Annotated in this window: 95 protein-coding genes, 2 tRNA genes, 2 pseudogenes and 1 riboswitch (2 of these 100 only partly in view); of the genes and pseudogenes, 58 read left to right on the forward strand and 41 right to left on the reverse strand. The window is 65.0% G+C overall.

The genetic code is table 11. The features are described from left to right. The 7 genes from pheT to G5S35_RS05475 all read left to right on the forward strand — a co-directional run. On the forward strand, window positions 1–1561 hold the 3' portion of the coding sequence (gene pheT / locus G5S35_RS05445; protein ID WP_183038712.1) for a phenylalanine--tRNA ligase subunit beta. It extends 896 nt beyond the left edge of the window; the window shows 1561 of its 2457 coding nt (coding positions 897–2457); the start codon falls outside the window, past its left edge; it ends in the stop codon at window positions 1559–1561. A gap of 81 nt (window positions 1562–1642) precedes the next feature. Then, window positions 1643–2053 carry an integration host factor subunit alpha gene (locus tag G5S35_RS05450; RefSeq protein WP_065060340.1) on the forward strand — a complete coding sequence of 137 codons (411 nt, stop codon included), beginning with the start codon at window positions 1643–1645 and terminating at the stop codon, window positions 2051–2053. A gap of 129 nt (window positions 2054–2182) precedes the next feature. After that, window positions 2183–2572, forward strand: a complete 390-nt coding sequence (locus G5S35_RS05455) for a MerR family transcriptional regulator (protein ID WP_065060339.1) — start codon at window positions 2183–2185, stop codon at window positions 2570–2572. Window positions 2573–2684: 112 nt separating this feature from the next. Further along, a tRNA-Pro gene (locus tag G5S35_RS05460) sits at window positions 2685–2761 on the forward strand. Window positions 2762–3005: 244 nt separating this feature from the next. Beyond that, window positions 3006–3944: a DMT family transporter gene (locus tag G5S35_RS05465; RefSeq protein WP_065060338.1), complete on the forward strand. Its 939-nt coding sequence runs from the start codon at window positions 3006–3008 to the stop codon at window positions 3942–3944. A 481-nt stretch (window positions 3945–4425) separates the two neighbouring features. Further along, entirely contained in the window at window positions 4426–4992 is a 567-nt protein-coding gene (locus G5S35_RS05470; RefSeq protein ID WP_074984566.1) for an acyloxyacyl hydrolase, read from the forward strand. Window positions 4993–5179: 187 nt separating this feature from the next. Beyond that, window positions 5180–6040 (forward strand): 3-hydroxybutyryl-CoA dehydrogenase, encoded by an 861-nt coding sequence (locus G5S35_RS05475; RefSeq protein WP_176079145.1) that lies wholly within the window; start codon window positions 5180–5182, stop codon window positions 6038–6040. Between the two features lie 79 nt (window positions 6041–6119). Here G5S35_RS05475 and G5S35_RS05480 read toward each other — a convergent pair whose 3' ends face one another. Together G5S35_RS05480 and G5S35_RS05485 are read right to left on the reverse strand one after the other, a co-directional pair. Continuing rightward, complete coding sequence (locus G5S35_RS05480; protein ID WP_074984368.1) at window positions 6120–7184, reverse strand: aldose epimerase family protein; 1065 nt, start codon at window positions 7182–7184, stop codon at window positions 6120–6122. Between the two features lie 38 nt (window positions 7185–7222). Next, entirely contained in the window at window positions 7223–8461 is a 1239-nt protein-coding gene (locus G5S35_RS05485) for a XylR family transcriptional regulator (RefSeq protein ID WP_074984369.1), read from the reverse strand. A gap of 270 nt (window positions 8462–8731) precedes the next feature. Between G5S35_RS05485 and xylA the strand changes: the two genes are divergently transcribed. The 6 genes and pseudogenes from xylA to G5S35_RS05515 all read left to right on the forward strand — a co-directional run bounded on the left by xylA (window position 8732) and on the right by G5S35_RS05515 (window position 19030). Beyond that, the gene (gene xylA / locus G5S35_RS05490) at window positions 8732–10054 is read left to right on the forward strand and encodes a xylose isomerase (RefSeq protein ID WP_176079146.1); all 1323 of its coding nucleotides are present in this window, start codon (window positions 8732–8734) and stop codon (window positions 10052–10054) included. 82 nt (window positions 10055–10136) lie between these two features. Continuing rightward, window positions 10137–11627: a xylulokinase gene (xylB, locus tag G5S35_RS05495; RefSeq protein WP_183038713.1), complete on the forward strand. Its 1491-nt coding sequence runs from the start codon at window positions 10137–10139 to the stop codon at window positions 11625–11627. A gap of 201 nt (window positions 11628–11828) precedes the next feature. Continuing rightward, window positions 11829–12857 carry a D-xylose ABC transporter substrate-binding protein gene (gene xylF, locus G5S35_RS05500; protein ID WP_065060332.1) on the forward strand — a complete coding sequence of 343 codons (1029 nt, stop codon included), beginning with the start codon at window positions 11829–11831 and terminating at the stop codon, window positions 12855–12857. 168 nt (window positions 12858–13025) lie between these two features. Continuing rightward, window positions 13026–14534 (forward strand): annotated as a pseudogene (xylG, locus tag G5S35_RS05505) (D-xylose ABC transporter ATP-binding protein); the annotation flags it as partial. Beyond that, window positions 14531–15730, forward strand: coding sequence for a sugar ABC transporter permease (locus tag G5S35_RS05510; RefSeq protein ID WP_065060330.1), 1200 nt, complete (start codon window positions 14531–14533; stop codon window positions 15728–15730). The pseudogene xylG and the gene G5S35_RS05510, both read left to right, overlap by 4 nt. A gap of 441 nt (window positions 15731–16171) precedes the next feature. After that, the gene (locus G5S35_RS05515; protein ID WP_176079150.1) at window positions 16172–19030 is read left to right on the forward strand and encodes an ATP-dependent Clp protease ATP-binding subunit; all 2859 of its coding nucleotides are present in this window, start codon (window positions 16172–16174) and stop codon (window positions 19028–19030) included. A gap of 106 nt (window positions 19031–19136) precedes the next feature. Here G5S35_RS05515 and G5S35_RS05520 read toward each other — a convergent pair whose 3' ends face one another. Next, complete coding sequence (locus tag G5S35_RS05520) at window positions 19137–21404, reverse strand: ATP-dependent DNA helicase (protein ID WP_183038715.1); 2268 nt, start codon at window positions 21402–21404, stop codon at window positions 19137–19139. Further along, a complete protein-coding gene (locus G5S35_RS05525) occupies window positions 21401–23227 on the reverse strand; it encodes a VRR-NUC domain-containing protein (protein ID WP_183038716.1) in 1827 nt (608 codons plus the stop codon). Before G5S35_RS05525 ends, G5S35_RS05520 begins: the two co-directional genes overlap by 4 nt. A 142-nt stretch (window positions 23228–23369) precedes the next feature. Between G5S35_RS05525 and G5S35_RS05530 the strand changes: the two genes are divergently transcribed. Then, entirely contained in the window at window positions 23370–23894 is a 525-nt protein-coding gene (locus G5S35_RS05530; RefSeq protein ID WP_183038717.1) for a hypothetical protein, read from the forward strand. A gap of 60 nt (window positions 23895–23954) precedes the next feature. On the opposite strand, the gene G5S35_RS05535 is transcribed toward G5S35_RS05530, so the two are convergent. Further along, the gene (locus tag G5S35_RS05535) at window positions 23955–24980 is read right to left on the reverse strand and encodes a DUF3443 domain-containing protein (RefSeq protein WP_338048711.1); all 1026 of its coding nucleotides are present in this window, start codon (window positions 24978–24980) and stop codon (window positions 23955–23957) included. Here G5S35_RS05535 and G5S35_RS40165 point away from each other — a divergent pair. Then, window positions 24943–25188, forward strand: a complete 246-nt coding sequence (locus G5S35_RS40165; protein ID WP_338048712.1) for a hypothetical protein — start codon at window positions 24943–24945, stop codon at window positions 25186–25188. The two genes, G5S35_RS05535 and G5S35_RS40165, sit on opposite strands and share 38 nt — an antisense overlap. A gap of 99 nt (window positions 25189–25287) precedes the next feature. On the opposite strand, the gene G5S35_RS05540 is transcribed toward G5S35_RS40165, so the two are convergent. Beyond that, on the reverse strand, window positions 25288–25779 hold the full coding sequence (locus G5S35_RS05540) for a DUF2844 domain-containing protein (protein WP_065060324.1): 492 nt from the start codon (window positions 25777–25779) through the stop codon (window positions 25288–25290). A gap of 385 nt (window positions 25780–26164) precedes the next feature. Between G5S35_RS05540 and bamC the strand changes: the two genes are divergently transcribed. Further along, window positions 26165–27394 carry an outer membrane protein assembly factor BamC gene (gene bamC / locus G5S35_RS05545; RefSeq protein ID WP_065060323.1) on the forward strand — a complete coding sequence of 410 codons (1230 nt, stop codon included), beginning with the start codon at window positions 26165–26167 and terminating at the stop codon, window positions 27392–27394. A 118-nt stretch (window positions 27395–27512) separates the two neighbouring features. On the opposite strand, the gene G5S35_RS05550 is transcribed toward bamC, so the two are convergent. The 5 genes from G5S35_RS05550 to G5S35_RS05570 all read right to left on the reverse strand — a co-directional run bounded on the left by G5S35_RS05550 (window position 27513) and on the right by G5S35_RS05570 (window position 33393). Then, a complete protein-coding gene (locus tag G5S35_RS05550) occupies window positions 27513–29114 on the reverse strand; it encodes an L-lactate permease (protein WP_183038718.1) in 1602 nt (533 codons plus the stop codon). Window positions 29115–29378: 264 nt separating this feature from the next. Then, window positions 29379–29879: a hypothetical protein gene (locus G5S35_RS05555; protein ID WP_237181348.1), complete on the reverse strand. Its 501-nt coding sequence runs from the start codon at window positions 29877–29879 to the stop codon at window positions 29379–29381. Window positions 29880–30130: 251 nt separating this feature from the next. Further along, window positions 30131–30352, reverse strand: a complete 222-nt coding sequence (locus tag G5S35_RS05560; RefSeq protein WP_183038719.1) for a glycine zipper 2TM domain-containing protein — start codon at window positions 30350–30352, stop codon at window positions 30131–30133. Window positions 30353–30568: 216 nt separating this feature from the next. Beyond that, window positions 30569–32500, reverse strand: coding sequence for a phosphomethylpyrimidine synthase ThiC (gene thiC, locus G5S35_RS05565; protein ID WP_183038720.1), 1932 nt, complete (start codon window positions 32498–32500; stop codon window positions 30569–30571). Window positions 32501–32602: 102 nt separating this feature from the next. Further along, window positions 32603–32742: riboswitch (TPP riboswitch) on the reverse strand. Between the two features lie 243 nt (window positions 32743–32985). After that, the gene (locus tag G5S35_RS05570) at window positions 32986–33393 is read right to left on the reverse strand and encodes a GreA/GreB family elongation factor (protein ID WP_065060318.1); all 408 of its coding nucleotides are present in this window, start codon (window positions 33391–33393) and stop codon (window positions 32986–32988) included. 690 nt (window positions 33394–34083) lie between these two features. Between G5S35_RS05570 and G5S35_RS05575 the strand changes: the two genes are divergently transcribed. Beyond that, window positions 34084–35085 carry an EamA family transporter gene (locus G5S35_RS05575; RefSeq protein WP_080180065.1) on the forward strand — a complete coding sequence of 334 codons (1002 nt, stop codon included), beginning with the start codon at window positions 34084–34086 and terminating at the stop codon, window positions 35083–35085. A 133-nt stretch (window positions 35086–35218) separates the two neighbouring features. Here G5S35_RS05575 and G5S35_RS05580 read toward each other — a convergent pair whose 3' ends face one another. Further along, window positions 35219–35356, reverse strand: a complete 138-nt coding sequence (locus G5S35_RS05580) for an entericidin A/B family lipoprotein (protein ID WP_074984383.1) — start codon at window positions 35354–35356, stop codon at window positions 35219–35221. Between the two features lie 208 nt (window positions 35357–35564). Between G5S35_RS05580 and G5S35_RS05585 the strand changes: the two genes are divergently transcribed. Next, entirely contained in the window at window positions 35565–35726 is a 162-nt protein-coding gene (locus tag G5S35_RS05585) for a DUF1328 family protein (protein WP_065060314.1), read from the forward strand. Window positions 35727–35797: 71 nt separating this feature from the next. Continuing rightward, window positions 35798–36340: a ferritin-like domain-containing protein gene (locus G5S35_RS05590; protein ID WP_065060313.1), complete on the forward strand. Its 543-nt coding sequence runs from the start codon at window positions 35798–35800 to the stop codon at window positions 36338–36340. 31 nt (window positions 36341–36371) lie between these two features. On the opposite strand, the gene G5S35_RS05595 is transcribed toward G5S35_RS05590, so the two are convergent. The 9 genes from G5S35_RS05595 to G5S35_RS05635 all read right to left on the reverse strand — a co-directional run bounded on the left by G5S35_RS05595 (window position 36372) and on the right by G5S35_RS05635 (window position 45728). Continuing rightward, window positions 36372–37583 (reverse strand): MFS transporter, encoded by a 1212-nt coding sequence (locus tag G5S35_RS05595; RefSeq protein WP_074984384.1) that lies wholly within the window; start codon window positions 37581–37583, stop codon window positions 36372–36374. 163 nt (window positions 37584–37746) lie between these two features. Beyond that, a complete protein-coding gene (locus G5S35_RS05600; RefSeq protein WP_074984386.1) occupies window positions 37747–38580 on the reverse strand; it encodes a phosphodiesterase in 834 nt (277 codons plus the stop codon). A gap of 30 nt (window positions 38581–38610) precedes the next feature. After that, a complete protein-coding gene (locus G5S35_RS05605) occupies window positions 38611–39651 on the reverse strand; it encodes an ABC transporter ATP-binding protein (RefSeq protein WP_074984388.1) in 1041 nt (346 codons plus the stop codon). An 8-nt stretch (window positions 39652–39659) separates the two neighbouring features. Then, complete coding sequence (locus G5S35_RS05610; RefSeq protein WP_183038721.1) at window positions 39660–40568, reverse strand: ABC transporter permease; 909 nt, start codon at window positions 40566–40568, stop codon at window positions 39660–39662. A gap of 50 nt (window positions 40569–40618) precedes the next feature. Continuing rightward, complete coding sequence (locus tag G5S35_RS05615) at window positions 40619–41443, reverse strand: ABC transporter permease (protein ID WP_110328247.1); 825 nt, start codon at window positions 41441–41443, stop codon at window positions 40619–40621. A gap of 51 nt (window positions 41444–41494) precedes the next feature. Next, window positions 41495–42496, reverse strand: a complete 1002-nt coding sequence (locus G5S35_RS05620; RefSeq protein WP_074984572.1) for an ABC transporter substrate-binding protein — start codon at window positions 42494–42496, stop codon at window positions 41495–41497. Between the two features lie 207 nt (window positions 42497–42703). Further along, complete coding sequence (locus G5S35_RS05625) at window positions 42704–43759, reverse strand: substrate-binding domain-containing protein (RefSeq protein ID WP_065060307.1); 1056 nt, start codon at window positions 43757–43759, stop codon at window positions 42704–42706. 1060 nt (window positions 43760–44819) lie between these two features. Beyond that, window positions 44820–45365, reverse strand: coding sequence for a hypothetical protein (locus G5S35_RS39380; RefSeq protein WP_237181349.1), 546 nt, complete (start codon window positions 45363–45365; stop codon window positions 44820–44822). A gap of 114 nt (window positions 45366–45479) precedes the next feature. Beyond that, entirely contained in the window at window positions 45480–45728 is a 249-nt protein-coding gene (locus G5S35_RS05635) for a hypothetical protein (protein ID WP_065060306.1), read from the reverse strand. Window positions 45729–46349: 621 nt separating this feature from the next. On the opposite strand from G5S35_RS05635, the gene G5S35_RS05640 reads away from it, so the two are divergent. From G5S35_RS05640 to G5S35_RS05660, 5 genes are all read left to right on the forward strand, one after another. Then, window positions 46350–46964, forward strand: coding sequence for a glutathione S-transferase family protein (locus tag G5S35_RS05640; protein WP_065060305.1), 615 nt, complete (start codon window positions 46350–46352; stop codon window positions 46962–46964). A 157-nt stretch (window positions 46965–47121) separates the two neighbouring features. Further along, complete coding sequence (locus G5S35_RS05645; protein WP_408583111.1) at window positions 47122–47370, forward strand: hypothetical protein; 249 nt, start codon at window positions 47122–47124, stop codon at window positions 47368–47370. Window positions 47371–47617: 247 nt separating this feature from the next. Continuing rightward, on the forward strand, window positions 47618–49036 hold the full coding sequence (locus tag G5S35_RS05650) for an FAD-containing oxidoreductase (RefSeq protein WP_183038722.1): 1419 nt from the start codon (window positions 47618–47620) through the stop codon (window positions 49034–49036). Continuing rightward, a complete protein-coding gene (locus G5S35_RS05655) occupies window positions 49033–49470 on the forward strand; it encodes a cupin domain-containing protein (protein WP_183038723.1) in 438 nt (145 codons plus the stop codon). The genes G5S35_RS05650 and G5S35_RS05655 overlap by 4 nt, the downstream gene beginning before the upstream one ends. A gap of 33 nt (window positions 49471–49503) precedes the next feature. Then, window positions 49504–49983, forward strand: a complete 480-nt coding sequence (locus G5S35_RS05660) for a metallophosphoesterase family protein (RefSeq protein WP_183038724.1) — start codon at window positions 49504–49506, stop codon at window positions 49981–49983. Window positions 49984–50091: 108 nt separating this feature from the next. Here the strand turns inward: G5S35_RS05660 and proP are convergent, their stop codons facing one another. The 3 genes from proP to argA form a co-directional block, all read right to left on the reverse strand. Next, window positions 50092–51549 (reverse strand): glycine betaine/L-proline transporter ProP, encoded by a 1458-nt coding sequence (gene proP, locus G5S35_RS05665; protein WP_373681643.1) that lies wholly within the window; start codon window positions 51547–51549, stop codon window positions 50092–50094. Window positions 51550–52220: 671 nt separating this feature from the next. Then, window positions 52221–52496, reverse strand: a complete 276-nt coding sequence (locus tag G5S35_RS05670; protein WP_065060302.1) for an oxidative damage protection protein — start codon at window positions 52494–52496, stop codon at window positions 52221–52223. Window positions 52497–52538: 42 nt separating this feature from the next. Further along, window positions 52539–53942: an amino-acid N-acetyltransferase gene (gene argA, locus G5S35_RS05675; protein WP_065060301.1), complete on the reverse strand. Its 1404-nt coding sequence runs from the start codon at window positions 53940–53942 to the stop codon at window positions 52539–52541. A 23-nt stretch (window positions 53943–53965) separates the two neighbouring features. Here argA and hrpA point away from each other — a divergent pair, with 23 nt between their 5' ends. The 5 genes from hrpA to G5S35_RS05700 all read left to right on the forward strand — a co-directional run bounded on the left by hrpA (window position 53966) and on the right by G5S35_RS05700 (window position 62975). Then, window positions 53966–58762 carry an ATP-dependent RNA helicase HrpA gene (gene hrpA, locus G5S35_RS05680; protein ID WP_237181350.1) on the forward strand — a complete coding sequence of 1599 codons (4797 nt, stop codon included), beginning with the start codon at window positions 53966–53968 and terminating at the stop codon, window positions 58760–58762. A gap of 200 nt (window positions 58763–58962) precedes the next feature. Then, window positions 58963–60003: a YVTN family beta-propeller repeat protein gene (locus tag G5S35_RS05685; RefSeq protein WP_065060300.1), complete on the forward strand. Its 1041-nt coding sequence runs from the start codon at window positions 58963–58965 to the stop codon at window positions 60001–60003. Window positions 60004–60032: 29 nt separating this feature from the next. Next, window positions 60033–61061, forward strand: coding sequence for a sterol desaturase family protein (locus tag G5S35_RS05690; RefSeq protein ID WP_065060299.1), 1029 nt, complete (start codon window positions 60033–60035; stop codon window positions 61059–61061). 188 nt (window positions 61062–61249) lie between these two features. Further along, complete coding sequence (locus G5S35_RS05695) at window positions 61250–62083, forward strand: EI24 domain-containing protein (RefSeq protein WP_065060298.1); 834 nt, start codon at window positions 61250–61252, stop codon at window positions 62081–62083. Between the two features lie 34 nt (window positions 62084–62117). Then, on the forward strand, window positions 62118–62975 hold the full coding sequence (locus G5S35_RS05700; RefSeq protein WP_074984397.1) for a competence/damage-inducible protein A: 858 nt from the start codon (window positions 62118–62120) through the stop codon (window positions 62973–62975). A 145-nt stretch (window positions 62976–63120) separates the two neighbouring features. Here G5S35_RS05700 and G5S35_RS05705 read toward each other — a convergent pair whose 3' ends face one another. After that, the gene (locus G5S35_RS05705) at window positions 63121–63588 is read right to left on the reverse strand and encodes a rhodanese-like domain-containing protein (protein WP_065060296.1); all 468 of its coding nucleotides are present in this window, start codon (window positions 63586–63588) and stop codon (window positions 63121–63123) included. Window positions 63589–64092: 504 nt separating this feature from the next. Between G5S35_RS05705 and glnA the strand changes: the two genes are divergently transcribed. From glnA to G5S35_RS05725, 4 genes are all read left to right on the forward strand, one after another. After that, window positions 64093–65508 (forward strand): type I glutamate--ammonia ligase, encoded by a 1416-nt coding sequence (gene glnA, locus G5S35_RS05710; RefSeq protein ID WP_065060295.1) that lies wholly within the window; start codon window positions 64093–64095, stop codon window positions 65506–65508. A gap of 185 nt (window positions 65509–65693) precedes the next feature. Further along, a complete protein-coding gene (gene glnL / locus G5S35_RS05715; RefSeq protein WP_065060294.1) occupies window positions 65694–66836 on the forward strand; it encodes a nitrogen regulation protein NR(II) in 1143 nt (380 codons plus the stop codon). A gap of 40 nt (window positions 66837–66876) precedes the next feature. Beyond that, complete coding sequence (gene ntrC / locus G5S35_RS05720; protein WP_183038725.1) at window positions 66877–68451, forward strand: nitrogen regulation protein NR(I); 1575 nt, start codon at window positions 66877–66879, stop codon at window positions 68449–68451. Window positions 68452–68553: 102 nt separating this feature from the next. Beyond that, window positions 68554–70635 (forward strand): prolyl oligopeptidase family serine peptidase, encoded by a 2082-nt coding sequence (locus G5S35_RS05725; RefSeq protein ID WP_074984399.1) that lies wholly within the window; start codon window positions 68554–68556, stop codon window positions 70633–70635. 75 nt (window positions 70636–70710) lie between these two features. Here G5S35_RS05725 and xth read toward each other — a convergent pair whose 3' ends face one another. Together xth and G5S35_RS05735 are read right to left on the reverse strand one after the other, a co-directional pair. Then, window positions 70711–71496, reverse strand: coding sequence for an exodeoxyribonuclease III (gene xth / locus G5S35_RS05730; RefSeq protein ID WP_065060291.1), 786 nt, complete (start codon window positions 71494–71496; stop codon window positions 70711–70713). A 163-nt stretch (window positions 71497–71659) separates the two neighbouring features. Continuing rightward, window positions 71660–72388 carry an SDR family oxidoreductase gene (locus G5S35_RS05735; RefSeq protein ID WP_065060290.1) on the reverse strand — a complete coding sequence of 243 codons (729 nt, stop codon included), beginning with the start codon at window positions 72386–72388 and terminating at the stop codon, window positions 71660–71662. Window positions 72389–72468: 80 nt separating this feature from the next. On the opposite strand from G5S35_RS05735, the gene G5S35_RS05740 reads away from it, so the two are divergent. Then, on the forward strand, window positions 72469–73089 hold the full coding sequence (locus tag G5S35_RS05740) for a 2-hydroxychromene-2-carboxylate isomerase (protein ID WP_065060289.1): 621 nt from the start codon (window positions 72469–72471) through the stop codon (window positions 73087–73089). Between the two features lie 88 nt (window positions 73090–73177). Here the strand turns inward: G5S35_RS05740 and G5S35_RS05745 are convergent, their stop codons facing one another. Next, window positions 73178–74167, reverse strand: coding sequence for an NAD(P)H-dependent flavin oxidoreductase (locus G5S35_RS05745; RefSeq protein ID WP_065060288.1), 990 nt, complete (start codon window positions 74165–74167; stop codon window positions 73178–73180). Window positions 74168–74402: 235 nt separating this feature from the next. On the opposite strand from G5S35_RS05745, the gene G5S35_RS05750 reads away from it, so the two are divergent. Both G5S35_RS05750 and G5S35_RS05755 read left to right on the forward strand, forming a co-directional pair. After that, window positions 74403–74939 carry a PadR family transcriptional regulator gene (locus G5S35_RS05750; RefSeq protein WP_183038726.1) on the forward strand — a complete coding sequence of 179 codons (537 nt, stop codon included), beginning with the start codon at window positions 74403–74405 and terminating at the stop codon, window positions 74937–74939. Window positions 74940–75086: 147 nt separating this feature from the next. After that, a tRNA-Met gene (locus G5S35_RS05755) sits at window positions 75087–75163 on the forward strand. A gap of 170 nt (window positions 75164–75333) precedes the next feature. On the opposite strand, the gene G5S35_RS05760 is transcribed toward G5S35_RS05755, so the two are convergent. Continuing rightward, window positions 75334–75981, reverse strand: a complete 648-nt coding sequence (locus tag G5S35_RS05760) for a hypothetical protein (protein WP_124263161.1) — start codon at window positions 75979–75981, stop codon at window positions 75334–75336. 641 nt (window positions 75982–76622) lie between these two features. Between G5S35_RS05760 and G5S35_RS05765 the strand changes: the two genes are divergently transcribed. Genes G5S35_RS05765 through G5S35_RS05775 form a run of 3 tightly spaced genes read left to right on the forward strand, consistent with a single transcriptional unit; the run spans window position 76623 to window position 78271 of the window. Continuing rightward, entirely contained in the window at window positions 76623–77153 is a 531-nt protein-coding gene (locus G5S35_RS05765) for a PAAR domain-containing protein (RefSeq protein WP_074984403.1), read from the forward strand. A gap of 1 nt (window position 77154) precedes the next feature. Continuing rightward, window positions 77155–77850: a M35 family metalloendopeptidase gene (locus G5S35_RS05770; RefSeq protein ID WP_183038727.1), complete on the forward strand. Its 696-nt coding sequence runs from the start codon at window positions 77155–77157 to the stop codon at window positions 77848–77850. 1 nt (window position 77851) lies between these two features. Beyond that, complete coding sequence (locus G5S35_RS05775; RefSeq protein WP_124261188.1) at window positions 77852–78271, forward strand: OmpA family protein; 420 nt, start codon at window positions 77852–77854, stop codon at window positions 78269–78271. 77 nt (window positions 78272–78348) lie between these two features. Here the strand turns inward: G5S35_RS05775 and G5S35_RS05780 are convergent, their stop codons facing one another. Beyond that, window positions 78349–79047, reverse strand: a complete 699-nt coding sequence (locus G5S35_RS05780; protein WP_074984573.1) for an aspartate/glutamate racemase family protein — start codon at window positions 79045–79047, stop codon at window positions 78349–78351. 283 nt (window positions 79048–79330) lie between these two features. On the opposite strand from G5S35_RS05780, the gene G5S35_RS05785 reads away from it, so the two are divergent. After that, entirely contained in the window at window positions 79331–80629 is a 1299-nt protein-coding gene (locus G5S35_RS05785; RefSeq protein ID WP_074984406.1) for an amidohydrolase family protein, read from the forward strand. A gap of 111 nt (window positions 80630–80740) precedes the next feature. On the opposite strand, the gene G5S35_RS05790 is transcribed toward G5S35_RS05785, so the two are convergent. The 4 genes from G5S35_RS05790 to fixL form a co-directional block, all read right to left on the reverse strand. Further along, the gene (locus G5S35_RS05790) at window positions 80741–82837 is read right to left on the reverse strand and encodes a M3 family metallopeptidase (RefSeq protein ID WP_065060283.1); all 2097 of its coding nucleotides are present in this window, start codon (window positions 82835–82837) and stop codon (window positions 80741–80743) included. Window positions 82838–83161: 324 nt separating this feature from the next. Next, entirely contained in the window at window positions 83162–84016 is an 855-nt protein-coding gene (folD, locus tag G5S35_RS05795) for a bifunctional methylenetetrahydrofolate dehydrogenase/methenyltetrahydrofolate cyclohydrolase FolD (protein ID WP_065060282.1), read from the reverse strand. Window positions 84017–84306: 290 nt separating this feature from the next. Further along, window positions 84307–84957, reverse strand: coding sequence for an oxygen response regulator transcription factor FixJ (gene fixJ, locus G5S35_RS05800; protein ID WP_065060281.1), 651 nt, complete (start codon window positions 84955–84957; stop codon window positions 84307–84309). Continuing rightward, window positions 84954–87482 (reverse strand): oxygen sensor histidine kinase FixL, encoded by a 2529-nt coding sequence (fixL, locus tag G5S35_RS05805; RefSeq protein ID WP_074984412.1) that lies wholly within the window; start codon window positions 87480–87482, stop codon window positions 84954–84956. The genes fixJ and fixL overlap by 4 nt, the downstream gene beginning before the upstream one ends. 294 nt (window positions 87483–87776) lie before the next feature. On the opposite strand from fixL, the gene aceE reads away from it, so the two are divergent. From aceE to lpdA, 3 genes are all read left to right on the forward strand, one after another. Further along, complete coding sequence (gene aceE, locus G5S35_RS05810; protein WP_065060279.1) at window positions 87777–90473, forward strand: pyruvate dehydrogenase (acetyl-transferring), homodimeric type; 2697 nt, start codon at window positions 87777–87779, stop codon at window positions 90471–90473. 78 nt (window positions 90474–90551) lie between these two features. Then, complete coding sequence (aceF, locus tag G5S35_RS05815; protein ID WP_183038728.1) at window positions 90552–92246, forward strand: dihydrolipoyllysine-residue acetyltransferase; 1695 nt, start codon at window positions 90552–90554, stop codon at window positions 92244–92246. Between the two features lie 97 nt (window positions 92247–92343). Beyond that, a complete protein-coding gene (gene lpdA, locus G5S35_RS05820) occupies window positions 92344–94110 on the forward strand; it encodes a dihydrolipoyl dehydrogenase (RefSeq protein WP_183038729.1) in 1767 nt (588 codons plus the stop codon). Window positions 94111–94431: 321 nt separating this feature from the next. On the opposite strand, the gene G5S35_RS05825 is transcribed toward lpdA, so the two are convergent. Continuing rightward, a complete protein-coding gene (locus G5S35_RS05825) occupies window positions 94432–95004 on the reverse strand; it encodes a phasin family protein (RefSeq protein ID WP_065060276.1) in 573 nt (190 codons plus the stop codon). Between the two features lie 743 nt (window positions 95005–95747). Here G5S35_RS05825 and pbpG point away from each other — a divergent pair. From pbpG to G5S35_RS05835, 3 genes and pseudogenes are all read left to right on the forward strand, one after another. Next, window positions 95748–96923, forward strand: coding sequence for a D-alanyl-D-alanine endopeptidase (gene pbpG, locus G5S35_RS05830; protein ID WP_065060275.1), 1176 nt, complete (start codon window positions 95748–95750; stop codon window positions 96921–96923). Window positions 96924–97172: 249 nt separating this feature from the next. After that, a pseudogene (locus G5S35_RS39385) lies at window positions 97173–97409 on the forward strand (hypothetical protein); the annotation flags it as partial. Window positions 97410–97570: 161 nt separating this feature from the next. Continuing rightward, window positions 97571–98095 carry a helix-turn-helix transcriptional regulator gene (locus tag G5S35_RS05835; protein ID WP_074984415.1) on the forward strand — a complete coding sequence of 175 codons (525 nt, stop codon included), beginning with the start codon at window positions 97571–97573 and terminating at the stop codon, window positions 98093–98095. A 101-nt stretch (window positions 98096–98196) separates the two neighbouring features. Here G5S35_RS05835 and G5S35_RS05840 read toward each other — a convergent pair whose 3' ends face one another. Then, on the reverse strand, window positions 98197–98997 hold the full coding sequence (locus tag G5S35_RS05840) for an IclR family transcriptional regulator (protein WP_065060371.1): 801 nt from the start codon (window positions 98995–98997) through the stop codon (window positions 98197–98199). Between the two features lie 223 nt (window positions 98998–99220). Between G5S35_RS05840 and G5S35_RS05845 the strand changes: the two genes are divergently transcribed. The 12 genes from G5S35_RS05845 (at window position 99221) to iscX (ending at window position 108736) form a co-directional block, all read left to right on the forward strand. Then, window positions 99221–99943, forward strand: coding sequence for a (Fe-S)-binding protein (locus G5S35_RS05845; protein WP_183038730.1), 723 nt, complete (start codon window positions 99221–99223; stop codon window positions 99941–99943). A 77-nt stretch (window positions 99944–100020) separates the two neighbouring features. Further along, window positions 100021–101460 carry a lactate utilization protein B gene (locus G5S35_RS05850; RefSeq protein WP_074984417.1) on the forward strand — a complete coding sequence of 480 codons (1440 nt, stop codon included), beginning with the start codon at window positions 100021–100023 and terminating at the stop codon, window positions 101458–101460. Window positions 101461–101596: 136 nt separating this feature from the next. Then, complete coding sequence (locus tag G5S35_RS05855) at window positions 101597–101833, forward strand: hypothetical protein (RefSeq protein WP_065060271.1); 237 nt, start codon at window positions 101597–101599, stop codon at window positions 101831–101833. Window positions 101834–101990: 157 nt separating this feature from the next. After that, the gene (locus G5S35_RS05860; RefSeq protein ID WP_065060270.1) at window positions 101991–102473 is read left to right on the forward strand and encodes a low molecular weight protein-tyrosine-phosphatase; all 483 of its coding nucleotides are present in this window, start codon (window positions 101991–101993) and stop codon (window positions 102471–102473) included. Window positions 102474–102627: 154 nt separating this feature from the next. Then, window positions 102628–103161: a Fe-S cluster assembly transcriptional regulator IscR gene (gene iscR, locus G5S35_RS05865; protein ID WP_110328268.1), complete on the forward strand. Its 534-nt coding sequence runs from the start codon at window positions 102628–102630 to the stop codon at window positions 103159–103161. A 67-nt stretch (window positions 103162–103228) separates the two neighbouring features. After that, window positions 103229–104452, forward strand: coding sequence for an IscS subfamily cysteine desulfurase (locus G5S35_RS05870; RefSeq protein ID WP_065060268.1), 1224 nt, complete (start codon window positions 103229–103231; stop codon window positions 104450–104452). Window positions 104453–104537: 85 nt separating this feature from the next. Continuing rightward, window positions 104538–104942 (forward strand): Fe-S cluster assembly scaffold IscU, encoded by a 405-nt coding sequence (gene iscU, locus G5S35_RS05875; RefSeq protein ID WP_065060267.1) that lies wholly within the window; start codon window positions 104538–104540, stop codon window positions 104940–104942. A gap of 171 nt (window positions 104943–105113) precedes the next feature. After that, on the forward strand, window positions 105114–105437 hold the full coding sequence (gene iscA / locus G5S35_RS05880; RefSeq protein ID WP_065060266.1) for an iron-sulfur cluster assembly protein IscA: 324 nt from the start codon (window positions 105114–105116) through the stop codon (window positions 105435–105437). A gap of 75 nt (window positions 105438–105512) precedes the next feature. Beyond that, window positions 105513–106049 carry a Fe-S protein assembly co-chaperone HscB gene (hscB, locus tag G5S35_RS05885; RefSeq protein ID WP_065060265.1) on the forward strand — a complete coding sequence of 179 codons (537 nt, stop codon included), beginning with the start codon at window positions 105513–105515 and terminating at the stop codon, window positions 106047–106049. A gap of 93 nt (window positions 106050–106142) precedes the next feature. Next, complete coding sequence (gene hscA, locus G5S35_RS05890) at window positions 106143–108014, forward strand: Fe-S protein assembly chaperone HscA (protein WP_110328269.1); 1872 nt, start codon at window positions 106143–106145, stop codon at window positions 108012–108014. A 157-nt stretch (window positions 108015–108171) separates the two neighbouring features. Then, complete coding sequence (gene fdx, locus G5S35_RS05895) at window positions 108172–108513, forward strand: ISC system 2Fe-2S type ferredoxin (RefSeq protein ID WP_065060263.1); 342 nt, start codon at window positions 108172–108174, stop codon at window positions 108511–108513. A gap of 25 nt (window positions 108514–108538) precedes the next feature. Continuing rightward, window positions 108539–108736: a Fe-S cluster assembly protein IscX gene (gene iscX / locus G5S35_RS05900; RefSeq protein WP_065060262.1), complete on the forward strand. Its 198-nt coding sequence runs from the start codon at window positions 108539–108541 to the stop codon at window positions 108734–108736. A gap of 122 nt (window positions 108737–108858) precedes the next feature. Here the strand turns inward: iscX and G5S35_RS05905 are convergent, their stop codons facing one another. The 5 genes from G5S35_RS05905 to G5S35_RS05925 all read right to left on the reverse strand — a co-directional run. Beyond that, the gene (locus G5S35_RS05905; protein WP_124261189.1) at window positions 108859–109599 is read right to left on the reverse strand and encodes a glycine zipper 2TM domain-containing protein; all 741 of its coding nucleotides are present in this window, start codon (window positions 109597–109599) and stop codon (window positions 108859–108861) included. A gap of 349 nt (window positions 109600–109948) precedes the next feature. Continuing rightward, the gene (gene lysS / locus G5S35_RS05910) at window positions 109949–111496 is read right to left on the reverse strand and encodes a lysine--tRNA ligase (protein ID WP_183038731.1); all 1548 of its coding nucleotides are present in this window, start codon (window positions 111494–111496) and stop codon (window positions 109949–109951) included. Window positions 111497–111599: 103 nt separating this feature from the next. Next, window positions 111600–112704, reverse strand: a protein-coding gene (gene prfB / locus G5S35_RS05915) for a peptide chain release factor 2 (RefSeq protein ID WP_110328271.1) whose coding sequence is annotated in 2 segments (ribosomal slippage) — window positions 111600–112622 and window positions 112624–112704 — 1104 coding nt in all. Because the reading frame shifts where the segments join, the coding sequence is not laid out codon by codon here. A 97-nt stretch (window positions 112705–112801) separates the two neighbouring features. Continuing rightward, a complete protein-coding gene (gene recJ / locus G5S35_RS05920) occupies window positions 112802–114508 on the reverse strand; it encodes a single-stranded-DNA-specific exonuclease RecJ (protein WP_065060258.1) in 1707 nt (568 codons plus the stop codon). A gap of 17 nt (window positions 114509–114525) precedes the next feature. Next, window positions 114526–115343 carry the 3' portion of a regulator gene (locus tag G5S35_RS05925; RefSeq protein WP_420874522.1) on the reverse strand. The gene runs 295 nt beyond the window's last position, so the window shows 818 of its 1113 coding nt (coding positions 296–1113); its start codon lies beyond the right edge, outside the window — the gene reads right to left on this strand; the stop codon is at window positions 114526–114528.

Here is a 115343-nt window from a genome sequence, read left to right on the forward strand (position 1 = left end):
CACGGTCGAAGTCGATGAAACCGTGGGCGTGATCGCCGACGAACGCGAGATCGAAAGCCTCGCGGGCATCATGGGCGGCGACAGCACGGCGGTCACGCTCGACACGAAAAACATCTATCTGGAAGCCGCTTTCTGGTGGCCGGATGCCATTCGTGGCCGCTCGCGCCGCTACAACTTCTCGACCGATGCGGGCCATCGTTTCGAGCGCGGCGTGGACTGGTCGACGACCGTCGAACACATCGAACGCATCACGCAACTGATCCTCGACATCTGCGGCGGCGAAGCCGGTCCGGTCGACGATCAAACCGTGAACGTGCCGCAGCGCGCGGCCGTGACGATGCGCGTCGCGCGCGCGAACCGCATCATCGGCGTGAAGATTGGCGCCGACGAAATCGCACAGATCTTCACGCGTCTGGGCCTCACGTTCGAGCGCAGCGTCGACGCCGCAGGCGACGAATCGTTCAGCGTCACGCCGCCGCCGTACCGTTTCGACATCGAGATCGAAGAAGATCTGATCGAAGAAGTCGCGCGTATCTACGGCGTCGAAAAGATTCCTGCGCTGCCGCCGGTGGCGCGCAGCGAAATGCGCGCGACCCACGAAACGCGCCGTTCGATTCACGCGATCCGTCACGCGCTCGCCGCGCGCGATTACGCGGAAACGATCAACTTCAGCTTCGTCGATGCCGAGTGGGAACTCGATTTCGCCGGTAACGACAAGCCCGTGAAGCTGCTGAACCCGATCGCGAGCCAGCTCTCGGTCATGCGCACGACGCTGTTCGGCAGCCTCATCAACGTGCTGCGCCACAACCTCAACCGTCGCGCGGATCGCGTGCGCGTGTTCGAGGCGGGCCGCGTGTTCCTGAGCGATGCGTCGATCAAGGCCAGCGAAATGACGGTCGAAGGTTTCGCGCAACCGAAGATGATCGGCGCGCTCGCGTATGGTCCGGCGCTCGAAGAGCAGTGGGGCGCGCAAACGCGCGGCGTTGACTTCTTCGACATGAAGGGCGATCTCGAAGCGCTGTTCGCGGGCCTCGGCGCCACGAAAACGCCGCGTTTCGTGAAGGCCGAGCATCCGGCGCTGCATCCGGGACGCAGCGCGCGCGTGGAAGTCGATGGTCGCGCCGTGGGCTGGATCGGCGAGCTGCATCCGCGCTGGATGCAGAAGTACGATCTGCCGCACGCACCGATCCTCTTCGAAGTGGAAGCCGACGCGCTGATGGCGCGCGAGCTGCCCGCACCGACCGAAGTCTCGAAGTTCCCGCCGGTGCGACGCGATATCGCACTTGTTGTGGATCAAAAGATTGAGATGCAAGCACTGCTGGACGAGTTCCGCAAGGGCATGCAGGACGAGCCCGCACGGATTGTGCAGAGGGTTGCGCTGTTCGATGAATTTCGTGCAAAATCAAATACTTCCGGACTTGGCGCGGACGAGAAAAGCCTTGCCTTCCGGGTGACCCTGCAAGATACTGGCGGAACTCTTCAGGACGAGACGGTCGACGCGGCCATCAAGTCCCTGGTGGATCGCCTGGCTCGAGTGTTTGGCGCCCGGTTGCGCGGATAAGCTCCACGGCTCATCACGTACCGACAATCGCTTCCGGTCTGCAGTGTCATCGCAACCGGAAGCGCGCCATTTCAAAGATAGATGAACGAAATGAACTCGAGTGATTTCGAAGCCCTTCTTGCGGCACAGCGTAGCGCCATGATTCGCGACATTCCTGCCTCGTCGGCAAGCGCCACGAACGACACGCCCACGCTGACCAAGGCCGAACTCGCAGAGCTGCTGTTCGACAACGTCGGACTCAACAAGCGCGAAGCGAAGGACATGGTCGAAGCGTTCTTCGAAGTGATTCGCGACGCGCTCGAAGGCGGCGACAGCGTGAAGCTCTCGGGCTTCGGCAATTTCCAGCTGCGCGACAAGCCGCAGCGTCCTGGCCGCAACCCGAAAACGGGCGAGGCGATTCCTATCGCGGCACGCCGCGTCGTCACGTTCCACGCGAGCCAGAAGCTCAAGGCGCTGGTCGAGAGCGGCGCTGAGGCAAGCTTCCCGCGTTAAGCGAGATCAACGCATGCGCGGGTCATCCCGCGCGCGCCCGCACGGGTGGCACAGCGGCGGGCGTGACTGGATACTACGGACCCTGGCGGCGACGCCAATTTGCGCAACCACCACGACGGCAACCCGGCGATGACATCGACAATCGAAAAGGTCGTCTTGCCTCCGATTCCCGCCAAGCGCTACTTCACGATCGGCGAAGTGAGCGAGCTCTGCGGCGTGAAGCCCCATGTGCTGCGATATTGGGAGCAGGAGTTCACGCAGTTGAAGCCGGTGAAGCGGCGCGGTAATCGCCGCTACTACCAGCATCACGAGGTCTTGCTGATCCGCCGCATTCGCGAATTGCTCTACGAACAGGGCTTCACGATCAACGGTGCGCGCAATCGTCTCGATTCGCATGGCGCCGCGAGCGGCGAACCCGAAGCCAATGACGCGCCGGTGAGCGAAGGCAATATGGCGAGCGTCGATGTCGATCAGTTGCGCAAGGCCTTGCTGCATGTGCTCGATGTGCTTGGTCGATGAAGGGATGTGAATGGACCTGAACGGCGGTGAGTTTTCCCGCAGCGTCTTTTCCGACGAATTGCACGACAGACAGTTCTAATTGGGAAAAGGGTCTGTTATACTCTCTAGCTCTCGGGGCGTAGCGCAGCCTGGTAGCGTACCTGCATGGGGTGCAGGTGGTCGGAGGTTCAAATCCTCTCGCCCCGACCAGGAAGTTGAAAAAGGACTTACGGTGAAAACCGTAGGTCCTTTTTCTTTTGGCGCGCGGTTTTCGCGATGAAGATGTGCGCAAATGATGTGAGCAAGTGATGTGCGCAAGAATCGGCTGTTAATTTTTCTCACATATCGGTGAGAATGATTCGCTATGAGGGACCTGTCCGGACCCTTACGATTAGCGCATCGCGCGCGACGCCTGGTCGCAGCGCAACCGCACATCATCGACCTCGCCGCCTCCATGAATCCGATCGAACTCGCCCAGCTCGTCTTTCTCGCCGCATTGTGGGGCGGCTCGTTTCTCTTTATCCGCGTCGGCGTGACGGATCTCGGCGTGGCGCCGCTGATGGCGCTGCGCGTGGGGATCGGCGCGCTGTTTCTGCTGCTCGTGCTGTTCTCGCGACGCTCGCCGCGCGAGGCGCTCGGCGCGCTGCGCGAGCGAGCCTGGCCGCTGCTTGTGGTCGGCTTCTTCAATTCGGCGGCGCCGTTCTGCCTGTTCGCATGGGCCGAGCTGACGCTCTCCGCAGGTGTGACTTCGGTGATCAACGCGACCACGCCGCTGTTTGGCGCGATCGTCGCGTACTTCTGGCTGAAGGATCGTTTGAGCGGTTTGCGCGTGGCCGGACTCGTGATCGGTTTCCTCGGCGTGCTCGCGCTGGTCTGGGACCAGATCGTCACGCATGCGGGCGATGGCGCGAGCACGACGTCGACGCTGCTCGCGGCGGGTGCGGCGCTGACCGCGTCGGCGCTCTACGGCGTGGCGGCGAGCTATACGAAGCGCCACCTCACGGGCGTCGATCCGCTCACGGTGGCGGCCGGCACGATGACGGCCGCCACGCTCATCCTCACGCCGTTCGCGATTGCCACCTGGCCGCATGCGGCCGTGTCGATGCACGCGTGGGGCGCGACGCTCGGCCTCGGCGTCGCCTGCACGGGCCTCGCGTATCTGCTGTTCTTCCGTTTGATCGCGGCGATCGGTCCGGCGCGCACGATCACCGTCACGTTCGTGATTCCGGTGTTCGGCATTCTGTGGGGCGCGCTGTTTCTCGGCGAGCACGTGTCGATCGGCATGGTCGAGGCGTGCGTGGCGATTCTCTGCGGCACCGCGCTCGCCACCGGATTCATCAAGCGTCTGCCCGGCATGGGCGCGCGCGAGCATCGCGCCAGCGCGAAGCACTAGCCACCAGCCGCTCGCGCACGCCCAGGTTTCTCCGTTCTCGATGATCGTTGCGTTCGCAACTATCATCGTTCTTCTGCTGGATCGTTCCGCGGCACCCGCCGCGACGATCCGCGTTTCACATCTCCACGCTCATCCCGTCAAGCCGTTCGCTGAATGCGAGGCCGTCCCGGTCGACCTGCGCGCACCGCTTGCAGGCGCCATGAATATCGCTGAAAGCATTCAGTCAGCGTGTGCATGATTGCGCGCGCTCGCTGTGAGCACGATCATAAATTCGCGACTAAACTGGCGACACTGCGCAGAAAGTTCATTTGCAAACGACCGAACTTGCGCGCAGCGATGGGCTCAAGCCAGTTCACAGGGCGACGACGTTCGCATCCTCGCGCGGGGATCGGGCAGACGTCAGCGCCGGAAGTCAGCGGTTCAGGGAGAGCGGGCCGGATATGGCCGCGTCGTGAAGTGTCGTTCCTTGTCGGGGATGTTCATGACAGCAAGAAAATCGGTGCGGGCGGGCCGCCTGCTCAGGGGCCTATGCGCCGCGCTACTCGCTGCCGGCGCAGCCAGTGCGCATGCCGACCAGTTCGGCATTCAGATCGGCCCGGGCGTGGCGGATCACGATGTCAAGAAGCTCGACTTCGGGCTCGTCTGGGACCCCGGCTTGCAGTGGTGGCACATCGCGGGCTTTCACTTCACGGTGGTCGGCGAGTTTCACGCGGCCTACTGGCACCTGAGCGAGACCGCGGCCACGCAGCCGACCATCTGGGAATTCGGCGTGACGCCGGTTTTCCGCATCATCAAGGACACCGGCTGGATCCGTCCGTACTTCGAGGCGGGCGTGGGCGTGCGCATGCTCACGCACGTCGAGCTGACGCCGGACCGCACGCTGTCGTCGGCCTTCCAGTTCGCGGATATGCTCGGCGTCGGCGCACAGTTCGGCGCGCACCAGAACTACCAGGCGGGCGTGCGCTTCCAGCACATCTCGAACGCCGATATCAAGACGCCGAATCCCGGACTCAACTTCACCTGGGTCTACGTGCAGTACAACTTCTGAACGCTGTTCCGCTTTCCCGCCTTGCCTCGCGCATGCCGCTGCGGCGCGCCACTGCGCCGCGCCGGCGGCGCTTTCACGCCACTACCCGTTACACTATGGTCCATGATGCAGTGCACCACGCGCGCTGCATTGCCGGTTTTTTCCATAGCGATGCGCCGGCGTCGCGGACAAGGAGTGAGGAGCAGGCATGGCAATCGAAACGGTAGGGATTGTGGGAGCGGGCACCATGGGCAACGGCATCGCGCAGGCGGTGGCCGTGGCCGGACTCAAGGCGCTGATGATCGACGTGAACGACGCGGCGCTCGCCAAAGGCGTGGCCACGCTCACGCACAGCCTCGAGCGGCTCGTCTCGAAGGGCAAGCTGGACGCGGGCGGGCGCGACGCCGCGCTCAAGCGCATCGAAACCTCCACCGACTATCAGCGCCTCGCGAGCGCCGACCTCGTGATCGAGGCGGCCACCGAGAACGCCGAGCTCAAGACGCGCATCCTCAAGCAGATCGAGAGCGCCGCGCGCGCCGACGCGGTCATCGCCTCGAATACCTCGTCGATTTCGATCACCGCGCTGGCGACCACGCTCGCCGACCCGTCGCGCTTCATCGGCATGCACTTCTTCAATCCCGTGCCGATGATGCCGCTCGTCGAAGTGATCCGCGGTCTGCAGACGAGCCCGGCCGTGGCCGAGTCGGTGCGCGAGCTGGCGCAGCGTCTGGGCAAGACGCCCATCGGCGTGAAGAACGCGCCGGGCTTCGTGGTCAACCGCATTCTCGTGCCGATGATCAACGAGGCGTTCTTCGTGCTCGCCGAAGGCATCGCGAGCGCCGAGGAAATCGACGCGGGCATGAAGCTGGGCGCGAATCATCCGATCGGGCCGCTCGCGCTCGCGGACCTGATCGGCCTCGACGTCTGTCTTTCGGTGATGGACGTGTTCCTCAAGGACTTCGGCGACTCGAAGTATCGCGCCTGTCCGCTGCTGCGCGAGATGGTGGCGGCGGGGCAACTGGGCCGCAAGACGGGCCGCGGCGTGTACAGCTACGACAAGGTTTCGTGAGCGCCCTTCTTGCTGCTTGAGCCAAACGGTGCATCGCGATTCGTCACGATGCACCGCAGCGTTGTGTCTCGTGCGCGCGTCAGGCGCGCACGCGCACACCGTACTGCGTGATCTGGCGATACGTGTCGCCGGGACGCAGCACCGTTGCTTCAGCCAGCGGCGCTTCCATGTTGATCTGATTCGGGAAGCCGCCCGCTTCGAGGCACAGCCCCGCATGGCGCACGCACGGCGCGCCGTGACGGCCGGGCTGGCCTTCCAGATAATTCCCCGTGTAGCACTGCAGGCCGCGCTGATCGGTTGCGACCGTCATTTCACGTCCGCTGGCCGGCTCGTAGACGCTCGCCACCCGGCGCACCGCGTTCGCGGGGTGCTCGCGCAGCACATAGCAATGATCGAAGCCGCGTGCGCGCGCCAGTTGCGCGTCGGGCCAGTCGAGCCGCGCGCCGAGCGGCGCGCCCTGGCGAAAGTCGAAGGCGGTGCCCGAGACGTCGGCGACGCCGGTCGGAATCATCTGCGGATCGACTTCGAGCACACTGTCCGCGTCGATCGTGAGGATATGGCCGCGCACGTCCGCGCCCGCTTCGCCGCTCAGATTGAAGTAGCCGTGGCTCGTGAGATTGAGCGGCGTGGGGGCGTCCGTCACGCCTTCGTATTCGATCGTCAGCGTGCCTTCGTCGTCGAGCGCGTAGCGCACCTGCACGCTCACGTTGCCCGGAAAGCCGCCGTCGCCTTCGGGCGAGTCGAGCCGCATCAGCAGCGCGCCGCGATCCTCTTCGACTTCCCACAACTGGCGATGAAAACCGTTCGCGCCGCCGTGCAGCAGGTTGCCGTTTTCGTTGCGGTCGAGCGCGTAGTCGATGCCGTCGAGCGTGAAGCGCGCGCCCGCGATGCGGTTCGCCCAGCGCCCGACCAGCGCGCCCATATAGGTGCTCGCGGCCTCGTAGTCGGCGGGCGTGTCGTGGCCGAGCAGGATTTCGCCGAGCCGGCCGGCGCGGTCGGGCGCGAGCCAGGAGACGAGCGTCGCGCCGAAGTCGCTGATCGTCACTTTCATGCCCTGGGCGTTGCGCAGCGTGTAGAGCCGGCAGACGTCGCCGCCGGGCAGCGTGCCCCAGGATTCCGGATTCAGTTGGACGAGACTGTTCATGTGACGAAGTGGTGGTGGTCGAGGCGGGCGGGCCGCAATCAGCCCGCGGAATGCGTTGAAGGAGCGGCCGCCGACGCCGTGACGGCAACGGTCGGCGTCACGCTGTCCTGATACTCGCGCGGCGTGCAGCCGAGCTCGCGCCGGAACACCGCGTACATATATTGCAGCGAAGTGAAGCCGCAGCGGATCGCCACTTCGGCGCTCGCTGCGTCGCGGCTCGCGAGCAGGGCTTTCGCGGCGTCGAGCTTGTGGCGCAGGATTTCCTGGTGGACGGTGCAGTGCAGTTCGCGCCGGAAATACTCTTCGAGCGACGAGCGCGACACGCCCACGTAATCGGCGACCTGTTCGGTCTTGATGCCCTGGCACGCGTACTGGCGGATGAAGTGGCGCGCGCGCATGACGTGCGGGCTCGACAGCGGCTCATGGCGCGTCGATTCGAGCACGTTGATGCCGACGGGCGGCACCAGAATGCGCCGCCCCGGAAAGCGCGCGCCGCCCAGCATCTGATGCAGCATGTGCGCGGCAGTCTTGCCCATTTCCTCGGTGCCCTGAATCACGGACGACAGCGGAATGCGCGTGAGCGTGCGCGTGAGCGGATCGTTGTCGATGCCGATGATCGCCACCTGCTCGGGCACCGCGATGCCATGCATCAGGCACGCCTGCAGCAACTGACGCGCGCGCGCGTCGGTCACGGCGATCACGCCGACCGGTTTGGGCAGCGCATCGAGCCAGACGCCCAGTTGTTCGGAAGCCTGATTCCACGACGGCGCGCTGGTCGCGAGACCGCGATAGACCGGCGCATCGACGCCTTCGTCGCGGGCGAGCGCCTGAAACGCGAGTTCGCGCTCCTGCGCCCAGCGGTTTTCCTGCGCGACGGGCAGGCTGTACATCGCCAGATGCGGCAGCCCGGCGCCGATCAGATGCGTCCACGCGAGCGAGACGAGCTTGCGGTTGTCGGTGGCGATATACGGCAGGTCGGCGGGATACTGCGCGGCGTCCTCGAACGACGAGCCCACGGCCACGACCGGCAGCGGGCAGCCTTGCAGCGCCTCGGCGACGGCCGGATCGTCGAAGTCGGCGATGATGCCGTCGCCCTCGAAACGCTCGATGCCCGTGAGGCGGCAGCGGAAATCTTCCTCGAGAAACAGATCCCACGCCACACGCGTCGAGCGCAGGTAATGGCCGATGCCCGCGATGATCTCGCGGTCGTACACCTTGTTCGCGTTGAAGAGCAGCGCGATCCGATGCGATGTCTGGGAAGCGGGGGCGCGGTTCATGGCGTGTCGCGGGCGTCTGCAAACCGGCGGTTCGCAGGCGCGGCTGTCTCCGTGTCGGGCGCGGCGCACGATGCGCGCGGCGCGGGCTGTTTTAAGTGTCCGGTTATTTTAGGCTCACTGCGGCGCGTGTGCGCGTACGCCGCGCTGCGCTGGCAGGAAACGTTACGCGGCTCGCGCAATTTCGCAATTGCCCGCCTTCGCGCCTCGCGGGCAGTATGGCGTCACATTGCAAGGCGCGTGCCGTTGCGCCGCAACATAACCGGAGACGCCATGTCGTATTTCGAAGCCATTCCCGCGATTCGTTACGAAGGTCCGCAATCGGATAATCCGCTTGCCTATCACCATTACGACCGCACGAAGAAGGTGCTCGGCAAGACGCTCGAAGAGCATTTGCGCATTGCCGCGTGTTACTGGCATTCGTTCGTGTGGCCGGGCGTCGATATCTTCGGGCAGGGCACGTTCAAACGTCCGTGGCAGCAACCGGGCGATGCAATGGAACGCGCGCATCAGAAAGCCGACGCCGCGTTCGAATTCTTCACGAAGCTCGGCGTGCCGTTCTACACCTTCCACGACACCGACGTGTCGCCCGAAGGCAAGGACCTGAAGGACTACACCGAAAACTTCGCGCGCATGGTCGATTACCTCGGCGCGAAGCAGCAGTCGAGCGGCATGAAGCTGTTGTGGGGCACGGCGAATCTGTTTTCGCATCCGCGCTATGCGGGCGGCGCGGCAACGAGCCCGAATCCGGAAGTGTTCGCTTATGCGGCGACGCAGGTGTGCCACGCGCTCGACGCCACGCACAAGCTCGGCGGCGAAAACTATGTGTTGTGGGGCGGTCGCGAAGGTTACGACACATTGCTGAACACCGATCTCGCACGTGAGCGCGAACAGTTCGCGCGCTTTCTTTCGATGGTGGTGGAGCACAAGGAGCGGATCGGCTTCAAGGGCGCGCTGCTGATCGAGCCGAAACCGCAGGAACCGACCAAGCATCAATACGATTACGACGTCGCGACCGTGCATGGCTTCCTCACACAGTACGGACTCCAGAATGAAATTCGCGTGAACATCGAGGCCAATCACGCGACGCTCGCGGGCCATTCGTTCCATCACGAAATCGCGATGGCCTACGCGCTCGGTATCTTCGGCAGCGTGGACGCCAATCGCGGCGATCCGCAAAACGGCTGGGACACCGACCAGTTTCCGAACAGCGTGGAAGAGCTGACGCTGGCGTTCTACGAGATTCTGCGCCACGGCGGCTTTACGACCGGCGGCATGAATTTCGACGCGAAGGTGCGCCGCCAGAGCAGCGATCCGGAAGATATGTTCTACGGTCACGTCGGCGCCATCGACGTGCTCGCGCTCGCACTCGAACGCGCCGCTGTGCTGGTCGAGAACGAACGCCTCGAACAGTTCAAGCGTCAGCGCTACGCGGGCTGGGACACGGAATTCGGCCGGAAGATTCTCGCGGGCGGCTTCTCGCTGTCGTCGCTGGCGGCCGACGCGGCGGCGCACGGCGTCAATCCGCATCATGCGAGCGGTCATCAGGAGCGCCTCGAAAACGTCGTCAATCAGGCGATTTACGGCCTGCGCTGAGCGCCCACGCGATTCGCGAAGGCGGTACAGCAAGCGGACGCGCGCCTGCGGGCGCGCGCCGCCAGAATAAAGGATGGAGACAATGTTCATCGGTATCGACCTCGGCACCTCGGGCGTCAAGGCCGTGTTGCTCGATCGTGCGGGCGACGTGCTCGGCACGGCGAGCGCGCCGCTCACGGCAAGCCGTCCGCAGCCGCGCTGGTCCGAGCAGGCGCCGCAGGACTGGTGGCAGGCCACGCGCGCCGCGCTGGGCACGTTGCTCGACGAAGTGCGCCGCAACGGCATCGACACGGATCGCATCGAAGCGCTCGGCCTCACGGGTCAGATGCATGGCGCGACGCTGCTCGACGCCAATGGCGAGGTGCTGCGTCCCGCGATTCTCTGGAACGACGGCCGCTCGGATGCCGAATGTCGCGAACTCGAACGCGCGGTGCCCGAGCTGCATGCGCTGGCGGGCAATCTGGCCATGCCGGGTTTCACAGCGCCCAAGCTGCTTTGGGTGCGCAGGCACGAGCCGGAGATCTTCGCGCGCATCGCGCACGTGTTGCTGCCGAAGGACTATTTGCGCTGGCTGCTGACGGGCGTGTTCGCGACCGATCCGTCCGACGCGGCGGGCACGCTCTGGCTCGACGTCGCGAAGCGCGACTATAGCGACACGCTCCTGTCCGCGTGCGGACTCACGCGCGCGCAGATGCCCCAGGTGGTCGAAGGCAATCAGGTGACGGGCAGGCTGCGTCCCGAGATTGCACAAGCCTTCGGTTTGCGCGAACTACCCGTGGTGGCGGGCGGCGGCGATAACGCGGCGGGCGCGGTCGGCGTGGGTATCGTGCGTCCCGGCGACGCGATGCTCTCGCTCGGCACCTCGGGCGTGTATTTCGCGGTCTCGGACGGCTTTCTCGCCAATCCCGATTCCGCCGTGCATAGCTTCTGCCACGCGCTGCCGCGCACCTGGCATCTGATGTCGGTGATGCTGAACGCGGCGAGCTGCCTCGACTTCACCGCGCAACTCACGCACTACGACAACGTGGCGGCAATGCTCGCCGACGCCGGGCAACACACGAACGCTGATCTCGACGCGCGCCGTCCGTGGTTTCTGCCGTATCTGAGCGGCGAACGCACGCCGCACAACAACGTCAACGCGAAGGGTGTGTTCTACGGCATGACGCCGCAAACGTCGCGCGCCGATCTCGCGAACGCGACGCTCGAAGGCGTGGGCTTCGCGCTGCTCGACGGCATGGATGCGCTGCACGCGGCGGGGCTCGTGCCCGAGACGATCACGGTGATCGGCGGCGGTTCGCGCAGCGCGTACTGGACGCAGATGCTCGCCGATATCAGCGGTCGCGCGCTCACCTTGCGTGCGGGCGGCGAAGTCGGTCCGGCATTGGGCGCGGCGCGGCTCGCGCATCTCGCACTCGAACCTGGCGCGGCGCTCGAAACGGTGTGTCCGCAACCACCCGTGCTCGCCGTGCGCGAGCCCGACGCCGCGCGTCATGCGTGGTATCGCGAGGCGCGTCGTCCGACGTTTCGCGCGCTCTACGCGGCGCTCGAACCGGTTTTCGCCACCGGCGCGTGAGACGCACCGGCGACGAAGCGTCCGCGCGGCCGACATAGCCGCGCGGTTTTCAGCAAGCAAGACCCGCAGTTGCAACGCCGGCAGTCACGTCGTATTTCGCGCAAGCATCGTGCGCGAGCACTTCATCATCAACTACAACGCCATGACGCGCCGTCGCCGCGCAGTGCGCAGCCGGCGCTCGTCATTACCAGGAGTGGAGACATGCAATTCGCCAAACGCCGTTCGGTTCTGGGGGCGCTCGTTTGCGGCGCCGTGCTCGCGAGTCTGTCGCTGGCCGCGCCGCTCGCGCATGCGAGCAAGGATCATCCGGAAATCGGTTTCTGTATCGACGATCTGCGCGTCGAGCGCTGGTCGCGCGATCGCGATTACTTCGTTGCAGCAGCGGAAAAACTCGGCGCGAAAGTGTCGGTGCAATCGGCGGACGCGAGCGAAGAACGCCAGATCTCGCAGATCGAGAATCTGATTTCGCGCGGCGTCGACGTGATCGTGATCGTGCCGTTCAATTCGAAAACGCTCGGCAACGTCGTGGCCGAAGCGAAGAAGGCGGGCATCAAGGTGGTGTCGTACGACCGTCTGATTCTCGACGCCAACATCGACGCCTATATCTCGTTCGACAACGAGAAGGTCGGCGAGCTGCAGGCGCAGGGCGTGTATAACGCGCAGCCGAAGGGCAACTACTTCCTGCTGGGCGGCGCGCCGACCGACAACAACGCGAAGATGCTGCGCGAAGGCCAGTTGAAGGTGCTCAAGCCCGCGATCGACCGCGGCGACATCAAGGTGGTCGGTCAGCAGTGGGTGCCGGAGTGGAGCGCGTCGACGGCGCTGCGCATCATGGAAGACGCGCTCACGGCGAATAACAACAAGATCGACGCGGTGGTCGCGTCGAACGACGGCACGGCGGGCGGCGCGATTCAGGCGCTGGCCGCGCAGCATCTCGCGGGCAAGGTGCCGGTCTCGGGTCAGGACGCGGATCTCGCGGCGGTCAAGCGTGTGGTGGCCGGTACGCAGACGATGACGGTCTACAAGCCGCTCAAGCTGATCGCGGGCGAAGCGGCCAAGCTCGCCGTCGATCTCGCGAAGGGCCAGAAGCCCGCTTATAACGCGCAATACGACAACGGCAAGAAGAAGGTCGACACGGTGCTGCTGCAACCGACGCTGCTCACCAAGAGCAACGTCGACGTGGTCGTGAAGGACGGCTTCTATACGCAGGCGCAACTGGCCAGCCAGTAAGCGTTGTCAGCAGGCAGTGCAGAGTCCCGCGCGCGGCGTGCTGACGCGTCGCGCGCGGGCGCAGCGAGCGGCTTCGTCGCGCTCGCTCGAACCGGCAGACCTCGACAGACTGGCGCATAGCGTATGACCGAACCCTTGCTGACGATGCGCGGCATCGTCAAATCCTTCGCGGGCGTGAAGGCGCTCGACGGCATCGACCTGACCGTGCGGCCCGGCGAATGCGTGGGCCTGTGCGGCGAAAACGGCGCAGGCAAATCCACGCTGATGAAAGTGCTCTCGGGCGTGTATCCGCATGGCACCTGGAGTGGCGAAATCCGCTGGGAAGGCGCGCCGCTCGAAGCGCACAGCGTGCGCGACACCGAGCGCGCGGGCATCGTCATCATCCATCAGGAACTGATGCTCGTGCCGGAATTGTCGGTGGCCGAGAACATCTTTCTCGGCAATGAAATCACGCTGCCCGGCGGCCGCATGAATTACGCGGCGATGTACCGGCGCGCGGATGAATTGCTGCGCGAGCTGAACATCGACGCCATCAACGTCGCCCAGCCGGTGATGAATTACGGCGGCGGCTATCAGCAATTGATCGAAATTGCGAAGGCGCTCAACAAGCGCGCGAAGCTGCTGATTCTCGACGAGCCGTCGTCGTCGCTCACGGCGGCGGAGACGAAGATCCTGCTCGACATCGTGCGCGATCTGAAGCGTCGCGGCGTGGCCTGCGTGTACATCTCGCACAAGCTCGACGAAGTCGAAGCGGTCTGCGATACGGTGAGCGTGATCCGCGACGGCAAGCACGTGGCGACCGAGCCGATGGACTCGCTCACGACCGACCGCGTGATCGCGATGATGGTGGGCCGCGAGATCAAGAATCTCTTTCCACGCGAGCCGCACGACATCGGCGAGGTGGTGTTCGAAGCCCGCAACGTGACCTGCTACGACGTGACCAATCCGCGCCGCAAACGCGTGGACGACGTCTCCTTTTCGGTGCGGCGCGGCGAGATACTCGGCGTGGCCGGGCTCGTGGGCGCGGGGCGCACGGAGACCATGCAGGCGATCTTCGGCGCGTATGCGGGCGCGTGTTCGGCGACCGTGGTGCTCGAAGGCAAGACGCTCAGGATCGGCTCGCCGCTCGACGCGATTCGCGCGGGCATCGCCATGGTGCCGGAGGATCGCAAGCGTCACGGCATCGTGCCGCAACTGGGCGTGGGCCACAACATCACGCTCTCGGTGCTGGAGCGTTTTTCGAAGCGCGGACGCATCGACGCCGCCGCCGAACTCGACACGATCCGCACCGAAATGCAGCGCCTTTCGGTGCGCGCGGCCAATCCCATGCTGTCGATCGCGAGCCTTTCAGGCGGCAATCAGCAGAAGGCCGTGCTCACCAAGATGCTGCTGACCGACCCTAAGGTGCTGATCCTCGACGAACCCACGCGTGGCGTGGACGTCGGCGCGAAGTACGAGATCTACAAGCTCATGTTCCAGCTCGCGAAGCGCGGCGTGGCCATCGTGATGGTGTCGTCCGAGCTGCCGGAAGTGCTTGGCGTGAGCGACCGCGTGCTGGTGATCGGCGAGGGCGAATTGCGCGGCGATTTCGTCAACGAAGGTCTCACGCAGGAACACATTCTCGGCGCCGCGATTCAGAGCGCGCGCGCCCAACCCATTGCAGAGAGTGCAGCATGACCCCAGACGTCACGACCCCCGCTGCGCGCGATGACCAGTTGCCCGGTGGCAGCGGCTTCGGCCTGCGCTTTCAGCAACTGTTCGCGCGCTACAAGATTCTCGCCTTGCTGCTCGCCGTCGCGGCGATCTGGGTGTTCTTCTCGGTGCTCACGCACGGCGCGTTCGTCACGCCGCGCAACGTCTCGAACCTGCTGCGGCAGATGTCGATTACCGGCATGCTCGCGTGCGGGATGGTGTTCGTCATCATCGCGGGCGAGATCGATTTGTCGGTGGGCTCGCTGCTCGGCCTGCTCGGCGGCGTGGCGGCGATCCTCGACGTGAACCGTCACTGGCCGATCGGCGCGACCGTGCCCGTGGTGCTCGCGCTCGGCGTGCTGATCGGGCTCTTCAACGGCTGGTGGTCGACGTATCGGCGCGTGCCGTCGTTTATCGTCGGTCTCGGCGGCATGCTGGCGTTTCGCGGCGTGCTGCTCGGCATTACCGGCGGATCGACGATCGCACCTGTTTCGGATTCCTTTGTATTTATCGGGCAAGGCTATTTGCCGCGTGTCGCGGGCGATGTCATCGCGTTCGCGCTGTTCGTGCTGCTGGCAGTGCTGACCGTGCGTCAGCGCGCGAATCGCCGGCGCTATCAGTTGAGTGTGGTGCCGCTCTGGCAGGACGCGGTGAAGATCGTCGGTGCCGGTGCGATCGTGCTGGCTTTCGTGGTAATGCTCGACAGCTACGGCGGCATTCCCGTGCCGGTGCTGCTGCTGCTCGCGCTGCTCGGCATCTTTACGTGGGTGGCGACGCAGACGGTGTTCGGCCGGCGCATCTACGCAGTCGGTTCGAATCTCGAAGCGACGCGTCTTTCGGGCGTCAACACGAATCGCGTGAAGCTCGCCATCTTCGCGCTGATGGGCCTCATGTGCGCCGTCGCGGGCATGGTCAACACGGCGCGTCTCGCGGCGGGCTCGCCGTCCGCGGGCACGATGGGCGAACTCGATGCGATCGCGGCGTGCTTCATCGGCGGCACCTCGATGCGCGGCGGTTCGGGCACGGTCTATGGCGCGCTGATCGGCGCACTCGTGATGGCGAGTCTCGACAACGGCATGTCGATGCTCGACGTGGACGCGTATTGGCAGATGATCGTGAAGGGCGGCATTCTCGTGCTCGCCGTGTGGGTGGATGTGGTGTCCGGCTCGAATCGTCGCTGATGAAATCGCAGACGATAACAAACGTGGTTTTCGTCACATGAAGTCGGCATCGACCATGTGACGAACGTGCGGTAAATGCATTGAAAATGAACGGGCGGACCATCGGTGCCGCCCGTTTTCTTTTATCGGTGTCACGCACCTTTCATGAAGCAATTGCCGCAGGCATGATGAACGCAGCCGTGTGCGGTCGCGCGATCTATTGCGCGGCGCGCAGCAATGCGTGCGCTTGATGCAGCTTCGATACATGCGGCCAGGAATCCTGCCACAATCGATTCGCCGTGTACCGCTGGCGCGTTACTTACGCCGCGCGCCGGCCATCTTCGTCAAGGTGTTGCGCGCCTCGCGCGACATCGCCGCTCTGTCACTTTTCCGGCGCAACCCGCGTTGCGTCGTGCCGTTCCGCGCGCTGCGGCACGGCGCCGAACAGGAGACAAGTCCGCCATGCCTACCCTCTGTGAAATCTGCAATGCGCGACCCGCTGTCGCGCGCGTGACCGTCGTGCAAAACGGCGAGCGCAAGTCGATGTCGATCTGCGACTACGACTATCGCCAGCTGATGCGGCATCAAAGCATGCTCAATCCGTTCGATTCGCTGCTGGGCGGCGGCGGTTTGTCGCGCTTCTTCGGCGGCATGGAAGGCGGCGGCCACGATGTCGACGACGATCACGGCTTCTCCGCCGAAGTGCCGCGCGAGTCGGTCGACGCGACCGATGCCTTCAGCGAGCAGACACTCGAAATTCTCCAGCGGGCCGCCGAGAAAGCGCACGAATTGCGTCGCACCGAACTCGACACCGAGCACCTGCTTTACGTGCTCGCCGACACGGACGTGTGCGCGGCGCTGCTCAAGGAACTCAAGCTCTCGCCGCAGGACATCAAGGGCTATATCGACGCGCACGCGCAGCAAGGCACCGCGCGCGAAGACGCAGCCATCGACAAGATGACGATCTCGCCGCGTCTGAAGAAGGCGTTTCAGTTCGCGTTTCAGGCGTCGCGCGATCTCGGCCATTCATACGTCGGCCCCGAGCATTTACTGATCGGCCTCGCGGCGGTGCCGGACAGCATCGCGGGCACGCTGCTCAAGAAGTATGGCGTGACGCCCGAGGCGCTGCGCCAGAAGGTGGTGAAAGTGGTCGGCAAGGGCGCGGAAGACGGTCGCGTGGATGCGCCCACGAACACGCCCACGCTCGACAAGTTTGGCCGCGATCTCACGGCCATGGCGCGGCAGGGCAAGCTCGATCCGGTGCTGGGCCGCGCGCAGGAAATCGAGAACACGATCGAGGTGCTCGCGCGCCGCAAGAAGAATAATCCGGTGCTGATCGGCGAGCCTGGCGTGGGCAAGACCGCGATCGTCGAAGGGCTCGCGCAGCGCATCGTCAATGGCGACGTGCCGGAAGTGTTGCGCGGCAAACGGCTCGTCGAGGTCAACATCAATTCGATGGTCGCGGGCGCGAAGTACCGCGGCGAATTCGAGGAGCGCGCCAAGCAGTTGATCGACGAAGTGACCGCGAAGAACGACGAGCTGATTCTCTTCATCGACGAACTGCACACCATCGTCGGCGCGGGGCAGGGCGGCGGCGAAGGCGGGCTCGATATCGCGAACGTGCTCAAGCCCGCGCTCGCGCGCGGCGAGCTGAGCCTGATCGGCGCGACCACGCTCAACGAGTATCAGAAGTACATCGAGAAAGACGCGGCGCTCGAACGGCGCTTTCAACCCGTACTGGTGCCCGAGCCCACGGTCGAGCAGACTATCGTGATCTTGCGCGGCCTGCGCGACAAGCTGGAAGCGCACCATCAGGTCACGTTCGCCGACGACGCGTTCGTGGCCGCCGCCGAATTGTCGGACCGCTATATCACCTCGCGTTTCCTGCCCGACAAGGCGATCGACCTGATCGATCAGGCGGCCGCGCGCGTGCGGATCGGCGCGACTTCGCGGCCCGCCGATATCCAGGAACTCGAAGCGGAAATCGTGCAGCTCAAGCGCGAGCAGGACTATGCGTCTTCGCGCAAGCGCTACGACGAAGCGAAGAATTTCGAGGAACGCATCAAGGAAAAGCAAACGAAGCTCGACGATCTCACCGAGGCGTGGCAGCGCAAGACGGGTTCGGAAACGCTTGAAGTGACGGTGGCGTCGATCGCGGAAGTCGTGTCGCGCCTGACCGGCATTCCGGTCGCCGATCTCACGCAGGAAGAGCGCCAGAAGCTGCTCAAGATGGAAGAGACGCTGCGCGAGCGCGTGGTCGGGCAGAGCGATGCGGTGGTGGCCGTGAGCGATGCGGTGCGTCTGTCGCGCGCGGGGCTCGGTCAGGAGCATCGGCCGATTGCCACGTTCCTGTTTCTCGGGCCGACAGGCGTCGGCAAGACCGAACTCGCGAAGGCACTGGCCGAAACCGTGTTCGGCGACGAGCAGGCGATTGTTCGCATCGACATGAGCGAGTACATGGAGCGTCACGCGGTCGCGCGGCTGATTGGTGCGCCGCCGGGCTACGTGGGCTACGACGAAGGCGGCCAACTGACCGAGCGCGTGCGTCGGCGTCCGTACTGCGTGATTCTGCTCGACGAGATCGAGAAGGCGCACCCCGACGTCTACAACGTGTTGCTACAGGTGTTCGACGACGGCCGCCTCACCGACGGCAAAGGTCGCGTCGTGGACTTCAGCAATACGATCATCATCGCCACGAGCAATCTGGGTGCGCAGATCATCATGGAGAATCTGGAGCAGCCCGAGGCGAAGCGCAAGAGCGACAAGGATGTGCGCGGCGAGTTGATGAAAGTGCTCAAGGGCCACTTCCGTCCGGAGTTCCTCAATCGCATCGACGAGATCATCGTTTTCCATGCGCTCTCGAAGGACAACATCCGCAATATCGTGCAGATTCAGCTCGACCGCGTGACGCGCACGGCGGCGGCGCAGGGCATCATGCTGAAGATGAGCGAGGCGCTTGTCGATCATCTGGTGGAGGTGGGGTATCAACCGGAATTCGGCGCGCGCGAACTCAAGCGGCAGATTCGCCAGGAAGTGGAAACGCGGCTCGCGAAGGAGATACTCGGCGACGCGCTGCAATCGGGCGATACGGTCGAACTGGGCTACGACGCGAGCGCAGAAGAAGTCACCATCAACAAGATCGCGGTGCCGCCCGATGTGAAGGAAGGCAAGGCCGCGAAGAAGGCGAAGGGTGACGGCAAAGCGGCGAAACCCGACGTCAATGAAGTCGCGCCCGAGATTGCCGCCGACGACGCCGAGGGCGATCCGCCGCCGCCTCCGAAGAAGAACGGCAAGGGCGCGGGCAAGTCGAAATCGGCGTGATCGGTGTGATCGATATGCGCTAGAAGCGCTCGCGTGGAAACCGGCGTCGCGTGCGGCGCCGGTTTTTCATGGTCGCAAGATAGTTCGGCATACTGATGAATGGCGGTTAGCCGACTTCCCACCAGGCAGGCAGCAGCGCGCGCACGTCGGGCCGCGCAAAGCGGTCGTCGAGCAGATGCACCACGCCGCTGTCGCGCTCGGTGCGAATCACGCGGCCGGCCGCCTGCACGACCTTGCGCAGACCGGGAATCAGATAGGTGTAGTCGAAGCCCGCGCCATAGAGCGCGTCCATGCGCGCGCGGATCGCTTCGTTCACGGGGTTCACCTGCGGCATGCCGAGCGTAGCGATGAAGGTGCCGATCAGCCGCGTGCCCGGCAGGTCGATGCCTTCGCCGAACGCGCCGCCGAGCACCGCGAAGCCCACACCGCTGCCGCCTTCGACGAAGCGTGCGACGAAGTCCTGCTGCTGCGCTTCGTCCATCGTGCGCGACTGCATCCACACCGGTACATGAGGATGACGCGCGACGAAGGCATCGGCGGCGCTTTGCAGATACGCGTAGCTGCTGAAGAAACACAGATAGTTGCCCGGGCGCTGCGCATATTGCGCGGCGACGCGCGTGACCAGCGCGTCGAGCGAGCGCTCGCGGTCCTTGTAGCGCGTGGAAATGTCGCGCGCGATCTGCACGTCGAGTTGCTCGGCGCGAAACGGCGTGCCGATCTCGACGTTCACCGTATTCGCGGGCAGACCGAGCATGTCGGTGTAATAGTGCGTCGGCGCGAGCGTGGCCGAAAACAGCGTGACGCTGTGCGCCGCCGCCACACGTGGACGTAACGCGCCCGCGGGCACGATGTTGCGGATGCAGAGCGCGGAGCGCGTGCGCTTCGCGTTGCTCGCGGCGGGCAGCGGCGTGACGTCGAAGATCGAATGCTGATCGAAGCGCTCGGCGATGCGCACGAAATGCAGCGCGTCAAAGTAGAACCGTTCGAGTTCGGGATCGCGCACGAGCGCGGGTTCCGCGAGTTGATCGCCGATCGCGCCGATCACGTCGCCGAGCGCGGCGATCAGGGCGTCGGGCAACGCGTCGCGCGCGCGCCACGCGTGCGGCTGCACGGCGTTTTCGGTGTTCCAGTGGCGCGTGAGGCGGGTGAGCGCGCGCTTGACCGGCGCGCTCGCGCCGCGCTTCACGGCGTCGAGCCGCGTCTGCACGAGTTCCGCCGAGTACATCGCGCGGGCGCGTTCGGGCAGGTTGTGCGCTTCGTCGACGAGCAGGCTCGCGCGCCATTGATTGTGCGCGGCGAGCATGAACAGCATGGCGCTCACGTCGAAGTAGTAGTTGTAGTCGCCGACGATCACGTCGCTCCAGCGCGCGAGTTCCTGGCCGAGGTAATACGGACAGACCGCGTGATCGCGCGCGACGTCGCGCAGCGTGGCGCGATCGAGCCGCACGCGCGCGAGCGCCGCCGAGCGCGCGGCAGGCAGGCGGTCGTAGAAGGCGCGCGCAAGCGGACACGATTCGCCATGACACGCCAGTTCGGGATGCTCGCAGGCCTTGTCGCGCGCGACGAGTTCGAGCACGCGCAGCGGCAGCGCTGTGTCTTCCTGCGTGCGCGTCAGCGTCGCGAGTGCATCGAGCGCGAGCTGGCGCCCCGAGCTTTTCGCGCTCAGAAACAGCACCTTGTCGATGCCCGCGCGCGGACACGCCTTCAATTGCGGAAACAGCGTGCCGATCGTCTTGCCGATGCCGGTGGGCGCTTGCGCCAGCAGGCAGCGTGCTTGTGTGGCCGCGCGCCAGACCGCTTCGGCGAGATCGCGCTGGCCGTGACGGAAGTCCGCGTGCGGCAGTTGCAGCGCGGCGAGCGCCGCGTCGCGCGCGCTGCGATGCGCGCTTTCCTGTTCGGCCCATGCGGAAAATCGCGCGCACTGCGACTCGAACGTGGCGCGCAAATCGGTGGCGCTGGCCTGTTCGGTGAGTGCGGTTTCGCGGCCCGAGGCGATGTCGTAGTAGACGAGCGCGAGTTCGATCGTGTCGAGCGCCCGCTTCTCGCACATCAGCGCGCCATAGACGCGCAGTTGCGCCCAGTGCAGCGCGCGGTGGTTTTCGCGCATGGCGTCGAGATCGCCGCGATAGGTCTTGAACTCTTCGAGCCGGCGTTGCGCGGGATCGTAGCCGTCGGCGCGGCCGCGCACGGTCAGCGTGCCGACGGTGCCGGTCAGCGCGATTTCGGTTTCGTAGCCGGACGGGCGGCGCGCGGCGATGGCGGCATGCCCGGCGCGGCCTTCGCTCGCGTCGGGCGACGGCGTGAAGCGCAGGTCGAGGTCGCCGCGCTTCGCGGTGAACTCGCAGAGCGTGCGCACGGCGACCGTGTAGCTCATCGCGCTGTTTCCGGGTGGGACGCGAGCGTGCCGCTATCGCTTTCTTCGCGCTCGTCGCTATCTTCGCGTGCCCAGTGCGCCTGCAGCACCGTGACGGGCATGCCGTGCGACGCGCAATAGGCGAGCCAGCGGCGCTGGTTGTCCTGCAGGCGGTCGCCGGGGCCTTTCACCTCGATCAGCTCGTAGCGGCGTTCGCGCGGCCAGAAACGCACGAGGTCGGGCAGGCCCGAGCGGTTGGCGGCGGGCTCGCGCAACAGACGCTCGAACCACAGACGCAGATGCGCGGCCGGAAAGCAGTCGAGCGCGAGCGTGAGCAGCGTGTCGTCGAGCGCGGGCCACGCGACGTAAGGCGACTGGATGCCGTATTTCTCGCCGAAGCGCATCCGGATGGTCGCGCGATAGGTGCCGTCGTCGAGTTCGGCGAGACAGGCCGCGAAGCGCTCGGCGCGCCGACTGACGAAATCGGCGGCGTGGAGGTCGGCAGGGCCGCGCTGGAAAGGATGGAAGAACGCGCCCGGCAGCGGCGCGAACAGCGCGGGCCAGCAGAGCAGGCCGAACAGACTGGTGATTAGCGTGTTCTCGACGTAGAACACGGGCGCGTCGTCGGTGCTGAGCGCGCGGCGCGATGCTTCTTCCACGCGCAGAGCCGCCCACGCGGCGGGCAAGGTCAGCGAGAGCTTCGCGTGGGTGGACGCGGCGGTGTCGTCCGCTTGGCTTGCGTGTTTTTTCGCGCGTGTGCGCAGCAGGCGGCCGAGCGTGCGCGCCGCGCGTTGCGCCTCTTCCTCGTTCGCCGGCGCGGCGGCAATCGCCTGCGCGAGGGCCACGGCTTCGTCGCGGCGCGCGAGTTGTTCGAGCACGCGCACGCGCCGGTAGCGCGACTCCGGATGCGCGCTGTCCACGTAGGCGCGCCACGCGAGGTCGGCTTCGCTGGCGCGCTCGGCGGCGAGCCCCACGGCGTGGCGCAGACGGTCGTGACGCGCGCGCAGCCACGCATTGCCGTGCGTGCGCGGCGCGAGGGCGTCGAGCGTATCGAGCGCGCACGCGAGGCCCGCGACCGGATCGTCGGCGAGATCGAGCGCTTCGCGGCAATCGCGCAGGGCGAGATAGGCGTCGATGTCGGCGCGCTGCTGGAACACGCGCGACGCCGCATCGAGCGGCACCTGCTCGTAGCGATAGACGCCCAGATCGGCGAGCACGAACTCGGTCCAGTCCTGGCGCAGATTGCCGAAGAACATCAGGCGCAGGCGCTCGCACAGCGGCGCGGCGTTGAAGCGGAACACGGCGTCGGCGGAAGCGGGGAACCACGCGGCCCATTCGCGTGCGTCGGGCGCGAGAGCGTCGAGCGCGGCAAGCGTGGCGGCGCGCGTGGCGCTGCGTTTGTCGAGCGCTTTGAGCGCTTGCAAGGCGGCTGCGCGTGATGGAGCGTCGGCGGTGTCGGCCAGGTCGGCCAGGTCGGGCTCATGGGTGACTTGCGCGAGGTGCGCAGCGAGCGCCAGCAATTCCGCCTTCGTGACGATTGCCGCGAGCGCATCGAAAGCGAGCACGGGCGCGCCGTCGAGCCAGCCGCCCGCCACCAGCGGCGCAGCGGCTTCGCGCGGGCAGCCGATTTCGGCGTAATCGAGCTTGCTGGCGCGAAAATCCGGCCCTTTGCGCATCAGCATGCGCACGAACAATGCACGCGAGGCGCGCGGCAGGGCGACGAAATCGCGCAGGAAGCGGCGTTCCCCGTCGTCGAAGAGGTCGGCGCAGCGCGCGTCGAGCCAGCCGAGCGCACGCTCGAAGTTCGCGAGGTAATAGAACGGATCGGGGGAGTCGGGAAGCACGCGCGGCACTGTACGGATATACAGCAGCGATGATAGCAGGCCCGCGCCGCCGCGCATCGCTTCGACGGAGGGCGCGGCCTACCGTAGGCTACAATTGCCGCAGCCTGAAAACCGAACCGCGCTTCGAGCGCATGAAAGAGCGATGAATAAACGGAATGTCAGCCTCGTCGGCCTTGCGGCCGGCGTTACCCTGCTCGCGGGATGCGTCGCGCAGTATCAGAATCCGGGCGCCTGCGAGCAGGAGATGCGCACGCGGCTGAACCAGGCGTCGCTGGGCGAACTCTCCGTCACGCATACCGCCGTGGCCTATCGCGGCGAACGCGTGGTGATCGAAGGGCATCTCGAACGCGGCGTGTTGCCGGCTTCGGAGGCGGTCGCTGCGTCGGCGGCTGTGGCTGCGAGCGGGGCGCATGCGGCTTCGGGTGCGTCGAGTGCTGCGGCGGCTTCGGCAGCGTCGGGTGCTTCATCGACGCATGCGGCGGAAGCCAAGCCCACCACGCCCGTCGAGCTGATCGCCCGCAAACTCGGCCTGCACAAGGCGCCGCCCACGGCCACCGCCGCCGAGTGCACCTACGATCACACCGGCAGCCTCACGTCGTTCCACTGGCTCGCGCCGGCCGCGCTCGCGAAGACCACGCCGGCTTCCGACGCCAGCGCGCAAGACTAAGCACGTTTCGTCCATCATGACGAGGCGCGCCGCGCGCCTCGCTCCATTTTTTCCCCGTCATCAGAACGCGAAGTACGGTCCCGCGCCCACCGGCGTCGCCTGGGCCTCGATCGCCGTATAGACGCGCTTGCCGAAGAAAAACGGCAGGCCCCATCCGAACGCATGGCCGTTGTAGCCCGCCAGATTCGCGAACGCCCAGTTGCCGCTCGCGAAGAGCGTCTGCGCGCTGTCGATCGAAAGCGCGGCGGGCGCGCCGGTGCCGTCGATGCCCTTGATCGTCGCGCTGAGACTTTGCGGCGATGACGGGCAGTACCAGACGCCGCAGCGCGTGAGCGTCGCGTTGGCGAAGAAGAATCCGTTCGAGCCGCTGTCCAGATAGCTTTGCGCGTAGACGCTGCCGTCCGAGGTGGTGGTCGAGACGAAGCCCGTCACGGTGTTCGCGCGCAGCACCGTCGCGCCGCCGAGCGCGTTGTTCGACTGCGAGCCGATGCCGAAGATCAGCGATCCGGACACGCTCGATGCGCCGCTCGCGGCCACGGCGGGCAGGTCGAGCACGACGCCGTTGTTGTCGGTGGCGAAGGCGGCGACGGGGTTGCGCACCTGCTGCGCGAGCGGCTGCGCGCTGGCCGCGCAAGTGCCCGACGCGCACGCGTAGTACCACGATCCCGACGCCTGATTGACGCACGACGCGCCGCAGTCGGCATCGAACGGACCGACGCCGAGGATGCCGTTCGCGCGCAGCGTCCCGGGCGTCAGCATCGCGAGGCCGCGGCCCTGGCAGGCGCTCGGCGTGGCGGGCACGGCCGGGTCGGCGATCACCTGGATCGGCAGCGCGGACGCCACTTCGCCCGCGAGCCGCACGTCGGCGCTGCGCACGGCGCCCCAGGTGTAGCCGCTGCCGAAGCCCGCGCATTCGCCCGCGATGGCCTGGCCGCCCCCCGCCGACACCGCGGGCAGATTCAGTCCGGCGGGCAGCGCGGAAGCGAGCAGCCGCAGGCCCTGCGAACCGGTGTCCACCTGCACGTTGCCGATGGTCGCGCAGGTGTTCGTGCCCGGCACGCAGACGGTCACGGTCGTGGTGAGCATGTTGCGCGTCGAGCTGGGCGTGGCCGCGACGCTCACGGGATGCACGTTGGGCGTGCTCGACGGCGGCACGCTCGTATTGCTGGTGTTCGGCGCGGGCGTGGCCGCAGGTTTGACGGCGGTAGGCGCGGCGGTCGCGCTGGGGCGGGCGGACTGCCCGCGCCGTTGCCGCCGCCATCGCCCCCGCCGCCGCCGCAGGCGACGAGCGTGACGCTCAGCGCGAGCCCAAGGACGCTCGCGCAAGCGAGCAGGCGCATGCGGCGGCCGGATGGCGCAGACTCTTGTGCCCGCGCTGGAAGTTCATGTGCGTTCATTGCAGTGCCCTCTCAGTGATGCCGACGGGCAGCGCGCCGGGCAGCCACGCGCGCCCGATGTAACCGCGCATGTGACCGCCGGTTTCGACGATGACCGATGGCGTTTCCACGCGCGCGGCGTGCAGTTCGTCGCCGCCGGCGGCGTGCAGCGCTGCCGCGCCGCTGTGCCAGGTGGCGGCGTACGGGCCGAGGAGTGTGTCGAGATTGGGCGTCGCCGGACCTTGCCAGGTGTAGGCGAAGATCCGCCGGCTGCGGGCGTCGATGTAGACGTTGACGGTCGTGCCCGCTGCATCGGTGTAGCTCGCCATCCGCGCCTCGCCGCCCGCGACGCTGTGCGCGGGCGGCGAGGCGGCTTCGGCGGCGGGGGCGATGTCGCCGAGCGCGGCGTGCGCGACGGCGGGCAGACCGGCCAGGCACACGAGTGCGCAGGTAACTGCGCGGGCGACAGACGTGACGCGGCCCGCCTCGGTGAGGCTGCAAGTTGTCATATTTCTCTCCGTTAGATTCTTTTTTCGAGATGTTTCTTTTCTTTTTGAGAAAAGTAGCACCGGGCCCTTTCAGGCAAGCCCACCGAACGCGCGACACCGCACTGCGCAAACTCGAGCGAACCTCGATAGAACCCCAGTCGCTTGATTTGTAAGGAAAAGCTGAGCAAAAGGGCACAATCGGCAAGGCTTACCGAATGTTGATAAACGTTAATTTGATTACGGGAAATGCCGGTAAAGGCCGCGCGGACAGGGCGTTGCGCGCGAGGAAAGCGTTTCAAGCGGCGTTGTCGCCCCCGGCTTTTTGCACATCACGCCGAGTCGCCGGTAAAATGTTTGGTTGATCCACGAAACCGGACGTGGCCTAAGCCGAAGGGATTACCCGAACATGAGTGATTTTCATCAACGTCTTGCCGCACGCGCCTTTGCGCTCCTGATGGCGGGCGGGTTGGTCGCCGGCTGCAGTTCGCCGTCGCCGAACAAGATCGATTACCGCAGCGACGCCAAGGCGAAGCAGGCGTCGCTGGCTGTACCGCCGAACTTGCTGGACGAAACGTCCGACCAGCGTTCGGTGGCGCCGCAGGGCGGCGAGGCCTCGCTGTCCACGCTCAAGCAGGTCCAGAGCGACGCGCCGTCGTCCGACCAGCAGACCCAGGTGCTGCCGCAGGTTCCGGGCATGCACATCCAGCGTGACGGCACGGAAAGCTGGCTCGTCATCGACAGCCGCACGCCCGCCGACGTCTGGGCCCAGGTCCGCCGCTTCTGGCAGGAACAAGGCTTCCTGCTGGTCGTCGACCAGCGCGACAAGGGCGTGATGGAAACGGACTGGAACGAAACCCATCCGAAGATCAACGACGGTCTGATCCGCAACACGCTGTCGTGGGCCACGGGCAACTCGTACGTCACGGCCGAGCGCAACAAGTACCGCACGCGCCTCGAAACGTCGCCCACGGGCGGCACGTATGTGTTCATCAGCCAGAAGGGGCTGAGCGAGCAGCTGTCGGGCACCAACAACGAGACCAGCAAGTGGGTGCCGAAGCCCAACGATCCCGCGCTCGAGCAGGAATACCTGAAGCGCCTGATGATGACGCTCGCGAACGCCAAGCCGGGCGTGCCCGACGCGCAGGTCGCGAAGGACGTCGATGCCAAGGCCAACGCCAAGGACGCGAAGTCGAAGGCACCGGATGCGGCCGCCGCCGCCATCGCCGCGCAGAACGCCGCAGCCGTGGGTCAGAGCCAGCCGTCCACGCCGACGGGCAACACGTCGGGTCAGTACACGTCGAGCGAACTCACGCTCGGCGAGCCGTATGACCGCGCGTGGCTGCGTGTGGGCGTCGCGCTCGATCGCGCCAACTTCACCGTGGACGACCGCGACCGCTCGAAGGGCATCTACTACGTGCGCTACGTCGATCCGCAGGATATGACGTCGGCGGAACAGGGCTTCTGGAACCAGATCTTCCATGGCCGCAAGGAAAAGATCGCCAAGCAGTACAAGGTGAACGTGCGCGCCGTGACCGAGAACCAGACCCGCATCGCCGTGGTCGACGACAAAGGCCAGATCGACTCGTCGCGCCCGGCGCGCGAGATCATGGGCCTGATGGTCGAAGAGCTGCACTAAGCGATTTGCAACCGCACGAAGGCGCGCTGTCCGTCGCCTTCGTCCGGTCCGCGATCGTTAAAAAGCCCGCCTGCGTCAAGCAGGCGGGCTTTTTATTTTGCTGCGGAGTATCGCGCGCTCAGTGCGGCGGAATCATCCACGTGAAGACGTTCTGCTGGAGCCAGACGAGCAGGCCGAGCAGCACCGTCATCAGGATCGAATGCTTGAAGGTGCGTGCGAAGACGTGGCCTTCCTTGCCCTTGAGCTCGGTGGTTGCGACGCCCGTCGCGATGTTCTGCGGCGAGATCATCTTGCCCATCACGCCGCCCGACGAGTTGGTCGCCGCCATCAGCACGGGATTGAGGTTGAGCTGCTGCGCGGCCACCACCTGCAGGTTGCCGAACAGCGCGTTGCCCGAGGTGTCGCTGCCCGAGAGGAACACGGCGACCCAGCCGAGGAACGCGGACACCAGCGGGAAGAACGCGCCCACCGACGCCACGCCGAGCCCGAGCGTGTAGGTGAGGCCCGAGTAGTTCATCAGAAACGCGAGCCCGACGATGGTCGCCACCGTGAGAATGGCGATGCGCGTCTGCACCCACGTGTCGACGATCGCGCCGCTGAAGTCGGCGGGTTTAAGCCGCACGACGAAGGCCGTGATGATCGCCGCCACGAGGATCGCGGTGCCCGTGGCGAGCGGCTGGAAGTCCCAGATCGCGCCGTACGGCGTCTTGTAGAGCGTGATGAAGACGGCCTTGTCGAGACCCGGCCACGGCACTTTCACGTCGCCGATCGCGAACACCTTCGCCACGGTCCAGAGAATCACCACGACGGCCACGATGATCCACGGATACCAGCCTTGCGCGCCCGAGACGGCGCCGCGCACTTCCTTCGCGCGGTCGACCTTGATCTCGAAGGCGGGATCGGGCGCGGGTTTCCAGACGCGCAGAAACACGATGGTCAGGATCAGCGAAACGAGCGACGACAGCACGTCGGTCAGGCTGTAGTTGATGAAGTTCGCGGTGACGAACTGCGTGATCGCGAAACTGCCGCCCGAGACCAGCAGCACCGGCCAGATGCGCAGCATGCCGCCCACGCCCGCGTAGATCGCGATCACGTAGAACGGCAGCAGCAGGGCGAAGAACGGCAACTGGCGGCCGACCATCTGGCCGAGCACGTCGGCGGGCAGATGCGTGACCGCGCCGAGCACGGTGATCGGCACGCCGAGCGCGCCGAACGCCACCGGCGCGGTGTTGAAGATCAGCGTGAAAGTGAGCGCTTCGAGCGTCGGGAAGCCGAGCATGATGAGCAGCGAACTCGTGATCGCGATCGGCGTGCCGAAGCCCGAAATGCCTTCGAACAGCGCGCCGAACGAGAACCCCACCACGACGAGCACGATGCGCCGGTCGTTCGGCAGATTGTCGAGCAGCCACATGCGGAACGCCGCGAAGCGCCCCGAACGCAGCGCGATGTTGTAGAGCAGGATGGCCGTGACCACGATCCACATGACCGGCCACAGCGCGAACACCACGCCGTTGAGCACCGCGCTCACCGCCAGATTGACCGGGAACTGCCAGCCCGCGATGGCCACGATCAGCCCGACGACGAGGCCCGCGAGCGAAGCCTGCCACGCGGGGCGGCGCGCCCAGCCGAGCAGGACGAGCACCACGGCGATCGGCAACACCGCCACGATGAACGACAAGAGCAGCGAGTTGCCGATGGGTGTCAACAGCTGATGAAACATGACGTCTCCTTTGTGCTGGTTCGTATCGGCGCATCGATGCGTGGGCGCACGGCGTGCCGGGCGTGGCGTCGGCGGGGCGGACGGCGCGCGGCGGCTTGCGTCGTCGAGAAGGAGGGCGATGTAGTTAAGGCAGTGCTTCAATCCCCGGTGCCCCTAAGCAGGATAGAAAATGGGCGCGGAGCGTCAAGGAGGGAAAGTACGGTCGTGCGCGGGCCGGGCGCGCGGGAGGGGCAGCGGTTCGAGTGCGGATGCGATGCCGCGCGATCAGCGATGCCAGTGTCCGCCGCCGCCCCAGTAGCCGAAGCCGAACGAGATCGACGGCGCGCCCCAGCCCCATGCGGGATACGAATAGTAGGCGGGCCAGGCCGGATAAGCCGGATAGTACGCAGGCCAGACCGGCCACACGGGCGCGGCGACGACGACCGGCGGCGTGGCCGTGAGCGAACCGGGATACTGCGCGTCGGGAATCGCGGCGGGCGCGGGGTTGGGCGCCGCGGTCCAGGTCGATTGTGCCGATTGCTGCGTTGGATAAGCCGACGTTTCCTGCTGCGTGCCGGCGGCGGGCACCGCGCCGGCGTAGTACGGCGAGTAGGACGAGTAGGGCGCGTAGCCGTATGGCGCGTAGTAGTAGCAGCCCGAGAGCGCGAGCAGCGCGACGGCCGCGCCTGCCGAAGCGGCGCGCTTCGCATATCGCGCAGACGTGGATGCGCGGCAAGCCGACACAGACGAAGACAGCATCGATACAAACGCAAACGGGTATTGCATGACGGGCTCCGAGGCGCGGCGCGGATCGCGGCGTAGTCGATCGAGCTTACTCGCGTTGCCGTCGCGGCGTATTGCCCACGCGTAACGGCATATTGCGGGCAAGGGCACCGACGCAATGGCGCGGCTCAAAAACAGGCGCGGCGCATGTCCCAAGGAACCATGCGCCGCGCATCCTCTCTGAAACCGGGCTGGCCGGCGATCTGCCTGTCGGGGTTGTCGACGTTGTCGTTATGCTTCGCGCAGACCGCGGGTTACTTGCCGACCTGATTGCCGATGATGCCGCCCACCGCCGCGCCGCCCACCGTCGACAGCGCGCTGCCGCCGATCACGGCGCCCGCGGCGCCGCCGACACCCGCGCCGATGGCGGTGTCGCGATCGCGTCGGGACATGTTGTCACAAGCAGTCAGACTGCCGAGCACGGCGACCAGCGTGGCGGTCGTGAGTAGGATGCGGGGACGGACGAGCGCGTTCATTGTCGACTCCTTGAAATCGGATACGCGATGCGGATCTCGCCGCCTATCGCAGGCCCGATTCGCACCTCCAGTACACCCATCCTAGCCACGCGCCGCGTATCAGGGTGTGTGCGCTTGTCAGCGAGTTGTCGGAGTCGTTAAAAAATGTATCGGCGCGCCGCACGACGATCGTCGTGAAGATTGATCATCGTGCGGCGCAGCGAAAAACCGCTTCGCTTACTGGCGCTGATAAATCTCCGCGCCTTGCTTGACGAACTCGACGGCCTTCACTTCCATGCCTTTTTTCAGGGCTTCGTCGTCGCTCATGCCTTGCTTCGCCGCGAAGTCGCGCACGTCCTGCGTGATCTTCATCGAGCAGAAGTGCGGGCCGCACATCGAGCAGAAGTGCGCGACCTTGGCCGAGTCCTTCGGCAGCGTTTCGTCGTGGAATTCACGCGCCTTGTCCGGATCGAGGCCGAGGTTGAACTGGTCTTCCCAGCGGAACTCGAAACGCGCCTTCGAGAGCGCGTTGTCGCGCACCTGCGCGCCCGGATGACCCTTCGCGAGATCGGCCGCGTGCGCCGCGAGCTTGTACGTGATGATGCCTTCCTTCACGTCGTCCTTGTTCGGCAGGCCGAGGTGTTCCTTCGGCGTGACGTAGCAGAGCATCGCCGTGCCGAACCAGCCGATCATCGCCGCGCCGATGCCCGAAGTGATGTGATCGTAGCCCGGCGCGATGTCGGTGGTCAGCGGCCCGAGCGTGTAGAACGGCGCTTCCTTGCACCAGTCGAGCTGGAGATCCATGTTCTCCTTGATGAGCTGCATCGGCACGTGGCCGGGGCCTTCGATCATCACCTGCACGTCGTGCTTCCACGCGATCTGCGTGAGTTCGCCGAGCGTCTTCAGTTCGCCGAGCTGCGCTTCGTCGTTGGCGTCGTAGATCGAGCCGGGACGCAGGCCGTCGCCGAGCGAGAAGCTCACGTCGTATTCCTTCATGAATTCGCAGATCTCTTCGAAATGCTCGTAAATGAAGGATTCCTTATGGTGCGCGAGGCACCACTTGGCCATGATCGAACCACCGCGCGAGACGATGCCCGTCATGCGGTTGGCCGTGAGCGGCACGTATTGCAGACGCACGCCCGCGTGAATCGTGAAGTAGTCGACGCCTTGCTCGGCCTGCTCGATCAGCGTGTCGCGGAACATTTCCCACGTGAGGTCTTCAGCCTTGCCGTTGACCTTTTCGAGCGCCTGATAGATCGGCACCGTGCCGATCGGCACCGGCGAATTGCGGATGATCCACTCGCGCGTTTCATGAATGTGCTTGCCGGTCGACAGATCCATGACCGTGTCGCCGCCCCAGCGGATCGCCCACGTCATCTTGTCGACTTCCTCGCCGATCGACGACGTGACCGCCGAGTTGCCGATGTTCGCGTTGATCTTCACGAGGAAGTTGCGGCCGATGATCATCGGTTCGCTTTCCGGGTGGTTGATGTTCGCGGGGATGATCGCGCGGCCGCGTGCGATCTCGTCGCGCACGAATTCAGGCGTGATTTCCTTGAGCGCGTCGGCGCCGAACGCCGCTGCGCCGAACGCCTGGCCCGGATGCTGGCGGCCCATCATCGCCGCGAGCTTTGCGCCGTTCGGGCCGCTCGACTTGAGGCTTTCGAGGTACTCGGCGCGACGCTGGTTTTCGCGGATCGCGATGTACTCCATTTCGGGCGTGATGATGCCCTGACGCGCGTAGTGCATCTGCGTGACGTTCTTGCCGGCCTGGGCGCGGCGCGGCGTGCGGTGCAGGCCCGGGAAACGCAGTTCGGCCGTGGCCGGATCGGCGGCGCGCTCGCGGCCGTAGTCGGAGGAGAGGCCCGGCAGCGCTTCAGTGTCGCCGCGCTTTTCGATCCACGACTGGCGCAGCGCAGGCAGACCCGCGCGAATGTCGATCTTCGCTTCGGGATCGGTGTACGGACCCGAGGTGTCGTAGACGTAGACCGGCGGATTCTTCTCGCCGCCGAAGCCCGTGGGCGTGTCGGCTTGCGTGATCTCGCGCATCGGCACGCGGATGTCGGGCTGCGAGCCGGTGACGTAGATCTTGCGGGAATTGGGCAGCGGCGCGATCGCGGCTTCGTCGACGTGCGCGTTGGCGGAAATGAATTTGGGATTCGCGTTCATGCGTCTCTCTCTCCATGAAGCAGTGGGGGAACAACGGCTTAGCAGGAGACGAAACGGAACGTGGACGGACTTCGCTTTGATGGATGAAGCAAGGCGATGGTGCTGCGAAGTCCGGACGCTTCCCTGCGCTGGCATTATCCAGATCAGGTTCAAAGGGTATTTCTCACCCGCGAAATACGCAGCTTGAGCATTCGTATGAATGGTTCGAAGCGGCGCATGACGCAGGACCCCCGCGTAAGCAGGCCAAACGATACACCGCGCTGCGACGATCTGGCAAGCGCGAATTCGCGCGCGATGTGGCAGGCGCGGCGCGTTTCGCGCGCGCGCTCATATAGCGATGCGCGCGGATTTCGCTTTGTTGGGGAGGGAGGAAAAGTGGTGGAAGAACCGCGAAGCCACGGCGCAAAGCGGCGCGTGCTTCGGGTGAAAGCTGCGCGTTACTAGAGCGATTAGAGCGATTAGAGCGATTAGAGCGATTAGAGCGATTAGAGCGAAAAATCGTCGGCGGCTTCGGGCTGAAACAGGATGCGATCGATCTTGAGCGTTTCGACGGCGCCGCTCGGCGGCGTGAAGCGCACGGTGTCGCCGCGCTTCGCGCCGAGCAGCGCAAGGCCCGCCGGCGAGAACACGTTCAGGCGTCCGGCTTCGACATTCGCGCCCGCCGGATAAACGACCGTGAAAGTCACCGGCTCGCCCGAGCGCTCGCTCACGAGCGTGACCTGCGAATTCATGGTGACGACGTTCGAGGCGACCTTGTGCGCATCGACGATCTCGGCGCGCTCGAGCAGCTCGTCGAGCATGGCCTGGCGCGCCGGGGCGGCGCCAGGTTCGGCGGCGCATTTTTCGAGGCGGGCGAGATCGAGTTCGGTCAGGTAACGGATTTTCTTGGACATGGCGGTTCTCCCGGCAATCCGGAAAAGTGAAAGGGATGAGGTGAGGGATCGTCGGCCCGGAGCCTGGCCGAACGGCTCCGGAAGCGGAGGGTGGTTCAGCGCGGGCGCCGGGCGGCGGCTTGCGGGGCGTGGTAGCCGGTGGACTGGCCGGGTTGGCGTGGGCGTCGTCGAGCCAGTGAGCGGGCCGAGGGGCGCTCTGCCGAATGCGCCGCCCGTGCGCGCACGACCGCGCCGCGCAACGGGCGCGGCGGCGGGCAAACGGCGAGGATCGGGGGCGATTGGCGCATCAGTATCGACGAAGCAAAAAAGTGGACGAAAAATCGTCTGAAAGTAAATCGAAAGGATGTGTCATCCTAGCACGGTCTCGAAAATCGGGGGCGAGGGCGGCCGGATCGACGCTGCGTTTCGCCCGGATCGGGACACCGTTGCGCGCACGCAGCGCCCCCACGCATAAAGGCGCTGCGCGGCGTCCGCAATGAAGCACGTTGTTGCATAATGCGTGGCGCCCGTCCGAGCTTTCAATCGTGTTTCGGGCGCGTTCAGCTTCGCCCTCATCGGCACGCTCTCTCGCACTTTCGCTCCGCTCTCCGCCTCCATCATGCCGTCGCGCTTTGCTCGTCCCGTCCCACGTCCGGCGGGATGCCCGTGCTTCGTCCGTTCCCCTTTCAGCGCCGCCACGGAGCATTGACGATGCTGCCCCGTTTGCCTTCCGGCCAGACTGCTTTGTCGCTCGCACAAGGGCTCCTTCTCGGTCTCCTTCAAGCGTTGATACGGGCGGGCGCCTGGTGCTGGCGCAGTGCGCGCGCCCTGCGCCTGCCGCAGACGCGCAGCGGTCGCGTCGCGCTGTCGCTCGCGGTCGTCTACTTCGTCTGGGGCTCGACCTATCTCGGCGTGCACGTCGCGCTCGGCTCGTTTCCGCCGCTCTTGCTCTCGGGCCTGCGCAACCTGCTGGCGGGCATCGGTCTGTTCGTATTCGCGATGCGGCGACGCCCCGTCATGCCCACGCTCGCGCAGGTGCGTAACGCGGGTGTCGTCGGCACGCTGCTGGTCGGGCTGTCGAGCGGCATGCTCGCGTACGGCATGCGCACGGTCGGCACCGGCACGGCGGCCGTGATGGTCGCGACCGTTCCCTTGTTCGCCACGCTGATCGCAGCGGCTGCGGGCCGGCGTGTCGCGAAAGGCGAATGGGCGGCGGTCGCGCTCGGTCTCGTCGGCATCGCCATTCTGAGTCACGGCGGCGGCGCGAGCGGCACGGCGGGCGGGTCGCTCGCGATTCTCGGCGGCGCGCTGTTCTGGGCAGTGGGCGCGCATCTGGCGGGACGGCTCGAATTGCCGTCCGATCTCTTCATCGCCACGGCCTTGCAGATCGGCCTCGGCGGTGCGATCTCGACGCTGGTCGCGTGGATCACCGGCGAGCGCATGGGCACGCTGCACTTCCTGCCGTTCGTCGCCTTCGTTTATCTGATGCTGATCGGCACGATGGCCGCGTATGTCGCGTATGGCTATCTGATTCGCCAGACAAGTCCGCTCGTGGCGAGCAGCTGCATGTACGTGAATCCGGTGGTGGCGGTGGCGCTGGGCGCGGTGATGCTGGGCGAGCCGATCACCACGGGGACGATCGTCGCGACGGTGCTGATTCTCGGCAGCGTCGGACTCTCGTTTTTCTTCGACGACAGGCGCCGGACAAGCTGATTCGATCTGCGATTCACGCAGATTGTCCGGATTGCCAGGTGATGGCCAGGTACTGGATTTTCTTCTTCGATTCGCCGCAAAACGATGAAAAACGGCGCGCACAGCGCAGCCGTTTTTCACCGAGGCCCGCCGCTTACTTCGCCTGCTCGGCGGTGTTCGAAATGGCGTGACCACCTGAAGAAATATCCTGGCCAGCGCCCGCCACGGTGTTGCAGGCGGCCAGTGCCGCAGCCGACGCGGCAACGAGAAGCAAGGCAATCAGGCGTTTCATGAGGGATTCCTCCACGATTAAGGGAATCCTCCTCCAGCACGCGGCGTGCCTGACGCCGTTTCTCTCCCTCCCGATTCTGCTTCGAGCCCTTGTTTCAAGGGCTATTCGCGATTTTTCCGCCAGATTGTCCGCGTGCTCGGGACCGCTGCTTGCGCATAGCGAATTGCCACATCAGCCGCATCCAGGGGAAAAACGGGAGAACGACGCCATGCTTCATTACGCCATCGTCTTTTTCGTGATCGCGCTCATTGCCGCCGTGTTCGGCTTCACCGGCATTGCGGCGGGCGCGGCGGAAATCGCCAAGATCCTGTTTTACGTCTTCCTCGTCGTGTTCGTCGTCACGCTGCTGCTCGGCGTGCTGCGCGGCTAGCGGCCGGTAGTCGCCGTCCGCGACCGCGCGCGAACCCAAGTCAGCCTGCCAACCGTTCGAAGGAGAGTCAGATGTCGAAGTCACACGCTTCGTTTGAGATCGATCTGAAACGCGTGCGCGAAGATGCGCGACGCAATCTGGAGCAAGGCCCGGTCACGCCGGGCTACGGCGCGGACCGCGAAACCGTGCTCAAGCTGCTCAACGATTCGCTCGCCACCGAGCTTGTTTGCGTGCTGCGCTACAAGCGGCACTACTTCATGGCGAAGGGGATCGAATCGGAATCGGTGGCGGCCGAGTTTCTCGAGCACGCGACCGAGGAAGAACAGCACGCGGACATGCTCGCCGCGCGCATCGTGCAGCTTGGCGGCGAGCCGGATTTTTCGCCCGCGCACCTCGTTGAGCATTCGCATTCCGAGTACAAGGAGGGCAAGGACCTGCACGACATGATTCGCGAGAATCTGATCGCCGAGCGCATTGCGATCGAGAGTTATCGCGCGATCATTCATTACCTCGGCGACAGCGACACCACCACGCGGCGCATTTTCGAGGAGATTCTCGCCGTCGAGGAAGAGCATGCCGACGACATGACCGATCTGCTCGATTCGGGCAAATAGGCGTGCCGGCGGCGATGATTTGCCGTGACGGTCAGGAAGTCTGCGCGCTCGCGTTCACGCGCGGGCGCGTGGCGAAATGCACCCACGCGGCCAGCGCCGTGAAGCCGAGTCCCGCCACGCAGACGCCGACCCAGCCGAACGCATGCCACGTCGCGGCGCCCACGGCCGAACCGGTCGCGCCGCCGATGAAATAGCAGACCATGAACACGGTGTTCACGCGGCTGCGCGCTTCGGGCCGCAGTGCGTAGATGCGCGACTGATTCGAAATCTGCGCGGCCTGCACGCCGACGTCGAGCACCACGACGCCGATCACCAGACCGATCAGGCTTTTGCCCGAGAACGCGAAGATCACGAACGCGAGCGCCATCAGCGCGATCGACATCGTGATGACCGCACGCGGTCCGCGTTTGTCCGCCGAGCGTCCGGCCCACGGCGCGGCCAGCGCGCCCGCCGCGCCGACGATGCCGAACAGCCCCGCGACCTGCGGCCCGAGATGGAACGGCTCGCCCGCGAGCAGCAGCGTGAGCACGGGCCAGAACAGGCTGAACGCGGCGAACAGGCAGGCGCCCGTCGCCGACGCCTCGCGCAGTCCGCGTAATTCCACCGCCAGATGCCACATCGAGCCGAGCAGCTTGCCGTAGCTCAGCGTCGACGTCGGCCGGCTTTTCGGCAATTTCTTGATGATGACGACGGCGAGACAGAGCAGCACCACGATCGACGCGCCGAACACCGAGCGCCAGCCGAAATACTGGCCGACGAAACCGGCGGCGGTCCGCGCAAGCAGAATGCCGATCAGCAAGCCGCTCATGACGGTGCCGACGGCGTGGCCACGCCCTTCGGGCGGCGCGAGTTCGGCGGCGAACGGCACGGCTTGCTGCGCGATGGTCGAGAGCACGCCCATGGCGAGGCTCGCGCCAATCAGCACGGGCAGCGTGGGCGCGGTCGTGGCGACGAGCAGCGCGCAGCAGAGCAGCGCGGTCTGCATCAGGATGATGCGGCGGCGGTCGAAGCGGTCGCCGAGCGGCGCGAGCAGCAGCATGCCGGCGGCGTAGCCGAGCTGCGTCGCGGCGGGCACCGCGCCGATCCATGCCGCGCCGCCCGGGAAGGCCTGGCGGAAGTCGTCGAGCAGCGGCTGGTTGTAATAGATGTTCGCGACCGAAATGCCCGCGATGGTCGCGAGCAAAAGCAGGAGGCCGCGCAACGACCGGCTGTCGCCGGCGGTAGCGGATTCGGATGTGGGCATGGGCGCTGGGTCGGCCGTTCGCGGCGGAACGGCCCGATACGTAAAGGGCAGCCCGGCGTGGGGCCGGGCGTGCCGATCATACCGGAGCGCGGGGGTTTCTGCTGGTGCCGCTCCGTCGCTGCGGATGCCGTTGCGCGCGAGCCTGACGATGGTCAGACACCGCTCAGGCGATCAATTCGCCCGACGGTTCGTGAAACGGATACGGGCCGTCCGAGGGCTCCACATAAGCGTGATGCGTGACGATGCCGCGCGCGGCGTCGTAGCGGTGCAGCGCGAAGGCGGGCGGTTCGAGCGTGAACGAGGAGGGTGCATCGGCCGCGAGATCGAGCGTGACCTGATGCGCGGGCGCGGGCACCGCGCTGGCGATGGTGCCGCCGAAGCGCACGAACATCGGCCGGTGCACATGGCCGCAGAGCACGCGCTCCACGTTCGGATGCTGCGCGATCAGCGCTTCGAGCGCGCGCGCGGCGGGCTCGTCGAGACGGATCGCATCCATATGCGCGATGCCGCAATCGAACGGCGGATGATGGAGCGCGACGATCACCGGACGCCCGCGCGCCGCGTCGAGTTGCTGCGCGAGCCAGCCCAGCCGCGCCTCGCAGAGCGTGCCGCCACTGCGGCCCGGCTGCATCGAATCGAGCGCGATCACGCGCAGCGCACCGAGATCGACGACGTATTGCACGAAATCGCCGGGCGCGCGCGCCTGCAGTTCGGCGCGTTCGCCGAACACCTCGCGCAAGCCCTCGCGTCCGTCGTGATTGCCGATCAGCAGCCAGTAGGGAATCGCCAGCGTGTCGAGCAGCGTTTTCAGATGCCGGTATTCGTCGGCGCTGCCGCAATCGACCAGATCGCCGGTGATGAGCACCGCGTCGGGACGCGGCGCGAGCGCGTTGAGCCGCGCAATCGTGCGCGCGAATTGCGCGGCGGTATCGACGCGCCGGTACGCGAGCGCGCCCGGCGGCTTGATGTGCAGATCGCTGATCTGGGCGAGCAGCATATTGACCTCGATTGTAAAAGTTACGCGAAGTTACGCGAGCGCAATCAGCGCTTCCGGTGCGATGGCGATGCCCACGGGCGTGCCGCGCGCGAGTTCGATGCGGCCCGCCACGTCGATGAACAGCGCATCGGGCGCGGCGCCGCCGATCGTCAGGCGCGTGCGTTCGCCGAGAAACGTCGCTTGCTCGATCGTGCCGCGCAGCGCGGCGGCGGCGGGATCGGCGAGCGTGGCGTCTTCGGGGCGGAAAAAGAGTTCGTTCGCGCCGCTGCGGCTGTTGCCCGGCGCGCGGACCGCGCCGCCCGTGGTGCAGAGCATGCCGTCGCGCCACTCGCCCGCGAGGCGATTGAGCGTGCCGATGAACTGCGCCACCGCGCGGCTCGCGGGTCGGTAATAGATGTCGCGCGGCGTGCCGATCTGCTCGATGCGGCCATGGCTCATCACGACGATGCGGTCGCCGAGTTCCATCGCTTCGGCCTGGTCGTGCGTGACGTAGACGGTCGTCACGCCCAGCTCGCGCAGCAGCGTGTTCATTTCGCCGCGCAGCGTGTCGCGCAGACGCGCGTCGAGCGCGGTCAGCGGTTCGTCGAGCAGCAGCACGCGCGGGCGCGGCGCGAGCGCACGCGCTAGCGCGACACGCTGGCGCTGGCCGCCGGAAAGCTGCGAAACGGGTTTGTCGGCGTGCGCTTCGAGACGCATCATCGTGAGCAGGGCGTCGACACGTTCGCGCGCGTCCGCGCCGCTCACGCGCTGAATCTTCAGACCGTAGCCGATATTCCCGCGCACGTTGAGGTTCGGAAACAGCGCGTAATTCTGGAACACCATGCCGACCTTGCGGCGCTCGATGGGCAGGGCCGTGACGTCGTCGTCGCCGAACGCCACGCGGCCGCCCGCGTCGGGCGTCTCGAGGCCGGCGATCAGACGCAGCGTCGTGGTCTTGCCGCAGCCCGACGGGCCGAGCAGCACGAGCGTCTCGCCCGCGCCGATGCTCAGGTCGAGCGGCTCCAGCACGCGCGTGCCGCGAAACGTTTTCGCGCACTGCGTGAGCGTGATCGGCATCGAGTCGAGTTTCATTGCGGGCTTCATTCGGCTTCCTCAGTATGAGCGGCTTGCGCGGCGGCGGCGCGCTTCGTCTGGGCGCCCGTCGCCTCCACGCCGAGCCACTGCATCGCCACCAGCAGCGGCATCGTCATGATGAAAAACAGGATCGTGTACGCGCTGCCGACTTCGATGCGCAGCGACGCGTAGGTATCGGCGAGACCGACGGGCAGCGTCTTGGTGTCGGGCGTGTGCAGCATCCACGTCAGGTTGAATTCGCCGATCGAGAGCGTGAGCACCGCGAGCGCGCCCGCCACGATGCCGGGGCGCGCGTTCGGCAGCACGATCGTCATGAAGCGCTGCACGAAGTTCGCGCCGAGGCTCGCCGCGCCTTCTTCGAGCGTGCGCAGATCGCCGGAGGCGCACACGGCCGCCACCGGCCGCACCATGAACGGCAGCGTGAACACCACGTGCCCGACCACGATGAAGGCCGCGCTCATGCGAAACGCGGAGAAGCCGCCGTAGACCACCAGCAGCGCGAGCGCCGAGGCGAGGCCGGGCAGCGCGACGGGCATCACGAGCAACTCTTCGATCACGCGCGAGAGACGCGTGCGGCTGCGCGCGAGCGCATAACCGGCGGGCACGCCCGCGACGAGCGTGACGGCGAGCGTGGCGGCCGCGACTTCGAGCGAGAGGAACACGGAGTCGTGATACTGCGTCCAGACCTGGTCGAGCCAGCGCAGCGTGAGGCCGCTCGCCACGCCGCGAAAATAGTTGACGGTGAGGCCCGCGAGAATCGACATCACGACCGGCACCACGAGGAAGGCGCAGGTGGCGAGCGTGATGGCCCATTGCGCGGCGGCGAGCCACGCGCGCGCGCCGGGCCAGACGAGGCGTTTGCGGCGCGCGGCGGGCGGCAGGGACGGAGAAGAGGACGTGGCGATCGTATTCATGCTTCGTTCGGATGACGTCGAGGATGCGGCGGTGTCGAGGGTGGCGCGGCTCACGCCGTTGCCGCCACCGAGGCGCCCGTCAGGCTGCGCGCGAGCGTGAGCACGGCCCACGTCACCGCGCCGAGCACGATCGACAGGCCGGCCGCCGTCACCATGTTCGCGTTGAGCGTGAACTCGGTGTAGATGGTCATCGGCAGCACGTCGATGTCGGTGGCGAGCGTGAAGGCGGTGCCGAAGGCGCCCATCGCGGTGGCGAAGCACACCGCGCCCGCCGCGATCAGGCCCGGCGCGAGCGCGGGCAGGATCACGTCGCGCATGACGCGCCACGGCGACGCGCCGAGCGAGCGCGCGGCTTCTTCGAGCGAGGCGTCGAGCTGGCCCGCGACCGCCATCACCGTGACGATCACGCGCGGAATCGAAAAGTACAGATAGCCCGCGAACAGGCCCGCCATCGAATAGGCGAACACCCAGCGCTCGCCGGTGAAGCGCAGCGCGAGCGCGCCGATCAGGCCCTGGCGGCCCGCGAGCATGATCACCATGAAGCCGACCACCACGCCTGGAAACGCGAGCGGAAACGTGAGCAGGGCGACCAGCGCGCGTCGGCCAGCGAAACGGCGGCGCGCGAGCAGGAGGCCGCAGATCGTCGAGATCGCGAGCGTCGCGGCCGTGACGGCGGCGGAGAGCAGCACCGTCGCGAGCAGCGCGCTCATGTAGCGGCCGTTGCCGAGCAGTGCGGTGTAGGTGGCGAACAGATGGCCGTCGGCGCTGACCTGGACGAGCGCCACCATCGGCAGCAGCCAGAACGCGAGGAAGATCGCGAGCGCGGGCGCGATGAGCGCCACGCGCCAGCGCAGGGGAAACGTGAGATCGTGCATGGCGAAACGAAAGTGGACGAACGTGGCGGGTGTGGCGAACTCAGCGCGCGCTCAGTGCATGACTTGCAGATAACGCTCGCCGAAGCTCTGCTGCTGCGCGGCCATCTTCGCGAAATCGACCGGTTTGGCGCGCGCGTAATCGCTCGCGGGCAGGAACTTCGCGGCGGCTTCCGGCGACAGCGCGTTGGCGCGCACGGGACGCAGATACGCGTTGGCCCAAAGCTTCTGGCCTTCGTCGGAGAGCACGAAATCCAGCACTTTCTTGCCGTTGTCGGCGTGCGGCGCGTGCTTCACGAGGCTCATCACATAGGGCACGGAGATCGTGCCTTCCTTCGGAATCACGAACTCCACATTGGCGTGATCCTTGTACTTCGCGCGATAGGCGTCGAAGTCGTAGTCGAGCAGGATCGGAATCTCGCCCGACAGCACGCGCGCGTAGGCGGTCTGCTTCGGCACGATCGGCTGGTTCGCCTTGAGCTTGCTGAACCATTCGATAGCGGGCTGGAAGTTGTCGAGCGTGCCGCCGAGCGCGAGATTCACGGCGACGGCGCCCGCATAGCCGACGAAGGCGCTCGACGGATCGAGGTAGCCGATCATGCCTTTGTACTCGGGCTTGAGCAGGTCCGCCCACGAGCGCGGCACCGGCTTGCCGTCGAGCGCGTCCTTGTTGACGAAAAAGCCGAGCGTGCCCGAGTGGATCGCGAACCAGTAGCCTTGCGGGTCTTTCAGGTTGGCCGGAATGTCGTCCCAGTGCGCGGGCTTGTACGGCGCGATCACGCCTTTGTCCTTCGCCTGGAACGCGGACGACACGCCGAGATACACCACGTCGGCGACCGGGCTTTTCTGCTCGGCCATCAACTGCGCGATCGACTGGCCCGAGTTCTTGTTGTCGAACGGCACGCGGATGCCGGTCTTGCGCTGGATCGCCTGGATCTGGCTGGCCCAGTCGGCCCATTCGGGCGGGCAGTTGTAGCAGATCGCGGTGGCGTCGGCGTGCGCGAGCGTCGGCGCGGCGAGGCCCGCCGCCGCGAACGAGAGCGCGAGGCCGAACATGGCGGCGCCGCGGCGCGCGAGGGCGGCGAGCGGATGGCGGAAGGCGAGTCGGTGAGTCACGTCGGGGCTCCGGATCGGATGGGCATTGTGGCGCGCAGGTGGGCGCGGCCCGTTGTGTCGTGGGCGAGAAGGGGGCAGGCGGCGAGGCCGGGTAAAAATCGATGCGCGAAGCGGCTATGAAGCGGCTATGAAGCGACTACGGCGCGCTTACGACGCGATGCTGCTGCGTGCGCGCTGTGCGGAACCCGCATGCGCCACGCTGGCGATGGCCGCGATCGTGCCGCCTTCGCGCAGCGTGTGCGGCAGCGCGAGGCCGAGCGACGGACCCGAGTACTCGCCGCCGATGCGCGCCATCAGACGCTGCCACGCCGAACGGCCGATCTCGCCGTTGGGCGTGCCGATGCTCGCGAGCGGCGGCGCGAGCAGCTCGCTGACCGCGAGGCCGTCGAAGCCGAGGATCGACATGTCCTGCGGCACGCGCATGCGCGCGCGGCGCAGGCCGCGCATCACCACCATCGCCAGCAGATCGTTGCTGCAGAAGAGGGCGGTGGGGCGCTGCGGGCCGGTCGTCAGATGCGCGAGCACCGACGGCGCGAGTTCCGCCGCGTTGAAATCGATTTCGAGCGCGGGTGCGGGCGTGAGACCCGCTTGCTGCATCGCCTGCGCGTAGCCGGCGTGACGCTGGCGCGCGCGGTCGGAGGCGGCGAGCGTGCCCGCGAGCATCAGGATGCGCCGATGACCGTGGGCGATCAGCGTGCGCACGCCGTCGAAAGCGGCCTGGTGGTTATCGACGGACACCGACGGGCGGCGCTTGGTGTCGTTGTGCATGAGCACGTAGAGCGGGCCGTCGGCGTCGAGTTCGTCGAGGAGCGGGTGCGTATCCGCGTCGGCGACCGTCAGGATCAGGCCCTCGACGCGTTGCGCGCGCAACGTTTCGATCGCGTGGCGCTCGCGCTGCGCGTCGTATTGCGTCGTCATCAGCATGAGGCGGAAGCCTTGGGCGGACGCCAGCTCGTCGATGCCCTGCAGACATTCCGCGAAGACCGGATTGGCGAGCGTTGGCAGCACCACGCCGATCAGACGCGTGCGTTCGCCGCGCAACTGGCGCCCGAGCGGGCTGGGGCTGAACTTGAGCGCGTCGATGGCTTCGCGCACGCGGGCGAGCGTGACCGGATTGACCGTGTGCGGCGCGTTGATCGCCCGCGACACGGTGGCGATCGAAAATCCTGCGTGTGCGGCGACATCTTTGATGGTTGACGTCATGCGACTGGCCCCGGGCGATGTAAACGTTTTCGACGGGGCCGATTATGAGAAACGCGTATGACGGAGCGATGACGGAGAGGCGCTTGGGAGGGGCGCGGTGCAATGGTAGAATCGCGTCCGCCCTGCCGGGGTGATGAAATTGGTAAACATAGCGGACTTAAAATAATTTGAGTGCCCAGCCGGAAACGGCCGGTGCAGAACCCCTCAAATTCGGCGAATCCCCTGGGGCCCGCGGGCACCGAGGCAACGCCGAGCCAAGCCGGCTGACGCAGCATGCGTCGGCGCGGAAGGTGTAGAGACTAGACGGGGGGCGCCTAAAGTTGGCGCGGCGTGTTACGCGAAAGCGGCACGCGGCACGGCGATGGTGAAGGCATAGTCCAGCGCACGAACGCCCGCCTCGATGAGCGGGTGGCGTCGAAAGACGTAGTGTGACGAAAATCCGCCGCCTCACGGCTTGCCGGTTCGAGTCCGGTCCCCGGCACCAGATGTTGCTGTTCTTCCAGCGCCTACCGCTGGAATCATGAAACCCGCGATAGCGTCACGCTTCGCGGGTTTTTTGTTGCGCGCGCGGGAAACCGGCAGCGGGAATGTGGGGACGCGGAGTAACGCGCTAAACGGCAGAAAAGGGCGCGATCAAGCGGGTGCGAGCAATCGGTCCTGACGCTTCGCGATGCCTACGTAGCGACGCCGATAACGGCGCAATCGCGAACGCGTCAACCGCGCGAAAACAGCGCGACTTCCCGGCAAGCGACGCCAGGCGGACGATGCCGTTGCGCGATCAGCGGCTGCCGATCTGGCCGGTTCGCGGATTCACGAGCCGTGCAAAGCCGAACAAGGCAGCGATGGCGACCGGCGACGCGATGAAGAAAGCGGTAAGCATGATACGAGTTAAGACAAACCGTAACAAAGTGTTAAGTAAGTGTACCTCGGGCATGCGGTTTGAATATCAGGGAGAACGACAACAAACTGTTGCGCGACGGCAAGGTCGCTAAGAAAAAACCTTCTGCTTACCGGCGGAAAGGCTTGTGGAGCGGGGCGTTGGGGGTGGAGCGGGGAGAGATCAGATGCAGTCGAAGATTACTTCTACTGTCTGCGAGGTGACGCCGCGCAAGCCTTCGCTATGGACCTGGATGGCGTGCATTTCCTTCTTGCGCTTGTGGCAATAGGCTTGCGCTTCCTTGAGGCTGGCGCTGCGCACATGATTCCAGGAGACGAAATCCCAGCGCGCGCGGCTCGTGACCGAAAGGTGGCCGTCCTGTCTCGAATTCACGCCGGTGACGGACGTGCACGCCGTCAGCATGCCGATTCCAAGCAGCAGGACCCTACCTTTCATGAATTCCCTCCGGATTGCGCACCATTGTCGCTGCCAGGTGCGCGCATTGGCAACCCGAAAGAAAGGTTCGCTAACCTGAAGCTTCTGCGCAGGCCGATGGGCGTCGTTTATCACGTCGCCGCAGGGTGCGCGTGAGTGCGCGAGTGCGGTGAGCAGCAAGGCAGTCGGCGGGAAATGGCGATGCCGGACGGTATCGACGGCATATCGGCGGCGGGCCGGACTGGAGCGGACAGCTACGCCTGAGCGCAGCGCGCGGACGGGCCACAATTTCACGAAACGTTTCGCGCAGGGCGAACGGGCGCACGGAGCGCGCGCCCAGGCACACAGCCGGCCGGCCGTGCCGCCAGGCCCTTCCGGCGGAACCCGGCCAGCGATCCAGGCGAGGCTTCAGTCGTGCGCGACGACGTTGCCGACCTGCGCCTCACCGGACACGAGGCAGGACGAGAGGAAGTTTTCCCCCTGGCTGCGCGCCCCGAGGGTCGTGAAACCGCGCGCGAGCGCTTCGAGGCGCACGAGTTCGGAACCCTTCGCGCAGCTGACCGAACTGCCCTCGTGCGCCTGCACGCGAGTCAGAATCCGGTTCCCGAGAAGGAGTGCGAGGACGATGACGATGCCAACATTGAATGCTTGTCTCATGATTTCATCTCCTAGTGCAATCAGACTAGCGCAGCCTTACGCCGGACGAATCCAGGAGTTTCCCGGCGATGCACTGCAACACATGCGGCGTGCGAAAAGCCCTGTAAATGCAGGGTGATTAATGATTCGGCATCCTGCTGTTGCTGCGTGCTGTCCGGTGCGCCTTGGTGGGCGCGGAACCGCGAAGTCGGGGCGTTGCGGCGACACGGCCATTGCGCCGCAACATTGTCGCGTCGCGTCAGATGAAACGTCAGCTAACGAATCTTGCTCCTGAGCGATCGTTGGCGCGCGCGACACGTCGACCCGGCATTTTTCGGGCCTGTTTTCGCGATAGATGCGTGCATGAATGTATGCGCATTCCGTCGCAAAAAACACGGTCTAAACGACGCACGGCAATCCGATTGATTCGCAGCTTGATGTCCGGATTTCCTCCACTCGCTCAGACTCAAGCTCCCACGATAATCAGATGGCCTGAGCAATTTCGGCGAAAGATGGAAGCGCCGGCGAGCTTGCTTTGTCCCCACTCGCTTCGCCGCTTTGCGCTTCATCAATCCGCTTGAAAACCGCTGGCCGATGCTGCACCATCGATGGTCCGGTCCCTTTTTGTGAGCGAGGTGAGCAATGCAGCTGATTGGCATGATGGATTCCCCGTACGTGCGTCGCGTGGCGATTTCGCTGCACGTCCTCGGGCTGTCGTTCGAGCACCAGAGCGTGTCGGTGTTCCGGCACTACGACGCGTTCGCGAAGATCAACCCGGTCGTCAAGGCGCCGACATTCATCGACGACGACGGCACGATGCTGATCGACTCCACGCTGATTCTCGATTTCCTCGATCACAAGGTCCCGGCGGCGCGCCGTCTGATGCCGGAGGAGACGCAGGAGCGCACGTTCGCGCTGCGCGTGAACGGTTTCGCGCTGGCGGCGATGGAAAAGACCGTGCAGCAGGTGTACGAGCGGCAGTTGCGCCCCGAGGATCGGCAGCACGAGCCGTGGTTCGAGCGGGTCAACGCGCAGATGCATGCGGCGTACGCCGAACTGGAGCGCCTCGTGAGCGGGCGCGAGGGCTGGCTGTGCGCGGGCCGGATCACGCAGGCGGACATCACGGCGGCGGTGGCGTGGCGTTTCACGCAGCACATCCTGCCGGGCACGGCCGATCCGGCGCGCTATCCGGCGCTGGCCGCGCTGTCGCGGCGCGCCGAGGCCTTGCCGGAGTTCGTCGCGACGCCGCTGGAGTGAGTGCGCTGGCGCGAGGAACCAGGACGCAAGCAGCAGGGCAGCGTTCGGCGCACAACCCCGTGCGGCGCGCCCCTGCGACGATTGTTCGCGATTGACGACAAGTGACTTCGCGTCCAGCCCATTTATCGGCGGACGCTACATTCCTAGAATGGCTTCCATGGAATCGCCGCTGCGTCATGCAGACGCGGCGGCCACAGCGGGAGCCGTCATGAAATCCTTTATCGAACGACAACTGTATCAGCCAGCACTGGTCCTGCCGATGGTGGACCTCATGCAGCTGATGGTGTCGCTCGACTTCAACATGAGCCAGGTCGGCTTCATGGTTGCCACGCGCGGCGCACGCGCTGCGGTGCTGCGTTCGCGCGAACTCTGGTGCGCTAGCCGCGGCTGCGAGCGCGTGCACTAAGGCCCGTGCTTTTTTGTTTCCCCCCCGACGCGCAGCGGCATCGCCCGTTTGCTGTTGTGGCGTCACCCTGTGAGCCGCCTCATGTTCCGAGGCGGCTCTTTTTTTCGCCGATTTCCGTGAGTTCTGTGTGAAGCGCCGTCGGCCGCGCTCGCGCGGCGCGTGCGCAGCGCGGCGTAAGATGGCGCGAGCGCGGCATGCGCCGTGCGCGACCTGGACCCTTCACACGAAGCACACGAAGGAGAGCGGCATGGCACAGCGATTCGATGCGATCGTGATCGGCACCGGGCAAAGCGGTCCGCCGCTGGCGGTGCGTCTCGGCGCGAGCGGGCGCAAGACGGCGATCATCGAGCGCGCGCAGTTCGGCGGCACGTGCGTGAACGCCGGTTGCACGCCGACGAAGGCCTGGGTGGCCTGCGCGCGCGCGGCCCATGTGGCGCGGCACGCCGGCGAGTACGGCGTTCGCATCGGCAATGGCGCGCTCGGCGCGCATCGCGACGATGTCAGCGTCGATCTCGCTTTTATCAAGGCGCGCAAGGACGCGATCATCGGCGCGTCGCGCGACGGCGTGGAGCACTGGCTGCGTAACGCTCAAAACGTCACCGTGCTGCAAGGACACGCGCGTTTCACCGGGCCGCATTCGCTGAGCGTGACGTCCGCGAACGGCGAGTCCGACTCGCTCGAAGCCGACGAAATCTTCATCAACACCGGCACGCGCGCCGCCGTGCCGCCTGTGCCAGGACTCGACCGCATCTGGTACGAAACCAACTCCGGCATCCTCGACCTCACCGAATTGCCTGCGCATCTCGCGATCTGCGGCGGCAGCTACGTGGCGCTCGAATTCGCGCAGATGTTCCGCCGCTTCGGCAGCCAGGTCACGGTGCTCGTGCGCGGCGAGCGCATTCTCGCGCGCGAGGACGACGACGTCGCCAAAGCCGTGCACGACGTGCTCGCGCGCGAAGGCGTGGTGTTCCGCTTCGGCACTTCGCCGAAAAGCGTGGCGCCGCTCGGCGCCACGCCCGCCGACGGCATCCGCATCGAGCTCGGCGACGACACGTTCGACGTCTCGCATCTGCTGTTCGCGACCGGCCGTATTCCGAATACCGACGATCTCGGTCTCGACGCCGCGGGCATCCAGCGCGACGCGCACGGCATCATCGCGGTCGACGGCCAGTTGCGCACCAACGTCGACGGCGTGTGGGCGCTCGGCGACGTGAACGGGCGCGGCGCGTTCACGCACACCTCATACGACGATTACCAGATCGTCGCGGCGAATCTGCTCGACGGCGCGCATCGCAGCGTCGATACGCGCATTCCGGCCTACGCCGTGTTCGTCGATCCGCCGCTCGCGCGCGTGGGCGCAAGTGAGCGCGAGGTCCGCGCAACGAAGCGGCCTGCCTTGATCGCGACGATGCCGATGTCGCGTGTCGGGCGTGCGCGCGAGCGCGGCGAGACCGCGGGTTTCATGAAGGCGCTCGTCGATGCGCACACGCACAAGATTCTCGGCGCGAGCCTCTTCGGCATCGAGGGCGACGAGGCGATTCACTGCTTCATCGACATCATGACCGCCGACGCGCCCTATACGACGCTGCAATACGCAATGCACATCCATCCCACGGTCAGCGAACTCGTGCCGACCCTGCTCGATGGACTGAGGCCGCTCGAATGAACGACAGTACGGCGCAGCCGCGTGGCGGCAAGACCGGCAACCTCTTTTCGGCGATCGACGTCTATGCGGGCGACGAGCGTTTCGACACGCTGCTCAAGCGCGACGGCGTGCTGATCGAGCGCATCGTCTCGACGGGGCAGACGAGTCCCGAGGGCTTCTGGTACGACGATCCGCGCGAGGAATGGGTGGTGTTGCTCGCGGGCGCGGCGGCGCTGGAATTCGAGGCGCAGGGGAGCGTGCGGCACGGCATGCTGCCCGGCGACTATGTGCATATTCCGCCGCATTGCCGGCATCGCGTGGCGTGGACCGATCCGGCGCTGCCGACGGTCTGGCTCGCGGTGTATTTCGATACGCGTGCCGAGGTTCGCGCCGAAGCGAGCGACGAAGTGCATAACGACAGCCACGCGGCTGCGCAAACCTCCACGAACGGGTAAGGTGCGGGTGTTCCGCCACTCGACTACGTTTCCATGTCACGCCAGACGCCGCTGCGCATCGCGCTCGTTTCCGACACGCACAATCTGCTGCGCCCCGAATTGCTGAGCTTTGTCGATGGCTGCGATGCCATCGTGCACGCGGGCGACATCTGCGAGCCGGGCGTGCTGGAGACGCTCGCACGCATCGGGCCGCTGACCGCCGTGCGCGGCAACAACGATCGCGGTGCGTGGGCCGAGGCGCTGCCGGTGCAGACGCGGCTGGAGATCGGCGGGATCGCGATTGCGGTCGTGCACGAATTGCCCGATCTGCGCGGCGATCCGCGCGCGGACGGCGTGGCGATCGTCGTGAGCGGACACTCGCACAAGCCCGCGCTCGATACGCGCGACGGCGTGATCTACGTGAATCCGGGCAGCGCGGGACCGCGCCGTTTCAGCTTGCCGATCTCGGCCGCGATGCTGACGATCGATGTCGGCGGCGCGCCGCGCATCGAGCACGCACGGCTGATCGAATGAAGCACGCCGGGCGCGCATCGCACGAACGCCAGACGCAAAAAAGGCCAGCATAAAGCTGGCCTTTTTCATGGCGTCGCCGATTCGGGAACCGGCGTATCCGTGTGTGACTTACACGCGCGCGGGCATGGCCGTCGCGTAGTCGTCGTCCATCTCGCGGGCGAGACGCACGCCGCGCAGCACCGCATGCGCTTCGGCCTTGGTGCCGACGCTCGGCGCCGAGCCCGGCAGCGGACGGCGCGCCGTTTCGTGCAGCGCCAGCACCGAGACGATACCGACGACCGCCGCGCCCATCAGATAGTACGCGGGCATCATGAGGTTCTGCGTGTGCTCGACGAGCCAGGCGGCGACCAGCGGCGTCGTGCCGCCAAACAGCGAGACCGAGACGTTGAAGCCGATGGCGAGCGCGCCGTAGCGGATCGCGGTCGGGAACAGCGCGGGCAGCGCCGAGGGCATCACGCCCGTGAAGCACGACAGCAGCGTGCCGAGAATCATCAGACCGAGGAACACCGGCACGACCGCGCCCGTCTGGATCAGCGTGAGCGACGGAATCGCCAGCACGATCAGACCCACACAGCCCGCGAGCATCACCGGCTTGCGGCCGATGGCGTCCGAGAGGCGGCCGAACGCGATCGTGAGGGGCACCATCAGCACCATCACGGCGAGCACGAGGAAAAGACCGTGCGTTTCGTTGAAGTGCAGCGTCGCCGACAGATAGCTCGGCAGATACGAGAGCGCCATGTAGTCGGTCACGTTGAAGATCAGCACGAGGCCCACGCACAGCAGGAAGGGGCGCAGATGCTGGGTCAGCAGCGAGCGGAGCGTGAGCTTCGGACGCGCGGTTTCTTCGGCTTCGCGCAGTTCGGCTTCACGCTTGAACGCCGGCGTTTCTTCGAGCTTGGTCCGGATGTACAGGCCCACGATCCCGAGCGGACCCGCGATCATGAACGGCACGCGCCAGCCCCAGTCGAGCAGTTGCTGATGCGAGAGCAGGGCGGTCAGCACGGCGACCGTGCCCGCGCCGAACACGTAGCCCACCATCGTGCCGCATTCGAGGAAGCTGCCCATGAAGCCGCGGCGCTTGTCGGTGGCGAATTCGGCGATGAAGGTCGCCGCGCCGCCGTACTCGCCGCCGGTCGAGAAACCTTGCACCAGACGCGCGACCAGCAGCAGCACGGGCGCCGCGATGCCGATCGAGTGGTACGACGGAATCAGGCCGATGGCGAAAGTGCCGCAGGCCATCATGATCATCGTCATCGCGAGTACGCGCTGGCGGCCGATACGGTCGCCGAGCGGGCCGAACACCATGCCGCCGATCGGGCGCACGAGGAACGCGGCCGCGAACGTGCCGAAGGTGGCGATCAGTTGGGCCGACGGGCTGCTCGACGGGAAGAACACCTGGCCGAGCGTGACGGCGATGTAGCTGTAGACGCCGAAGTCGAACCATTCCATGGCATTGCCAAGGGCCATGGCGCCGACGGCGCGTTTGAGGAGGCTGTTGTCGACGATCGTGATGTCGTCGAGGGTAAGGTCGGACTGGGCCGACGCGCCGGAAGTGGAAGCGGTCAAGGTCTGCATCTCCAATGACTGCGACGAGCTCCAGGTGAGCTCGCCACGGTTGCCGGAGAGTGCCGTTTCGCGATAGCGGCAGCCGTTCGTGCGCGGCGCGCGATGCGCATGGGGTCGCCTGGGCGAAACCCGAGCCAGGCCGGACGCACGATGAGCGTGATCCGGCGGCGCACGAAAGTGCATGCTGAAGTGTCGCGAAACGACACTCGATCGAATTGTGATTAAGCTTGGCGCCTGCGTGGCCGTAGAGGGGGGCAGGACGCTTGAGGACACTGGGCTGTCACGGAGTGTGACTGCAAAGTGCCGCTGAACGAAAAAGAATCACCGCGTGGCGGCGCGTTCTTTTTGTGCGAGCGCATTCAGCTGAAAAGGCGTTTTCGGGCGCCGGACTGAATGCAATTGATGGCTAATGCCTGTTGAACGAAGCGATATGATAGCACGATAACGGAAGATCGTGCAAACCGGCCCGTCAGCCGGGACGCCGGGGAGGCGCGCCAGCCCTTATGCGGCAAGGGATTCCGGCGATTTCGCGGTGCAGCAAAAAACGTTGGTCGCGATGACGAATGGCATAAAACGCGCGTAAAAAAACCGCGCACGAGGCGCGGTTTTTGCAAGGCTTTCCACGGTGTCGATCGGCAAAGGGCCGGATCGGCGCGCGGATGGGCGGACAATCAGCCTTGCGTCGGCGGCACGAAGCCCGACGCCTGATCGGCGCCTTCGCCGAAGAAGTACTTTTCGGTCTGCTTCATCAGGTACTGACGCGCGCGCGGATCGGCCATGTTCAGGCGGTTCTCGTTGATCAGCATGGTCTGCTGCTTGAGCCAGCCCTGCCAGGCTTCCTTCGACACGCTTTCATAGATGCGCTTGCCGAGTTCGCCCGGCAGCGGCGGAAAATCGAGACCCTCGGCTTCCTTGCCGAGCTTCGCGCATTGAATCATACGGGCCATGCTGTGCTTCTCCTGTAGTCGTATGGGGAATGGGCGGCGCGCTCAGAGCTGTTTCATCAGCACGAGCGACTTGCGCTGCCAGTTATAGAGGCGGCGGCGGTCTTCGGGCAGGTCGTCGACCGTGGCCTTGACGAAGCCGCGCTTGAGGAACCAGTGTTCCGTACGCGTGGTGAGCACGAAGATGCGCGTGAGGCCGCGCGCGCGGGCGCGCTGCTCGATGCGGCGCAAGAGGCGCTCGCCGTCGCCGGAACCTTGCGCTTCGGGTGAGACGGTGAGGCACGCCATTTCGCCGATGCGTTCCTGCGAGTACGCGTACAGCGCGGCGCAGCCGAACAGCACGCCATCGTGCTCGATCACCGAGAAATGGTCGATGTCGCGTTCGATCTGGTGACGGCCGCGGCGCACCAGCGTGCCGTCGCTTTCGAGCGGCTCGATCAGCGTGAGAATGCCGCCGACGTCGTCGGGCGTGGCCTCGCGCAGACTTTCCAGATTCTCGTACGAGATCATGGTGCCGACGCCGTCGTGCAGGAACAGTTCGAGCAGCAGGCCGCCGTCGAGCGCGTAGGGAATGATGTGCGCGCGGCCGACGCCGCCGCGGCAGGCGCGAATCGAGTGCTTCAGATAGAAGCCCGCGTCGCCGAGCACGGTGCCGCCTTCCTGGAGGCGGTAGGCGTCGTCGAGCGACATTTCGCGGATCAGCCCGCCTTCCTCGTCGATGAGACCCTGCGTCTCCGTGAGGAACACGATCTTGTCGGCGCGCAGCGCGATGGCCGCCGCCGACGCGACGTCTTCCATCGACAGATTGAACGCCTCGCCCGTGGGCGAGAAGCCGAGCGGCGAAAGCAGCACGAGCTTGCGGCTCGCGAGCGAATGGCGGATCGAGTCGGCGTCGATCTTGCGGACCACGCCGGTATGCTGGAAGTCGACGCCGTCGAGAATGCCGACCGGGCGCGCGGTGACGAAGTTGCCCGACACGACGCTGATGTGCGCGTGCGCCATCGGCGTGTTCGGCAGACCCTGGCTGATCGCGGCCTCGATGTCGAGACGCACTTCGCCGGCCGCTTCCTTCGCGGATTCGAGCGCGCGGGCATTCGTGATGCGCATGCCGTGCGAGAACTCCGACTCCACGCCGTGCAGGCTCATCTGCTCTTCGACCTGCGGGCGCGAACCGTGCACGAGCACGATCTGGATGCCCATGGCCTGGAGCAGCGCGATGTCGGCGACGAGCGCGTTGAGCAGGTTCTGGTGCACGACCTCGCCGCCGAATCCGACGACGAAAGTCTTGCCCTGGAATGCGTGGATGTAGGGCGCGACCGATCGCATCCAGTCGACGAACTGCGCGTGCTGTGCCACCTGCTGCGCGGCTTGCTGGGACGCGGGGTCCGAGGCGGCGGCGGCGGCCGGCGCGCCTTGGGTGGCGGGGACGAGGTCGGTTTGGGAATTCATGCCCGGGATTATAATGCGCCCCCATGTCGAATGTACCCAAAAGACCTGCCTCGGGGCAGGGCAGCAACACCCCTTCCGGCGATGACGCCGCGCACGGCGGCGCGCGGGAAAAGCGCGGCGCGCAGAAGTACGGCGGCGCGCAGGGCGATACGCAGAAACCGGCGTCGCTGGACCGGCTCGCCGCGCTGATGGGCAGCGGCGCGCTCGGTGGCGCGCGCGTGCAGGATCAGCGTGGGAAACAGGTGCCCGCCGCGAAGCCGGCCGAGGCGCAGCCGCCGCGTGAAACACGGAGTGAAAAGAATGTGGCGCCGGTGGTGCCGCATGCGCCGGATCTGCCGGACGCGCCTGCCGTGAAAACGCAGACGCCGGTGACGGCGCAAAAACCGTCGCCGGTTGCTCGGGCCGCTTCTCAAGCCGCTTCTCAATCAGTTCCGCAGCCCGTTTCGCCGCAAACGCCGCAGAAAACGCCGCAGAAAGCCGATGCGCCTGCGCAAGCGCCGCGCGAGATTCGCGACGATCGCCAGGCGGCTCGCGCGCCCGCGCGTGATCAATCTCGGCGAGCGCCGCAAGGCGAGTCGCGGACGGACGAAGCGCGCAACGCGGCGCATAAGCCGCCGCGTGCGCCGCAGTCGGGCGAGGCTTCGCGCGGCGGCGATCGTCAGCCGCGCGATCAACGTGAAGCGCGCGAACCCCGCGAACCCCGCGCCGAGCGCACGGAAACCCCGCGTGACCCGCAAGCCGCCGCTCAGCGCAAGCCGGCCAACGCCGCGCGTCCGGCCAAACCGCAAACCGATCGCCCGCAGACGGCCCGCGAAGACCGCCCGCCGCGTCCCGAAGGCGAGCGCAAGGAGCGCCGCGAACGCGCGCCGCGCGCGAACGTCACGCCGAATCCGATCCCGCCGATCACCTTTCCCGAGGCGCTGCCGGTCTCCGGCCGCCGCGAGGAAATCGCACGCGCGATCGCGAACAATCAGGTCGTGATCGTCAGCGGCGAAACCGGTTCGGGCAAGACCACGCAGTTGCCGAAGATCGCGCTGTCGCTCGGGCGCGGTCTCGGCGCGGGCGGCTCCGGCCTGATCGGCCACACGCAGCCGCGCCGGATCGCGGCGTCGGCGACCGGTCGGCGTATCGCCGAGGAACTGGGCACGCCGTTCGGCGAAGTGGTCGGCTACAAGGTGCGCTTCACGGACAATCTGGCGGCGGGCGCGTCGGTCAAGCTGATGACCGACGGCATTCTGCTCGCCGAGACCCAGACCGATCCGCTGCTCAAGGCCTACGACACGATCATCATCGACGAGGCGCACGAACGCAGCCTCAACATCGATTTCCTGCTCGGCTATCTGAAGGAAATCCTGCCGCGCCGGCCCGATCTCAAGCTGATCGTGACCTCGGCGACCATCGACGCGGATCGTTTCGCGCGCCATTTCGGCAGCGACGAAAAGCCCGCGCCGGTGATCGAGGTGAGCGGGCGTCTGTATCCGGTCGAGGTGCGCTATCGCCCGGTGCAGGAAGACAGTCCGGCCGTGAAGAACGCACAGGGCAGTGCGCCTGCGAAGAAATCGCAGCGCGACACCGACCGCGATCTGATGGACGCGATCGTCGACGCCGTCGACGAACTCTGCCGCGAAGGCTCGGGCGACGTGCTCGTGTTCCTGCCCGGCGAGCGCGAGATTCGCGACGCCGCCGAAGCGCTGCGCAAGCATCATCCGCCGCACACGGAAATCCTGCCGCTGTTCGCGCGGCTCTCGGCGCAGGAACAGGAGCGCGTGTTCAAGGCGTCGAACGCGCGCCGCATCGTGCTCGCGACCAACGTGGCCGAAACCTCGCTGACGGTGCCTGGCATCCGCTACGTGGTGGACACGGGCCTCGCGCGCGTGAAGCGCTATTCGTACCGCAACAAGGTCGAGCAGTTGCAGATCGAGTCGATCTCGCAGGCCGCCGCGAATCAGCGCGCGGGCCGTTGCGGGCGCGTCGCCGACGGCGTGTGCATCCGGCTTTACGAAGAGTCCGATTTCGTCGCGCGGCCGCGTTTTTCCGATCCGGAAATTCTGCGCTCGTCGCTGGCGGCCGTGATTCTGCGCATGAAGTCGCTGCATCTCACGGCGATCGAAACCTTCCCGTTCATCGAGCCGCCGCCGGGCCGCGCGATCGCGGACGGCTATCAGCTGCTCAACGAACTCGGCGCGGTCGACGACGACAACGCGCTGACCACGCTCGGCCGCGAGCTGGCGCGGCTGCCGCTCGATCCGCGCGTCGGCCGCATGATTCTGGCCGCGCGCGACGAACAATCGCTGCGCGAAGTGCTGGTGATCGCGAGCGCGCTGTCGGTGCAGGACCCGCGCGACCGGCCGATCGAAGCGCAGGAGCAGGCCGATCAGGCGCATCGTCGTTTCGCCGACGAGCGCTCGGAATTCCTCCAGTGGCTCAAGATCTGGACGTGGTTCGAAGACGCCGTCGCGCACAAGAAGTCGAACAAGCAGCTCGTCGATGCGTGCCGCGCGAACTTCCTTTCGCATCTGCGTCTGCGCGAATGGCGCGACGTGCATTCGCAACTGCTCACGGTCGTGCGCGAGCACGGCTGGCGCATCAACCAGTCCGACGCGACCTACGAGCAAATCCATCATGCGCTGCTGACGGGCTTGCTCGGCAACATCGGTCTCAAGGCCGACGACGAACCGCATTACCTCGGCGCGCGCAGCATCAAGTTCCATCTGTGGCCCGGTTCGGCGCTCGTGAAGAAAGCGGGGCGCTGGGTCGTGGCGGCGGAACTCGTCGAAACGAGCCGTCTGTACGCGCGCTGCATCGCGAAGATCGAGCCCGAATGGCTCGAAAAAGTGGGCGCGCATCTGCTCAAGAAGTCGCTCTCCGAGCCGCATTGGGAGAAGCGCGCGGCGCAGGTCAGCGCGTTCGAGCGCGGCGTGCTGTACGGCTTGCCGGTGTATCAGCGACGCCGCGTGGCGTTCGGCAAGCAGGACCCGGCGCGCGCGCGCGAGTTGTTCATTCGCGGCGCGCTGGTCGAGGGCGAGTTCGACACAAAGCTGCCGTTCTTCGCGCACAACCGCAAACTGCTCGCCGACATCGAGCAACTCGAACACAAGTCGCGCCGCCAGGACGTGCTCGTCGACGACGAACTGATCTTCGGTTTCTACGATCAGGCGATTCCCGAGGGCATGTATTCGGGCGCGTCGTTCGAGCGCTGGTATCGCGACGAAGTGAAAAAGAGCGGCCAGTCCGAGGACAAGCTGCGGCTGCTGTATCTCTCTCGCGACGACCTGATGCGTCACGAAGCGGCGGGCGTGACGACCGATCTGTTCCCGAAGCGCATGACGATGTCGGGCGTGGCGATGGCGCTCACGTATCACTTCGAGCCGGGCTCGCCGCGTGACGGCGTGACGCTCGCGGTGCCGCTCTACGCGCTCAATCAGGTCGATGCGCGCCGCTGCGAATGGCTCGTGCCGGGCATGCTCAAGGAGAAGGCGCAACTGCTGCTGAAGTCCTTGCCGCAGAAGCTGCGCCGCCATTGCGTGCCGCTGCCCGAGTACGCGGCCGGTTTCGCCGATCGCGTGAGTGGCGAGCGCTTCGGCGCGGGCGGGCTGCTGGAGGCGCTGATCATCGACGTGCGGGAGCAGAAACAGCTCCAGCTGAAGTCCGCGGATTTCAAGCTGGAGACGCTGCCCGCGCATCTGTTCATGAACTTCAAGGTGATCGACGAGCACGGTCGCCAGCTCGCGATGGGCCGCAATCTCGCGCAGTTGCGCGCGGAACTCGGCGCGCAGGCGCAGCAGCAGTTCCAGAAGCTGGCGAGCGCGACCGCGCTGGCGGCGCTGGAAACGCACGCGCAGGGCGCGAAGGACGCGAAGGATGCAAGCGGCGGCGCTGCCGCCGGCGCAGTGCCGAACGCGAGCGCGCCGAAGAAGGCCAACGCGCCTCACACGCCCGCTTCGAGCGACGCGTCGCCCGCCACGGCGCTCTACGAAAACCTCACGACCTGGAATTTCGGCAAGTTGCCCGAACTGCTGGAAATCCGCCGGGGCGGCCAGACGCTGTTCGGCTATCCGGCGCTCGTCGACCGCGCCACGCATTGCGACGTGGAAGTGTTCGATTCGCCCGAGGAAGCGGCGCGGATTCATCGTGCCGGTCTGCGTCGTCTGTTCGCGCTGCAGTTGCGCGAGCCGATCCGCTATCTGGAGAGGAATCTGCCGGGTCTGCGCGAAATGGCGATGCAGTTCATGGCGCGCGCCACGCAGGAGGAATTGCGCGATCAGCTTGTCGAACTCGCGCTCGATCGCGCCTGCCTGCAAGATCCGCTCCCCGACGACGAAGCGAGTTTTCATGCCCGCAAGGACGAAGGGCGCGGACGGCTTTCGCTGCTCGCGCAGGAAATCGCGCGGCTCGTCGGGCAGATTCTGGCGGAATTCGCGTCGGTGTCGAAGAAGCTCGTGGCGGCGAAGGCGTTCGGCGCGCCGGCCGCCGACATGCAGGCGCAGCTCGACGCGCTCATCGGCAAGCGCTTCATTCTGGAGACGCCGTACGCGCAGCTCGTGCATTTCCCGCGCTATCTGAAGGGCATCGCGCTACGCATCGACAAGCTGCGTGCCGATCCCGCCCGCGACGCGCGCCAGGCTTCGGAATTCCAGCCGCTCGCGCAGCAGTACCAGCGCGCGCTCTCGCAACGCGGCGGCGTGTTCGACGCGCGCCTCGCGGAGTTCCGCTGGCTGCTCGAAGAACTGCGGATTTCGCTCTTCGCACAGGAATTGCGCACGCCGATGCCGGTCTCCGTGAAGCGCCTGTACAAAGTGTGGGAATCGATGCAGCGATGAGGCCGATCGCGTAGTCGTCACGCTGATTTTTGCGGGCCATAACAATCATGACAATCGGCCCGCAAAGGCAGAAGAAAAAGACGAAAAAGGCGGGAGCGGGGCGCGAAATTTCGCGCCCCGTTGTATTTCATGGGCCCTACGTCAACCTTGCGAAGCGGTAAGCGTTCTACAATCACGGATCTGCCTGGGAACGACTCTTCATGCGTAAAAACGAATTCCGCCGTGCCGCCGGTCGCTTTGCCAAACGCGCCGCCGTGTTTGCCTCCTCCGCGCTGGTCGGCGCCGCGCTGGCCACGGCCATGCCGAGTATCGCGCACGCGAACAACATCATCGTGCTGAACTCCGGCGAAGCCACGCTGAGCCTCATCGACGACAAGACGCACGAAGTCGTCGGCACCGTGCCCACGGGCAAGGAGCCGCATCACCTGTTTCCCACGCCCGACAATACCTCGCTGATCGTCGCGAATTCGGTGTCCAACAATCTGCTGTTCGTCGACCCGAAAACCGGCAAGGCGCAGCGCTGGATCGAGAACATCGAAGACCCGTATCAGCTCGGTTTCTCGCCGGACAACAAATGGTTCGTGACCACCGGCCTGCGTCTCGACCGCCTCGACATCTATCACTACGGCGGCGCCGGTAATTTCACGGTCGCGAAGCGCCTGCCGCTCTCGGCCATGCCCAGCCACCTCGCGTTCACGAAGGACAGCAATATCGTGTTCGTCTCGCTGCAGGTGTCGGGCGAGATCGCGGCCGTCGACCTGCCCACGCAGAAAGTGCTCTGGAAGATGAAAGTGGGTGCCGCGCCGGCCGGCCTGTGGCTCACGCCCGGCGACAAATACCTGCTCGTCGGCATGACCGGCGCCGACTACGTCGCGGTCGTCGACTGGCGCAACCAGAAGGTCATCAAGACGATTCAGGTGGGCAAGGCGGCGCACAACTTCCGCTCGATGGTGGACGGTCGTCACGTGCTGGTGTCGAGCCGCGTCTCGAACGTCATCAGCATTCTCGACGAGGAGTCGCTGGAGAAAGTGGGCGAGATCAACGGCCTGCTGCCCGGACCGGACGACATGGAGCTCACTGCCGACAAGCGCTATCTGTGGGTCACGTTCCGTTTCGCGAAGCGCATCGGTCTGATCGACATGCAGACGAAAAAGCTCATCAAGACGATTGCCGTGGGCCGCTCGCCGCACGGTATCTACTTCTTCGACCGCGCGCCGGTCATGTCGCCGAACGGCGCGTGACAACCGGCGGACTCTGCTAGCGTTTGCCCATGCTCGCGTTGCTGAATTCCGGCATTCAATGGCTCGCGTCCGGCGCCGACGACTGCGTGTCGTGGCTCCAGACGCTGGTCTACGTGAACGTTCTCCAGCCGTTGCTGTTCCGCTTCGGTCTGATGAACGTGGACGAAGACGCATTCGACGCGCTCTATTGGGTGATCGTCGGCGTGCTGGAAGTGGGCGTGATGTACGCGCTGCTGCGTCCGCTCGAAGCGCTGATGCCCGCGGAAAAATGGCAGGACCGCAAGGGCGTGGGCGTGGACGCCGTCTACACGTGGATCACGCGGCTCGGCATTCTCAATCTGCTGTTCTTCTTCGCGATGCAGCCGGTGTTCGACCGCGCGCAGGGCTGGCTGCGTCTGCATGGCGTGATGAGCGTCGATATCGACAATCTCTGGCCCGGCGTGACGACGCAGCCCATCGTGGCGTTCGCGATCTATCTGATCGTGCTCGACTTCTTCGGCTACTGGTATCACCGGCTCTCGCATCGCTACGGCATCTGGTGGGAGCTGCACGCCGTGCATCACAGCCAGCGCCGGATGTCGTTCTGGTGCGATAACCGCAACCATCTGCTCGACGTGCTGATGCAGTCGTGCATGTTCGCCGCCATCGCGCTCGTGATTGGCGTGCCGCCCGCGCAGTTCGTGGTGCTCGTCGCGCTCACGAACTTCGTGCAGAACGTCCAGCACGCCAATATCCGCGCGCATTTCGGCTGGCTCGGCGAGCGGCTGATCGTGAGTCCGCGCTTTCATCGCCGCCATCACGCCATCGGCTATGGCCACGAAGGCACCACCTACGGCTGCAACTTCGGCGTGCTGTTTCCGTGGTGGGACATGCTGTTCGGCAGTGCGTCGTTCAATCGCGAACTCGAACCCACGGGCATTCGCGACCAGCTCGAAGGCGTGCGCTACGGCGAGGGATTCTGGGTGCAGCAGGGGCTGGCGTTCGGGCGCATCGCGCGCCGGCTTGGTGCACGCGGGCGCAACAAGGCCGCCGCCCGCGACGATACTTCCGTTGCCTGAGCGCTTCGCGCCGCCTTCCGGCGCTGCGCTTCATGACTTCTTGACGAAAGCGCTACGCTCCACGTGCCTGCGCCGCGCCTGCGCTCGTTTCGCCCGAGCGGCGCGCCGTGGTTTATGCTGTCGTTTTGTCGCAGTGACGCCACCGGTTTCGTGACGCTTCCCCGTCTCTCCGCTACTTTCCCGCTCGCATGAACGACTTGCTGCGCTCGCTTGGCCGCGCGCTTTCCGGCGTGTTCCATCCCGCCATGCTGCTCCTGACCATCGTGCCGTTCCTCGTGGCGGCGGGGGCGTGGGGCGTCGTGCTCTATATCTTCTGGCAGCCGCTCATCGACGCGGTGCGGATCACGTTCGAAAACTGGCCGGCGATGTCCTGGCTCTATCACGTCTTCGACGCGCTCGGTTTCGGCGCGCTGCGCAGCATGATCGGGCCGTTCGTGGTCATCATCCTGTCGATTCCGCTCATCGTCATCACGGTGTTGCTGCTGATCGTCGCCGTGGCGATGCCGCGTGTCATTCGCCATCTCACGGCTCGGCAGTATGCCGGCCTGGAGCCGCGGCGCGGCGGCAGCTGGTTCGGCAGCATGGCGCATTCGCTCTGGACCACGCTGCTGTGCATCGTGTTGCTGATCGTGACGCTGCCGTTCTGGTTCATTCCGCCGTTCTGCGTGCTCGTGCCGCCGCTGCTGTGGGGCTGGCTCACGTATCGCGTGATGACTTACGACGCGCTCGCGCTGCACGCAAGCGCCGAGGAACGCCGCGAGATTGTGCGCCGCCATCGTCTGCCGCTGCTGGCGATCGGCGTGGCGAGCGGTCTGCTCGGCTCACTGCCGACGGCGATCTGGGTCGCGTCCGCTTGGCTCGTGCTGCTTTTCCCGGTGGTGGCCGCGCTGACCATCTGGATCTACGCTTTCATTCTGGTGTTCACGGCGCTCTGGTTCGGTCATTACTGCCTGCGCGCGCTGCAGCGCCTGCGTCACGAAGAGACGCAGCATAGCGGGCACGACATCACCATCGTCCACTGAACTCCTTCATCTCATTTCCTCGACGAGGCAACTCATGGCATTTGGCGTCATCATCATCGGCGACGAGATTCTGTCCGGCCGTCGCACCGACAAGCATCTGCCGAAGGTCATCGAACTGCTCGGCGCGCGCGGCCTCGCGCTCGACTGGGCCGAATACGTCGGCGACGATCCGGCGCGCATCACGGCCACGCTCAAGCGGTCGTTCGAATCGGGCGATATCGTGTTTTCCACGGGCGGCATCGGCGCGACGCCCGACGACCACACGCGCCAGTGCGCGGCGGCCGCGCTGGGCCTGCCGCTCGCGCTGCACCCTGACGCCGAGGCGGCGATCAGCGAGCGTATCCGCGACATGCACACGGGCGCCGATCCGATCGATTTCGCGTCGCCGGAGAATCTGCATCGCTTCCAGATGGGCACCTTCCCGCAGGGCTGCGAGATCATTCCGAACGGCTACAACAAGATTCCGGGCTTTTCGATTCGCGAGCACTATTTCGTGCCCGGCTTTCCAGTGATGGCGTGGCCGATGATCGAGTGGGTGCTCGATACGAAATACGCGCATCTGCATCATCAGACGCCGCATGCGGAGAAGTCGCTGCTGGTGTTCGAGTTGCCGGAATCGACGATCACGCCGCTGATGGAGCGTATCGAGCACGATTTTCCGGGCGTGCGCGTGTTCAGCCTGCCGAGCGTGGGCGACACGGAGCGCGGCGGCATTTACGCGCGTCGGCACATCGATCTGGGTGTGAAGGGCGAGCCCGAGGCGGTGGCGGCGGCGTTCGTGAAGCTGCGCGAGGGTGTGCACCAGCTGGGCGGCGATGTCGTGGAGCCGCCCGAGGCGGGCGAGGACGCGCCGGATCGCGAGCGTCGCAGCGGTCCGCGCGCCGGGTTCTGAGTTTGCGAGGTGCTCGAAGCGCTTGAGGCGCTTGAAGGGCACGCCAACCGCATCATCGGCGTGTCACATGGGGCGCTCAGAGTGGCCCGCTGGACGGGCGCCGCGCGTGCGGGCCGGTCGGGCGGGCGGTTTGAGTCGGGACGAATCAGGCGCCGAGCCAAGGCAGGCCGCGGAAGCACCAGCCCGTGACCGACTTGCGATGGCCTTCGGCGTTCTTGTCGCCTTCGAAGCCTTCGAGCAGGTCGTAGGCGTGCGTGAAGCCGGCTTTGGCCGCTTCGATGGCCGCGAGCTTCGAGCGGGCCGCGCTGCGGCAGAGGAACAGCACGGGCGCGTCGGTGTCGCTGACGGCGCTCTTGAGCTGGGCGATGAAGTCGGTGTTCGGCACGCCGCCCGGGTAGCGTGTCCATTCGACGTGGGCATACTGGCCGTCGCCGATCACGGGGCGGCCCACCCAGTCGAGTTCGGCGCGCGTGCGCACGTCGACGAGCCGGGTACGCGGATCGAGTTGCAGAAGCTCGAACGCCTCGGCGGGCGACAGTGCGCCGGCGTAGGGCAACTGGTTCTCGACGCGGCGCTGGTCGGCCTGGGCGTGCAATTGTTCGAGCGTACTCATGACAGCGGATCTCCTCAGATGCGTGATCGGTCCAAAGAATCATTCTAGCGCGCTGCATGAGTGCGGGAACCCCGCATTGCGGGGCATACTCGCGCAACGACGGCGCGCGCATGACCGCTTGCGGGGCGGCGTCATCGCGATGCCGGCAGGGCGCAGGCGGTCCGCTCGCGCGGCCGCAAGGTTTTTGCGCAACATTGGTGCAAGAATGCCGTTATGCACCATAATAAAGTGAGTTTCACGCGCCAAATTCGGGATCGCACGGAGTTGGTGCATGAAGGCGCCCCGGTCGTCGAGCCTGCTCGCCGACGAGGCGCGGGTTTTTCGTCCAGGTGCGCGTCGGCATTGGGTTTGTGCCAGGCTGGCGCTTACTTGGCACGGAAGCTGCTTTATCTGTCGCGATCGTTCGCAGCCGGTCTGCGCAAGCGGGCCGGGCAGCAACCGGCGACTAACAAGGATTGGGACGGCGGCAGCGTTCGCCGAAATCGTTAATCAGGAGAATAGGTTATGAGTAAATCCGTGGCCGACGTCATGCAACTCGTCAAGGACGAAGACGTCAAGTTTGTCGACTTCCGCTTTACCGACACGCGCGGCAAGGAGCAACACGTCTCGGTTCCGCTGTCGCACTTCGACGAAGACAAGTTCGAGTCGGGTCATGCATTTGACGGTTCGTCGATCGCCGGCTGGAAGGGCATCGAAGCCTCGGACATGCTGCTCGTTCCGGATGCGAACACGGCCTTCATCGACCCGTTCTACGAAGAGTCGACGCTGGTTCTGACCTGCGACGTGGTCGAGCCGGCTGACGGCAAGGGCTACGAGCGCGACCCGCGCTCGCTCGCCAAGCGCGCTGAAGCGTACCTGAAGAGCACGGGCCTCGGCGACACGGCCTTCTTCGGTCCGGAACCCGAATTCTTCATTTTCGACTCGGTCCAGTGGAACACGGACATGTCGGGCTCGTTCGTCAAGATCGGCTCGGAAGAAGCACCGTGGTCGTCGAGCAAGGAATTCGAAGGCGGCAACACGGGTCACCGTCCGGGCGTCAAGGGCGGCTACTTCCCGGTCGCGCCGGTCGACACGTTCCAGGACATCCGTTCGGAAATGTGTCTGCTGCTCGAACAGATCGGCATCCCGGTCGAAGTGCACCACCACGAAGTCGCTGGCCAGGGCCAGAACGAAATCGGCACGAAGTTCTCGACGCTGGTTCAGCGCGCGGACTGGACGCAGCAGATGAAGTACATCATCCATAACGTGGCGCACACGTATGGCAAGACGGCGACGTTCATGCCGAAGCCGATCGTTGGCGACAACGGTTCGGGCATGCACGTTCACCAGTCGATCTGGAAGGACGGCCAGAACCTGTTCGCAGGCAACGGCTACGCAGGTCTGTCGGAATTCGCGCTGTTCTACATCGGCGGCATCATCAAGCACGCTCGCGCGCTGAACGCCATCACGAACCCGTCGACGAACTCGTACAAGCGTCTGGTTCCGCACTTCGAAGCACCGGTCAAGCTGGCTTACTCGGCACGCAACCGTTCGGCGTCGATCCGTATTCCGCACGTCTCGAACCCGAAGGGTCGCCGTATCGAAACGCGCTTCCCGGACCCGATGGCCAACCCGTACCTGTGCTTCTCGGCACTGATGATGGCAGGTCTGGACGGCGTGCAGAACAAGATCCATCCGGGCGAAGCCGCCGACAAGAACCTGTACGACCTGCCGCCGGAAGAGGATGCAAAGATCCCGACCGTTTGCGCCGGCCTCGACCAGGCTCTGGAAGCGCTCGACAAGGATCGCGAGTTCCTGACGCGCGGTGGCGTGTTCACGGATTCGATGATCGACGCCTACCTCGCACTGAAGGAAGGCGAACTGCAACGCGTGCGCATGACGACGCACCCGGTCGAGTTCGAACTGTACTACTCGCTGTAAAGCGCGCTGTAATCGACGATGGCGCTTCGCTCGCAACCGCGCAGCGAAGTGTCCATCCGACATCGGCGATCGGTCACGAAGGGACGGCGGTGCCGTCCCTTTTTCGTTGGTCCGCTCGCCGCGTTGCCGTCACTCAACGACAGGGACAGGGAGCCGGTGCGCCGCGTGGCGGCCGGCCATGCAAGATGGTGCTCAAGAATCTGATCAAGGCAAGAAAGGGCCACGCCGAGCCGCTTTCGGACGACGCGCCGCTCGTCGAGTCGGGTCTCTTGCCCGGCTTCGAGGCGCTGCCCACCGTCGTGCTCGTGCTCGACAAGCGCAGCCTGCGCGTGGCGTTCGCGAACCCCTCGGCCGAGGCGATGCTCGATCTGTCGCGCCGGCAGCTTTCGCAGATGGTGTGGTCCGATCTGTTCTCGAATGCCGACGAACTGCTCGAAACCATCGCGTCGATTGCCGCACACCGCTTTCACGCGACGCGGCTCGACGCCTCGCTCGAACGGCCGGGCCGTGAATCGCTGCATGTGCATGCGATCGTCGGCTTTCTGGAGAGCGCGCCTGACTACGTGCTGCTCGAACTGTTCGAGAACGAGCGGCATATCCGCACCGACCGCGAGGAGCGCATTCACGACCTCGCGACGGTCAACAAGCATCTGATCCGCAATCTCGCGCACGAAATCAAGAATCCGCTCGGCGGGATTCGCGGCGCGGCGCAGCTGCTCGAATTCGAACTCGGCACGCTCGAGCGTGGCGAGTTGCGCGAGTACACGCAGGTGGTCATCAAGGAGTCGGACCGTCTGCAGACGCTCGTCGACCGGCTGCTCGAACCGCATCGTCATCCGCACATCGTCGGCGACGTGAATATTCACGAAGTCTGCGAGCGCGTGCGCGCCGTGATACTCGCGGAGTTTCCGCGCGGCCTCACGATCGAGCGCGATTACGACGTGAGCGTGCCCGACCTGCGCGGCGACAAGGAGCAACTGATTCAGGCGCTCCTCAACATCGTGCGCAACGCGGCGCAGGCGCTGCGCGAACGCATTTCGCAGGGCGACGCGCGCATCGAATTGCGCACGCGCATCGCCCGCAAGATCACGATTTCAAAACGCCTGTGCAAGCTGGCATTGGACTTGCATATCATCGACAACGGCCCCGGCATTCCCGAGGATATTCGCGACCGCATCTTCTATCCGCTCGTCTCCGGACGCGAGGATGGCAGCGGTCTCGGCCTCACGCTCGCGCAGACTTTCGTGCAACAGCACGACGGCCTGATCGAAGTGGAAAGCCGGCCCGGTCATACCGAGTTTCAGATTTTGCTGCCGCTCGACAACTGATCTCACGACCCGCAAGCCACCAAGACTTCTGACCGACCTTATGAAGCCGATCTGGATAGTTGACGACGACCAATCGATTCGCTGGGTGCTCGAAAAAGCACTCGCACGCGAAAATTTCGCAACCCGCAGCTTCTCGAACGTGCGCGAAGCCGCGAGCGCGCTCGACCACGACAGCCCGCAGGTGCTCGTCTCCGATATCCGCATGCCAGGCGGCTCGGGGCTCGAACTCCTGCAGACCGTGCGCGAGCGTCTGCCGGGACTGCCCGTCATCATCATGACGGCGTTCTCCGACCTCGACAGCGCGGTGGCCGCGTTCCAGGGCGGTGCATTCGAATATCTCGCCAAGCCCTTCGACGTCGACAAGGCCGTCGAGCTGATTCGCCGCGCCGTTGACGAAAGCATGCGCGGTGAACAGCAGTGGGACGACCGTCCCGCCGAAGCGCCCGAGATGCTGGGCCAGGCGCCCGCGATGCAGGACATGTTCCGCGCAATCGGCCGTCTTTCGCACTCGGCGGCGACCGTGCTCATCACGGGCGAGTCGGGCACCGGAAAGGAGCTTGTCGCGCGCGCCTTGCACCGACATAGCCCACGCGCGAACGGTCCGTTTATCGCGCTGAACACCGCGGCCATTCCGAAAGATCTTCTGGAATCCGAATTGTTCGGCCACGAGCGCGGCGCGTTTACGGGTGCGCAGGCGATGCGCCAGGGCCGCTTCGAGCAAGCCGAGAACGGCACGCTGTTTCTCGATGAAATCGGCGACATGCCCTTCGATCTGCAAACGCGTCTGCTGCGTGTGCTCTCGGATGGCCAGTTCTATCGCGTGGGCGGTCACAATCCGCTGCGTGCCAACGTGCGCGTGATTGCGGCCACGCACCAGAATCTCGAAACGCGCGTGCGTCAGGGTTTGTTCCGCGAGGATTTGTATCACCGCCTCAACGTGATCCGCCTGCGTCTGCCGGCGCTGCGCGAGCGCAGCGAGGATATCCCGCTGCTCACGCGTCACTTCCTGCAAAAGAGCGCGCGCGAACTGGGCGTGGAACCCAAGCGCGTGTCGGACGAAGCGCTCGCGTATATGTCGTCGCTGCCGTTTCAGGGCAACGTGCGCCAGCTCGAGAATCTCGCGAACTGGCTCACGGTGATGGCGCCCGCGCAGACCATCGAAATCAAGGATCTGCCGCCGGATCTGCTGCTGTCGCATATCGCGGCGGGCGAGGGCGCGGCGGGTTCGGGCGAACTGGCCAGCGCCGGCGCGGTCGCATACGATGGCGCGGCGGCGGGCGCCGGTGCCGTGGGCGGCGTGCCGGGCGCGGCGAGCGTGCCGGGATTCGGCGGCGCGGCTGGCGCAGCGGTGGGCGGTTTCTCCGCGGCGAACGGCGTCGCCGCTGCGGCGGCGCTCGCGGTGAGCGTGTGGGAAAGCGGCCTGCGCACGGAGGTCGCGCGCCTGCTGCGCGAAAACAGCGCCGACGTCATGGACGAACTCTCGCGCCGTTTCGAAGCGGCCGTGATCCGCGAGGCGCTGGACTTCACGCGCGGTCGCAAGGTCGAGGCTGCCGAGCGCCTCGGCATCGGCCGCAACACCATCACGCGCAAGATCCAGGAATTGAATCTGGAATAAGCAGGGCACGGTGCATCGGCTCCAGGCGGGCCGATGCACCGTACGCGTGCCGGCTCACGCGCTGGGGCATAATCGACGCTGGTTTCTTGCAGACGATCGAACATGCCCGTGATTTCTCCCTGGCCCGCCGAGGCCGATCCCTTTCTCTCCCTCGAATCGCTCGACGACCCCGCCGCCATGACGTGGGTCGAGGCGCAGAACGCGCGCACGCGTGCTGCGTGGCAGGGCGGCGCGCGCTTCGACGCGCTGGAGAAGCGCCTCGCGCAAGCCTATCTGCCGCGCGAACGGCCGGTGATTCCGAGCCGCTGGCTCGAATGGGCCTACGATCTCTGGGAAGACGAGGACAATCCGAAGGGCCTGTGGCGCCGCGCGAAATGGGCCGACTGGCGCGCGCATCAACCGGTGTGGGAAACGCTGCTCGACTTCGATGCGCTCGGCGCGGCTGAAGGCATGCCGTGGGTCTGCGCGGGCATCGACATTCTGTATCCCGATGGCGACCGCGCGCTGATCCAGCTTTCCGATGGCGGCGCAGACGCCGTCACGGTGCGCGAGTTCGATCTCGAACGGCGCGTGTTCGTCGATGGCGGTTTCTGCATCGAGAAGGAAGGCAAGCACACGATTTCGTGGATCGATCGCGACACGGTTTACGTCGGCTGGGATCACGGCAAGAAGACGCTCACGCGCTCGGGTTATCCGCGCGAGGTGCGGCGCTGGACGCGCGGCACGCGCCTCGTCGATGCGCCCGTGGTGTTTCGTGGCGAGTTCGACGACATCAGCGTCGAGGGCGACTACGATCCGGTCGAGCAACGCCACGACGTGGTGCGCGCGGTCGACTTCTTCGATTCCCATACCTATCGCCTGGATGAGCGCGGCGAATGGCAACTCTATGACGTGCCTGCGCACGTGGCCGTGGGCGCGTGGCATGGCTGGCTCATGCTCGAACCGCGTCTCGACTGGACGATCGGCGCGCACACGTATGCGGGCGGTTCGCTGCTCGCGATCCGCGAGGACGCGTTCGTGGCCGGCGAGCGCACGTTCACGCCGCTCTTTACGCCGACGCCCGTGACGTCCGCATGCGACTGGACCAATACGAAAAACGTCTTGATCGTGTCCTGGCTCGACGACGTGCAAAGCCGCACGATGCTCTGGCAGCCGATCGAGCACGAAGGCGCGTGGACGTGGCATTCGCGCCGCTTTCCGGGCCGCGCGAGTTCGCAGGTCGATGTCTCGCCGATCGAGGACACGCTCAACGATGAAGTGTTCGTCGACGTCGACGACTATCTGCTGCCGCCTGAATACTGGCTCGCCGATCTCGCGCAGCAGGATCTGCAGAACTGGGAATTGCTCGACCGCTGGCCCACGCAATTCGACGCCGGGCCGTTCACGGTGATCCGCTCGCACGCCCGCTCGGCCGACGGCACGATGGTGCCGTTCACGGTCGTCGGTCCGCGCGCCGCGCTCGAAGGCGACGCCCGCAAGCCGCTGCCGTGTCTGCTGACGGGTTACGGCGGGTTTTCGATCGCGCTGACGCCGCAGTATCTCGTGGGCTCGGGCATCGGCTGGCTGGAGCAGGGCGGCATCGTCGCGATCGCGCATATCCGCGGCGGCGGCGAATACGGCACGGCGTGGCACGTACAGGCGCAGCGCGAGCATCGGCAGCGTTCGTTCGACGACTTCATCGCCGTCTCGCAGGCGCTGGTGTCGCAAGGCCATACGAGCGCGCCGCAACTCGGCATCAAGGGCGGCAGCAACGGCGGGCTGCTGGTCGGCGCGTGCATGGTGCAGCGGCCCGAGCTGTTCGGCGCGGTGGTCTGCGAAGTGCCGCTGCTCGACATGGAGCGTTATCCGCTGCTGCATGCGGGCGCATCGTGGATGGACGAATACGGCGATCCCGAGGATGCCGAAGAAGGCGCCGCGCTCGCGGCGTACTCGCCGTATCAACGCGTGAAGCCGGGCATTGCGTATCCGCCGGTGCTGTTCACGACCTCGACGAGCGACGATCGCGTGCATCCCGCGCACGCGCGCAAGATGGTCGCGCGCATGCAGGAGCAGGGGCACGCGAACGTCTGGTATCTGGAGAACACGGAAGGCGGCCACGGGCCGGGCAGCGATTCGCTGGAACGCGCGCAGTACGATGCGCTCGTTTATCGCTTCCTCTGGACCACGCTCGGCGGGACGTGGTGAAAGATCAGCGTGAGGCGCGTGCGCGCCTCACGTTCGCCGCGCGCTTGAGTGTTCGCGCGCGGCTATTCGGCGCGCTCAGGCCGCGAGCGTGACTTCGGCGATGACCGGCGTGTGGTCGGACGGCTGCTCCCATTTGCGCGGCACCTTGTCGACTTCGCACGCGATGAGCGTGGTCGCGAGCGCGGGCGAAAGCAGAATGTGGTCGATGCGCAAGCCCGCGTTGCGACGGAACGCGAACATGCGGTAATCCCACCACGTAAAGAGTTTTTCCGGCTGCTCGAACTGGCGGAACGCATCGACGAAACCGAGCGCGATGAGCCGCTGGAACTGCGCGCGCTCCTCGGGCGAGACGAGATTCTGGCCTTCCCACGCTTTCGGGTCGTGCACGTCGCGGTCTTCGGGCGCGATGTTGTAGTCGCCGAGCAGCGCGAGCTTCGGATACTGCTGCATTTCTGCGGCGAGCCAGTCGTGCATCGCGTTGAGCCAGTCGAGCTTGTACGCGAATTTTTCGCTGCCCGGCGCCTGACCGTTCGGGAAATACGCGCACACGATGCGCGTGCCTTCGACCGTCACGGCAACCACGCGCTGCTGCGGATCTTCGAAGCCGGGAATATTGCGCACGACGCTGCTTTCGTCGACGTTCAGGCCGTCGCGCACGAGAATGGCCACGCCGTTATAGGTCTTCTGGCCGGTGAACCAGCTGCGATAACCCTGCGCTTCGAGTTCGGCGCGCGGGTATTTATCGTCGGTGAGCTTCAGTTCCTGAAGACAGAGCACGTCGACCTTGCTCTCGCCGAGCCAGTCGATAACGTGCTGCAAGCGGACCTTCAGGGAATTGACGTTCCAGGTGGCGATTTTCATGAGTTGCTGAACAGGTAATGAGCGCGGTGAAGCAGGCGCGACAAATCGGGCCGGCGGCCGCGCGTGCGTCAAGCGAAAGGACGCGCGCCGCGAACCGGCGTTTCCCGCATCATACCTGGCTGCGGGCGATCATGAGTCAACCCGCGCGCGAAGGGCGCAAATTTCACCATTCCTCCAACCACGGACGCAGGTCGAGTTCATGCGTCCACGCATCGCGCGGCTGCTGATGCAGCATCCAGTAAGCGTCGGCGATATGGTCGGGATTCAGAATGCCGTCGCGCTCCTTGAGCTTGTAGCGCTCCGGAAAATTCTCGCGGATGAATTCGGTATCGATCGCGCCATCGACGATGATCTGCGCAACGTGTACGCCTTCCGGCCCGAGTTCGCGCGCCATCGATTGCGCGAGCGCGCGCAGCGCGTGCTTCGCGCCCGCGAAGGCGGAGAAGCCCGCGCGTCCGCGCACGCTTGCTGTCGCGCCGGTGAAAAAGATCGAGCCGCGCGCGCGCGGCAGCATGACTTTCGCCGCCTCGCGTCCCATCAAAAAGCCCGCGAAACAGGCCATTTCCCACACCTTTTGATACACGCGCGCCGTGGTTTCGGTGATGCTGAAACGCACGTTCGCGCCGATATTGAAGATCGCGACTTCGATGGGCGCGATGTTCGCCTCGATCTCCGCAAACAGCGCGATCATGTCCTCTTCCTTGCGCGCGTCCGAGCCGAACGCGTGCGCGATGCCGCCTTCGGCTTCGATCTGCGCGACCAGCGGCGCGAGCTTGTCGGCATGGCGGCGCGTCACGCAGGCGATATAGCCTTCGCGTGCGAAACGCCGGGCAATTGCGCTGCCGGTTGCATCGCCTGCGCCGATCACGAGCACGGCTTTCTTTTGCGTCATGGTGGTTTGTCTCCTTGTCATGTTTGCCTGCATGGAGGAATATGCGTCAAACGAATTCACACACGCATGGAGGAGCGACAATGCAGGACATCAGCGTGCAGTTTCTGTTTGACTTTGGCAGTCCTAATGCTTATTTGAGCCACAAGATCATTCCCGCGATCGAGGCGCGTCACGGCGTGCGCTTCGAGTATGTGCCCATTCTGCTCGGCGGCCTGTTCAAGATGACGGGCAATCGCTCGCCGGCCGAAAGCACCGCGCAGATCGAGAACAAGCGCAAATATCTGTTCGTGGAGATGAAGCGGTTTATCGCGAAGCACGGCCTCAGTGCGTACCGGATGAATCCGCATTTTCCGGTGAATACGCTGCAGATCATGCGTGGCGCGGTGGCGGCGCAGCGCGAGGGCGTGTTCGAACGTTACGTCGATCGCATGTTCGCGCATATGTGGGAGGACGGCCTCAAGCTCGACGATCCCGACGTGCTGCGCGCCACGCTGCAAGCCGATGGATTCGACGTCGCGCGTTTTGAAACGCTGCTCGCCGACGCCGATGTGAAAGCGGGCCTGCTCGCGAATACGCAACGGGCGTTCGAGCGCGGTGCGTTCGGTGCGCCCACGTTCTTTGTCGGCGACGAGATGTTCTTTGGGAAGGATCAACTGCGCGATGTCGAAGACGAAATCGTGCGCGTGAAAGGCGGCGCGTAGTGTTGTAGCGGCCTTGGCGGCAGAGCGGGGAGCGCAGATGCGGTACATGCGCTTCCCCGTTTCGATGGTGCCTGTCGCGTGCCGCGTATCAGGCCGCGGCGGGCGCTTCGGCTTCGCTCGCCGACATCACGCCGATCCGCTCACGCGCCGCATCGTATTCGCGCTTCAGACGCGCGATCAGATCGGCGGCGGGCACGATCGCTTTCACTGCACCGATGCCCTGGCCCGAACCCCAGATGTCCTTCCACGGCTTCACGCGGTTAGAGCCGAAATTCATGGCCGTGGGATCCGATTCCGGCAGCGCGTCCGGATCGAGGCCGCTCGCGACGATGCTCGAACGCAGATAGTTGCCGTGCACGCCCGTGAAGAGATTCGAGTAGACGATATCGGCGGCGTCGCTGTCGACGATCATCTGCTTGTAGGCTTCGACGGCGTTCGCTTCCTGCGTGGCGATGAAGGCCGAGCCGATATACGCGAGGTCCGCGCCCGCCGCCTGGGCGGCGAGAATCGCGTTGCCGTTGCCGATCGCGCCCGAGAGCAGCAGCGGGCCGTCGAACCATTCGCGGATCTCGTGAATCAGCGCGAACGGCGAGAGCGTGCCCGCATGACCGCCCGCGCCGGCCGCGACGGCGATCAGACCGTCGGCGCCTTTCTCGATGGCTTTCTTCGCGAACTTATTGTTGATGACGTCGTGCAGCACGATGCCGCCCCAGCTATGCACCGCCTGATTCACTTCCTCGCGCGCGCCGAGCGACGTGATGACGATCGGCACCTTGTATTGCGCGCAGATCCCCAGATCGTGCTGCAGCCGATCGTTCGACTTGTGGACGATCTGATTCACCGCGAACGGTGCGGCGGGGCGATCGGGGTGCTTCGCGTTGTATTCGGCGAGTTCGGTGGTGATGCGGTCGAGCCACTCGCCGAGCACGTGCTCGGGGCGCGCGTTGAGCGCCGGGAAGGAGCCGACCACGCCTGCCTTGCACTGCGCGATCACGAGATCGGGGTTCGAGATGATGAAGAGCGGCGAGCCGACGACCGGAATCGACAGGCCACGGCGCAGCACGGCGGGCAGGGACATCCCTTATCTCCTTGATGATGGCGGCGGCCCGCGATGGGCGCCGACGCGTTGTTCGTAGGGCGGCGCTTGCACGCGCCGGCAGGGCTAAACATAGCAAAGGCGACAGCACTATGCAACCAGTTGCATAGTGCTGTTTCTCGGGACGCGTTCGGAACCGCGGCGGGAGATTCGTGGCGGGAGATATTCGGGACGGAACCAGGGCGGCGGCGCGGGAGGCGTGGTTTAGAATCGCCGCATGTCGACTCCTCACGCCATCCTCATCGCCCTGCTCGAAAAGCCGTCGTCGGGCTACGACCTTGCCCGGCGCTTCGACCGGGCCATCGGCTACTTCTGGCAGGCTACGCATCAGCAGATCTACCGCGAACTCGGCCGCATGGTCGCGTCGGGATGGGTGACGGTGGTCGAGGAGGGCGCGGCGGCGTCGCGCAAGAAGATTTACCGGGTGCTGCCCGTCGGGCGCGAGGAAGTCGCGCGCTGGGTGCGCAAGACGCGGCTCGGCGTGGATGATCGCAACGTGTTCCTGCTCAAGCTGCGGGCGGATGCGGTGATTGGTCCGCTGGGGCTCGGCGAGGAATTGCGGCGCTTGATCGACGAGGCGAGCGCGCGGCTGGAGACCTATCGCGAGATCGAGCGGCGCGACTTCGGTGCGGCGCAGCTCACGCGTGCCCAGCAATTGCAGTATGCGATTCTCAAGGCGGGTATTCAGACGCAGACCCAGTGGCTTGCGTGGGCCGAGGAATTGCGTGCGATCGTGGGCGATGAAGCGGCTTGAATCCCGGTGCGCACGCCGTTTGAATATGATTCGGATGCCGAAGTAATGGGGTGGGGCAACGATCGCACCAGGTGGCGCATGAACACGATGATGAAAAAAGTGTTGACGTAAAGGAATCGTGGTCCTATAATTCTTTTCTCTGACGGACGCGGGGTGGAGCAGTCTGGCAGCTCGTCGGGCTCATAACCCGAAGGTCACAGGTTCAAATCCTGTCCCCGCAACCAATACCGTCAAGGCTTGCAGCCGGTTTCTTGTGTATCACGGAATCGCGCTGTTTTGCCCGTAGGAAAATCGCCGCGAAACTTAGGTGATTTTTTCCGAAACATCGAACCCGCCTTGAGCGGGTTTTTTGTTGCCTGTTGATCTGGCGTCTCGTTCCTCACCGTCACTGGCCTCAAGGCCGAACAAGGCTGTCTGCTACATCGTCGGGCAAACGTTGATGCAAGGCCATCAGGTCGGAAAGCAATCTGACGGTCTGCAAAAGTATGGCCGCCATCTCTGGCTGGGTTGTCGTGCGCGGTGGCGTATGTGTCCATATCACTTCATCGGCGGCTGCGTTTTGCATGAGGCGAAGAAGTTTCAGATACGAGTCCTGAAATTCCCCGGGCAGATAGAGACTGACGCGCTGGACCGTATCCGCAAATTTGCTCATATCCTGGATTACCACGCTGTATGTGCAGCGCTGTTCCGGCGGCAAACCGACGTTCGCGAGAAAATCATGAGGGACACGTTCCAGCACGTCGTGCACTTCGTGATAGGCATCAAGCTTTAAGGCAAACATCTTCTCCGCTACGACCTTGCGCATTTCAGCACGCAAGCGCTCTGCGCTCTGTTTGCTGGCAAGTTCAGCCTTGTACCTCTCCATTTCGCGCGCGAGTTCGTGCTTGTAGTGGTCCGCGTCGCGCTCTAGGTTTTTGGCCACTCGCCTGGTTAGCCAAGCCGCTATCGTGTCTCTGAAAATGATGGAGATGCCCAACACGATCGCGAGAGTCACAGCCGAAGCACCGCCCAGCGCGGCGAGTATCCATTTCAGTACTTCCATCAAGCCCCCGTTTGCTCTGAATGCTGGCGCTAATAGTATCGCCTGGCGCCGCCGTACTTCGTCCCCTGTGAGCGGTCCAATCCGCTCCATCTCATTTCCAGGCCTGCGTGGAATTCGCGCAATCGCCTTGCGTGCGTCCTTTACCGTCGCGCTGTCCTTTCTGGACGTACCAATACTCTTCCGCCGCTAACGCGTTCAGTTCCGCAAGCGCATGCCGTCCTGTCCGCACTTCCAGGGCAAACTGCCTCACTATCTCGCTGTGGTGTTCCTTCCAGATGCGCCACAATTCCTCATGCGTCGGCGTGAAGAGCGGCGGTATTGCTCGCGCATGGTGAAAGGCTCCCAGGCCGTTTAAACAGCCGTAGAAACTAAAGACGCGCCCCTTGGGGCGGGTTCATTTATTCGGGAAGCGCTCTGGCTTCCGAATAAATTGCGATAGCACGCTCAGTTTGTGGAATGTCAAATCGCGTTTCGCTCACGACGCAGAACGGATAAATCAAACTCCACTTTAAAGATTGTCTGATGGTCTGCCCCCTTGCGTAATTCGACGATTACCGGTTAGCGGCGGAGGGTCCGCCGTGACTGTGCCGGTCGCGTACCTGTACGGTTTCCCATACCTGCAATCGAACGGAGGCACGCACATGAGGCGTTATCTGTTGAGGCTAGGAGATAAATCCACGGCGGGCGGTGTTGTCCTGGAAGGCGCGGAAAACTGCACGCACCACGGAATACCGATTACGTTTATCGGCGCGCAGGTCTGGTGCGAAGGTTGTAAATCGAACGGTTACATCGAGTCGGTAGGTCCGCACCATCCCGCAACGATGCTCGGAAAGCAGCAGGCACTGGAAGGCGACATCTGCATCTGCAAGTGTTCACCGCCGCCCGTTTTCCACGCGTCGCAAGCAAGTGCTTTTCACAACTGGGAGGACGAATGGGGGGAAATGGGCTATAGCGCGAGTCTCGCCGCACTACAGGACATGCAGCGCGCCCCATACGATGAGCAATTTACGCTCACTGACAGCACCGGGCGCGCACTTTCGAAGGTTCGCTATCGCGTCCTATCTGACTCAGCGGTCGTCGCAAGCGGCGTGACTGACTCAGAGGGGCGCACCGTGCGTATCAGTACGGAAACATCGCGGCGGGTAGAAGTTGAAATCATTGTGGGAAGATGAAATGAGCGATCTTCCTGGAAAAAATGAATATGGATTCAAAGTCAATGAAGAAGAATGGATTACGGTTCATTCTACTGCGGTCACAAACACGAATCCCGGATCGATGGTAACGGTAAAAATCAATACCGAAAGAATCTGCGAGGACATGTCCAACAAAGAATTCAGAGAAATTATTAATAGCATTCTCCAGCGTGCAGTTCCACTAGTCGAAGCCCGCGTGCGCGCCTTGAAGTTGTGGACGCCGAACGAGCGCGCACGCGTACAGCGCTGGTTTGGGCGAAATGATGAAACAGCGCGCACGATTCTGCTAAACGGTATAGCGCGTGTGAGCGCGGTCCTGCGCGGGCTTAGTCCGGCAAATTTCGTTCGAACTGGAAGCGACCGCGACAGAGCGACAGGTTGTATGCCGAATCCTGCGAGGTCTGGCCAGGAGGCCGCGCATGTATGCGCGCCGGATACGGCAACGCACACTATTAGCATTAGTCCGCTGTTTTTCACCATGCGGCATTGGTCGGACAATGCGGATTCGCGCGTATCGACCGTAATTCACGAAGTCACACACTTCCTGGACACAATGGCTAGCAAAGATCATCAATATACGATTGCGTTTACGCTTCGTGATTGGGCACAATCGAATTCTGATCTTGCGCTCAATAACGCCGATAGTGTTGCTGGCTATATTGTCGAGGGCGACTAAATTGAAACGAGTCATTCTGTTGCTGTCACTCGCGCTTTCGATGCCTTGTGCGCTCGCCTGTGAGGGATCGTCGCCGATTCCAGGCGTAACGAGAGATATAAATTTCGGATTTAATTCGAGTGAGATAAGTAATGCGGAGATTCTTTCACTCGCAAACTGGGTCGTAGACACGCATAGTAAGCGCTCCGTCCTTAAGGGTGTTTCTATTACCGGCTTGGCGGACAAGCGCGAGCATAACGCTCAACATATCGCAGAAGCGCGGGCGAACGTCGTCAAGAAAACCTTGGACGTGCTTGGCGTGCAGGCAGCGCAGTATGAAGTCACAGCGCACCTTTACAGGCCCGCCTTGCCAAACGACAAATTTGAGCCATCAGGAACCAGAGCGGAATTAACGCTTATTCCGGAATGTCTGGAGAAGTAACGTTTTTCGCACGCCAAATCGTGCGGGCTTTATCCTTTGCAGCGCCGCATCAGCGCGGCGCTACCTTTGCCTTCCTGTCACGCTTCATTCAGCGCCCAATCCACTGCCGCCTGCGCATGGAGCGCCGTCGTGTCGAACACGGGCAGCGCGGAATCCTCAGCACGTATCAGCAGCGTGATCTCGGTGCAGCCGAGTATCACCGCTTGCGCCCCGGCCTGTGCCAGCGCTTCGATCGTGCGCTGATAAATCTGTCGCGATTCTGTTTTCACATTCCCGTGGCACAGCTCGTCATAGATGATGCGATGCACGTCGGCGCGCGCTGCGTCGTCGGGCACGATCGCCTCGATGCCGTGAACGTCGCGCAGCCGCCCCACGTAGAAGTCCTGCTCCATCGTGTAGCGCGTGCCCAGCAGGCCGACGCGTGTGACGCCCGCCGCGCGTAGCGCCGCGCCGGTCGGGTCCGCGATATGCAGGAAGGGAATCGCGATCGCCGCTTCGATCGACGCGCACACGCGATGCATCGTGTTGGTCGCGAGCAGCACGATCCCTGCGCTGCCGCGTTCGAGTTGCGTCGCCGCCTGCGCCATCTGCACGCCGAGCGCGTCCCAGTCGCCCGCGCGCTGGAGCGCTTCGATATCCGCGAAATCGACGGTCGCCATCAGGCTGCGCGCGTTGTGGTGCCCGCCCAGCCGTGCCTTCGTATACGTGTTGAGCAGGCGGTAATACTCCGCCGACGATTCCCAGCTCATGCCGCCAATTACGCCGATCGTTTTCATCATCTGCCAATGCCGAAAGAGGTAAGGATCGAACGAGTATAGGCGTGTGTCCTGCGCTGTACAGGTACGGTGCGGCGCAAGTGTCACGATACGGATTGGGCACAGCGCGCGGACAGTTATCGCGAAATTCGATCACTTCAGTACAGTCGGGCGCGGGTGTATGGGTGCTGCGCTGTGGCTTCCGAACTGGCACCTCATTTCTGTCGCCGATAGAATCGGATCACATGCCGCGATGCGCTGGCCGCATCGGGCCCACAACAAGACGCCACCCAGGAGCTTCGCCATGGACCTGATCGTTCGCCGCGCCGTGCTTGCGCATGGCCATCCCGCCGGCCATGCCACTGTCGATATCGGTATCGAGTCGGGGCGCATCGTGGCCGTCGAGCCGCATATCGACACCCAGGCGGACGCCCAGGCGCGCGAGGTGATCGACGCGGGCGGCATGCTCGTGAGCGCGCCATTCGTCGACGCGCATTTCCACATGGACGCCACGTTGTCGTACGGGCTGCCGCGCGTGAACGCATCGGGCACGCTGCTCGAAGGCATTGCGCTGTGGGGTGAACTCAAACCGCATCTCACCCAGGAAGCACTGGTCGAACGCGCGTTACAGTACTGCGATTGGGCCGTCGCGCGCGGGTTGCTCGCGATCCGCTCGCATGTCGATGTCTGTGACGAACGACTGCTCGCGGTCGAGGCGCTGCTCGAAGTGAAGCGTCGCGTCGCGCCTTATCTCGATCTGCAACTCGTGGCCTTTCCGCAAGACGGCGTACTGCGCAGTCCGGGCGCGTTCGACAATCTCAAGCGTGCGATTGCGATGGGCGTCGACGTGGTCGGCGGCATTCCGCATTTCGAGCGCACGATGGCCGACGGCGCGGAATCCGTGCGACTGCTCTGCGAATTCGCCGCGGAAAAAGGCCTGCGCGTGGACATGCATTGCGATGAGTCCGACGATCCGCTCTCGCGTCACATCGAAACGCTGGCGGCGCAGACGCACCGCCTCGGATTGCATGGGCGCGTGACTGGTTCGCATCTGACGTCGATGCACTCGATGGACAACTACTACGTGAGCAAGCTGATTCCGCTGATTCGCGAGTCGGGCGTGTCGGCGATCGCGAATCCGCTCATCAACATCACGTTGCAGGGGCGCGCCGACACCTATCCGAAGCGGCGCGGCATGACGCGCGTGCCCGAGTTGATGGCGGCGGGCGTGACGGTCGCGTTCGGCCACGATTGCGTGATGGACCCGTGGTACAGCTTCGGCTCGGGCGACATGCTCGAAGTCGCGCACATGGGCTTGCACGTCGCGCAGATGACGGGCGTCGACGCCACGCGCGCATGCTTCGATGCGGTTACTGTCAATCCCGCGCAGATTCTCGGGCTCGAAGGCTATGGCATCGCGCCGGGCTGTGCCGCGAATCTCGTCGTGCTCGATGCCCGCGATCCGATCGAGGCAATTCGTTTGCGCGCCGCGCGACTCGCGGTCGTGAGCCGGGGCAGGGTGGTGAGCCGCCAACCGCCGCAGCGCGCGTCGCTCACGCTCGACGGACGGCCTGGCAGCGTCGATTTCAAGCTGCATCGCTGAATGACGAAGCGCTAGCAGCGGTATCGAGCGGCCATAAAAAAACCGCGCACCGAAGTGCGCGGTTTTGCTTTTCGGCGTAGCGGTCGTGAACCGCTGTGAACGCCGCGAAGCTCAATGCGCCGGCGGCTGCTCCATGCCGTTGTGGCGCAGCAGCGCGTCGATGCTCGGCTCGCGGCCGCGGAACGCCTTGAACGATTCCATCGCCGGCCGGCTGCCGCCCACTTCCAGAATCTCCTTGCGATAGCGCGTGCCGGTGGCCGCGTCGAGCACGCTCGACTTCGTGGCTTGCGCGGCTTCCTCGAACGCCGCGTAGGCGTCGGCGGACAGCACTTCGGCCCACTTGTAGCTGTAGTAGCCCGCTGCGTAGCCGCCCGCGAAGATGTGGCTGAACGTATTCGGCCAGCGCGAGAACGGCGCCTGCGGAATCACGTGATAACGCTCGTTGATTTCGCGCGCGAGTTCGTTCACGGTCTTGCCCTTCGAGGCGTCGAAGTCCACGTGCAGCGCCATGTCGAACATCGAGAACACGATCTGGCGCAGCGTGCCCAGACCGCTCTGGAAGTTCTTGGCGGCGAGCATCTTGTCGAAGAGTTCGCGCGGCAGCGGCTTGGCCGTATCGACGTGCGAGGTCATCTCCGTGAGGACGTCCCACTCCCAGCAGAAGTTTTCCATGAACTGCGACGGCAGTTCGACCGCGTCCCATTCCACGCCGTTGATGCCGGAGACCGAGAGTTCATCGACGCGCGTGAGCATGTGATGCAGGCCGTGGCCGAACTCGTGGAACAGCGTGATGACTTCGTCGTGCGTGAAGCAGGCCGGACGGCCGCCCACCGGCGCCGAGAAGTTGCAGGTGAGGTACGCGACCGGCGTCTGCACGCCGTTGGCTTCGAGCTTGCGGCGCGAGCGCGCGTCGTCCATCCATGCGCCGCCGCGCTTGCCTTCGCGTGCGTAGAGGTCGAGATAGAACTGCGCGACCAGTGAGCCGTCGGTGTTCTCGACGCGGAAGAAGCGCACGTCGTTGTTCCAGACCGGCGCGCTGTCGTCGCGGATACGCACGCCGAACAGCGTTTCCGTGACCTTGAAGAGGCCCTTGAGCACGAAGTCTTCGGGGAAGTACTGCTTCACCTCGTTTTCGGAGAACGAATAGCGCTTCTGGCGCAGACGCTCGGCCGCGAACGCCATGTCCCACGGTTCGAGTTGCGTGAGGCCGAATTCGCTGGCGGCGAATTCGCGCAGTTCTTCCCAGTCTTTCTCGGCGTGCGGACGCGCGCGCGTGGCGAGGTCTTCGAGAAAGCTCATGACCTGCGCGGGCGATTCGGCCATCTTCGGCGTGAGCGAGACTTCGGCGAAGTTGTTGTAGCCGAGCATCTTCGCTTCTTCGGCGCGCAGCTTGAGCTGTTCGTCGACGATCGCGGTGTTGTCCCATTCAGGCTTGCCGCCGCCATAGACCGGACCAAGTTCCGATGCGCGCGTGACGTAGGCGCGGTACATCGTTTCGCGCATTGCGCGGTTTTCCGAATACTGTAGCACCGGGAAATACGAGGGGAAGTGCAGCGTGAACTTCCAGCCTTCCTGGTTATCGCGCTCGGCGGCTTCGCGCGCGGCGGCGATCACGTCTTCGGGCAGACCGGCGAGTTCCTTTTCGTCCTTTGCGTAGAACGCGTAGGCGTTGGTCGCGTCGAGCACGTGGTCCGAGAACGCCTTCGAGAGCGCGGCCTGGCGCTCCTGCAATTCGGCGAAACGCGGCTTCTGCTCTTCGGGCAACTCCGCGCCCGAGAGGCGGAAGTCGCGCAGCGCGTTGTCGAGAATCTTCTTGCGCTCGCTCGTGAGCAACTGGAACGAGTTGTGATTCGTGATGGCCTTGTACTTCTCGTACAGCGCGAGATTCTGGCCGACGCTCGACCAGAACTCGGTCACGCGCGGCAGATTCTCGCCGTAGACGGCGCGCAGTTCGGGCGTATCGGCGACGGCGTTCAGGTGGCCGATCACGCCCCAGGCGCGCGAGAGCGGTTCGGTGACGCGCTCGACGGGCTCGACCACGTCGCTCCATTGCGCGGGCGTCATCGGTTGCGCGGCGCGTTCGACGGCGGCGTTGGCGTTCGCGAGCAGCACGTCGAGCGCGGGCGTCACGTGTTCGGGGCGGATTTCGCCGAAGCGCGGCAGGCCGGAGAAGTCGAGCAGCGGATTATCGGAGGAAGTCGTTGCCATGGTGCGTCCTGTTCCTTCTGTCGCGGTTAATCGATTCGGGGCGCCGCGTGGTCGCGCGCCCCGGCTGTGGGTTCGTTAGATCGGTTATTGGGGCGCAGTGCGCGCTTTCCAACCGGGTCATGCGAGCAAATTAGCAGAAGTCGGCTCGCGGCGGCGAAATCCCGACGCGCGAAACGGCGCGCGCACGGGCATCAGGCGTAAAAAAGCCCCGGATTTCCGGGGCTTTTTTAATATCGACGCAGGCGGCGCCATGTTGCGCCGCGCAATGCGAGGCTTGGTGCAACGGGCGGCAAACAGCGGGCCAACACCGGGCCGACAGCGACCTTACACGCCGGCCGCGCGCTCCGCCGCTTCGATCGTGTTGACGAGCAGCATGGTGATGGTCATCGGACCGACGCCGCCCGGCACCGGTGTGATGAAGCCGGCCTTGTCCTTGAGGCCCGCGAAGTCGACGTCGCCGCACAGCTTGCCGTTGTCGTCGCGGTTCATGCCCACGTCGATCACGGTCGCGCCCGGCTTGATCATGTCGGCGGTCAGCACGTTGCGCTTGCCGACGGCGGCCACGACGATGTCCGCGTCGAGCGTGTGCTTCGCGAGGTCGCGCGTCTTGCTGTGGCAGATCGTGACCGTCGCGCCCTTTTCGAGCAGCAGCAGCGCCATCGGCTTGCCGACGATGTTCGAGCGGCCGATCACCACGGCGTTCGCGCCTTCGAGCGGAATCTTGTATTCCTCGAACATCTTCATCACGCCGTAAGGCGTGCAGGGGCGGAACAGCGGCTGGCCGGTCATGAGCGCGCCGGCGTTGGCGACGTGGAAGCCGTCGACGTCTTTCTCGGGGGCAATTGCCTCGATCACCTTGTGGCTGTCGATATGCTTGGGCAGCGGCAGTTGCACGAGGATGCCGTGGATCTTCGGATCGTTGTTCAGTTCGTCGATGCGCTTGAGCAGATCGGCTTCCGAGAGCGTATCCGGATAGCGGTCGTACGACGAATGGAGGCCGTTGTCCTCGCACGCCTTGATCTTGTTGCGCACGTAGACCTCGCTCGCCGGATTGTCGCCGACCAGCACGACCGCTAGGCCCGGCTGATGGCCGCGTGCGGCGAGAGCGGCAGCGCGCGTGGCGACGTCGGCGCGCAGTTTCTTGGAGAGGGCGAGGCCGTCGATGAGGGTGGCAGTCATGGTCGGTCGAGAGTCGAGTGAGGCAGATGACAAAAGCGCGGAGCGCGAGTCGCCGGGGCAAGCGGCGGGGCGCGAACGAAGCGAATCCTAAGCGAATCCTGCGTCGCCGCGCGCGGATCAACAATCGCGCGAAAGCGGGCGCCGCTGTGGAGGCCGACATTATACCCGTGCGACGGGCGTGACTTGTCGCGGCCGGACGGATCGGCGGCCGGTTCTGGAAGGAAAACTGCGGAGAATGGCGGTGAAGCCGTGCGGCGGTTGCCGCAGCGGCTTCACGAATGACGCAGCGGTTACTGCTGCTGCGCCTGTTGCGGCTTGTTGGAGAGCGCCAGACGGAGCAGGTCGGCGACCGTGTTCACGTTGAGCTTTTCCATGATGTTCGCGCGGTGCGCTTCGACGGTCTTGATGCTGATGCCGAGGTCGTCGGCGATCTGCTTGTTCAGGCGGCCCGCGATGATGCGCTCGAGCACCTGATGCTCGCGCGCCGTGAGCTTGCCCAGACGTTCGGCCGCCGCGCGCTGCTGCTGCACGTTGGTGCTTTCGCTGCGCGCCTTGTCGAGCATGCGCTCGACCAGCTTGCGCAGTTCGGCTTCGTCGAACGGCTTCTCGATGAAGTCCATCGCGCCCTTCTTCATCGTGGAGACGGCCATCGGCACGTCGCCGTGGCCCGTGACGAAGATGATCGGCAGCGACGCGTTGTCGGCGATCAGGCGCTCCTGGAGTTCGAGCCCGCTCATGCCCTGCATGCGCACGTCCAGAATCAGACAGGCGATCTGACCGGCTTGCTGCGCGGGCTGGTACGCCTCGAGGAATTCTTCCGCGCTCGTGAAGCACTGAACGCGGTAGCCGTTCGCTTCGAGCAGCCAGCGCAGGGAGTCTCGGACGGCCTCGTCGTCGTCGACGACAAAGACGGTTTCCTGGGTGGTGACTGGGCTGTTCATGGCTCTCCCGTAACGGTTTGTGGAGTCGGTTCGTCACGACCGTCCCGCGAGGGCTGGTCGGACTCGCCGATGGGCAGACTGCAATGGAACGTGGCGCCGCTGATGTGGCCGTCTGCTTCGACGTTGTTGACCACCCAGAGACGCCCGCGATGCGATTCGATGATCGAGCGGCAAATATTCAGCCCCATGCCCATGCCGTCGGACTTGGTGCTGTAGAACGGTTCGAACAGGCGCTCGGCGGTGGCTTCGTCCACGCCCGGCCCCTGGTCGATCACGCTGATGCAGACGTGGCCGCCTTCGCGCTTCACGATCACGCGGATCACCGGGTCGATCGCCGCATCGGGCGCATTCGGACGCGCGTCGGCCATCGCTTCGGCGGCGTTCTTCAAGAGGTTGACGAGCACCTGCTCGATCAGCACCGGATCGACGTAGATCACGGGCATGCGCGAGCGCATGTCGGTCACGATGCGGATACGGCGCTTGCGCGCTTCGATCTCGGCGAGCCCCACGGCGTCGGCGACGATGTCGGCGACACGCGCGGCCTGGCGCTTAGGTTCGGAGCGCTTCACGAATTCACGGATGCGCTTGATGATCATGCCCGCGCGCACGGCCTGCTGCGCGGTTTTTTCGAGCGCGGGCAGCAGGTTCTCGGGCGCGCCGCGGCCCGATTTCACCAGCGCGACGGTGCCCGAGGCGTAGTTGTTGATCGCCGCGAGCGGCTGGTTCAACTCGTGCGCGAGCGACGAGGCCATTTCGCCCATCGTCATCAGGCGGCTCGTGAACTGCAGCTTTTCGTCCTGCTGGCGGGCCAGTTCCTGCGCCTGCTTGCGCGTGGTGATGTCGGTTGCGATCTGCATCTGCGCGAGGTGGCCGTCGACCCACTGAATATACTGGCGGCGCACTTCGAACCACTTCTGGATGCTCTCGACGTAAATCTCCTGCGCGTCGGCGGTGCTCTCGGTGAGCGCCGTGGCGGGCAGGCCGGCGAAGGCGTCGACCATGTCGATGGAGTCCGACGAGGCGCTCGACGAATCGAAACCGCCGCCGCCCGCGAGTTCCAGATGGCCGTCCGGGCGGATGCCGAACAGATGGCGGTAGTAGCGGTTGGCGAACAGCAGTTCGGCTTCGTCGGCGGCCAGCACGGAGACGGCCGCGTCGAGGCTTTCGAGCACGGTCGTGAAGCGCTCGTGGGCGGCGGCGAGTTCTTCGCGCGCGCGTTTCGGTTCGGTGATGTCGGTCATCGACGACATCCAGCCGGTCTGGCGGCCCGAGCTGTCGATCAGCGGCGAGACGTAGAGGCGCGCGTGGAACTGCGAACTGTCCTTGCGGCGCACGCGCAGCTCGAAGCCCGAGGAGGGCGCTTTGCCGCGCAGCGTCATGTCGAGCTGGCGCTGCATTTCCGGATAGCTGTCGCGCGGCCAGTAGGGGAACGGCGCGGTCTTGCCGACCAGATCGCTTTCGTCCCAGCCGGTCATGCGGCAAAACGCCGGATTGACGTGCGTGATGCGGCCATGCATGTCGAGCACGCGCATGCCGATCAGCACCGAATTTTCCATCGCGCGGCGGAAGAACGCTTCCGCATAGAGCGCCTGCTGCGCCTCGAAGCGCTGGCGCGTGTGCTTCCACAGGCTCCAGAGGCTCCACAGCACGAAGCAGGAGAGCCCCGCGACCAGCCACACGAGCGTGTTGTTCGTGAAGTTGGTCATCTGCGGATACGAATAGACGCGCACCGAGACGCCCTGGCCCGGCGGATCGAGCGGCAGATCGTAATAGACGTCGCGCGGCAGGCGCGGGCGCGTCGAGGTAGTGGCGAGTTCGCGGTTGTTCGCGTCGAGGATCGAAATCTTGTACTTGGCCGACAGCTCCGGCGGGATGTCGTGCTTCAGGATGCCTTCGACCGAGAACACGGCCGCGATGGAGCCAAGAAATTCGCGATCGCGGTATACCGGCGTCTGGAGCGTGATGTAGCCGTTGCCGACGTCGTCGTAAATGAGCGGCGAATAGACCTGGCGGCGCGTGGAGCGCGCCTCGGCGAACGCGGCCTTCACGGCATCGTCCATCTGCGAGTCGTTGGGCTTGGCGAGGCGCTGTCCGAAGACCGGCAGCGCGGTATTGGGCCAGCGCGGCTCCTGCTGGCTGGTGTACCAGTTCAGGTAAAGGATTTCGGGATGGCCCTGCATGATGTCCGTGGTGGACACCTGGAACGACTGCGGGTCGTTATGGCCCGCGACCAGATCGCGCGCCAGCGCCTGCAATTGCTCTTGCGCGCCCGTCATGGAGAGGCGGATCTGCTGCTGGGCCCAGGCCACGTTGCGATAGAGCGTGTCTTCCTGCTGCTGCTGCTCGCGGCGGTTGAGGCTCCAGAGGATCAGGCTCATGACGATCAGAAATACGAGGATCGACAGGAGCGGCGTCAACAAATAGGAGTTCGACCACCAGGGTCCGTGGTGCCAGCGAGACGGCGACGACTCGCCGGGCGAACCGGGCGGCCGCGCCGAGCGTGCGAAAAGCCGTTCGGTCAACATGGCAAGGATTGTAGCTCAGCGTAAGAGTCCAAAATGCCGTGAAAAAAGCATTAAATCGCAGATAAACCGGCCCAAACTGGTTGATATAGGCGCAAGGGCCTGAACGATTCAGCGTGCGCCGCAGCATTTTTTTGCATTATGAAATGTCATCTCGCGATTCGAAAATTTCCTTGCGCGAGTTCGGGGGCGTCATTACAATCGCCCGCAAAGCTGCTGCGGTCGGCCCGGTTACGTCTGGGCGTCGTCGCCCGCATGGTCCGATCAACAGCGTTCCCCTACATCCAGGAGACGAGCATGTCCGCTGTACCCGACGAAGTCCTGAAGTACGTTGCCGCCGACAAGGACGAGGATCCCCAGGAAACCGCAGAATGGCTCGAGGCGCTCGATGGCGTCATTTCGACCATCGGTCCCGACCGCGCCCATTACCTGATCGAAAAGCAGATCGAATTCGCCCGTGTGCACGGCGAGCATCTGCCTTTCTCGGCGAACACGCCGTACATCAACACCATCCCGGTCGCCAACCAGGCGAAGAACCCCGGTGACCAGGACATCGAACACCGTATCCGCTCGTACACGCGCTGGAACGCCATGGCCATGGTGCTGCGCGCGGGCAAGCACACGAACGTGGGCGGTCACATTGCCTCGTTCGCGTCGGCTGCCACGCTCTATGACGTCGGCTACAACCACTTCTGGCACGCACCGTCGGACAACCACGGCGGCGATCTGATTTTCGTGCAGGGCCACTCGTCGCCGGGCGTCTACTCGCGCGCGTTCCTGCTCGGCCGTCTGAGCGAAAAGCAACTCGACAACTTCCGCCAGGAAGTGGGCGGCGAGGGCATCTCGTCGTATCCGCACCCGTGGCTGATGCCGGACTTCTGGCAGTTCCCGACCGTCTCGATGGGCCTCGGCCCGATCATGGCGATCTATCAGGCCCGCTTCATGAAGTACATGCAGGCGCGCGGCATCGTGAAGACCGAAGGCCGCAAGGTCTGGGCTTTCCTCGGCGACGGTGAAACGGACGAGCCGGAATCGCTCGGCGCGATCGGCATGGCCGGCCGCGAGCGTCTGGACAACCTCGTGTTCGTCATCAACTGCAACCTGCAGCGTCTCGACGGCCCGGTGCGCGGCAACGGCAAGATCATCCAGGAACTCGAAAGCGAGTTCCGCGGCGCCGGCTGGAACGTCATCAAGGTCATCTGGGGTTCGCGCTGGGACGCGCTGTTCGCGCGCGACAAGTCGGGCGCGCTGATGCGCCGCATGATGGAAGTCGTCGACGGCGAGTACCAGACGTACAAGTCGGAGTCGGGCGCGTATGTTCGCGAGCACTTCTTCAACACGCCGGAACTGAAGGCGCTGGTCGCCGACTGGTCCGACGACGACATCTGGAACCTGAACCGCGGCGGCCACGACCCGCACAAGATCTACGCGGCGTTCCATGAAGCTTCGAATTCGAAGGGCCAGCCGACCGTCATCCTCGCGAAGACGATCAAGGGCTACGGCATGGGCGAAGCCGGTCAGGCGATGAACATCACCCACCAGCAGAAGAAGATGCAGGTGGATCAGCTCAAGAAGTTCCGCGACCAGTTCCGTCTGCCGATCACCGACGAGCAGATCGTCGACGTGCCGTATCTGACGTTCGAAGAAGGCTCGAAGGAACTCGAATACATGCGCCAGAAGCGCATGGACCTCGGCGGTTACCTGCCGGCGCGCCGCCAGAAGGCCGCCTCGCTGCCGGTGCCGGCGCTCGACGCATTCGAGCCGCTGCTCAAGGGCACGGGCGAAGGCCGCGAGATCTCCACGACGATGGCGTTCGTGCGTATCCTCAACATCCTGTTGAAGGACAAGCAGCTCGGCAAGCGCGTCGTGCCGATCGTGCCGGACGAATCGCGTACCTTCGGCATGGAAGGTCTGTTCCGCCAGATCGGCATCTGGAATCAGCAAGGCCAGAAGTACGTGCCGGAAGATTCGGACCAGCTGATGTTCTACAAGGAATCGGAAAGCGGTCAGATTCTGCAGGAAGGCATCAACGAAGCCGGCGGCATGTCGGACTGGATCGCGGCCGCGACGTCGTACTCGACGCACGGCGAGACGATGATCCCGTTCTACATCTTCTATTCGATGTTCGGCATGCAGCGTATCGGCGACCTGGTGTGGGCCGCCGGCGACATGCGTTCGCGCGGCTTCCTGCTGGGCGGCACCGCAGGCCGCACGACGCTGAACGGCGAAGGTCTGCAGCACGAAGACGGTCACTCGCTCCTGTGGGCGGCATCGGTGCCGAACTGCGTGAGCTACGACCCGACCTTCGGCTATGAACTCGCGGTCATCATGCAAGACGGTCTGCGCCGCATGGTGCAGGACCAGGAAGACGTGTTCTATTACATCACCGTGATGAACGAGAACTACGAGCACCCGGCGATTCCGCAGGGCGAGGCCGTAGCCGCCGACATCATCAAGGGCATGTACGCGTTCCGCAAGGCGGACGCCAAGGCCAAGGGCCCGCGCGTTCAGCTGCTGGGCGCAGGCACGATCTTCAACGAAGTGATCGCCGCCGCCGACCTGCTGAAGAACGACTGGGGCGTCGAAGCCGACCTCTGGAGCGTGCCGAGCTTTACCGAACTGGCCCGCGAAGGCCACGAAGTCGAGCGCTGGAACCTGCTGCACCCGAGCGAGCCGCGCCGCGAATCGCACGTCGAGAAGCTGCTCAAGGGCACGGAAGGTCCGGTCATCGCTTCGACCGACTACGTGCGCGCGCTGGTCGACCAGATCCGTGGCCTCGTGCCGCGCAAGTTCGTGGTGCTCGGCACCGACGGTTTCGGCCGTTCGGACACGCGTGAAAAGCTGCGTCACTTCTTCGAAGTCGATCGTTACTGGACGACGGTTGCAGCGCTCAACGCGCTCGCGGACGAAGGCAAGATCGAACGCAAGGTTGTCGGCGAAGCCATCGCCAAGTACAACCTCGATCCGTCGAAGCCCAACCCGATGACCGTCTAACGCATCACCCCTGTGCATGGCATGCGCGCCTCCCCGAAGCGGGGAGGCGCGTTTTATGCGGCCCCGGAGACACTAACAATGAGTCAAGCGATCGAAGTCAAGGTGCCGGACATCGGCGATTACAAGGACATTCCTGTGATCGAGGTGCTGGTGAAGGCGGGTGATACCGTCGAGAAAGAGCAGTCGCTCATCACGCTGGAGTCGGACAAGGCGACGATGGACGTGCCGAGCCCGGCATCGGGCACGGTGAAGGAAGTGAAGGTCAAGGTTGGCGACAACGTCTCGGAAGGCGTGCTCGTCCTCGTGCTGGAAGCCGCCGGCGCCGCCGCGGCTCCCGCTGCCGCACCGGCCGCGAAGGAAGAGAAGGCCGCACCGGCCGCGAAGGAAGAGAAGGCTGCACCGGCCGCCGCGCAAGCCGCAGCGCCCGCGCCGGCAGCCGCTGCTGCCGCGCCCGCCGCGAGCGGCGGCGTGCAGACCGTCAAGGTCCCCGATATCGGCGACTACAAGGACGTTCCGGTCATCGAGATCGGCGTGAAGGTCGGCGACCGCGTCGAGAAGGAGCAGTCGCTCGTCACGCTCGAATCGGACAAGGCCACGATGGATGTGCCGAGCCCGGTCGCGGGTATCGTCAAGGAAATCAAGGTCAAGGTCGGTGACAACGTGTCGGAAGGCGCGGAAATCATCGTCGTGGAAGCGGAAGGTGCGGCAGCCGCTGCGCCCGCGCCGGCTGCGAAGGCGCCCGCCGAACAGCCGTCCGACGCACCGCAGGCTGCGCCCGCCAAGGCCGCGCCCGCTGCGCCGTCGGCACTCGCGCAAGCCCCGATCATCCCGGCCGGCGAAGGCGGTTCGCGCCGTCCGAGCCACGCTTCGCCTTCGGTGCGCAAGTTCGCGCGCGAACTGGGCGTCGACGTGGCGCGCGTTGCGGGCTCGGGTCCGAAGGGCCGTATCACGCAAGCCGACATCACGGCATTCGTGAAGGGCGTCATGAGCGGCCAGACGGCGGCTCCGGCTGCCGCTGCGGCTCCGGCAAACGGCGCGGGCCTGAACCTGCTGCCGTGGCCGAAGGTCGACTTCACGAAGTTCGGCCCGATCGACACGCAGCCGCTGTCGCGCATCAAGAAGATCTCGGGCGCGAACCTGCACCGCAACTGGGTCATGATCCCGCACGTCACGAACAACGACGAAGCGGACATCACCGATCTCGAAGCGCTGCGCGTGCAACTGAACAAGGAAAACGAGAAGGCCGGCGTGAAGTTCACGATGCTGGCGTTCGTCATCAAGGCAGTGGTTGCGGCGCTCAAGAAGTTCCCGGCGTTCAACGCGAGCCTCGACGGCGACAACCTCGTGTTCAAGAAGTACTTCCATATCGGTTTCGCCGCCGATACGCCGAACGGTCTCGTCGTTCCGGTGATTCGCGACGCCGACAAGAAGGGTCTCGTCGACATCGCGAAGGAAATGACCGAGCTGTCGAAGCTCGCGCGTGAAGGCAAGCTCAAGCCGGACCAGATGCAAGGCGGCTGCTTCTCGATCTCGTCGCTCGGCGGCATCGGCGGCACGCATTTCACGCCGATCATCAACGCGCCGGAAGTGGCGATCCTCGGCCTGTCGAAGAGCGCGATGAAGCCCGTGTGGGACGGCAAGCAGTTCGTGCCGCGTCTCACGCTGCCGCTCTCGCTCTCGTACGATCACCGCGTGATCGACGGCGCGGCTGCCGCGCGCTTCAACGCGTACCTCGGCCAGATCCTCGGCGATTTCCGCCGCGTGATCCTGTAAAACCGTTTCGACCGGCCAGCACCCAACGCGCCGCATCCGCTCTTCAAGCCGATGCGCGCCGCGACCGGTGCGGCCGGTCGTTCCTGAAGGGGACACCATGAGTCTCGTCGAAGTGAAAGTGCCGGATATCGGCGACTTCAAGGACATCGACGTCATCGAAGTCAACATCAAGCCGGGCGACGTGATCGAGAAGGAGCAGACGCTCGTCTCGCTCGAGTCGGACAAGGCCACGATGGAAGTGCCCAGCGATGTCGCGGGCACGGTCAAGGAAGTGAAGATCAAGGCCGGCGACAAGGCGTCGCAAGGCACGCTGGTCGCGATCGTCGAAGTGTCGGAAGGCGCGGCTGCGCCCGCGCCGAAGGCCGAAGCACCGAAGGCGGAAGCGCCCAAGGCGGCCGAAGCGCCGAAGGCTGCTGCGCCCGCGCCGCAAGCCGGCAGCTTCAGCGGCAGCGCCGACGTCGAATGCGACATGCTCGTGCTCGGCGCGGGCCCCGGCGGCTACTCGGCGGCGTTCCGCTCCGCCGACCTCGGCATGAAGACCGTGCTGGTCGAGCGTTATGCGACGCTCGGCGGCGTGTGTCTGAACGTCGGCTGCATTCCGTCGAAGGCGCTGCTGCACACGGCGCTGGTGATCGACGAAGCCGCGTTGCTCGAATCGCACGGCATCTCGTTCGGCAAGCCGCAAGTCGATCTCGACAAGCTGCGCGACTTCAAGTCGGGTGTCGTCAAGAAGCTGACCGGCGGTCTCGCCGGCATGGCCAAGGCGCGCAAGGTCGAAGTCGTGACGGGCCTCGGCTCGTTCATCGATCCGCACCACATGGAAGTGGCGGGCGAGGGCGGCAAGAAGATCGTCAAGTTCAAGCAGGCGATCATCGCAGCCGGTTCGCAGGCCGTGAAGCTGCCGTTCATGCCGGAAGATCCGCGCGTGGTCGATTCGACCGGCGCGCTGGAACTGCGTCAGCTGCCGCAGAAGATGCTGGTGATCGGCGGCGGCATCATCGGTCTGGAAATGGCGACCGTTTATTCGACGCTCGGCGCGCAGATCGACGTCGTGGAAATGCTGGACGGCCTGATGGCCGGCGCGGACCGCGATCTCGTGAAGGTCTGGGAGAAGTACAACGCGAAGCGCTTCGCGAATGTCATGCTCAAGACCAAAACGACGAAGGCCGAAGCGAAGGAAGACGGCATCTACGTCACGTTCGAAGGCGAAAAGGCTCCGGCCGAAGCGCAGCGTTACGACCTCGTGCTGGTCGCCGTGGGCCGCTCGCCCAATGGCAAGAAGATCGGCGCGGACAGGGCCGGCGTGGCGGTGACGGATCGCGGCTTCATCGAAGTCGACAAGCAGATGCGCACCAACGTGCCGCACATCTTCGCGATCGGCGACGTGGTTGGCCAGCCGATGCTCGCACACAAGGCCGTGCATGAAGGCCACGTGGCGGCGGAAGCGGCGCACGGCGAGAAGGCGTACTTCGACGCGCTGCAGATCCCGTCGGTGGCTTACACCGATCCGGAAGTGGCGTGGGCCGGCAAGACGGAAGAGCAGTGCAAGGCCGAAGGCATCAAGTACGGCAAGGCCGTGTTCCCGTGGGCCGCTTCGGGCCGCGCGATCGCCAATGGCCGCGACGAGGGCTTCACCAAGCTGATTTTCGACGAAGAGACGCATCGTGTGATCGGCGGCGGCATCGTCGGTCTGAACGCGGGCGATCTGATCAGCGAAGTCTGCCTCGCGGTGGAAATGGGCGCGGACGCGACCGACATCGGCAAGACGATTCACCCGCACCCGACGCTGGGCGAATCCGTCGGCATGGCCGCCGAGCTGTACGAAGGCGTCTGTACCGATCTGCCGCCGCAGAAAAAGAAGTAAGACGTGGCGTGCCGCTGTCGCAGGCGGCATGCACGTAAGCAGACAGACGTAAGCAAACGGCGCACTCCGCAGGGAGTGCGCCGTTTTTCTTCATGCGACGCCTGGATCTTTCTGATCGGGCTGGCGGGTAGGTCGAGAGGCGCGCCGGAGCGGTAAAAAAGATTCCCGGTCGGCGACCGGGTAAGCGGCACGCCTTGCAGCATGCCGGAGCGTCGGTGCCGGAGCGCGCAGCCGTTGCAGCGCGCACTCCGGTTCGGCGGGTATCAGTTATCAGTCAGCCGACAGCCGGCGTGCGCCGGCGCTGCGTGCCGACAACCGGCCTCAGACCGTCTTCTTGGCCGAAGCGGAAGCCGAGCGCGAGGCTTGTGCGGCAGCCTTGCTGGCCGCGGCGGTGGCGGCGTTGAAGTTGCTTTCGGCCATTTCGACCGCTTGCTTGGTGGCCTTGTGGACCGTTTCGTAGGTCGTGTTCGCGGCGTTGATGGCCGACTTGATCACGGCGACGGCGGTTTCTGAACCGGCGGGCGCGTTCTTCGCGACGTTGTCGACGAGCGACTGCACCTTGCGGTTCTGCTCTTCGTAGTGGGCTTCGGCGACCTTCGCGAATTCGGCTTGCGTGGCCGACGCGATTTCATACACGTGGCGGCCGTACGAGAGCACCTTTTCGGCGAGCGGTTGCGCATAGCTCGACTGGAGCGCGAGCAGTTCCTGCGCATCCTTCACCGACAACGCGCGCTGTGCGTGTTCCTGCGATTCCGCCAGATTCGAGCGAACGGCCTGAAGATTCAATTCGACCAGCTTTTCCACGCCTTCGAAGGCCTTGCCGGTCAGGCCGAACAGGGTTTCGAGGTTGGCTTTTTGGGCGGCGACGAATTGCTCAGGGGTCAGCAGACTCATGTTTACGCTCCTGGATGGTTAGCGGCCTCGTGTGGGTGGGCCGCCTGGAGTAAGTGGCAAGACGCTGGTGATCTGCCGGACGCTTTGGTGCGTCGCAACATTGAAGACGATTTTAGGATGCCTGAGGCGAAAGTCAAGCGTCTTGTGGTGCGTCGCACCATGTCATTTAATTGTTATTAAACAAGCACTTATGCGATTGGCATGTGGCAATTTGCATGCCTGTTGGCAATGTGCGGCATGGCGCCACGGGCGCGCACGCGCAAACCGGCGCCTGGCCTTGCTGGACAAGGCCAGGCATATGCGCGCTGATTCTGGCAAGATTGAGGCTGACGGCGCATCGGAGGTTGTGCCGTCAGATTCGAGGAAGCCTCATGCGGGATTTCACTTAACGCGTCCACCAGATTGCGTCACGGAACGTTAAAGATTCATTCCGGTCGAACGCGCGTCGTGCGTTTCGGCGGCATAGGCGTCTGAGCATCGTCCCCGGTATTTATCCCACATCAAGTTCTGCATGACGTGCGCCGTTAATGCGTAGGCGACAGCAATAGTCGCCGGCCATTGGCGCAGCAGGGCGGGACCGCCCGGACGATTGTCTCTGTCCATCGAGAATGCGAAGCATATTGGTCTACTCAATCAAGAACCAGATTTCGGTTTAACGAGTAGCCATAAGTGCTTCAATTTGCGAATTTTTCGTGGTTTTACTACACTTGGCGAACGATCCCGCCGCTCCATCCAGAACACCAATGAAATCCGACAAATTCCTGTCGTTCAAGCTGGTGCCCTCATCGGTTGTCAGCACCGCGCTGTCGGTGGCTGTGTCCGTGGCCATCAGCACGACGCTATTCGTGCCCGAAGGCGCGTTTGCTGCGTCGCAGAACACCGCTGCGGCCAAGACGGCCAAGGCGAAGAAGTCCACCAAGAAGGTTGCGCCGGCATCGGCCAAGGTTGCGAAGAAGGCGGGCGCTGCCCGCACCGTCGCGGCCAAGGACGACGACGCGCGCCCGGTGGCCAAGAAACGCCGCGTGGCCTACACGATGAACGGCCGCCATCACACGGCCGTGCGCCGCGTGGCGTTCGAGCCGCGTCAGCCCACCGCCGGTCAGGCGTTTGGCCTCCACGAGACGCCCGATTCGCTGATGCTGCGCTCGGGTGTGGCCTATGTGGTCGATCAGAATTCGCTCGAACCGCTGTTCGACAAGAACTCGCGCGCCGTGGTGCCGATCGCCTCGATCTCGAAGCTCATGACCGCGATGGTCGTGCTCGACTCGAAGGCGCCGCTCACCGAGCAGATCGAAGTCACCGACGAAGATCGCGACTACGAGAAGAACACGGGCTCGCGCCTGTCGGTCGGCTCGGTGCTGTCGCGTGAAGACATGTTGCACATCGCACTGATGGCGTCGGAAAACCGCGCGGCCGCCGCGCTCTCGCGCTACTACCCGGGTGGCCGCCCGGCGTTCATCGCCGCGATGAACGCCAAGGCGAAGCAGCTCGGCATGACCGACACGCATTTCGAGAACTCCACGGGTTTGACGAGCCACAACGTGTCGAGCGCGCGCGACCTCGTGAAGATGGTCAACGCGGCGTATCAGTACCCGATGATCCGTCAGTTCTCGACCGATCGCAGCTACGACGTGTTCACGGGCAAGCGCAACCTCGCTTACAACAGCACGAACGCGCTGATCCGCAATCCGTCGTGGGACATTGGCTTGCAGAAGACCGGCTTTATCAACGAAGCCGGCGAGTGCCTCGTGATGCAGACGGTCGTGCATGGCCGTCCGGTGATCATGGTGCTGCTCGATTCGAGCGGCAAGTACTCGCGCTTCGCCGACGCTACGCGCGTGCGCACGTGGCTGGACAACGGCGGCGCCGACCAGCAGCCGCGTATCACGAGCGCGGACGCGGGCGGCGCGGGGACCTGAGCCGCATCGCGCCAATACCGAGTTCGTCTCGCAAAACGCCCCGCTACTGCGGGGCGTTTTTGTTTTCAGGCGTCGCTCCGACGAGCGTCGGGCGAGCGCCTACGCCATCCGGCCAGCTTTATGGGCGCCGGTTCAATCGGCAAGATTTCCAGTGATGAATCAAGGCGGCCAGCCGGGCATCGAGACCGGTTGGAGTTTGATGGTTGTCAGTTGACAACTATCTTGACGATACATACACTGGGTGGGTCGATGAGACGATCGCATGCGAAGAAAGAGGTCGAGGCGGCACTGGTTTATGCCGAGACTCGAGGTTGGTTAGTTATACCAGGTAAAGGCCGCAGCCATGCGTGGGGGAAGATGTTTTGTCCGCTCAATCAGGGCGATTGCCGTTGCGGCGAATTTTGCATCACGAGCATCTGGAGCACCCCGCGCAACGCGGGCAATCACGCGAACATGCTCAGGCGCGTGGTGGACAACTGTACGGCGCAGCCGAAGGGACCGCCCGGCACGCCATTCAGCGTGCCGCCGGGCAGTGCGGCCGGGGGCGTGCCGCATGAGGCAAGGTCACGGCGGCCCGTTGTAGCCCGCGAGCACGAGTCATGCACGCGCAATGCACCAGTAACGCACGAATAAGGCAGGAGTCAGGCATGGAATACGTTTTCACGCTCAAGTATCAGCTTGCACCGGAAGACAGCGACCACAACGTGCTCGTCGAACGGCTCGCGCAGGCGGGCTGCGACGACGCCACCATCGGCGTAGGCTTGCCGGGGCGCATTGCGCTGGCGTTCACGCGTGACAGCGCAACGGCATGGGAAGCCATCTACACGGCCTTGCAGAACGTGAAGGAGGCGGTGCCGTCCGCGCGGCTCGTGGAAGCGGCGCCCGACTTCGTCGGTTTGACCGACGTCGCGGACATGACGGGCATGTCGCGACAGAACATGCGCAAGCTCATGCTCGTTCACGCAGACGACTTTCCGCAGCCGGTCCACGAAGGCAGTCCCTCGCTCTGGCATCTGAGCGACATTCTTGCGTGGCTCGTTGGCCGCGATGGTTACAGCATCAGCGCGGCGCTGCTCGAAACGGCGCGCTCGGCCCGGCAGGTCAATCTCGCGAAAGAGGCGCGTGCGCTCGATACGCAGATTGACCGGCAACTCGAAGCACTCGTGGGATGAGTTCTGCACGCTAGCTCGCGCGCGGGAATTTGCGGGCGCAAAAAAGCGGAGGACCTGCCTCCGCTTCGTGTGCCGCGACGCCGTGCGTCAGTGTGCCGGTCTCACGCGGTGTGAACGTGTCCGTCGACCGGTTCCGGGTGATAACCCAGCGACTCCGAAATCGTCAGCGCGGTCTTGCTCAACTGACCGAGCCACGAGTCCTGCAGGCGATCCGCAGGCGCGGAAAGTGAGAGGCCCGCCACGAGCTTGCCGGTGTCGTCGTAAATACCCGCGGCAATGCAGCGAACGCCCAGCTCGAGCTCTTCGTTATCGCGCGCGCACGATTCCTGGCGCACATGCGTGAGTTCGCGTTCGAGGCGGCTGAGGTCAGTAATGCTGTTGCGCGTATGACCCGAGAGGCCGGTGCGCGTTGCATAAGCGCGCACGCGGGTGGCTTCGTCGGCGGCGAGAAAAAGCTTGCCCACCGAAGTGAGGTGCAGCGGCGCGCGGCCGCCAATGGCGCGCACGACCTGCATGCCCGAGCGCTCCGAATACGCGCGTTCGATATACACGATTTCGTCGCCCTGGCGTACGGAGAGATTGACCGTCTGCCCGGTGAGGCGGTGCAGTTCGCGCATCGGCGAAAGCGCTGCGTCACGCACCGAAAGGCGCGCTTTCACGAGGTTGCCGAGTTCGAGCAGACGCATGCCCAGCCGGTATGTGCCGGGGTCGGAGCGGTCCACCAGACGGCAACTCACCATATCGTTGAGGATACGGTGCGCAGTCGAGGGGTGCAGCTCGGTACGTTGCGCCAGTTCTTTCAGGCTGACGGGGTCGGTGTGCGCGGCAAGTGCGTCTAGGAGCCGCATCATGCGCTCGATCACCTGAATCGAGGTCTTCGGATCCGGATTCGTGTCGCTCATGGGTGCAATTTCGTTTGACGCGTGAAGCGGAAAATTCATTGTATCTCGTATTGTGAAAAAAGTAAGCGCCTGGCGAGCCTCGTTGCTGCACTGCCGCAGTGTCGGATCAAGCGCACTGAGGCTAGCTGTTGGGCGCCGCGGGGCGAGAGAAACCCGGGCAGCCCCGCGTTGGTGGCGGGCGCGAAACATCGGATAATCGGGGACGGTTTTTAGGAGGAATCCCATGCGAGTCGGTTTGTTCGTCACTTGCCTCATCGACACGATGCGTCCCGAGATCGGTTTTTCGACGATCAAACTGCTCGAATCGGCGGGCTACGAAGTCGTCGTGCCGCCCGCGCAAACCTGCTGCGGTCAGCCGGCCTACAACTCGGGCGAACGCGCGCTGGCGCGCGATCTGGCCGAAAAGACGCTGCGCGAATTCGAACAGTTCGACTATGTGGTCATACCGTCGGGCTCGTGCGGCGGCATGATCCGCGCGCACTACGGCGACCTGTTTCGCGACGACCCCGAGCTCATGTCGCGCTACGGCAAGCTGCGCGAGCGCGTATTCGAGCTGACCGACTTTCTGGTCAACGTGGCGAAGGTCGCGTTGCCCGAAGGCGAGTTTCGCGGTCCGGTCACCTATCACGATTCGTGCTCGGGGCTGCGCGAACTGGGCGTGAAGGCGCAGCCGCGCGCGCTCCTTGCGCAACGGGGTGTCGAAGTCCACGAGATGAAGGACTGCGAGCATTGCTGCGGTTTCGGTGGCACGTTCGCGGTCAAGTACGGCGCGATTTCCACCGCGATCGTCGACGAGAAATGCATGAACGTGCAGGCGAGCGGCACGGGCGCGGTGGTGCTCGGCGACCTCGGCTGCATGCTGAACATCGAAGGGCGACTGCGTCGCACCGGCGACGCACATACGCGTGTGCTGCATATCGCACAGGTGCTGGCCGGCGACGTCTGACGCGTCGCGCTGTCGCGCCAACGCCGCACGCTGCTCCATCCGCACGTTCACGCCACTTAATTGCCCGACACTCCGCCATGCAAGTCCAATCGATGCAGTTCAAGGCGCGCGCCGGCCAGAAGCTTGCCGACCAGCGTCTGCAACAGAACCTGAAGAAGCTCTCTACCAAGTTCGTCACGGCACGGGCGGAGGCGATCACGGCCATCGACTTCGAGGCCACGCGCGCCGCGCTGAAAGCGCGCCGCAACCGTGCGCTGGAGAATCTCGACGTCTGGATCGAGCAGTTCGAGGCCGAGGCCACGCGGCGCGGCGTCACGGTGCTGTTTGCGGAGACCGCACGCGACGCGGCGCAACTGGTGGCCGACATCGCGCGCAAGCACGAGGTGCGCAAGGTCATCAAGACGAAGTCAATGGTCTCGGAGGAGATGCAGCTCAACACCGTGCTCGCGCAAATGGGCGTGCAGTCCATCGAGACGGATCTCGGCGAGTACATCCTTCAGATCAACAACAACGAACCGCCGAGTCACATCATCGCGCCCGTCGTCCACAAGGACAAAGACGAGATCGCCGACCTGTTCGCGCAGACGCATCACACAGCGCGTCTGACGGAAATTCCCGACATGACGCGCGAGGCGCGCGAGGTGCTGCGGCCACACTTCCTCTCGGCGGACATGGGCGTGACGGGCGGCAACTTCCTCGTCGCGGAAACGGGTTCGGTCGTGCTGGTCACGAACGAGGGCAATGAGGGCATGTGCACGGTGATGCCGCGCGTGCACGTGGCGGTCACCGGCATCGAAAAGGTGCTGCCCACGCTGGAAGATCTCGCCACCGCCATGCGCCTGCTGCCGCGTTCGGCGACGGGGCAGGCCACCTCGAACTATTTTTCGATGCTCACCGGCCCGCGCGGTCCGGGCGACCAGGATGGGCCCGAGCATATGTATGTGGTGCTCGTCGACGGTGGCCGCACCGGGCTGATCGGCGGCGAGTTCCAGGAAATGCTGCGCTGTATACGATGCGGCGCGTGTATGAACCACTGCCCCGTCTATCAGAAGGTCGGTGGCCATGCGTATGGCTGGGTTTATCCGGGGCCGATGGGATCGGTGCTTACGCCGAGCTACGTCGGGATCGAGAAAGCGCTGGATCTGCCCCAGGCCGCCACGCTTTGCGGCGAGTGCAACAGCGTCTGCCCGGTCGGCATTCCGCTTTCGGACCTGCTGCGCAAGCTGCGCGAGAAGCAGACCGAACGCAAGCTGCGGCCGTGGCGCGAACGCGCGGCGCTGGCCGTCTGGGGCTGGTTCGCGCTGCATCCCACGGCTTATGCGCTGCTGACCAAACTCGGCGTGCGCGTGCTGGAGCGCCTGGGGCGGCAGGGGCAGTCGATCCGCAAGCTGCCGTTCGCGCGCGGCTGGACCGAGGGGCGCGACATGCCCACGCCGGTTGGACGCACGTTCCGCGAACTGTACGCGGCGCGCCAGACGCATCTCGACGCCAACGCAACGCGGGCTCGTCAACCGTAAATCCGCCACTGTTTAACCTGCGGCAACAGTGTGTTCGTCTTTGTCGGGTTTTTCCTGATTGCGATCGTCTATATCATTTCGACTGGCGATAGTGCGTCTCAAGCACCTCGCCCCATAGTCGAGAGAGAGTCGCATCATGAGAAAGAAAATAGTGGTGTATTGGCCGCTGGCGCTGATCGTGCCGCTCGCGGCGATTGCATGGGTTCATGCCTGGGATACCGCCGAGCAGCAACTGCCGCTCGCCGCCGATCAGGTGAGCGCCGAACTGGCGCGCGCCGTGTCGTATGGTCTCGTCGGCGATGCCGGCGACGTGAAAGCGCCGGTCAAGGCCATGCGCGGCGCGAGCCCGCTGCCGCACGCAAGCACGATCTGAGCAACCGGTGCGCCGCAGGCGTGCCAAGCGCGCATTTGCCGCACTTTGTATAATTGCGGATTCGGCTGTCGCCAGTCCGGTTCGAGCCCGATAGTACGGGCTTCCTGGCGGATTCGGCAGACCCGGTCACACCTCGCCCAGCCCGCACCCCGACACGATGAACAAGGTTTCCGTTTGTTTCGTTTGCCTCGGCAACATCTGCCGCTCGCCCACGGCTGAAGCGGTGATGCTGCGCATGGTCGACGAGGCGGGCCTGAATGGCCGTGTGGTGGTCGATTCCGCGGGCACGGGCAACTGGCACATCGGCGAGGCGCCCGACGAGCGCGCCCAGCGCGCGGGCAAGCAGCGCGGCTACGATCTCGCGCCGCTGCGCGCGCGCCAGATCGAGCAGGAAGATTTTGCGGCGTTCGATCTGATCGTCGCGATGGACGACGCCAACGTGACCGCGCTGCATCAGGTCGCGCCGGCCGGCGAGCGAGACAAGATCCGCTTGCTGATGGAATTCGCGCCGAACGCGGAGGATCGTGTGGTAACCGACCCTTATTTCGGCGGCGCGGCGGGCTTCGAGTCGGTGCTCGACCAGTGCGAGGCCGCCTGCGCGGGTTTGCTGGCGGCGCTGCGTCCGCAACTGGTGGATTGAAGTGAACGGTGCGGTGCACGCGTTGCAGGAAGTGCGCCGTTTTACCTTTTCGTCATGTGCCTAATAACCCGAATGGCGGCACGGATACTTGACTAAACTAGTCATGTATTTATACTTGACGAAAATTGTCGAGAATTGCGGTTCCCCTACCATCATGAGACTCACCACGAAAGGCCGTTTCGCCGTCACGGCGATGATCGACCTGGCCCTGCGCCAGGAGCAGGGCCCGGTGACGCTTGCGGGTATCAGCCAGCGCCAGCACATTTCGCTGTCGTACCTCGAACAGCTGTTCGGCAAGCTCCGCCGCCATGAAATCGTCGAATCGGTCCGCGGGCCGGGCGGCGGGTACAACCTCGCGCGTCGCGCGGAGGACGTCACGGTCGCGGACATCATCATCGCCGTGGACGAGCCGCTCGATGCCACGCAATGCGGCGGCAAGGGCGCGTGCGAGGGTACCAAGCAGCACGACGGCCACTGCATGACGCACGAACTCTGGTCCACGCTGAACCAGAAGATGGTCGAGTACCTCGATTCCGTGTCGCTCAAGGATCTGGTGGACAAGCAGCGCGCTCGCGAAGGCGCCGCGCCCACGGTCCTGCGCGACCGCCGCGCGGAAGCCCCCGCGGTCGAGCCGGTGAGGGCCGTGCCGCTAGGGCCGAACTCGATTTTCAACATGGCGAGTTCGTGAGCTTGATCCGAGCCGTCAGGACGCACTACACAGTACAGCGCAGCACAAAGATTCCCCGGAGCGATAGATGAATAACGATATTCCCCACCTGCCCATTTACATGGATTACAGCGCGACGACGCCGGTCGACCCGCGCGTGGTGGACAAGATGATTCCGTACCTGCGCGAGCAGTTCGGCAATCCGGCTTCGCGCAGCCACGCCTACGGCTGGGACGCGGAACGTGCGGTCGAGGAAGCGCGCGAGCAGGTCGCCGCGCTCGTCAACGCCGACCCGCGCGAAATCATCTGGACCTCCGGCGCGACCGAATCGGACAACCTCGCGATCAAGGGTGCCGCGCACTTCTACAAGAGCAAGGGCAAGCACATCATCACGGTGAAGACCGAGCACAAGGCTGTGCTCGACACCTGTCGCGAACTCGAGCGCGAAGGCTATGAAGTCACGTATCTGCCGGTGCTGGAAAACGGCCTGATCGACCTCGAAGCGTTCAAGGCGGCGATTCGCCCGGACACGATCCTCGTTTCCGTGATGCACGTGAACAACGAGATCGGCGTGATCCAGGACATCGAGACGATCGGCGAAATCTGCCGCGAAAAGGGCATCGTGTTCCACGTCGACGCCGCGCAATCGACGGGCAAGGCGCCCATCGACCTGCAAAAGCTCAAGGTCGACCTGATGTCGTTCTCGGCGCACAAGACCTATGGCCCGAAGGGCATTGGCGCGCTGTACGTGCGTCGCAAGCCGCGCGTGCGTATCGAAGCGCAGATGCACGGCGGCGGTCACGAGCGCGGCATGCGCTCGGGCACGCTGGCCACGCACCAGATCGTCGGCATGGGCGAAGCGTTCCGCATCGCGCGTGAAGAGATGGCTACGGAAAACGAGCGCGTGCGCATGCTGCGCGACCGTCTGCTCAAGGGCCTCTCGGAAATCGAAGAAACCTACGTGAACGGCGACATGGAGCAGCGCGTCCCGCACAACCTGAACATCAGCTTCAACTTCGTCGAAGGCGAGTCGCTGATCATGGCGGTGAAGGACGTGGCGGTGTCGTCGGGTTCGGCATGCACGTCGGCTTCGCTGGAGCCGTCGTACGTGCTGCGCGCGCTCGGCCGCAACGACGAACTGGCGCACAGCTCGATCCGTTTCACGGTGGGCCGCTTCACGACGGAGCAGGACGTCGACTACGTGATCAACCTGCTGAAGACGAAGATCGCCAAGCTGCGCGAACTGTCGCCGCTGTGGGAAATGCACAAGGACGGCATCGATCTGTCGACCATCCAGTGGGCAGCGCACTAAGTTTCACGCGACGCAAAGCGAATATCGACCCGGCCGCAGCGCACACGAACATGCCGCGCGGCCAACGAATTGAAGGAGTGTGATCATGGCATATAGCGACAAGGTTCTGGACCACTACGAAAACCCGCGTAACGTCGGTTCGTTCTCGAAAGACGACGACACGGTCGGCACGGGCATGGTCGGCGCGCCGGCTTGCGGCGACGTGATGAAGCTGCAGATCCGCGTGGGCGCGGACGGCGTGATCGAAGACGCGAAGTTCAAGACCTACGGCTGCGGCTCGGCAATCGCCTCGAGCTCGCTCGTCACGGAATGGGTCAAGGGCAAGACGCTTGACGAAGCGCTCTCGATCAAGAACACGCAGATCGCTGAAGAACTGGCGCTGCCGCCGGTGAAGATCCACTGCTCGATCCTCGCGGAAGACGCGATCAAGGCAGCGGTCGCCGACTACCGCACGCGTCACACGACCGAAGCGAAGGCCGACGCCGTTTAAGGCGCACGGCAGGTCGCGCGGCGAGCGGCAACGCGGCGCGGGCAGAACGGCGGCGAACCTTCGGGTGCGCCGCCGCGGGATTAACGATTTTGGATGCAGGCAGGTTGCGCCGCACCGTGGTGAAACAGGCACGAGCCTGAGACACGCGGGGCGGGGCGCGGCGAAAACGCTATGGCTATTACGTTGACGGAAAAAGCGGCACAGCACGTGCAGAAGTACCTGACCCGGCGCGGCAAGGGCGTGGGCCTGCGCCTCGGCGTGCGCACGACGGGTTGCTCGGGACTGGCGTACAAGCTCGAGTATGTCGACGACCTGGCGCCCGAGGACAACGTGTTCGAGAGCTTCGGCGTGAAGGTGATCGTCGATCCGAAAAGCCTGTCCTATATCGACGGCACGCAGCTCGATTTCGTGCGCGAAGGCCTCAACGAGGGCTTCAAGTTCAACAACCCGAACGTGAAGGACGAGTGCGGTTGCGGCGAGTCCTTCCGCGTTTGAGCCCGTGTGTTGCGGTGAAAAGGCGGCCTGTGCCGCCTTTTTGATTTTGATGGCCCCACAAGAACGCTTTATCCGATGACCTCGCTTTCATCGCTTTCCGATAGCCACTTCGTGCTGTTCGGCCTGCCCGAGCAGTTCGCGATCGACGCCGATTCGCTCGACCACGCATATCGCACCGTGCAGGCGCAGGTTCACCCGGACCGCTTCGCCGCGGCCGGCGACGCGCAAAAACGCGTGGCGATGCAATGGGCCACGCGCGCGAACGAGGCGTATCAGACGCTGCGCGATCCGCTCAAGCGCGCCAAATACCTGTTGCATCTGCGCGGCGTCGACGTCGGCGCCGAGGACAATACGGCCATGGAGCCGGCGTTCCTGATGCAGCAGATGGAATGGCGCGAGGCGATCGAGGACGCCGTCCACGCGAAGAACGTCGATGCGCTCGACGCGCTCTCGGGCGAACTGCGCGACGACGAGCGCGCGCGCCTCGCCAAGCTCGCGGCGCTGATCGACAGCGGCTCGAACCAGCCGGCGGCGGAAGCGGTGCGCCAGCTCATGTTCATCGAGCGCGTCGCAGCCGAGATCGAGACGCAGATCGAACGGCTGGAAGGCTGAGACCGTTGCCGGGCGCCACGCGCCCGACTGCACGGAAAAAAGCGTAGAACATAGGACAGGGCTGCCCGTGGCGGCCCGCAACAGATCACACAGATGGCATTACTGCAAATCTCCGAACCCGGCATGGCGCCGGCGCCGCACCAGCGGCGACTCGCCGTCGGCATCGACCTCGGCACGACGAACTCGCTCGTCGCCGCCGTGCGCAGCGGCGTGCCCGACGTGCTGCCCGACGCGGACGGCCACGTGCTGCTGCCTTCCGTCGTGCGCTATCTGGCCAACGGCGGCCGCCGCATCGGTCGCACGGCGAAAGCCGAAGCGGCCAGCGATCCGCGCAACACGATCGTCTCGGTCAAGCGCTTCATGGGCCGCGGCAAGGCCGACGTCGAAGGCGCGGCGAACGCGCCTTACGTCTTCGTCGACGCGCCCGGCATGGTGCAGATCGAGACCGTGGACGGCGTGAAGAGCCCGGTGGAAGTGTCGGCGGAAATTCTCGCGACGCTGCGTCAGCGCGCCGAAGACACGCTCGGCGACGATCTCGTCGGCGCGGTCATCACGGTGCCGGCGTACTTCGACGAAGCGCAGCGCCAGGCGACCAAGGACGCCGCGCGCCTCGCGGGCCTGAACGTGCTGCGCCTGCTGAACGAACCGACCGCGGCCGCCATCGCCTACGGTCTCGACAACGGCGCCGAAGGCCTCTACGCGGTCTACGACCTCGGCGGCGGCACCTTCGACCTGTCGATCCTGAAGCTCACCAAGGGTGTGTTCGAAGTGCTGGCGGCGGGCGGCGATTCGGCGCTCGGCGGCGACGATTTCGACCACGTCGTGTTCGATTACGTGCTGGAGCAAAGCGGCATCGAGCGCGCGTCGCTCGCGCCCGAAGACGTGCGTCTGCTGCTCGACCACGCGCGCGACGCGAAGGAAGCGCTTTCGTCGGCGCCGGAAGCGCGCATCGACGTGACGTTGTCGAATGGCAAGACCCTCTCGGTCGCCCTCGACGAAGCGCGTTTCGAGGCGCTCACGCAGACGCTCGTGCAGCGCACGCTCACGCCCACGAAGAAGGCGCTGCGCGACGCGAAGGTCGGCGCGAAGGACGTGAAGGGCGTGGTGCTGGTCGGCGGCGCGACGCGCATGCCGGTGATCCGCCGCGCGGTGGAACAGTATTTCGGCCAGGCGCCGCTCACCAATCTCGATCCCGACCAGGTCGTCGCGCTCGGCGCGGCGGTTCAGGCCGATCTGCTGGCGGGCAACCGTGGCGGCGACGACGACTGGCTGCTGCTCGACGTGATTCCGCTCTCGCTGGGCGTGGAAACGATGGGCGGGCTCGTCGAGAAGATCATCCCGCGCAACTCGACCATTCCGGTCGCGCGTGCGCAGGACTTCACGACCTTCAAGGACGGCCAGACCGCGATGGCGATCCACGTGGTCCAGGGCGAGCGCGAGCTCGTGGCCGACTGCCGTTCGCTTGCGCGCTTCGAGCTGCGCGGCATTCCGCCGATGGCGGCGGGCGCGGCGCGCATTCGCGTGACCTATCAGGTGGACGCGGACGGGCTGCTGTCGGTGTTCGCACGCGAGCAGCTCTCGGGCGTGGAGGCGTCGGTGGTGGTCAAGCCGTCGTACGGCCTCGAAGACAACGACATCGCCAAGATGCTCGAAGAGAGCTTCAAGACCGCCGACATCGACATGCGCGCGCGTGCGCTGCGTGAAGCGCAGGTCGAGGCGCAACGCGTGATCGAAGCGACGCAATCGGCGCTGGCCGCCGACGGCGAACTGCTCGACGCCGACGAGCGCGCCGCGCTCGACACGCTCATCGCCGCACTTGCGCAGATCGTGCAGAGCGACGACACCGACGCAATCGAAACCGCCACCAAGGCGCTGGCCGAAGGCACCGACGAATTCGCCGCGCGCCGCATGGACAAGGGCATCAAGCGCGCGCTGGCGGGCAAGCGGCTCGACGAGATCGGCTAAGTAGCGAACGCAGAGAAAACGACCTGTGCGCGCGCATCGCGCGCCGGGTGCGTGCTTTCCCGATGTGGCGAAGCGCGCGAGGTCAGTAGAATGGGCGATGCCGCCGCCGTCAGGCGGGGCGCGCCCGAATTGAAAGTTATTGGATACGGAAATCACAATGCCTCAAATCGTGGTGCTGCCCCATGTCGAACTGTGCCCCGAGGGCGCGGTCATCGACGCCAAGCCGGGTGAAAGCGTGTGCGACGCGCTGCTGGAACACGGCATCGAAATCGAACACGCCTGCGAGAAGTCGTGCGCGTGCACGACCTGTCACGTGATCGTGCGCGAAGGTTTCAACGCGCTCGAACCGTCGGAAGAAGCCGAAGACGACCTGCTCGACAAGGCCTGGGGTCTGGAGCCCACTTCGCGACTGTCGTGCCAGGCGCTCGTGCCGGCGGAAGACGACCTGGTGATCGAGATCCCGCGTTACTCGATCAACCACGCCAAGGAAAACCACTGATCCACCCGAAGAGGAGCGCACAGCCATGAAATGGACCGATACGCAGGACATCGCAATGGCCTTGACGGACACGCATCCCGAAGTCGATCCGCAGTATGTGCGCTTTACCGATCTGCATCGCTGGATCACGGAACTCGAAGGTTTCGACGACGATCCGCAAAGCTCGAACGAGCGGATCCTCGAAGCGATCCAGGCGGCGTGGATTGAAGACGCCGATTACTGATCGCCCCGGTCATCAGTGGCAGGGCGCTTCGGCGCGCGACGAAAGAAAAAGGCGATTCGCTGTGATGGCGAATCGCCTTTTTGTTTGCCTGCGTTTGCAGACGCGGCCGGGTTCAGGCGACGTCAGGCCGCTTCGAGCGCCCCGCGTTCGATCCGCACGCGTTGGCCTTGCTGGAACGGCGGCGCTTCGTGATAAGTGAAGTAGCGCATCTTGCCGCTATCCATGCGCACGCGCACCGAATAGGCCGTCGTGCTGCGGATATGCTTTTCGACCGAGTTGCCCGCGAGGCCGCCGCCGAGCGCGCCGAGCAGCGTCATCGCGGTACGGCCGCCGCCGCGGCCGAACTGATTGCCGACGACGCCACCCGCCACCGCGCCACCCACCGCGCCGATGCCGGTGCCGTGGCCTTCCTGCTTGACCGCCGAAATCGCTTCAACGACGCCGCACGAGGCGCACGCGGCCGATTGCGGCGGCGCTTCCTGCGCGGCTTGTTGAGGCTGTTGCGCGTACTGCGGCGCGGGCGCGGCCGGCTGCGCTGGCTGCGCCGCCGCCGGAGCGGGTTGCGGCTCGGTGGGCGCGGTGCTTTGCGCGCCGTTTTGTGCATACTGCGCGCCGGTCGCGGGCCGCGTGGAATCCTGCGTCGCGGGCAGCGTCGCCATCAGCGTGGTCTGGCCGGTTTGCGATTGGGCACTCTGTTCGGCCGTGCTGGAAGCCTTGGGAAATACGCCGGTAATCGCCGCCGTGGCTGCCAGGCTCGCGACGATCACCGCACCCGCGGCAGTCGCGACGAGCGGATGCAGACGGCGTTTGGCGGACGTGTCGGGCGTAGTGGTGGTCGTGGTTTTAGGATCGAGTTCGTTCATGACAGGCTCCGTCTTTTGCAGAGTTGGCTCAAAAGCTTGGGTCAAAACCAGTGTGAGCCAAAGCCGTGGCACGGGCGTTTCATTTTGTAACCCATCCTGCGTGCGCGACGAACCGGTAACGCATCCATCAGATCCCGATCGCCGCACGGCTTTGCCCGGCGCGGTTTTCCGTCCTGACGCAATCCGCATGCCCATTTGCCGCGCGAAATTTGCGCGAAGCAGGGCGGAAGCTTTTACCGATAGTTACAAACGTCCGACGCACGTGCCACGCCGCAGCCAAAAGAAACGGGGCGCATGCGGCGTGAACCGCATGCGCCCCGTCTGGCGCGTCTGTCGTGCAGGCGTCGCTTTAGTCTTCGCGGCGCAGGTGCGGGAACAGCAGCACGTCGCGGATGCTCGGGCTATCGGTGAGCAGCATCACCAGACGGTCGATGCCGATGCCGCAGCCGCCCGTCGGGGGCATGCCGTACTCGAGCGCGCGGATGTAGTCGGCGTCGTAGAACATCGCTTCTTCGTCGCCCGCGTCCTTCTGCTCGACCTGCTTCTTGAAGCGCGCGGCCTGGTCTTCCGGATCGTTCAGCTCCGAGAAGCCGTTGGCGATTTCGCGGCCCGTGATGAACAGTTCGAAACGCTCGGTGATGCCCGGCGTGGTGTCCGAGGCGCGCGCGAGCGGCGAGACTTCGACCGGGTAGTCGATGATGTAGGTCGGTTCCCACAGTTGCGACTCGGCCGTTTCCTCGAACAGCGCGAGTTGCAGCGCGCCGACGCCGGCGTTCAGGAACTGCGGCTGGTTCGCGTCGACGCCGAACTTCTTCAGTTCCGTGCGCAGGAACGCGGCATCGGCGAGCTGTTCGGTCGTGTATTGCGGCGCGTACTTCTGGATTGCCTGCACGATCGTCAGACGATGGAACGGCTTCGACAGATCGAGTTCGCGGCCCTGATACGTGAGCACGGCGGTGCCCGACGCGTCGATCGCGGCCTGGCGGATCAGTTGCTCGGTGAAGTCCATCAGCCACGTGTAGTCGGTGTACGCGGCGTAGAACTCCATCATCGTGAATTCCGGATTGTGACGCGGCGAAACGCCCTCGTTACGGAAATTCCGGTTGATTTCGAACACGCGCTCGAAGCCGCCGACGATCAGGCGCTTCAGATACAGCTCGGGCGCGATACGCAGATACATCTGCATGTCGAGCGCGTTGTGGTGCGTGACGAACGGCTTGGCCGCCGCGCCGCCCGGGATCGGGTGCAGCATCGGCGTTTCGACTTCCATGAAGTTCGAGCCGGCCATGAACTGACGCACCGACGCGATCGCCATCGCGCGCGCCACGAACGTGTCGCGGGCTTCCGGCGTGACGATCAGGTCGACGTAGCGCTGGCGGTAGCGCATTTCCTGGTCCGACAGACCGTGGAACTTGTCCGGCAGCGGACGCAGCGACTTCGAGAGCAGACGCAGTTCGGTCACGCGCACCGAGAGTTCGCCCTTGTTGGTGCGGAACAGGACGCCCTTCGCGGCGACGATGTCACCGAGGTCCCACTTCTTGAACGCGTCGTAGGTCGTTTCGCCCACGTCGGCGGGCGTGATGAAGAACTGGATCTGGCCCGAGCCGTCGCGCACCGTGGCGAAGCTTGCCTTGCCCATCACGCGTTTGAGCATCATGCGGCCGGCGATCGCGACTTCGAGCGGATTCGCTTCGAGCGCTTCCTTGTCGGTGTCGGCGTAGTCGCGCTGCAGGTCGGCGGCGTGGTGAGTCGGGCGGAAGTCGTTGGGATAGGCGACGCCCGCTTCGCGCAGCGTGCGCAGCTTCTCGCGGCGCTCGGCGATGATCTGGTTGTCGTCCAGGTCGGGCGACGCGGCAGGCGCTGCGGCGGCCGTATTCGGCTGGGTCGGTTCGGTCATGATGGCTCGGGGTTCGGGAAATTCGGTTCCGCCGCGCGCGCCACGCGTCTCGAAAGACGCGGGCGGCGGCACGGCGGGAGAGGGCGGCGGACGTTGGCGCCGCTTACACGCCCTGTTTCAGGCTTGCGCTGATGAACGCGTCGAGATCGCCGTCGAGCACGGCTTTGGTGTTGCTGATTTCGACGTTCGTGCGCAGATCCTTGATGCGGCTGTTGTCGAGCACGTAGGAGCGGATCTGGTGACCCCAGCCCACGTCCGACTTGCCCGCTTCGAGCTTGTCCTGCTCCGACTGGCGCTTGCGCATTTCGGCTTCGTACAGGCGCGATTTGAGCATGGCCATGGCTTCGGCGCGGTTGCGGTGCTGCGAGCGGTCGTTCTGGCACTGCACGACGATGCCCGACGGGATGTGCGTGATACGCACGGCGGAGTCGGTCTTGTTGATGTGCTGACCGCCCGCGCCCGAAGCGCGATACGTGTCGATGCGCAGGTCGGCCGGATTGACGTCGATTTCGAACGATTCGTCGATTTCCGGATACACGAACACCGACGAGAACGACGTGTGACGGCCGCCCGACGAGTCGAACGGCGACTTGCGCACGAGGCGGTGAATGCCGGTTTCGGTGCGCAGGAAGCCGTAGGCGTATTCGCCTTCGACCTTGATGGTCGCGCTCTTGATGCCGGCCACGTCGCCTTCGGACTCTTCGAGCACTTCGGTCTTGAAGCCCTTGCGCTCGCAGTAGCGCACGTACTGGCGCAGCAGCATCGACGCCCAGTCGCAGGCTTCCGTGCCGCCCGCGCCCGCCTGAATGTCGATAAAGGCGTTGTTCGGGTCGGCCGGGTTCGCGAACATGCGTCGGAACTCGACGTCGGCGATACGCTTTTCGATTTCAGCGGCGTCGCTTTCGCAGGCCACGAGCGTGTCCTCGTCGCCTTCCTCGCGCGCCATCTCGAAGAGGTCCTGCGCGTCGCGCGCGTCGTTCTCGATACCGTCGAGCACATGCACGACGCCTTCGAGCAGTTTCTTTTCCTTGCCGAGACCCTGTGCGTGCTTGGAGTCGTTCCAGACGTTGGGGTCTTCGAGTTCGCTATTGACTTCGACGAGCCGTCGGGCTTTTACGTCGTAGTCAAAGATACCCCCGGAGCTCGCCCGCGCGTGCGCGCAGGTCCGCCAAGAGGGCTTCGATCGCGTTGAGACGTTCCGCTTCCATTTGTGTCGTGATCCGGCGTGTAAAACACGCAATTATAGCCGATTGGCCATGCATCAAGGGCGCGGCGACCCCATGCGTGGCCTCTCGTCCACGCCGGTCAGAGCGCCGCGTGCTCCACCACCAGTTGCACGCGCGAAACGCCGTTCCACGTGTCGCGCACGAGGCGATAGGCGACGGTCGTGTGCTGCGGCAGCGGCTCGGTGTGGTTGAACCAGATCGCGTTGAAGCGCTGGCGGCCGCGCAGCAGTTGCAGTTTCAGGTGCTTGTCCTTCACGAGCGCCTGCGACGCGACCTCGAATTCGCCCGCGAACACGGGCGCCGGGAAGCCCTGGCCCCACACGGCGGCGTCGATCATCTCGACGAAATCGGGCGTGAAATAGGCGTCTTCGAGATCGCCGTCGGTTTCCACGGTGCGCGCGAGCGCCTCGGCGGTCAGCCATTCGCGGCCCACGCGCTCGAAGGCGGCGGCGAAGCGCGGCACGTCGGCGGCGGCGATCGTCAGGCCCGCGGCCATCGCGTGGCCGCCGAACTTGTGGATCAGGCCCGGCTCGCGCTTGGAAATCAGGTCGACGGCGTCGCGCAGATGGAAACCGGGGATCGAACGGCCGGAGCCCTTGACGAGCGCGCCGTCGTCGTCGGCGAGCGCGAAAGTGAAGGACGGGCGGTGGAACTTCTCTTTGAGCCGTCCCGCGACGATGCCGATCACGCCCTGGTGCCAGCCTTCGTTGAACAGCGTGAGCGTGGCGCCGTCCTGCGGATCGATGTCGGCGAGATCGGCGAGCGCCTGTTGTTGCATGCCGGCCTCGATCTCGCGGCGCTCGCGGTTCATCGCGTCGAGCTGCTGGGCGAGATCCCAGGCGCGGCCCACGTCGTCGGTGGTCAGGCACTCGATGCCGAGCGACATGTCGGAGAGGCGGCCCGCCGCGTTCAGGCGCGGTCCGAGCGCGAAGCCCATATCGAAGCCCGAGGCGCTTTTCGCGTCGCGGCCCGAGGCGCGGAACAGGGCGGCGATGCCCGGCTGCATGCGGCCGTTGCGGATGCGTTGCAGACCTTGCGCGACCAGCACGCGGTTGTTGCCGTCGAGCTTGACGACGTCGGCGACCGTCCCGAGCGCGACCAGATCGAGCAGGCCGTCCAGACGCGGCTCGGGCTTGCCGTCGGCGAACGCGCCGCGGCGGCGCAGTTCCGCGCGCAGCGCAAGCAGCGTGTAGAACATCACGCCGACGCCCGCGATGCACTTGCTCGGAAACTCGCAACCCGGCTGATTCGGATTGACGATCGCGCGCGCGGCCGGCAGCACGTCGCCGGGCAGGTGGTGGTCGGTCACGAGCACGTCGATGCCGAGCGTGTTCGCGGCTTCCACGCCTTCCACGCTGGCGATGCCGTTGTCGACGGTGATCAGCAGGTCGGGCGGTCCGCCCTTGCGCTGCGCGGCGAGCGCGACGATCTCGGGCGTGAGGCCATAGCCGTACTCGAAGCGATTCGGCACCAGATAGTCGATCTGCGCGCCGAACATGCGCAGGCCGCGCACGGCCACCGCGCAGGCGGTCGCGCCGTCGCAGTCGTAGTCGGCGACCACCAGCATGCGGCGCTTCTGTTCGAGCGCGTCGGCGAGCAGCGCGGCGGCCTCGTCGAGGCCTTTCATGCCGGCTGGGGGAATCAGGCGGCCGAGGCCGGTTTCGATGTCGTCGGGCTGGCTGACGCCGCGCGACGCGTAGAGGCGCGCGAGCACCGGGTGCAGGCCGTGACGGATCAGCACTTCGGTATCGGCGGGAGAGCAGGCGCGGGTGACGATTCGGGTCATGCGGACGACTTCGGAAATTATTCGATGAAGAGCGACGCGAACTCGCGGCGTCGCCAGAATTTGCGCAGGTCGCCGCGCGTGAGCGCGAGCGTGACCGAGCCGGTATCGCCGCAGAGCGTGACGTCGAGCTGGTTCAGCTCGCCGGCTTGCAGTGCATCGAGCGCGGGCGCGAACCAGTCGCGTTCGATCTGCGCGAAGGCCGCGTTCCAGCGGCCCCAGTCCTGCTGGATATACGCCGCCGAGAACGGATCGAGCTCGACCAGCGTGATGCCGCTCGCGGCGGCGTCGAGCGTGGTTTTCAGCGTGGCGAAATCGGCCGGCGTCCTGGCCAGCGCCGCGCCCGACGCCATGGCAAGGCCGCGCGTGGCGGCGGCGTCGGACTGCACGCGCGCAAACGGCTTGCGCACCGGACGCAGCGCGCCTTGCGCGTGGAACCAGATCGAGTTGACGGCGGGCAGGCCGCGCGCCTCGCGCGCTTCGTTGACGGGATGCTCGAACCAGGCCATCTGCACCTCGTTCTGCACCTTCATCCACGCGCGCGAACGCTGGCCCGAATGGGCCTCGTGCGGCAGCCAGATTTCGATATTGCGGCCGCTCGCGCGCAGCGGCGACGCGCCCGCGAGCGTGCCGAACTGGTCGCTCGACAGATACCAGCGTTGCGGCGTGGGCGCTTCGACGCGCACGCCGAGTTCTTCGATCAGCGGTCGGGCGATGGCGTACAGCGTGGCGGCGTCGGCGTCGGTGAGTTCGAGCGAGGCGGGATCGATCAGCACCAGGTGATCGTGCGCGATGCGCACGTGCACGGGCTGGATGCAGGCCCACGTGGCGTCGCCGG

Source organism: Paraburkholderia tropica, assembly GCF_014171495.1.
GTDB classification, from domain to species: domain Bacteria; phylum Pseudomonadota; class Gammaproteobacteria; order Burkholderiales; family Burkholderiaceae; genus Paraburkholderia; species Paraburkholderia tropica.

Excerpts from the sequence above, each read along its gene's own strand:
- G5S35_RS05450 (WP_065060340.1), top strand. The coding sequence starts at position 1,643 with ATGAACGAAATGAACTCGAGTGATTTCGAAGCCCTTCTTGCGGCACAG.
- G5S35_RS05455 (WP_065060339.1), top strand. The coding sequence starts at position 2,183 with ATGACATCGACAATCGAAAAGGTCGTCTTGCCTCCGATTCCCGCCAAG.
- G5S35_RS05465 (WP_065060338.1), top strand. The coding sequence starts at position 3,006 with ATGAATCCGATCGAACTCGCCCAGCTCGTCTTTCTCGCCGCATTGTGG.
- G5S35_RS05470 (WP_074984566.1), top strand. The coding sequence starts at position 4,426 with ATGACAGCAAGAAAATCGGTGCGGGCGGGCCGCCTGCTCAGGGGCCTA.
- G5S35_RS05475 (WP_176079145.1), top strand. The coding sequence starts at position 5,180 with ATGGCAATCGAAACGGTAGGGATTGTGGGAGCGGGCACCATGGGCAAC.
- G5S35_RS05480 (WP_074984368.1), bottom strand. The coding sequence starts at position 7,184 with ATGAACAGTCTCGTCCAACTGAATCCGGAATCCTGGGGCACGCTGCCC.
- G5S35_RS05485 (WP_074984369.1), bottom strand. The coding sequence starts at position 8,461 with ATGAACCGCGCCCCCGCTTCCCAGACATCGCATCGGATCGCGCTGCTC.
- xylA (WP_176079146.1), top strand. The coding sequence starts at position 8,732 with ATGTCGTATTTCGAAGCCATTCCCGCGATTCGTTACGAAGGTCCGCAA.
- xylB (WP_183038713.1), top strand. The coding sequence starts at position 10,137 with ATGTTCATCGGTATCGACCTCGGCACCTCGGGCGTCAAGGCCGTGTTG.
- xylF (WP_065060332.1), top strand. The coding sequence starts at position 11,829 with ATGCAATTCGCCAAACGCCGTTCGGTTCTGGGGGCGCTCGTTTGCGGC.
- G5S35_RS05510 (WP_065060330.1), top strand. The coding sequence starts at position 14,531 with ATGACCCCAGACGTCACGACCCCCGCTGCGCGCGATGACCAGTTGCCC.
- G5S35_RS05515 (WP_176079150.1), top strand. The coding sequence starts at position 16,172 with ATGCCTACCCTCTGTGAAATCTGCAATGCGCGACCCGCTGTCGCGCGC.
- G5S35_RS05520 (WP_183038715.1), bottom strand. The coding sequence starts at position 21,404 with ATGAGCTACACGGTCGCCGTGCGCACGCTCTGCGAGTTCACCGCGAAG.
- G5S35_RS05530 (WP_183038717.1), top strand. The coding sequence starts at position 23,370 with ATGAATAAACGGAATGTCAGCCTCGTCGGCCTTGCGGCCGGCGTTACC.
- G5S35_RS05535 (WP_338048711.1), bottom strand. The coding sequence starts at position 24,980 with ATGCTCACCACGACCGTGACCGTCTGCGTGCCGGGCACGAACACCTGC.
- G5S35_RS05540 (WP_065060324.1), bottom strand. The coding sequence starts at position 25,779 with ATGACAACTTGCAGCCTCACCGAGGCGGGCCGCGTCACGTCTGTCGCC.
- bamC (WP_065060323.1), top strand. The coding sequence starts at position 26,165 with ATGAGTGATTTTCATCAACGTCTTGCCGCACGCGCCTTTGCGCTCCTG.
- G5S35_RS05550 (WP_183038718.1), bottom strand. The coding sequence starts at position 29,114 with ATGTTTCATCAGCTGTTGACACCCATCGGCAACTCGCTGCTCTTGTCG.
- G5S35_RS05555 (WP_237181348.1), bottom strand. The coding sequence starts at position 29,879 with ATGCAATACCCGTTTGCGTTTGTATCGATGCTGTCTTCGTCTGTGTCG.
- G5S35_RS05560 (WP_183038719.1), bottom strand. The coding sequence starts at position 30,352 with ATGAACGCGCTCGTCCGTCCCCGCATCCTACTCACGACCGCCACGCTG.
- thiC (WP_183038720.1), bottom strand. The coding sequence starts at position 32,500 with ATGAACGCGAATCCCAAATTCATTTCCGCCAACGCGCACGTCGACGAA.
- G5S35_RS05570 (WP_065060318.1), bottom strand. The coding sequence starts at position 33,393 with ATGTCCAAGAAAATCCGTTACCTGACCGAACTCGATCTCGCCCGCCTC.
- G5S35_RS05575 (WP_080180065.1), top strand. The coding sequence starts at position 34,084 with ATGCTGCCCCGTTTGCCTTCCGGCCAGACTGCTTTGTCGCTCGCACAA.
- G5S35_RS05580 (WP_074984383.1), bottom strand. The coding sequence starts at position 35,356 with ATGAAACGCCTGATTGCCTTGCTTCTCGTTGCCGCGTCGGCTGCGGCA.
- G5S35_RS05585 (WP_065060314.1), top strand. The coding sequence starts at position 35,565 with ATGCTTCATTACGCCATCGTCTTTTTCGTGATCGCGCTCATTGCCGCC.
- G5S35_RS05590 (WP_065060313.1), top strand. The coding sequence starts at position 35,798 with ATGTCGAAGTCACACGCTTCGTTTGAGATCGATCTGAAACGCGTGCGC.
- G5S35_RS05595 (WP_074984384.1), bottom strand. The coding sequence starts at position 37,583 with ATGCCCACATCCGAATCCGCTACCGCCGGCGACAGCCGGTCGTTGCGC.
- G5S35_RS05600 (WP_074984386.1), bottom strand. The coding sequence starts at position 38,580 with ATGCTGCTCGCCCAGATCAGCGATCTGCACATCAAGCCGCCGGGCGCG.
- G5S35_RS05605 (WP_074984388.1), bottom strand. The coding sequence starts at position 39,651 with ATGAAACTCGACTCGATGCCGATCACGCTCACGCAGTGCGCGAAAACG.
- G5S35_RS05610 (WP_183038721.1), bottom strand. The coding sequence starts at position 40,568 with ATGAATACGATCGCCACGTCCTCTTCTCCGTCCCTGCCGCCCGCCGCG.
- G5S35_RS05615 (WP_110328247.1), bottom strand. The coding sequence starts at position 41,443 with ATGCACGATCTCACGTTTCCCCTGCGCTGGCGCGTGGCGCTCATCGCG.
- G5S35_RS05620 (WP_074984572.1), bottom strand. The coding sequence starts at position 42,496 with ATGTTCGGCCTCGCGCTCTCGTTCGCGGCGGCGGGCCTCGCCGCGCCG.
- G5S35_RS05625 (WP_065060307.1), bottom strand. The coding sequence starts at position 43,759 with ATGACGTCAACCATCAAAGATGTCGCCGCACACGCAGGATTTTCGATC.
- G5S35_RS05635 (WP_065060306.1), bottom strand. The coding sequence starts at position 45,728 with ATGAGACAAGCATTCAATGTTGGCATCGTCATCGTCCTCGCACTCCTT.
- G5S35_RS05640 (WP_065060305.1), top strand. The coding sequence starts at position 46,350 with ATGCAGCTGATTGGCATGATGGATTCCCCGTACGTGCGTCGCGTGGCG.
- G5S35_RS05645 (WP_408583111.1), top strand. The coding sequence starts at position 47,122 with ATGGAATCGCCGCTGCGTCATGCAGACGCGGCGGCCACAGCGGGAGCC.
- G5S35_RS05650 (WP_183038722.1), top strand. The coding sequence starts at position 47,618 with ATGGCACAGCGATTCGATGCGATCGTGATCGGCACCGGGCAAAGCGGT.
- G5S35_RS05655 (WP_183038723.1), top strand. The coding sequence starts at position 49,033 with ATGAACGACAGTACGGCGCAGCCGCGTGGCGGCAAGACCGGCAACCTC.
- G5S35_RS05660 (WP_183038724.1), top strand. The coding sequence starts at position 49,504 with ATGTCACGCCAGACGCCGCTGCGCATCGCGCTCGTTTCCGACACGCAC.
- G5S35_RS05670 (WP_065060302.1), bottom strand. The coding sequence starts at position 52,496 with ATGGCCCGTATGATTCAATGCGCGAAGCTCGGCAAGGAAGCCGAGGGT.
- argA (WP_065060301.1), bottom strand. The coding sequence starts at position 53,942 with ATGAATTCCCAAACCGACCTCGTCCCCGCCACCCAAGGCGCGCCGGCC.
- hrpA (WP_237181350.1), top strand. The coding sequence starts at position 53,966 with ATGTCGAATGTACCCAAAAGACCTGCCTCGGGGCAGGGCAGCAACACC.
- G5S35_RS05685 (WP_065060300.1), top strand. The coding sequence starts at position 58,963 with ATGCGTAAAAACGAATTCCGCCGTGCCGCCGGTCGCTTTGCCAAACGC.
- G5S35_RS05690 (WP_065060299.1), top strand. The coding sequence starts at position 60,033 with ATGCTCGCGTTGCTGAATTCCGGCATTCAATGGCTCGCGTCCGGCGCC.
- G5S35_RS05695 (WP_065060298.1), top strand. The coding sequence starts at position 61,250 with ATGAACGACTTGCTGCGCTCGCTTGGCCGCGCGCTTTCCGGCGTGTTC.
- G5S35_RS05700 (WP_074984397.1), top strand. The coding sequence starts at position 62,118 with ATGGCATTTGGCGTCATCATCATCGGCGACGAGATTCTGTCCGGCCGT.
- G5S35_RS05705 (WP_065060296.1), bottom strand. The coding sequence starts at position 63,588 with ATGAGTACGCTCGAACAATTGCACGCCCAGGCCGACCAGCGCCGCGTC.
- glnA (WP_065060295.1), top strand. The coding sequence starts at position 64,093 with ATGAGTAAATCCGTGGCCGACGTCATGCAACTCGTCAAGGACGAAGAC.
- glnL (WP_065060294.1), top strand. The coding sequence starts at position 65,694 with ATGGTGCTCAAGAATCTGATCAAGGCAAGAAAGGGCCACGCCGAGCCG.
- ntrC (WP_183038725.1), top strand. The coding sequence starts at position 66,877 with ATGAAGCCGATCTGGATAGTTGACGACGACCAATCGATTCGCTGGGTG.
- G5S35_RS05725 (WP_074984399.1), top strand. The coding sequence starts at position 68,554 with ATGCCCGTGATTTCTCCCTGGCCCGCCGAGGCCGATCCCTTTCTCTCC.
- xth (WP_065060291.1), bottom strand. The coding sequence starts at position 71,496 with ATGAAAATCGCCACCTGGAACGTCAATTCCCTGAAGGTCCGCTTGCAG.
- G5S35_RS05735 (WP_065060290.1), bottom strand. The coding sequence starts at position 72,388 with ATGACGCAAAAGAAAGCCGTGCTCGTGATCGGCGCAGGCGATGCAACC.
- G5S35_RS05740 (WP_065060289.1), top strand. The coding sequence starts at position 72,469 with ATGCAGGACATCAGCGTGCAGTTTCTGTTTGACTTTGGCAGTCCTAAT.
- G5S35_RS05745 (WP_065060288.1), bottom strand. The coding sequence starts at position 74,167 with ATGTCCCTGCCCGCCGTGCTGCGCCGTGGCCTGTCGATTCCGGTCGTC.
- G5S35_RS05750 (WP_183038726.1), top strand. The coding sequence starts at position 74,403 with ATGTCGACTCCTCACGCCATCCTCATCGCCCTGCTCGAAAAGCCGTCG.
- G5S35_RS05760 (WP_124263161.1), bottom strand. The coding sequence starts at position 75,981 with ATGGAAGTACTGAAATGGATACTCGCCGCGCTGGGCGGTGCTTCGGCT.
- G5S35_RS05765 (WP_074984403.1), top strand. The coding sequence starts at position 76,623 with ATGAGGCGTTATCTGTTGAGGCTAGGAGATAAATCCACGGCGGGCGGT.
- G5S35_RS05770 (WP_183038727.1), top strand. The coding sequence starts at position 77,155 with ATGAGCGATCTTCCTGGAAAAAATGAATATGGATTCAAAGTCAATGAA.
- G5S35_RS05780 (WP_074984573.1), bottom strand. The coding sequence starts at position 79,047 with ATGAAAACGATCGGCGTAATTGGCGGCATGAGCTGGGAATCGTCGGCG.
- G5S35_RS05785 (WP_074984406.1), top strand. The coding sequence starts at position 79,331 with ATGGACCTGATCGTTCGCCGCGCCGTGCTTGCGCATGGCCATCCCGCC.
- G5S35_RS05790 (WP_065060283.1), bottom strand. The coding sequence starts at position 82,837 with ATGGCAACGACTTCCTCCGATAATCCGCTGCTCGACTTCTCCGGCCTG.
- folD (WP_065060282.1), bottom strand. The coding sequence starts at position 84,016 with ATGACTGCCACCCTCATCGACGGCCTCGCCCTCTCCAAGAAACTGCGC.
- fixJ (WP_065060281.1), bottom strand. The coding sequence starts at position 84,957 with ATGAACAGCCCAGTCACCACCCAGGAAACCGTCTTTGTCGTCGACGAC.
- fixL (WP_074984412.1), bottom strand. The coding sequence starts at position 87,482 with ATGTTGACCGAACGGCTTTTCGCACGCTCGGCGCGGCCGCCCGGTTCG.
- aceE (WP_065060279.1), top strand. The coding sequence starts at position 87,777 with ATGTCCGCTGTACCCGACGAAGTCCTGAAGTACGTTGCCGCCGACAAG.
- aceF (WP_183038728.1), top strand. The coding sequence starts at position 90,552 with ATGAGTCAAGCGATCGAAGTCAAGGTGCCGGACATCGGCGATTACAAG.
- lpdA (WP_183038729.1), top strand. The coding sequence starts at position 92,344 with ATGAGTCTCGTCGAAGTGAAAGTGCCGGATATCGGCGACTTCAAGGAC.
- G5S35_RS05825 (WP_065060276.1), bottom strand. The coding sequence starts at position 95,004 with ATGAGTCTGCTGACCCCTGAGCAATTCGTCGCCGCCCAAAAAGCCAAC.
- pbpG (WP_065060275.1), top strand. The coding sequence starts at position 95,748 with ATGAAATCCGACAAATTCCTGTCGTTCAAGCTGGTGCCCTCATCGGTT.
- G5S35_RS05835 (WP_074984415.1), top strand. The coding sequence starts at position 97,571 with ATGGAATACGTTTTCACGCTCAAGTATCAGCTTGCACCGGAAGACAGC.
- G5S35_RS05840 (WP_065060371.1), bottom strand. The coding sequence starts at position 98,997 with ATGAGCGACACGAATCCGGATCCGAAGACCTCGATTCAGGTGATCGAG.
- G5S35_RS05845 (WP_183038730.1), top strand. The coding sequence starts at position 99,221 with ATGCGAGTCGGTTTGTTCGTCACTTGCCTCATCGACACGATGCGTCCC.
- G5S35_RS05850 (WP_074984417.1), top strand. The coding sequence starts at position 100,021 with ATGCAAGTCCAATCGATGCAGTTCAAGGCGCGCGCCGGCCAGAAGCTT.
- G5S35_RS05855 (WP_065060271.1), top strand. The coding sequence starts at position 101,597 with ATGAGAAAGAAAATAGTGGTGTATTGGCCGCTGGCGCTGATCGTGCCG.
- G5S35_RS05860 (WP_065060270.1), top strand. The coding sequence starts at position 101,991 with ATGAACAAGGTTTCCGTTTGTTTCGTTTGCCTCGGCAACATCTGCCGC.
- iscR (WP_110328268.1), top strand. The coding sequence starts at position 102,628 with ATGAGACTCACCACGAAAGGCCGTTTCGCCGTCACGGCGATGATCGAC.
- G5S35_RS05870 (WP_065060268.1), top strand. The coding sequence starts at position 103,229 with ATGAATAACGATATTCCCCACCTGCCCATTTACATGGATTACAGCGCG.
- iscU (WP_065060267.1), top strand. The coding sequence starts at position 104,538 with ATGGCATATAGCGACAAGGTTCTGGACCACTACGAAAACCCGCGTAAC.
- iscA (WP_065060266.1), top strand. The coding sequence starts at position 105,114 with ATGGCTATTACGTTGACGGAAAAAGCGGCACAGCACGTGCAGAAGTAC.
- hscB (WP_065060265.1), top strand. The coding sequence starts at position 105,513 with ATGACCTCGCTTTCATCGCTTTCCGATAGCCACTTCGTGCTGTTCGGC.
- hscA (WP_110328269.1), top strand. The coding sequence starts at position 106,143 with ATGGCATTACTGCAAATCTCCGAACCCGGCATGGCGCCGGCGCCGCAC.
- fdx (WP_065060263.1), top strand. The coding sequence starts at position 108,172 with ATGCCTCAAATCGTGGTGCTGCCCCATGTCGAACTGTGCCCCGAGGGC.
- iscX (WP_065060262.1), top strand. The coding sequence starts at position 108,539 with ATGAAATGGACCGATACGCAGGACATCGCAATGGCCTTGACGGACACG.
- G5S35_RS05905 (WP_124261189.1), bottom strand. The coding sequence starts at position 109,599 with ATGAACGAACTCGATCCTAAAACCACGACCACCACTACGCCCGACACG.
- lysS (WP_183038731.1), bottom strand. The coding sequence starts at position 111,496 with ATGACCGAACCGACCCAGCCGAATACGGCCGCCGCAGCGCCTGCCGCG.
- recJ (WP_065060258.1), bottom strand. The coding sequence starts at position 114,508 with ATGACCCGAATCGTCACCCGCGCCTGCTCTCCCGCCGATACCGAAGTG.